The following is a 110,845-nucleotide window of genomic DNA, read 5'->3' on the forward strand; positions in this document are numbered from 1 at the left end:
GGCGCCGTCGGCGCCGCGCGGCATATGACAGCCGCCGCAGTCCATGACCCTGGCAAGGTAGGCGCCGCGGCTGATCTCGGTCTCGTTTTCTTTTGCGATAGCCGTATCCGTCGTGGCCAGGGCGGCAATGCCGATCAGGGCCAAAAGAGTTGGTTTGAACATTTCCTTAAGTCTCCAGCATGCGGCTTCCCCTCCGGGGCGGGGCGCACCGCGATGAACGGCAGTTTGGTTCGATGAGAGAGGTGTCGCGTCCGTTGATCGGTTGCCGATTGAAAAGACGGAGGCGCGTTTCTCGGCCGCCGGAGATACAGCGGGCTCGAGCAAATTGCTTGCTAAGTTTTCCTGATCGAAATGCTAAATATTTACTACAGGGCTGCCCGTGCTGCCGGAACCATCGAATTCCTCAAGGGTTACCGGGCCTTCGACAACGAGCCGGAATCTGCCGCGGGCGATTTTTTCGATCCTCAGGCCAGCCTGTCGTTCCTCAAGCCGCTTGCGCAGCAGGATCAGTCTCGCTTCAAGGTTTTCCGAATGCGCCGGCAACCGCAGGCCAGGATCCAGGCGGAGTTCGCGGTTGGAGAAATCGGTCCGTCCGGTGGAAACATATTCCCGCAAGAGCTTCCACAGAATCGCGCCGGCAACGCCTTTGATAAGATAGTTGTGATCCAGGAAGACGCTTTGGTCCGCCTGATGCAGGCGTGCGGCGATTGACGTGCCCGATTGGTTGCCGGCGGGCTGCGCATCCTCGGACGCATCGTCTTCATCCTCGCGCAGCAACTCGATCATGGCGCCCAGATATCCGGCGAGGACCGCAAGCGCGTCCTCGTCGTCGTAGCCGAAACGCATCGCCTCTTCAGCTTCGGCGAACAGGATGCCGGATAGGGTTTTGCCGATAGCAATCGGCAGGGCGATCTGGCTGCCGGGAGACGAAAGGCCGGGAAAGCCGATTTCGATCGGACGCGTGCTCAACAGTCCGGCCCGTTGGGCGGTATCCGCCAGGGTGGCGTTATACCGGTAGTCCGAGGTCATGTGGCCGATCCGGATCGGCGCTTTCTCCTTGGCAGCAACTCCGATCACACCTTCGCCGAAAGCCACCTCGAAACCAACGCCGGACTTGGCGTATCCGCGCGAGGCGACGGCGTAGAGCCGGTGTTCTTCCGCATCGACCATCAGGATCATCGAATGGCTGATGCCGAAATGCCTTTCCAGGCATGCCAGGGACAGGTCCAGCAACTCGTCCAGATCGGTGCAGGTGTCCAGTTCCGCCACGCACTTGCGCACGGTGGGCAGCAAGGGCGGTTCAGGCGGCGGGGGCTGCAACGCGAGAAAAGGCACCTCCTCGATTGACCGAATTCGGAATATGTCGGCACCGAGCAGCCGGAACACACCTTCCATACCGTGATGGGACGCGATGCCTGCCAGCTTGGCTTTCATGGATTCAAACAGCGGTCCGCTCGTCTGCGTCTCCACGAATTCGAGTTCCAGGCGATGCGAAGCGAGCGTCAGCGGGTCGGAAATCAGGACAGAGGCTGCCCTGGTCTGGAGCAGGTTGCGTCGGGTCTTGTTGAAGAACTGGTAGGAGAGCGCGACGTGATCGGTATCCACATAATGGACCTGCGAAATCATGGAGACGTTCGGCATGCCGTCTCCATCAGCCGTTGCCAGCACCGACGCGACCACTCCTTCCAGCGATCGCCGGAGATTTTCGATGCGGATCTCACTCATGCGGAAAGCGGGCTCCCGGCGCCCGGGCCCGGCGTCTGGACATAGGCCTGGTCGGGCGTGAACTCGATGGCCAGGAGATCGTCCGGATCGTAGGTCGTATAGCCTTCGGCCACGTGCCGGGGCAGGTTGATCCCGATCAGCTCATCGCGAAACACCGCGCATTGCCGGGCAATCTCGGGTGTGTCGTCCGGACAGGCCAGGAGAATTGCGGCGCTGTTCGCCTTTACCTGGAAAGATCGGTGATCTCGAGCCCTGCTGAACGTTACGGCGATCGCACGGCCGGCTTCCACGGCTTTCAGAAGAGGAAGGTTCGCCTGCCGGGTCAGGAAAACCCGGACGGCACCGGCCCCGTCGACCCGCGCGCCGACGCCGATGCCGGCAATCGGTTTTCCGTCCGCGCTGCAGCTCGCCAGGACGACGCTGACCCCGCCTTGTGCAAGTGCGACGAGATCAGCCGTCAGCAGACCCTGCCGGGGTTTTAAAGACGAAATTTTACTGTTTGCGAGGCCCACTTGCCGCGTGCCGGGGCGAGAATCCTTGTTCATTCATGATCCCGAAAAAGTGTCAGGTCGCCGATTATTTGATTTACGTCTTTGAAAATGTCTATCCACATTCTGTCTGCGCAGATGTTATCGCGCGGGATTCGCAAACTTTCAGGCTGACCGCATGGCAGGGGGAATGATGGAAACAGGGCAGCAGACCGAAGAGAACCGGCCAAAACCGGGTTCACTCGTCCCGCTCGCGTTCCTCGCCATATTGACCGGAATTGGAGCCGGCGCGGTCGGCGCGGTCTTTCGTCTGGCGCTTGACTACGGGGTCGTGTTGCGGGACTTCGTCCTGGCGCAGACCAGGGGATACGAAATCGGCGGACTGGTCCTGGCGATGGCCGTCGCAGCGCTGGCCACGGCGCTTGCGGCCACCCTGGTGCGGCGGTTCGCTCCCGCTGCATCGGGCAGCGGCATTCCCCATGTGGAAGCCGTGCTCGACGGGGAGCTTCGGCCGACCCCCGTGTGGTTGATCCCGATCAAGTTTGTCGGAGGGTGGCTGGCGATCACCGCGGGTCTCGCGCTTGGCCGGGAAGGGCCGAGCGTGCAGATGGGCGCAAGCCTTGCCCATCTTGTGGGGCAGGTTTTCCGGCGGGACAAGGCGGACCAGCGATCGCTGATTGCCGGTGGCGCGGGCGCAGGCCTTGCCACTGCGTTCAATGCGCCCGCGGCCGGATCGATTTTCGTGCTGGAAGAACTGGTGGGCCGGTTCGAACCCCGCATGGCGGTGGTTGCGCTCGGTGCTTCGGCCGGTGCGATTGCGGTTTCGCGCCACATCTCCGGAGATGCTCCGGACTTCATCGTCGGCACGTTCGTCGCCGGCGGGCTCGGGGCGTTGCCGTTGTACCTGGTACTGGGCCTGTTCGCGGGGCTTCTGGCGATCCTTTACAATCGCAGCCTGCTGGGGACGCTGGTCGTTGCCGACTGGATCGGCGGGCCGGTGGAAGTGCGGGCCGCTGTGATCGGGGCGGCGGTCGGCGCGCTTGCCTGGATGGCGCCGGACCTTGTCGGCGGCGGCGATAACCTCACCCAGATCACGCTGAACGGCCAATTGCCGCTGATGCTGCTACCCATGATCTTTCTGATCCGCTTCGTCCTCGGAGCGGTCTCTTATGCCGCTGCCACGCCGGGCGGGCTGTTCGCTCCGCTGCTTCTGCTCGGCGCGCTTGCCGGGCTTGCCTTCGGGGCGGGCTGTAACGTCATCTTTCCCGGCATGGAGCTTCAGCCTCAAGCTTTCGCTTTCGTCGGCATGGCCGCCTTTTTCGCCGGCGTGGTGCGCGCGCCGCTGACCGGGATCGTCCTCGTCGTGGAAATGACCGGCAGTTCGGCATTGCTGCTTCCGCTGCTCTGCGCCTGCTTCGGCGCAATGGCGGTGCCATCGGTGCTGCGGGATGAGCCGATCTACGAGGCGCTGCGCTTCCGGGCGGCAAGGCGCGTGCGGTAAGGCTCCTGCCAACCGAAGGACAGCTTTCCGGACCTGAGGTTCTTCATATGGGAGCCGTTGGCTGACTGAGGGTCAGGCCTGTTCCAGTCCCTCGGTCGCGATCAGCAGGCAATTGGCAGTCGGGCCGGGCTGCATGTTTTTCAGGGCGGCGAGCGGGGCCGCACCGCTGGGGGTGGTGGCAATTCCCTGTGCCGCGAAAAGGCGTGCTGCCTCTTCGGCCTCCGCGTCCGAAACGGTCACGAAGGTGTCCGCGTCCCGGCACAAGGCGTCGAAGGCGATCAGCGAGGCATCCTTGCAGTCGAGGCGGCCCATGTTCGATTCCGGACCGTCCGCCCGGGTCAGCCTTCCGGCTTCGACGCTTTTCAGGAGGCAGGGGGCCGCCGCCGGTTCCACGACGATGATTTTCGGCTGGACCGTCCAGTGGTCGCGAACATGCGCGGCAACGGCACCGGCGAGACCGCCGACCCCGGCCTGCAGAAAGACGTGAGTCGGCCAGTCGCCGGTCCTTTCGAAATCCTGCCGGCATTCCTCGGCGAGAACCGTATAGCCTTCCATGATCAGAGCCGGCCGTTCCGTGTAGCCCTCCCAGGAACCGTCTGCCAAAAGCAGCCAGCCGTTTTCCTCCGCCGCGTCGATCGCGTATTGCACGCTGTCCTCATAGGAGCCGTCGACACGAACGACGTAGCTTCCCGTCTGGCGAATTCTTTCGGCAAAGCCTTCGGGAACACTGCTGCTGAGCACGATAAGCCCGCGCGCGCCGAAGATACGGGCGCCGGCTGCGACCGACAGACCGTGGTTGCCGGCGCTGGCCGTGATGAATGTCATCTCGCCTGCGATCTTGCGTGCCTGCCGGCTCGTCAGATCCGTGGTGCCAGAGGCGTCCTGCAGCATCTGGGCCATTGCGAAAACCCCACCCAGGGCCTTGAAGCTGCCCAGACGCATGCGTTGCGTCTCGTCCTTGACGGTGAGCGTGCCGATGCCAAGCTCCTCGCCAAGCTCAGGCAATTGCCGGAGCGGTGTCGCCTGGTAGGCGGGGCACTGGCGCAGCATTGCCATCGGGCGGTCCGGTTCGGATCGGAACAGACGGGGGGCGGATACGGTGTTGGTTCGGGCGTTCTCAAGTTTCATGATCTGCACGATAAGGCAGGAAATCGACGTAGGAGCATCAAACGGCCGGGGAAAGTGAGAAAAAATCGCAGTACCGCGCGCTTTGGCTATCTGTTCCGTTCAAGCGGACGAAGCGCGCCACCTGGGTCGGCATCCGACCGGTCAACCCAGGGGAATATTCATTCCGACCTTGGTGCGGTCCATGACCACGGATGTGCGGAACCGCTTCACGTTGGAATCCTCGAAGAACAGCCGGTGGGTCAGCCGTTCGTAATCCTCCATGTCCTTTGCCAGGACGATGAGGGCGAAGTCCGCTTCGCCGGTGATGTAGTAGCACTGCTGCACCTGCGGCTCGCCCTTCGCCTTTCTTCGGAAGGCGTCGATCTGGTCGATCCGTTCGCGCTCCAGCTCCACCATGACGAGGAAGGTCATTGTGTAGCCGACCGCCTTGGGCGAGATCAGCGCCTCTTCGGCAAGGATCACGCCTTCGGCTTTCAGAGTTCGGATGCGCCGCTGGACGGTGGCGATGGAAAGCCCGGTTTCGGCGGCAATCGTCTCCAGGCGTTCGCGGGCATTGTTCTGCAACAGCCGGAGGATCGTCAGGTCGGAAGCAGACATGTCCATGATGATTTTATCCGATCATTTTTCCGGGCGATTGTGCTTCGTTTTTTCAGATATCGGGATTCAGGCGTGTTTTGAGATCAATTTTCCCTGCTAACATTAGTTGAAGAGTCAAAGGGATGAAAAGCTCAAGCGCCAAGGAAACACACTCCGGCGTCTTTCTGTCCGGGCCGGCGGACCATGAAAAGGATCGGTTGCGGTGGTGCGAATTCCTTATGACGTCGAGCAGCGCGACGAGCCGCGTCTGGGGCTTATCGTGCTGCAGTCCGACGAGACGATCGAAAACGACTTCCGCCGACTTCTACCGTCCGAGGTGACCCTGCATATTTCCCGGGTGCCCTCCGGCGAGGAAGTCACGGCGAGTACCCTGTCTGAAATGGAAAACCACATCGGGCAGAGTGCCGGTCTGCTGCCGCGTCCGGCGCGGTTCGATGTGGTCGGTTACGGCTGTACGTCCGGAACCTCGGTTATCGGCGTGAAGAAAATCGCCGATCTCGTTCATGGCGGAGCCAACACGCGGGCTGTCTCCGAACCCGTGTCGGCGCTCATTGCCGCCTGCAAGTATCTTGGCGTCAGCCGGCTGGCCTTGCTGTCGCCCTATGTGGCGGAGGTGTCGTCCCGGATGCGCAACGTCCTGGCGGAAAACGGTATCGAGACGCCCGTCTTCGGCTCGTTCGAAACCGCCGAAGAGGCGGTCGTCGCGCGGATTACCGGACCCTCGGCGGCAGGGGCGGCACAGGATCTGGCTCAGGATCCGGCCGTCGAGGCGGTTTTCATCTCCTGCACCAACCTGCGCACGCTGGACATCATCCCGGACATCGAGCAACGAACCGGAAAACCGGTGCTGTCGAGCAATCAGGTGCTGGCATGGCACATGTGCCGGCTGTGCGGTCTTGATGCCGCAGCAATCGGAGTCGGCAAACTGTTCTCAGCCTAGGTCAGGAACTTATGCCGGGGCTTTCTGCTTGTCCGGATTGACGAAGGGACGGGCCCAGTCGCTATCCGGCGTGATGTCGGAATTCTCGCGGGCAAGTTCGGCCAGGATCTTGCGGTATTCCACGGTCATCCGGTCGGCGCGGCAGTGCATTTCCGTGCGGGTGTCCAGGGGAAACTCGGGACGGATGTTGTTCAAAAGCTCGCGGTCCTCGCTCTGGATCTGGCGGTCCAGGGCGATGATGTTGGCGCATTTTTCATCGTCCGGATTATCGTTTCGGGCGATGAACTGGCAGAACAGCGTGTGACTGTCGTCGACGGGGGTTGCCGTCTTGAACAGCACGTGGCGCAGGCCGTTTTCATATTCCATCACATCCTTGTAGACGAAGGGCTGCACCAGTTCGTTGTTGGTGAAGCGGACCGTGAAGCCTTCGCCGGTCAGGCCGGTGTTGGCTTTCAGCGCGTCCGTCAGCCGCGCCTTGTAGCTGACGCGCGAGGTAAGCTTGTGGCCGTCGCGATTGATCTCGAAGCTCAGGAACTGGGAGGCGGAGGTGTCGCCGATGGTGTTGCGGTGGGTCCAGGCGACATGGGCGAGGTCGAGCGCGTTGTCGATCACGCGCGGTGCCGATGTCGTCCACACTTCCATGAGTTCGTGCATCACCTTGAACGAAGGGTCCTCGGCTTCCGGCAGGTCCGGAATGTCGGCGCGCGGGATGCCCGGGCAGACCCAGACCAGACCGTAGCGCTCGGCGACGAGCACGTTGATGGTGCGTGCGCGCGGCGGGATCGGCAGGTCGTCGTCCTGCTGGGGAATGCGGGTGCACGCGCCGGACGTGTTGAAGGCCCAGCCGTGATAGGGGCAGACGATCTCGCCGTCTTCCAGCCAGCCCTGGGACAGGCGGGCGGCGCGGTGCGGGCATTCGTCGACGGCGCAGCCGAGCGATCCGTCCTTGCCGCGCCAGACGACATAATTGTCACCAAGCAGGCGGACCGCACGCGGCTTGTCGGCGATCTCGCCCGAATAGGCCACCGGATACCAGTACTCCTTGAAGGCGGGGACTTCGCTTACAAGCATGGGAGGCTCCTGTCGTCGGAAGAAGGTGAAATCGGGATCATCATGATGTTACGCCCGGGTGAAGGGTTTGCCGACCGCGCCCGGTCCGGAGGCCCGGCCGACGAAGGTCGCCATGGCGAACAGCGCCAAAAGGTAAGGCAGGGCGATCAGCAGTTCATGGGGAATGTCGCGCCACAGGATCTGTGCGCGCAAGGCAATCGCGTCGGCAAAGCCGAAGGCAAGGCAGGCGGCCGCACCCGGCCAGACCCGCCACTTGCCGAAGACCATCGCGGCCAGCGCGAGAAAGCCGCGCCCTTGCGTCATGGACGCCTGGAACATGTCGAGGGTGACGATCGACAGATAGGCGCCGCCCAATGCACCGAAAACGCCCGACATCATCACAGCGAAGAAGCGCGTGCGGACGACCGGAATGCCGGCGGCATCGGCGGATTCAGCGGACTCGCCGCAGGCCCTGAGGCGCAATCCGGCATCGGTGCGGAACAACACCCACCAGACCAGGAAGATCAGGGCGAAACAGCCGTAGTCGACCAGGCTGAGCGAGCGGAAAATGCGCCCGACCGTCGGCAGGTCCGACAGGAACGGGACCGTGATCGTCGGGATCTTGGCCACGCTCGGCGTCAGGCCGTCGATATCCCAGATGACCGGGATGAGGGCGGCGGTCAGACCGGCGCCGATCAGGTTGATTGCAGCAGAGGCAACCACCTGGTCCCCGCGCAGGGTGACCGACATCAGGGCCAGCGCACTGCCGGAAAAGACGCCGGAGACGAGTGCGCCGAGGAGGCCGAGCCAGGGGTTGCCGGTGAAGTAGGTGACCAGCACGGCGGCGAAGGCACCGATCAGCATCATGCCTTCCAGGCCGATGTTCAACACGCCGCTGCGCTCGCTGATCATGCCGCCCAGCATGGGCATAACGATCGGCAGGGCGAGGTGCAGGGCGCTGATGACGAGCGATATCGTCAGAAGATGGCTCATGACGGCATCTCCGGGCTGGCGGTCTTGGCGGACACGGTTTGCGGTTCGGACGGGAAATCGGACAGCCCGTCATCGATGGCGGGCCGGCGCAGGCTCGACAGCAGACGCAGGACGGCCGGCTGTGCGGCGACAAAGGCCACGACCAGGCCGGAGACCACTCCGACCATTTCCCGGCTGATGCCGGCAATCGCCTGCAGCGGAACGGAGCCGGCGTGGAGAACGGCGAAGAAGAAGGCGGAAGCCACCACGCCCACCGGCGACAGGGCGCCGAGCAGGGCGACGGCGATCGCGTCATAGCCGTAGCCCGGCGAGAAGGCGGCATAGAACCGGCCGTAGACGCCGAGCACCTGGACGGCGCCGGCAAGCCCGGCAAGCGCGCCGGAGGAGAGCAGCGCGATGATGGTCAGCCGTTCGACGGACACACCGCTTGCACGCGCCGCGCCCTGGTTGGCGCCGAGCAACCGCAGGCGGAACCCGCCGGGTGTCCGGTAAAGCACCCACAGCACGATGGCGACCGCGGCAAGGGCAACGATCAGCCCGGCATGGAGACGCGTTCCGTCCCAGATGATGGGTAGCTGCGTTCCCTCAGGCACACGTTCGGTGGCCGACGGCTGGTCGGTGGCCACGAAGGGGCCGGTCGGGGCAACGGCATATTCGGAGACGGCGATCGCCACAAAATTCATCATGATCGTGGTCACCACCTCATGGGCGCCGCGATAGGCCTTGAGCAGGGCCGGGATCAGGGCGAAGGCCGCGCCGCCGGCCATGCCGGCGAGGAGGCAGACGACCATCAGCAAGGGCGGCGGCAGATCGACGGTGGCGCCGACGACACCGGTGACAAGGCCGCCGAACAGGAGCTGGCCTTCCACGCCGATATTGAACAGGCTGGCGTGAAAGGCGAGCGCGACAGCCAGGCCTGCGATCAGAAGCGGGATCATCTGGACCATGGTTTCGGCGATCGCCGGACCACTGCCGAGGGCGCCGCCGAACAGTGCGCTGGCCGTCAGCCAGAGTTCCGACCCCGCGAGCCAGATCATGGGCACGGAGGCAATGAGCGCGGCCGCGATCGTCAGGACGAAAGTCAGTACGCGCGTGCCGAACTGACCGGACAGGCCCTGGAAATGGGCGATCATGCGCGGCAGGAGATCCGTGCGGTTCCAGCCGTCGTTGCCGGAATCGGCGCGCAAAGTTTGCGCTGCGATTTCCGGGTTCATGCGGGCATGGCGACCGTTGGCGGTCCCACCGGCAAGCGTGGAAGGGGATGTCGTTGCATTCATCGTCATGACTGGGCTTCCTGATCGACGCCGGACATCCAGCGGCCGATCTGGTCTATATCGGCATCAGCGGTGCTCGTTTCGCCGACGACGCGGCCCTGGCGGAACACCACGATACGGTCGGCAATGGTGAAGACTTCGGTCAGGTCGAGGCTGAGCAGGAGGACGGCGCCGCCCTGGTCCCGCAGGCCGATCAGGGCCTCATGGACGGCGGCGGTCGAGCCGATGTCGAGGCCTCTCGTCGGCTGGGCGGCGATCATCAGTCGTGGTGCGCGGGCCAGTTCCCGGCCGACCACCAGTTTCTGCTGATTTCCGCCCGACAGGCTTGTCACCGGCGCCTCGATCGATGCCGCGCGCACCTTGTGGCGATGCACGATACCGGCAGCGAAACGGGCCCGCCGGCGCCGGGACAGCCAGAGCGGCGTCGGCGCGAAGGGTGCGCCGTCGACGAATCCGATGGAGGCGTTGTCGACCAAGCTCATGCCGTCGGCGACCGCCAGCCGGTGACGGTCCTCCGGGATATGGGCAATGCCGCAATTGAAACGCTGCTGGGTCGTCATCACCGTGATGTCGGTATCGTCCAGGGCCACGCCACCGCCTGTGACCTTGCGCAAGCCGATCAGGAGTTCGACGAATTCCGCCTGGCCGTTGCCCTCGACACCGACGACTGCAACGATTTCGCCGCCGTGAACGTCGAGATCGACCGGGCCGAAGCGCTCGCCGTCGGTGAGTTTGCGGACCGACAGAACGGTCGGCCAGATGTGGTTCGAGCGCGACGGCACTTCGGGTCTGTTGCGGCCGATCATCAGCCGGACCAGTTGGGCCTCGAGTGTCTGCCGCTCGGCCGGGTCGGCGAAACTGCGCGGGACCTCGGCTTCGCCGGCAACCGCGCCGTCCCGCAGGACCGTCACCCGGTCGCAAAGGCGCATGATTTCCGGCATCTTGTGGCTGATCAGAACGATTGTCGTTCCCTCACGCTGGAGGTTCTGCAACAGCGCGTAGAGTTCTTCCGCGTCGGGCGGCGACAGGGCGGCGGTCGGCTCATCGAGCACCAGCGTGGTGGCGCCGCCCCACAGGGCCTTGAGAATTTCCACCTTCTGCCGCGCGCCGACGGACAGCGTCTCGCAGCGGGCCGACGGATCGATGCCGAAGCCGAGACGTTCGGACAGCTCGATCGCGCGGCGGCTGGCGGCATCCAGGTCGAGGCTGCGTATCCAGCGCGCCGCGAAACCGGAAGAGCCCCGGCCGAGAATGAGATTTTCGGCAACAGTGAGCTTGCCGATCAGGCTGAAGTGCTGCTGCACCATGCCGATACCGGCGGCCAGCGCGTCCGCAGAGGAACGAAGCGTCGCTGGCTGGCCGCCGATTTCGATCCGGCCGGAGTCCGGCCGGATCATCCCGAAAAGGATTTTCATCAGGGTGGACTTCCCGGCACCGTTTTCGCCGAGAAGTCCGTGGATCGATCCTTGCCGGACCGTGAGATCTATGGAGCGGTTGGCCTTGACCGGGCCGAAGTGTTTGCTCACGCCGGTAAGCCGGATGGCCGCCGGCGCGAGACCGGGCCGCGGGGCGGCTGTTGTTGTCATGTCTGCCTCGCAACCCGCATTCATTGTCAGTTACCTGCCGGCTTGAACGCTTTCGCTTCTTCTTCGGTGGACGGAACGACCATCGAGCCATCCAGGATCGCGGCAGTGGCTGCCTCTACCTTCGCCATGATCTCCGGAGAGAGCGTGTCGATGTTGTCCGGGCAAAGGCCGACTGCCTTTTCCTTGAGGCCGAGGCTGACGGTGCCGCCCTGGAATTTGCCTTCGGCTGCCGCCTTGTTTTCAAAGACGACCGCGCCGGAGACATCCTTGACCGCGGAGGTCAAAAAGTTGTCCGGGGCGAACTGGCCCTTGCAGGTATCCACACCGATCACCCAGTAGCCTTCACCCATGCTCTTGGCGGCGTCGAAGATGCCGCGTCCGCCGCCGCCGGCGACGTCCATGATCAGATCCGCGCCGATATCATAGATGCCAAGCGCAAGTTCCTTGGCCTTGGCCGGCTCGGTGAAGGAGCCGACATAGGCGACGGAGACCTCGATGTCCGGGTTGACGTAGTGCAGGCCGGCTTCATAGCCGGACAGGAAGCGGACGACCGGCGGGGTTTCCATGCCGCCGATGAAGCCGACACGGGTTCCCTTGGTGGTCATGGCGGCGGCGATGCCGGCAAGGAAAGCTGCTTCCTGCTCGCGGAAGGTCACGCTTGCCACGTTGGTAAGCGGTTTCTTGTCCTTGTCCACGGCGACGGCGTCGATCAGCGTGAACTTGGCGTCCGGGTTTGCGATGGCGACCTGGGTAAGGGCGTCGCGAATGCCGAAGCCGACGCCGGTCGTCACGGTGGAGCCGCTGTCGATGGCCTGCTGCAGGTTCGGAACGAACTGGGACTGGTTGGCGGACTGGATGACCAGCGGCTTGCCGCCGAACTTTTCCGCGCTCGTTTCCACGCCGAGCTTGGCCAGGTCGTTGAAGCCCTGGTCGCCGAGACCGGCCTGGTTGGTGACCATCGACCAGACGAAGTCCTCAGCGGAAGCCGGGGCGATCGCGCCGAGGCTGAGCGCAAGAAGGGCTGCGGAGGTCGTCAATACGCCGAAGCGGCGGCTCAATGCTGGCTTTCCTTTATTACGTGCTGACATGGCATTTTGCTCCTGGTTCTGGAAGGAAGGGAAGGAAACCTTTTTTATTGTTTTATTCGTCCACGGAGGCTGCTCATTGGCCGGCAGCTCCTGTGAATGCTTCAAGTCTTGTGCCAAGACGCGGTTCACTCGCGCGCTTGACCGCGGTGGCGACCGCTTCTTCGGGGGTCGAGGCAAAGCTGATGGCGACGACACGGCGTTCATCGAGCCAGCAGCCTTCATCGAGAGAACTCTTCAACCGGTCGGCCCATCCGGTCGTGCCTTCAAGCACCACGACGGGAACGCCGGAATCATAGGCGATGGTGACTTCGTTCAGGGTGCCGACGCCGCCACCGATCATGATGATGCTGTCGCAGCCGCGCGCGGTCAGGATGTTGCGGATCGTGCCCATGCCAGTGGGAAAGACGATGGACACATAAGGATTGGCCTTGGACTTGTCGGCATAGGGCAGGAAGCCGACGGTCAGGCCGCCGTTTTCGGCAGCACCCTTGCAGGAGGCTTCCATGACGCCGCCGGTTCCGCCGCCGACCAGCACCGCGCCGGCCTCGGCGATCCCGCGCCCGACCTGGTAGGCGGTGTCCAGGACCGGCGCGGGAAGGCTTTCTCCCGGACGGGAGCTGCGGCCGATCACTCCGATTGTCATCTTCTGCATAGCGCACCTATGAGTTCACGGTGGTGTTGGAAAGAGCGGCCGCGCCGGCTGGCACGGGGCTGAGCGAATGCGCGGAGCCGTCGAGCCGTTCGGCCGCGGCGCGCAATTGTTTCGCGCGTTCACGGGTCTGCTCGGGGGCAATCGCGACGAGATCCAGCGGATCGGCCGTAGCAACGGCAAAGGACGCCGCCGCCGATCCGAGGGCTGCGGCCTCGACCAGATCCCCGGTCAGGGCCATGCCGGCGAGGAAGCCGCCGCAGAACGTGTCTCCGGCGCCGGTGGGGTCCACCGGAGAACCGGGATAGGCCGGCACGCGCCACAGAGCGTCGCCGTCCTTGACGAAGACGCCGTCGGCGCCGGCTTTCAGCACGACGGTCCTGGCGCCGATATCGGTCAGTCTTTGCAGGATTTCCGGGATCGCCGCGAGTGGGGCGATAACATCGAAATCGGAGGTGCTCGGCAGAAACACGTCGAGCGCGCCGAGCGTTTCCGACAGTTTCGCGAACGGGTTTTCGATGAGGTCGGACCGCGCCGGGCAATCCGATTGCAGGTAGCCGGAGGCTTTGCCGAGATGGGCGACCAGTTCCCGGTGGCGATGCAGGGGAAGGAGCGGCAGGTGCCAGAAATCGGCTTCCGTCAGCCAGTCGGCGGGCACATCCTTTGCCGTGGGAGCGCCGAGCGGCAGGATGTCCGGACGGGAGGTCGTGTCGACGAAGGCGGCCTGAACGTCCTCAGGCAACTGCCGGATCATGTGGTCCGGGACCGGCTGGATGCGGGAACCGTCCGGCAGATGGGCGAAGGTCACGCGCACCGGATGAGGCCGGTCGATCTTCTTGATCGAACGGGTATCGAGCCCGGCGTTGGTGAGAATGTCGAGAACATGTCCCGGATAGTCGTTGCCGACGATAGCCAGCACCCGCGGCGCAAGTCCGCAGATCAACGCTCCGAGCGAGGACCAGAGGGCATTTCCGCCGACCTTGCCGACAACGGGACGTCCGTCCGGCGCCAGTATGCTGTCGATGCTGAAAGATCCTGCAACAGCAAGAACGGGGGCGGGCGAAACGGCGGACATCGGATTCCTTTGCAGCATGTTGGGCAGAGAGATGCGGTGCGAAGATGCGCAACATCTAGCCATGCATAAAATCTAGAGCCAAGTTTTGTTCATTGTCCAACAATAAATTTTGCGGATCAGCATGAACTTTATGCAGGCAGGTGGTCAGATGTCACAAAAATTAGGCAATGGGGGATTTGTGAGGTGTCGAAGGTGCAAAAAAAACCGCCCGGCCTGTTCGGGTCGGGCGGTGAAATCAGGGTGGGATTTTTTTGTTTTTGTAATTCGATGATCTCGTGCGCGATCAGGCGGTTTCGCGTTTCGTGCGCCTTTGATCGGCCTGCAGGCCAGGTGGCACCCAGCCGGCGTTGCGCGGGTCGACATAGTCGCCCGGAGCGACCACCAGGTCGATTGCGTCGAGTATGTCCGGCGTCAGGGTGATGCCATCCGCGGTCAGAAGCTGGTCGAGCTGTTCCGGCGTCCTCGGTCCCAGCAGAACGGATGTGACCGCCGGATGTTCCAGCGTCCAGGCAAGGCTCATCTGCATCATGGTCAGGCCGGCCGCGTCGGCAATCTCCGCCAGGGCTTCGACCATGGCGAGCTTGCGCTCGTCGTCCGCGCGCACGAACGGGTTGCCGCTGGCGGCGCGGGAGCCGCCGGGGACCGGTTTGCCGCGCCGGTATTTGCCGGTCAGCCAACCGCCATTCAGCGGGCTCCAGACCAGGGTGCCGATGCCGTACTGGCGGCAGACCGGCAGGACGGCGCGCTCAATGCCTCGGACGAAGATCGAGTAGGGCGCCTGTTCGCTGACAAAGGGTGCGGCCCCCAGCTTTTCGGCCGCCCACTGGCTTTGAACGATCAGTTCCGCTGGGAATACGGAGGAGCCTGCAAAGCGGATCTTTCCCGCTTGGGTAAGTTCGTCGAAGGCTGCGACCGTTTCCTCGATCGGCGTCTTGGGGTCCGGGCGGTGCAACTGATAGAGGTCGATGTAGTCGGTGCCGAGCCGGCGCAGGCTGTCTTCGACGGCCTGAACTATCCAGCGTCGCGATCCGCCGGAGCGCGTCGGATCGCCGTTCATGGGTAGACCGAGCTTGGTCGCCAGGACGACCTTGTCGCGCTTGCCGCGCAGGGCCTGACCGAGCGCTTCCTCGACGGCGCCGTTGTCGTAGATATCGGCCGTGTCGATCAGGTTGATGCCGGAATCGATGGCCTGATCGACCAGTTTTGCCGCCTCGGTTGGTGTCTGTGAGGTGAGTAGCGACATGGTCCCAAAGCCGAAGCGTGAGACCTTGGGGCCGCGTGTGCCCAATGGGGTGGTTTGCATGAGGTCGTCTCCGGTTGGTTACCTGGATTCGGGTCCAGGGTGCTTCATGCGTGCGATAGGGTTTTGCGTCGCACAAAATTATGGTTCATTATGTTACTCAATGGCTATGTGAACATATCATTGTCTATTATTCAACATTGGATAATTATGAGGAAAGCTGTTTTGGGGAAATTGTGTTTGCGGACGCGGTGGCATAGTTAGGTTGTAGGGTGAGGGGCCTGGAACACCTGCTCGTTGAGTGGGCCGGCCTGCAATCGCACCCCGGGGGGAAGCTTCAGCGCTGAGGGAACGTATTTTTCCGGCGGCACTGCAGGAAAGAGACGATGGCAGAAGAACAACAGCTTCGCGTTCGACCGGTCCGGGACCGGCGCCCCCTGTCGGTGCAGGTCTACGACCAGCTTGTCGAAGCGTTGCGCAAGCAGGGCAAGCCCGGAGACCTGATTCCGCCGGAGCTGGAGCTTTCTGCGGAACTCGGCGTCAGCCGGACGGTGCTGCGCGAGGCACTGCGCCTACTGGAGGAAGACGGTATCATCGAACGCGGCGTCGATCCGCGCCGCCGGCAATTGGCGATGCCGTCATCGCGCCCGCCCGCCTTCAACGCGCCGCTGGAAGACATGCTCCATGCCGCGGGGCGGATCACCATCAAGGTAGTGCGCACCGAACCGATATCGCCAACCGCCTGGAGCAAGGCCCTCCTGGAACTCTCAGACGACTCGGTCGAACTGCTCTGTCAGGAAAGCCTGTTCCTGCTGGGAGACGAGCCGGTCGCTTCCGCACTGGAAGTCGTCCCAGTCTCCGACAACGGCATTGCCTCCCGTGCCGGCGGCGGCGATGCCGCTAACCGGACCCTGCTGTCGGCCCTCGGGCCGCAGTTCCGCTCGAAATGCGTGCCGACCCTGTGGCGTCTTTCTGCGGCATCTTCCGGCGGCGGGTCGCGCAAGGGGTTCTCAAAACTGCGCGGCGACATCGCCGTCACCAGCCTGACCTCCGTCCTCAGTCGGCATGGCAAGCCGGTGTTTCTCGGCAAGCATCTGTTGCGCCTGGATCTCGTGTCCCTGACCGTTGGCGAAACCGCGTCGGATATCGATCCGCTGCTCTGGGACGTCCCCTGATCTGGTTTTCAGGCATTCCGGTCGTCAGGCTGAGGCAGATACCGCCGCAATCTCGGTCATGAGCATGCGGGCCGCCCTTTCCGGGTCCGGTTGACCGCAGATGGCCGAAACCACGGCCACACCCCGCGCACCCGCCGCAAGCGCCCGCGCCACGTGCTCTGCCTTCAATCCGCCGATGGCGACGGCCGGGATCGGGCTGGCCGCGATCTGAGCCTTTAGGCCGTCAAAACCGACCGGTTGCTTGTGATCGGGTTTGGAGGGTGTTGCAAAGACCGGCCCCACGCCGATGTAATCGACCAGCGCCGGGTCCGCCTGCGCGGCCAGGTCCGGTGTCTCGACCGACAGGCCGAGAATGGCCTGCGGACCGATCAGCGCGCGGGCCCGCGATACGGTCATGTCGTCCTGCCCGATGTGGATGCCGTCTGCCCCGATCTCCACGGCGGCCTCGACATCGTCATTGACGATGAGCGCCGCATGGGTGCCCGCCAGCACCTGTTTCAACGCCCGGCCGATCTCGATCAGCCGTGTCGTGTCGCCCTCCTTGTCACGGAGCTGCACCATTGTGGCTCCGCCTTTCACGGCCAGGCGAGCGGTTTCGATCATGCCTCGATCCCGGCATAGGCCGGGATCGAGCACGAGATAAAGCGACAGGTCGAACGCCTTCATGCGGGTGCCCCTTCATGGCCGCGAAGACGATGCTCCTTGTCCAGTTCCTCCGGCGCGATCGCGTGGAGCGCATCGAGAAAGCGCGGGGCGAAACTGCCCGGTCCGACCGCGCCTTCATGCGCCCGCGTACCCGCCACGGCATAGTGAGCCAGGGCGCCGACCGCGGCATCGAACCCATCCTTAGCGACAGCCGCGTAAGCGCCGCAGAGGCCGGTCAGCGCGCAGCCCAGGGCGGTGTTGAGCGGCATCCAGGGAGATCCGCCCCAGATACGCGCGGACCGGGTTCCGTCGGTCACGTAATCTTCCGGACCCGTTACCGCGACCACCGCGCCGCTTTCCCGCGCCAGCCGGCGGGCGGCCTCTTCCGAAACGGCCACATCGTCACGACCGTCGACCCCCTGACCCTGGCTGGATTCGCCCGCCAGAGACAGGATTTCAGAGGCATTGCCCCGGATGATCGTCGGGCGCCGTGCGACCAGTTCGGCAGACACCCGGCGGCGAAGCGTCGTGGCCTGGCAGGCGACAGGATCGAAGACCCAGGGCCGCCCCGCCTGTTTCGCGCCGTCGATGGCCGCGTGCATGCCTTCGACGAAGGGGGCTGAAAGAGTGCCGATATTAACCGTCAGCGCCCCCGCGATCCGTGCGAATTCACCTGCTTCCTCCGCGTCCGAAACCATGGCTGGCGATGCGCCCGCGGCCAGAAGCACATTGGCGGCGATGTTCATGGCCACGTAGTTGGTGATGCATTGCACGAGCGGCGGTTCGGCCCGAAGCGCGGCGAGAAGTGTTCCGGGTGTCTGGCTCATTTCGCATCTTCCAGCGGTACGTAGAGTTCGCCGCCCTCTTGGAACTTCTCGGCCATCCGTGCCATGCCCTCCTTCCGCGCTTCGGCGCGAATGTCGTGGCTGATCCGCATGGAGCAGAATTTCGGTCCGCACATGGAACAGAAATGCGCGACCTTGTGCGCTTCCTTCGGCAGGGTTTCGTCATGCATGGAGCGTGCGGTTTCGGGGTCGAGAGAAAGATTGAACTGATCCTCCCAGCGGAATTCGAACCGCGCGCGGGAGAGCGCGTCGTCCCGGATGCGCGCTGCCGGATGCCCCTTGGCGAGATCCGCCGCATGGGCGGCGATCTTGTAGGTGATGACGCCGGTCTTCACGTCGTCGCGATCGGGCAGGCCGAGATGTTCCTTTGGCGTGACGTAGCAAAGCATCGCCGTGCCGAACCAGCCGATCATGGCCGCGCCGATGCCGGAGGTAATGTGATCGTAGCCCGGTGCGATGTCGGTCGTCAGCGGTCCGAGGGTGTAGAACGGCGCCGCGCCGCATGTGGTGAGCTGTTTGTCCATATTCTCCTTGATCTTGTGCATGGGAACATGGCCCGGCCCTTCGATCATCACCTGGCAGTCCCGCGCCCAGGCGATCCGCGTCAGTTCGCCGAGGGTTTCCAGCTCGGCGAACTGGGCCGCGTCGTTTGCATCGGCGATGGAGCCGGGGCGCAGCCCGTCGCCCAGCGAAAAGCTGACATCATGGGCGCGGGCGATGTCGCAGATTTCGTCGAAATGCTCGTAAAGGAAGCTCTCGCGATGGTGGTGCAGGCACCACTTGGCCATGATCGAACCGCCGCGGCTGACGATGCCCGTTACACGGTCCGCCGTCATCGGCACCATGTGAAGACGCACGCCGGCGTGGATGGTGAAGTAGTCCACGCCCTGTTCGGCCTGTTCGATCAAGGTGTCGCGGAAGATCTCCCATGTCAGGTCCTCAGCCACGCCGTTCACCTTTTCCAGCGCCTGGTAGATCGGCACCGTGCCGATGGGGACGGGGGAATTGCGAACGATCCACTCCCGCGTGTTGTGGATGTTGCGGCCGGTGGAGAGATCCATGACGGTATCCGCCCCCCAGCGGATCGCCCAGACCAGTTTGTCCACTTCCTCTTCCATCGAGGACGTGACCGCGGAGGTTCCCATGTTCGCGTTGATCTTCACCAGGAAATTGCGGCCGATGACCATCGGTTCGCATTCCGGATGGTTGATGTTCGACGGCAGGATTGCCCGGCCGGCCGCGATTTCGTCGCGCACGAATTCAGCCGTGACATGATCGGGGATCGCTGCCCCCCAGTCCTGTCCATCCCGGATCAGCGCCTCTGTCGCCGCCTTGCGGCCGAGATTCTCGCGGATTGCGGCGAATTCCATCTCAGGGGTGACGATGCCTGCGCGGGCATAGGCCAGTTGCGTGACCGCAAGCCCGTCCCGTGCGCGCAGCGGTGCATGGCGCACCGGGAACTCGGGCACCAGGCGCTCGCCCGAGACAAAGCCGTTGTCCTCGGGACGAACGCGACGGCCGGCATGGCTCTCGGTATCGCGGCGCGCCGCGATCCAGTCCGAGCGCAGACGGGTGAGGCCCCGATCGATGGCGATCTCCGCCTCCGGATCGGTATAAGGCCCGGAACTGTCGTAGACCGTGACGGGCGGTTCTCCCGCGGAAGGGTGCAGGTCGATTTCGCGCATCGGCACGCGGATTTCGGGATGCAGCGTTCCGGTGTGCCAGACGCGCCGGGATGCGGGCAACGGCCCGGTGGTGATGCCGGAAGTGATATCTTTCCCGGAAATGTTATGTCTCATGGGGCAGAGCCTCCTCGCTTGAAGCAAAAGAGACCCAGTTCGCCGTATCGAATGGAGATTGGCCGCTTGGAGAGACGCTCGTGAAACATCACGGATAACGCGAGGCAGCCGGTTCACCATCCCTACGCCAGTGTGAACTGGATCAGGTTCATCGGGTCACTGCGCTGCCTGCGGCCAGCAGTATCTCAGCCCCTTGTCGGGACCCCCCGGGTGAGGCGCAAAGACTGCGCGGTCGCAGACGCTTTGTCAATCGCCGTCGACCGGCGCCTGAAATCTCACGTGGGGAAATGCAGCAAGCCGGACCTCCGTCTCGCGTTCTTCGCGATTTATCCGATTTACTGAAGTGGCTCTTAAGAAATATTCGTTTTTCTTAAGCGTTTTCGGTGACTAGGGTCTGGTTTCCAGACCTATGAACACGCCGAAGGAGCCCGCGATGATATTTCCGATCCCTACTGGTTTCATCGGCATCGGAACCATGGGCGAGCCGATGGCATTGAACCTCGTCCGCGCCGGCACGCCGCTTGTTGTCTGGAACCGGACGCGGGAGAAGTCCGAACCCCTGGAACAGGCAGGGGCGCGTGTCGCCGATGATATCGCCGATCTCTTTGCGGCATGCGAGACGATCATCCTGATGCTGGCCGACGGTGCATCGACGGACGCCGTGCTCGACCGCGGCGGAGCCGATTTTTCGAAACGGGTCGCAGGGCGCACAATCGTTGCCATGGGCACCGTGTCGGCCGGTTATTCCAACGGCCTGGGAGCGGACATTCGCGCTGCCGGAGGCCGTTACGTGGAAGCGCCGGTTTCCGGCTCGCGCAAGCCGGCGGAAGCCGGACAGCTTGTCGGTCTGCTGGCGGGTGAGGCGGACGATCGTGCGCGCCTTCGCCCGCTGCTTTCGCCGATGTGCCGCGAGGTCTTCGATTGCGGTCCGGTCCCCGGCGCCTTGCACATGAAGCTCGCGATCAACACGTTTCTGATCACGCTGGTCACCGGTTTCGCGGAGGCGTCGCATTTCGCCGCCCGCCATGACCTCGACATGGCTCGCTTCGTGGACATTCTGAACGCCGGTCCCATGGCCAGTGACGTGTCTCGCGTCAAGGCGGAGAAGATCCTGCATCGCGATTTCGCACGCCAGGCGGGCATTTCCGACGTCCTGAAAAACAGCCGTCTTGTGGTCGAGGCCGCCCGCGAGGCCTCCATTGCCTCGCCGCTGATGGACCTCTGCTTCGCGCTTTACGGGGAGACCGAAGCCCTGGGGCTCGGAGAGGACGACATGATCTCGGTCGTAAGGGCGATCGAGGAACGCACCGGAGCAATGGCGCACGCCTGAATTTCCCTTGGCGCAGGCTGGCGTTGCAGCGTTCGTTCACCGGGAAAGCGGTATCGATTCAGATCCTGGTTCCTGAAGAAAACGTTGCAGGACCGTACGGGCACCCTCCCGCCAGACGGTCTCCAATTGACGGGAAAAGGCGGTCCTGAACCGTTCGTCCCGGCCGAGATCGCCGAACACTTCTCCGATCGCAAGGAAAGCAGTCGGATCGTCATGGGCGGCGAGTGCGGCAGACTGAAGGATGTCCCGACGTTCGTCTTCCAGCGGGATTTCGTTTGCGGCGACCGCAGTTTCGGCGCAGTAGCGACACCAGAAGGCCACCTCCAGAGCCAGTCCCTCGACAGACCGGCCGGCGCGCAGGGCATCGGCGATCGTCGGCAGGATAAACTTCGGCTGCCGGTTGGAGCCGTCCAGGCACAGGCGGGCGATGGTGTCGCCGACGGCCGGATTGGCGAAGCGCTCCGCACAGGTCTCCAGATAGGTGTCGAAGGAAATGCCCGGGATCGCAGGCACCACCGGGATGACCTCGCTGCGGATCAGCCGATGCAGCCAGCCGGCGATATCGGGATCCGCCATGGCCTCGTGGACATACGTATGACCCAGGAGCGCTGACGGATAGGCGATGGCCGCATGGCCGCCGTTCAGGATGCGCAGCTTCATCAGCTCGTAAGGCGCGACATCGGCGACGAACTCCACGCCGACTTCCTCAAGACGCGGGCGCCCCGCCGGAAAGCGATCCTCCATCACCCATTGCCGGAAGGGTTCGCAAGCCACGGGGGCGGCATCCTCGATACCGAACTTGTCCCGCACCAGCGCCCGTTCCCGGTCCGAGGTCGCCGGCGTGATGCAGTCGACCATGCTGTTGGGGAAGGCGACGTCCGCTTCGATCCAGCCGGCCAGATCCGGCGTCATCAGGCGGGCAAGACCGACCACCGCCTGCCGGGCCACGTGGCCGTTTTCGGGGAGGTTGTCGCAGGAAAGGATCGTGAAGGGCGGAATATCCTGGTCCTTGCGCAGGCCGAGGGCGGAAATCAGGATGCCGAACACCGTCTGCGGGTCGCCCGGATTTTCGATATCATGGACAATGTCCGGATGCGCGGCGTCGAAACCACCGGTGTTGGCATCGACGTAATAGCCGCCTTCGGTGATGGTCAGCGACACGATCCGGATTTCCGGCCTGACCAGGGTTGCGATCAGGCTGGTCGGGTCGGTTTCCGCAAAGCCGATCATGGTCCCGGTGATGCGGGCGTTCAGTCCGTGCGGGTCCAGTTCGACGACGGTCGTCAGCCAGTCCTGCTTTTCCAGGCGTTCGCGCATGGCCGCGTCATAGGGTTTGATGCCGGCGCCGATCAGGGCCCAGTCATGATCGAGGCCCTTGTTGAACAGCCGGTCCAGATAGACCGCCTGATGGGCCCGGTGAAAGTTGCCGACACCGATGTGCACAATGCCCGGAGAGAGATCTTCGCGGGCATAAGCCGGCTTTTCGACATTCGCGTCGATGGCCGGCAGGGTGGACAGGGACAAGATACTTGCCACGTTCGCCTCTTATGTCTTGGTCCATGCCCCGGCAGCGGCCTGCCGTCGGGACATGGACAGGGAGTGCGGGGCCGGAGGGAGGGCCGAACCCCGCTTGTCAACTCATCCAGTTGCCGCCGTCGACGTTGTAAGTCTGGGCGACGATGTAATCGCTTTCGGGACCCGCCAGGAAAACCGCCATGCCGGTCAGATCTTCGGCGGTTCCCATGCGTCCGTAGGGCACGGCTTCGCCGACAAGGCGCTTCTTCTCGCCGGGAGCCAGGTGTTCGTATTTTGCAAACAGGGCGTCGACGCCGTCCCAGTGTTCGCCGTCGACGACGCCGGGCGCGAGCGCGTTCACGTTGATGCCGTGTTTGATCAGGTCGAGGCCGGCGGACTGGGTCAGGCTGATGACGGCGGCCTTGGTGGCGCAGTAGACGGCGACCAGGGGCTCGCCGCGGCGTCCCGCCTGACTTGCCATGTTGATAATCTTGCCGCCCTTGCCGCGTGCGATCATGGTCTTTGCGACGGCCTGCAGCGTGAACAGGCAGCCGGCCACGTTGATCGAAAACAGCCGGTCGTAGCTCGCGCGGCTAATCTCGACGATGGGGGCCAGATCGAACAGGGCGGCATTATTGACCAGAATATCGATCCCGCCGAAATCGCGGACGGTGGCGGCAACAGCGTCATCAATGGAGGCCTGGCTGGTGACATCCAGAGCACAGGCATGGGCTTGGGGCCCGATCTCCTTCGCGGTCTGTTTCGCCCGCTCCAGGTCGATATCGGCAATGACGACGGTGGCGCCTTCGCGCACGTAGGCTTCCGCAAACGCCCTGCCGATGCCGCGCGCGGCCCCCGTGATCAGGGCCGTCTTGTCCGCCAGACGCTGCATCAGATCGTCTTTCCGCTCGCATCAAAACGGTGCAGGTTTTCGGCAGTCGGAGAGAGATAAACCGTGTCGCCGTGATGAATGCCGGCTTCGCCTTGGGTTCGGACCGTCAGCGGATCCATGCCTTCGGCGTTCACATAAAGGAATGTGTCGGAGCCCAGATGTTCGGCAACGGCCACCTTGCCCTTCCAGGCCCCTTCCGTCGTCGACAGGGTCAGGTGTTCCGGGCGGATGCCTATGGTGTGAGCGCCATGCTTGCCGGCTTCCGCGCCGGAGATGAAATTCATCTTCGGCGAGCCGATGAAGCCGGCGACGAACTTGTTCGCCGGTGACCGGTAGAGGTCCAGCGGCGAACCCACCTGTTCGATCCGTCCGGCATGCAGCACAACGATCTTGTCGGCCATGGTCATGGCTTCCACCTGGTCGTGGGTCACGTAGATCATGGTGGTCGCGAGCGACTGATGCAGCTCGGAGATTTCCAGGCGCATGTTGACCCGCAGTGCCGCGTCCAGGTTCGACAGGGGTTCGTCGAACAGGAAGGCGGCCGGCTCGCGGACGATCGCGCGGCCGATGGCGACGCGCTGGCGCTGGCCGCCGGACAGTTGCCCCGGACGGCGGTCCAGATAGTCGGTCAGGTTCAGGATCTTTGCCGCGGAGGTGACCCGCCGTTCCTGTTCGGCCGCATCCATCTTCGCCATCTTCAGCGGGAAGGCGATGTTCTTGCGCACCGACATGTGCGGGTAGAGCGCATAGGACTGGAACACCATGGCCAGGCCGCGTTTTGCCGGCGGCACTTCGGTGGCGTCGCGGCCGTCGATCTCGATCACGCCCGAGGTGACGTCCTCAAGCCCTGCGATCAGACGCAGGAGCGTGGACTTGCCGCAGCCGGAGGGGCCGACGAAGACGACGAATTCCCCGTCCTCGATCTCCAGATCCAGCGATGGAATGACCATGGCCTCGCCAAAGGCCTTGGTGACGTTCTTGAGTGAAATCTTTCCCATCGTTCGGCTCCTACTTCACAGCGCCAAAGGTCAGGCCGCGCACCAGCTGTTTCTGGCTGAACCAGCCGAGAACAAGGATCGGAGCGATGGCGAGTGTCGAGGCGGCAGACAGTTTTGCGTAGAACAGACCTTCCGGGCTGGAATAGCTGGCGATGAAGGCCGTGAGCGGTGCCGCCTTGGCCGCTGTCAGGTTGAGGGTCCAGAAGGCCTCGTTCCAGGCGAGGATGATGTTGAGCAGAAGGGTCGAGGCGATGCCCGGAACCGCCATGGGCGTCAGGACATGGACCACTTCCTCCCACAGGCCGGCACCGTCCATGCGGGCCGCTTCCAGGATCTCGCCCGGAATTTCCTTGAAGTAGGTGAACAGCATCCAGACGATGATCGGCAGGTTGATCAGGGTCAGGACGATCACCAGCCCGAGCCGCGTGTCCAGAAGTCCGGTGTCGCGGAACAGGAGGTAGATCGGGATCAGCACGCCGACCGGCGGCAGCATCTTGGTGGACAGCATCCACATCAGCACGTCCTTGGTCCGCTTGCCCGGCACGAAAGCCATGGACCAGGCGGCCGGAATGGCGATCGCCAGACCGAGCAGGGTCGAGCCGACCGAAATGATCACCGAGTTCATGAAATGCAGGAAGTAGTTCGACCTGGAGTTCACTTCCGAATAGTTTTCCAGCGTCCAGTCGAAAAACAGGAACCTGGGCGGTGAGGCGATGGCCTCGGCCTCGGTCTTGAAGCTCGTCAGGATCGTCCAGAGGATCGGAAAGAAGATCGCAATGCCGACGGCCCAGGCGACGATCGTCACCAGGGTCTTGCGCCGGTTGGAAACACGCCGTGCCATGCTCAGGCCTCCAGGTTCTTGCCGATCATCCGCATCAGGAAGACAGCAACGATGTTGGCCAGGATGACGGCAACGATGCCGCCGGCGGAGCCGCCGCCCACGTCGAACTGCAGAAGCGACTGGGCGTAGACGAGATAGGTGATGTTGGTGGACGCGTAGCCCGGACCGCCGTTGGTGGTGACCAGGATTTCGGCGAAGACCGACAGCAGGAAGATGGTCTGGATCAGGATCACGACCGTAATCGCACGCGCCATGTGCGGCAGCACGATATAGATGAAGCGGTTGCCGAAATTGGCGCCGTCCATCTCGGACGCCTCGAGCTGTTCCTGGTCGAGGGACTGCAGGGCGGTCAGCAGGATCAGGGTGGCGAACGGCAGCCATTGCCAGGCGACGATCAGGATGATCGAGGCGAGCGGGGCATGGGCGAGGAAGTCGAACGGCTCAAGCCCGAGACCCTTGGCCAGATGGGCGAACAGGCCGTTGACCGGATTCATGAACATGTTCTTCCACACCAGCGCGGAAACCGTCGGCATGACGAAGAACGGGGCTATCACCAGGATCCGGACGATGCCCTGGCCCCAGAACGGCTGATCGAGCAGCAGCGCCAGTGCCGTTCCGCCGACGATGGTGATGACGAGCACGCCGCCGACCAGCAACAGGGTGTTGGCAAGGGCCGCGAAAAACGCCGGATCGGTCAGAAAGAACCTGTAGTTGGTGAAGCCGATGAACTCTTCCATTCCCGGCATCAGCAGATTGTAGCTGAGGAACGAGAAATAGATGGTCATGGAGAGCGGAACGATCATCCAGCCAAGCAACAGAAGCACGGCAGGTGAGATCATGAACCGCGCCGCGACGCGGGAATGAGCGGTTGCCATTGGTCCAGCCAATCGAAAAAGAGCGAGAAAAGAGCGGGCCGGCCCCGGCTGGAACCGGCCCGAGTTCAGGCATCGCTTATTTGATGTAACCGGCCTTCATCATGGTGCGCTCGGTTATCATCTGGGCGTTCTTCAGTGCCTGGTCCGCGGTCACGGAGCCTGCAAGCGCAGCTGAGAACTGCTGGCCGACGGCCGTCCCGATTCCCTGGAATTCGGGAATGGCGACGAACTGGACACCGACATAGGGAACCGGGTCCACGGTCGGATTCTGCGGGTCGGCGGCGTTGATGCTTTCCAGCGTCATTTTGGCGAAGGGGGCTGCTTCCTGATACTTCGCGTTCTCATAGAGCGAGGTGCGGGTTCCGGGAGGAACGTTCGCCCAGCCTTCCTTGGAAGCGACGAGGTCCAGGTAGTCCTTGGAGGTTGCCCAGGCGATGAACTTCTTGGCGGCGTCCACTTTCTGCGAACCGGCAGGGATACCCAGGCTCCAGGCCCAGAGCCAGTTGCCGCGCTTGCCGAGGCCCTTGTCCGGCGCCAGGGCGAAGCCGACCTTGTCGGCGACCGTGGAATCCTTCGGATTGGTCACGAAGGAGGCGGCCACCGTGGCATCGATCCACATGCCGCACTTGCCGGTCTGGAACAGGGACAGGTTCTCGTTGAAACCGTTGTTGGAGGCGCCCGGAGGACCGTAGTTGTTCATCAGGTCCAGATAGTCGGTCAGCGTTGCCTTCCAGGCCTCACTGTCGAACTGAGGCTTCCAGTCCATGTCGAACCAGCGGGCGCCGTAGGAATTGGACATGGCGGTGAGGAAGGCCATGTTCTCGCCCCAGCCGGCCTTGCCGCGCAGGCAGATGCCGTAGACCTCGTTGTCCTTGTCGGTCATGGCTGCCGCGGCCTTCTTGATGAAGTCCCAGGTCGGCGCATCCGGCATTTCCATGTTGGCCTTTTTCATCAGGTCGGTGCGGTACATCACCATGGAACTTTCGCCGTAGAACGGGGCGGCATAGAGCTTGCCGTCGACGGTCAGACCGCCGCGGATCGCGGGAAGCAGGTCGTCGACGTCATAGGAGGCAGGCAGGTCGTTCAGGTCGACCAGCCAGCCCTGCTTGGCCCAGATCGGAACCTCGTAGGTGCCGATGGTCATGATGTCGTACTGGCCGCCCTTGGTGGCGATGTCGGTGGTGACGCGCTGGCGAAGGACGTTCTCCTCGAGCGTCACCCACTCCACTTCGATGCCCGGATTTTTCGCGGTGAAATCGTCCGTCAGCTTCTGCATGCGGATCATGTCGCCGTTGTTGACGGTCGCGATGGTGAGTTTTTCGGCGAGCGCGGGCGAAACAGCCAGCGTCAATGCGGTCGCCCCCAAAAGGGCGCGTACGAAAACGGTCATGATTTCCTCCCAAAGCTCACTTGTGAGCATTTGCTAATTTGACGGGCAAATTCTCACAAATGTACGCGGTTGCGTCAAGACGGTCCCGCATTCCGAAGGGGCACTTTCGTTGTTGCGGTGCGAAATTCCGTTTATCTTCTGAGGGTTGGTTTGTTGGAAAATTGTCCGTCCGCCGAAACGACCGTCTCGGATGGCTGTTTTTATGCGCAAACCGGACGGTGTCGCGAGCGGTGGAATTACAATCTATCGGATGCGGTGATTTACTTCAGCAACCGAATTAGGGCGTGTTCAACCGGCCAACAGGCTTTCGGCCGTCGCTTCGTTGGTGATCAGAGCACTCAGGAGACGGCCGCGCAGGGCGCCGCCGATGGCCGCGACCTTCCCTTCGCCGGCGGCGATGCCGATCACGGTCCGGGAGGTTGCCGGTTCCAGAGGGGCACTGGCCACCCGGCTGTTGGTCAGGCCTTCGATGAGTCGCCCGTTGCGGTCATAGACCCAGCTTGTGATTTCACCGACCGCGCCGGCGGCGGTGAGATCGTTCAACTCGGCGAGATCGATAAAGCCGTCGACATAAAGCGGCGCGGTTTCGTCCATGTTGCCGACGCCGACGAAGGTCACGTCGGCCCTGGCGGAGAGTTCCAGAATGTTGTGCACCGGTTCCAGCCCGTGGAGCAAGGCGCGTTCTTCCGTCGAGCGGGCAAAGACCGGGAGCGGCATCGGGTAGTGGGTCGCGTTGACCCGGTCCGCCATGCGGATGATGACGTTATAGGCGGACGCCGAGCCGTCGAAGTTCATGTTGCCCAGCAGGGAAACGATTTTGTGCTGCGGGCAGTCCATCAGCGGAAGCTGTTCGACCGAGGCCCGGAGCGTACGCCCGGTGCCGAAGGCGATGATCTTCGGATCGGGGCATTTGAGATGCCGTTCCATTTCCGCCGCCGCCGCCTGGGCCAGGCCGACAATGGAAAAAGGGTCGGCTGGATCGCTCGGGACGATTTCGCACATCTCCAGCCCGAAATGCTGCTTCATCCGGGCGGCAAGTTCCATGCAGCGCGCGATCGGATGGTCGAGGCGGACCTTGATCAGCCGTTCGCTGACGGCAAGCGAAACGAGACGCTGAGCCGACTGGCGGGAGACGCCGAGCTTGCGGGCGATTTCGTCCTGGGTGTTGCCGGCGACGTAATACAGCCAGCCCGCGCGGGCCGCGTCGTCCAGGCGCGTGGCGTCGATGTCTGTCTTGGGCGCCATACTCGGTTCCGTCAGCGATCAGCGTTTTTTCAACTCAGGGGCCATATCAAAAAAAGACGGCCAAGTGTCAAAAAACGGAACCGGTGGTGTCAATGACTGACCCAGAATGTCGGTGTGATCCAGATGGCTGCCGCCGACGAAATGCCAGACGTTCATGCCGGCGGCGCGGGCCGCTTCGATGCCGGGGCCGCTGTCCTCAATGACCAGACAGGCCTCCGGGCGGGCACCGCAGGCGGCGGCGGCATGTAGGAAAAGATCCGGCGCCGGCTTCCCGTGTTCAACCATGGACGCGGTAAAGACCGCGTCGCCGAAATACCTGTCGAGCCCGGTCAAATGGAGCGAGCGGGAGGCCCGTTCAGGACTGCTGCTGGTGGCCACGCAGGCGCGGACGCCAAGATTGTCCAGAATGTCGAAGATGCCGGCGACCGGCTTCAGGTCGGTCTCGAAGGCGGCCAGCAATTTGCGCCTGTAATCGGCCTCGAACGTCTCCGGCAGGTTCACGTTGAAGGTCGTTCGGATGTTCGCCGCGACCTTCGGAAAGCTCCTGCCCAGGAAGTTTGCCTTGAAATAGGGAAAGTCGGCTTCAACCCCGAAGTCCTCTAGTGCTGCCATCAGCGTCCTGGCGCTGATGATCTCGCTGTCGATGAGAACGCCGTCGCAGTCGAAGATCACGAGGTCTATGTCGCCGGTATCCACGGGAGCGGCAGCATCCGTTATCGGTGAGAAATCGGGCATGGGTCTCGACAGTCAGGGTTGCGAAGCGGGGCAGGGCCGTTGCCGGCGGCGGAAATCTACAGACGTTCTGTGTCAGCGCCAAGACCGGTTGATTGCCTTAAGGGCCGATCTCAAAGTTCGGCAGGTGCCTTTGCCGCAACAGCCTGCCGGACTAGCCGGTCCCTGATATGGGCGGCGATACCGTCGATCTGTGCCATGGCCGCCTTCTCCGAACGGTCGACCGCCTCCGGCCCCCGAAGCAGGCTGTCCAGGCGGATCGTGCTCAGATCTGTCAAGCCGATGGTGGCCAGGACGTAACGCACGTAAGGGGTCAGGAAATCGGTCTGTGCCGGCGGCCTGTCGCCGACGGGACCGCCGCTTGCCGCGATGAGCACGACCGGGCGATCTGCCAGCAGGCCGACCTTGCCGGCAGGCGTACCGCGAAAGGTCCGGTTCGGGCGCACCACCAGATCGATCCAGGCTTTGAAGGTGGCAGGCACGGTGAAATTGTGCATGGGGCTGTCGATCACGAGGACGTCGGAAGCCTCCAGCTCCGCGATCAGGGATTCGGAGACTTCCAGGTTGCGCCTGTGCTGGTCCGTGCGCTGCTCTGCTGGACAAAGGCTCGCCTCAGTGAAGCGGGCGTCGGGCCAGGGCGGGGGTGTCAATGCCAGGTCCCGCCTTGTCACCTCCAACGTCGTTTCCGCGCACAGGCGGTTGACCATCAGTTGGCCGATCTTCCGGCTGTGGGAGAGGGTGTCGCGGGGACTGGCGCTGATGTGGAGCAGGGGCATCAGGCTGTCTCCGCTTGGTTGCTCGAGAGAGTTCCATAGAAACGCAAGGCACGTGCGAGCAATCCTTCGCGATAATAGAACCGATGCCCGAGCACGTTGGTGAGAGGCGTGTCGAGGATCAGCTTTTCCAGACCGAGGGCGCGTCCTTCCTCCTTGAGGCGAACCATCAAAACGTGTCCGAAACCGCTGCCGCGCGCGGTTTCGTCGGTGACGAGATCGTCCACGTAGAGATGGACGCCATGGACAAGATTTTCCTGCACGCGGAAGCCGGCGAGCGCGACGGGCACATGGTCCTGCCACAGGACGATCAGCCGATAGCCGGCCTCGCGTTGTCTGTGCCAGCGGTCGACGAACTCCCGCTCGCTGGCAAGATGAGGCCGAAGCTGGCGCATCAGTTCAAAGCAGCGGATCACGTCCGATTCTTCATCCGCATAGCGCAGGTCCAGCGTTTGGGCGGCCGTCATCACGCGCTTTCCTTTGAGGCAACAAGCGGCTTGAACCGGAACGGGCCGGCGATCCGGTTCCAGGTGTTGATCGTGCCGATGGTGATGGTCAGGAGTTCGGTTTCTTCTTCGCTGAAGAGTTTGCGCACAGCTTCCCATGCGGCATCGGAAACGCCGGTCCCGTCCAAACGCGTCAATGCCTCCGCCCAACCGAGCGCGGCAAGTTCCCTTTCCGAGTAGACGCCGGCATCGTGCCAGGTCGCCAGGAGGTCGAGTTTCACTTGATCGACGCCGAGTTTGCGGGCGATGTTCAGGTGCAATTGGAAGCAAAAGGCACAGCCGTTGAGCTGGGAAACCCGCAGCTTGATCAGTTCCGCCAGCGCCTTGTCGAGACCGCCATCGGTGGCAGTGTTCCCAAGAGCGACCAGAGCCGCATAGGCGGCTTGCTGCCGGTTCTTGAAGGTTTCATAGCCGATACGCGCATCACCTGAAGACATCGCTGGTCCTTTCCGTTCAACCGGTTTAATGTCAGAGTACGAACAAGATATAAGAGTTCTGATATTATGCGCAAGGACAAATCGGACCGGCGGATTGGCGTGCCTGAGGCAGGCGAGGGAAAACGCGGCGAAGAAGGCTATCTGGGCTATCTGCTGCGCCAGGCCGCGAACGCCGCGCATAACCGGATGAGCCATGTGCTCGCCGATCTCGACGTCACGCCGCCGCAGTTTTCCGTCCTGACCATGATCGGGGCCTATCCGGGCATTTCGAACGCGGATCTCGCCCGCCTGGCTTTGCTGACGCCGCAGACGGTCAGCGTGATCATCGCCAATCTGGACAAGAGCGGCCTGATATCGCGCCGGCCCCACGCGGTCCACGGCCGGATCAAACAGCTCGACCTGACCGAACGCGGTCAAAACCTTCTGAGCGAGGCGCGCGTGCGGGCGCATGCGGTCGAGGCGGAATTGCTCGGCTGTGTGCCGGAAGAGGACGTTCCGGCTGTCCGGCGCTGGCTGGCCTCCGTCGCGAAAATCACGGCCAATTCGTAATCGGTCTGGCGGGACCGGCTACCGCCTATCGTGTCGTCGGCTGGGCGGGGCAGTCTGACGCGCTTAAACGACCCGTTCTAATATCGGCATCAACACCAGCGAAATTTTCTTCTTTATTCGAACGGGTCATTGCGGAAAGCTCGGTTTGTCGCCGTTCCGCGAGGTCCGAGGGGGGCCTTGAGCACAACAACAAGGAGAACCCGACATGTCAGACGCTTCCGTCAGCAAACGTACCTTCCTGAAATATTCCGCCGCCGCCGCGCTGAGCGCGGGCACGTCCTCCCTGATCGGCGTCAGCCGCTCCATCGCCGCCTCCATGCCCAAGGTTACCATGCAGCTGGGCTGGCTGGCATCGAACGGTATCCTTGGCGAGGTCGCCGCCAATGCGAAAGGCTTCTACAAGGAAGAAGGGGTCGAGCTGGAGATCGTTCCGGGCGGTCCCAATGTGGATGGCGTCGGAAGCGTCGCAGCCGGCCGGGCAACGCTCGGACAGATCTCCTCCAGCCCCTCGGTGATGCTCGCGCGCTCCGCCGGTATTCCGGTCAAGGCGATTGCCGCCGGCTACCAGAAGCATCCGTTCACATACTTTTCCCTGGAAAGCGATCCGATCCGCTCTGCGAAGGACATGATCGGCAAGACCATCGCGACCCAGCCCACGGCCTTCATTCTGCTCAGGGCGCTGATTGCCGCGAACGGCATCGCGGAAGACCAGGTCGAGATCGTCAACATGGGCTCCGACATGAACCAGCTCCTGACCGGACAGGCCCAGGCGGTCACCGGCTGGCTGACCAACACCAATGCGCTGAAGGTTCTCGGCGAAGACCGGGTCGACCTGATGCTGTGGGATACCGGCATCCAGCTCTATGCCAACGTCTATTACTCCACCGACACGGAGATTTCGGACAATCCGGACGTGCTGGCAAGCTACCTGCGCGGGTCCGCACGCGGCTGGGGCTTCGTCAAGGAAAACCCCGAAGCCGCCGTCGACATGCTGGTCGAGGCCTATCCGAACCTGGACCGGGCCAGCGAACTCGAGGCGGTCAAAACCGTCCTTGGTTTCAGCTTCAACGATGTGACCGCCAAGGACGGCTGGGGCGCGATGAACCGGGCGAACTGGGAAAAGCAGGTGAAGACCTACGCCGATCTCGATCAGTTCAAGGGCGAGGTGCCGACCGTCGACGATGTCATGACCACGAAGATCCTGGACATGACCGCCGAAACCCGCGCCAAGGTCGGCTGATATGGCTCTGGCCCTTAAGGAAACCGGCCCGGCGGCAGGCGCGGACGACGCGCCTGCCATGGCCATCAGGGTGTCCGGCATCGATGTCTGTTTCGGCGAGGGGGAGAACCGCTTTCAGGCGCTGTCCGACGTTTCGCTGGAAATCGCCGATGGCTCCTTCGTCACCATCCTGGGACCGTCGGGCTGCGGCAAGTCGACGTTGCTGCGCGCCATCGCCGATCTCGTGCCCACCGCAAGGGGCTCGATCGCGGTGCACGGCAAGACGCCGCATGATGCCCGCCGGGACCGGAATTTTTCCTTCGTCTTCCAGGATGCGACGTTGCTGCCCTGGCGCAGCGCAATCGACAACGTGCGCCTGCCGCTTGAGGTGGGCGGCGGCGATACGCATGGAGATGCGGAAGGCCTCCTGGAACTGGTCGGGCTGAAGGGGCGCGAAAAGGCGTTGCCGGACGAATTGTCCGGCGGCATGCGTCAGCGGGTCGCGATCGCGCGCGCCCTGGTGACCAAGCCGAAGATCCTGCTGATGGACGAACCCTTCGGTGCGCTCGACGAGATCACCCGCGACAAGCTCAACGAAGAGCTTCTCAGGATCTGGCAGGAAACGGGAACCACCATCCTGTTCGTGACCCACTCCATCCCCGAAGCCGCCTTCCTCGGCCAGAACGTTCTGATGCTTGCCGCACATCCGGGACGGGTGAAGGAATTCATGGAAGTGGACCTCCCGCATCCGCGCAGGCTGACCGTGCGCGACACGCTGGAATTCGTCCAGATCACCGCGCATCTGCGCCAGCAACTGGAGGAATGCTGACATGGCCGAGGCTAGCTATGCACAGGTGCAGACATCGTCCGCTCCGCGCGCGTTCAGGATCTTCGACCTCTTGAACCGGAAAGGGCCGGCGATCGCCGCGGTCATCGGGCTTGTCGTCCTGTGGCAGGGAATCGTCTGGGGCTTCGAGGTTCCGACCTATATCGCGCCCGGTCCGATGGATGTGATCAGGGCCTTCCAGGAAAACGCCGGAACGCTTTGGAGCAATTTCTGGCCGACCTTCATGGAGGCGCTTTTAGGGTTCGCCGCCGGCAATCTGGTCGCGATCCTGCTCGCCGTCCTGTTCGTTCACAGCCGGACCGCGGAAAACGCCTTCTACCCGATCGCGGTGTTCATCAACACCATTCCGATCATCGCGGTGGCGCCGATCCTCGTGCTGATCTTCGGCAACGGACTGGCTCCGAAGATCATCATCGCCGGGCTGATCTGCTTCTTCCCGACGCTGGTCAACATGGTGCGCGGCCTGAAGGCCGTTTCGCCCGCAACCCTGGAACTGATGCGCGTCCTGTCCGCCTCCGAATGGGAGACGTTCTGGAAGGTGCGGATCCAGAGCTCGCTGCCGTTCCTGTTCGCCGCGCTGAAGATTGCCAGCACCACCTGCGTGATCGGCGCGATCGTGGCGGAATGGATCGGGTCCAACTTCGGCCTGGGAGCCCTGATCATCGAGGCCACCTACAATTTCCGCTCGCCGCTTCTCTACGCAACGGTCTTTCTCGCGGCTCTTCTGGCCGTGCTGCTCTTCTCGCTCGTCAGCTTCGCCGAGGCCCGGCTGATCCGCTGGAAGACACCGGCCGTCCACTGAGATCAGCGACCCAAATATCTGGAGAAAAACAATGAATGCTCCCACCATCAAGGAAGCAACACGGGAGGTGCCCGTTGCCGACAGGTCAGACGTCGTCGTTGTCGGCGGCGGTCCGGCCGGGATTTCGGCGGCGGTAACGGCGGCGCGCTGCGGCGCCAGCGTCACGCTTCTGGAACGTTATCCCTATCTCGGCGGTCTCGCCTCGGGCGGGATGGTGCTTGTCCTCGACGACATGCACAACGACACCGAAATCACGGTGACCGGCATCTGCCTGGAAATGATCGAGCGGATGAAGATGAAGGGCCTCTGCGTCACGCCGGAAGATCGCGAACGCATGCCGGACATGCGCGACACGCCGGAGATGTGGCGCAAGTACGCACGCTGGGGCCTGTTCGATTTTCATACCCAGAAGATGCCGCATCCGATCTGCTTTTCGGCGTCTTTCGATCCGGACGGCTTCAAGCGCGCCACCTATGATCTGATTGACGAGGCGAAGGTCAAACTGCGCCTGCACAGCTGGTTTTCCTCCGCCATCGTTGAGGACGGCCAGATCAAGGGCGTCATCTGCGATACCAAGGAAGGCCGTCAGGCGATCCTCGGGGACGTGGTGATCGACGCGACCGGAGACCTGGACGTGGCGGCGAGCGCCGGCGCCAGGTTCCAGGAGTCCTCGTTCATCCTGACCACGGTTTCCCGCTGGGGCAACGTGGATACGGACCGCGCGGAAGCCTTTCAGTTCGACGAACCGGAACGGTTCCAGAAGCTCGACCATGAAGCCAAGCGGATCATCGGTGGCTGCTGGGCCTACTGGTGGCTGAAAACGCCGCTGCCGGGTGTCGTCTGGCTGAACTGCCCGCACATGCCGCAATACAGCGGGCTGAAGGTCGCCGACCTGACCGCGGCCGAGTTCGAGGGCAGGGCGCGGATCGACCGGCTGCTTGCCTTTGCGCGCGAGAACATGCCGGGCTTCGAGAAGACCCACATCGTCGACTTCGCGCCCCAGACGGGCGTGCGCACGACCAGGCTGCTGGAAGGCGAATACGTCGTGACCAAGGACGACGTCATGCAGCGGCGCTATTTCGACGACACCGTCTGCCGGGGCCGCGACTATTACACGCCGTACCGGGCGCTGCTGCCGAAGGACATCGATCAGTTGCTGGTCGCCGGCCGGCATTATTCGGCAACGCCGCAGGCGCAGAAGAAGAGCCGTGAAATCCCGCCCTGCATGGCGCAGGGCCAGGCCGTGGGCGTCGCCGCGACCGTGGCGCTTAACGCCGGCACCGTGGTGCGCGACGTCGATATCACCGCAATTCAGAAACAGATGCGCGCCCTCGGCGCCGATCCGGGCGACAAACCGTCCGCCAATGCAAGCTTTTTGGAGGCCGCAGAATGACGCCGCTCCCGCTCGACGGAATCCGCGTGATCGATTTTACCCAGGTGATGCTCGGCCCGAGCTGCACCCAGGTGCTCGCCGACTACGGCGCCGAGGTGATCAAGATCGAGAAGGAAAAGATCGGCGACCTGTCGCGCTGGTCGCTCGGATCGGATCCGGACGGCCTGAACAATCCTGTGTTCGCATCGCTCAACCGCAACAAGAAGAGCGTGGCGCTCAACCTGAAGAGCGACGAAGCGCGCCAACAGGTACTGGAGCTGATCGACGGCGCGGACGTCGTCGTCAGCAATTTCCGGCCCGGCGTCATGGAGCGCATGGGCTTCGGATATGAAGAGCTGAAGAAGCGCAACAAGGGGATTATCTTTGCGCTTGGCACCGGCTTCGGCCTGGAAGGCCCGAACCGGCACAAGGGCGGCCAGGACATTCTCGCCCAGGCCATGACCGGCGTGATGGACCGGCGCGTGGACCGCGGCCAGCCGATCACCATCTATCCGACGTCCCTGTGCGACTACACCGCCGGCATGCACCTGGTTCAGGGCATTCTGCTCGCTCTGTTCCAGCGCCAGAAGACCGGGGAGGGCCAGACGGTTGCCGTCAGCCTTTATAATTCCATGCTGGCGATGCAGATGCAGGAAGCCGCCGCCCACATGATGCGGGACAAGGACCTCAACTGGGCCGCCTTCCCGCTGACCGGCGTGTTCGAGACGACGGACCGTCCCTTCGTGATGGTCGGAGCGTTCAAGGAAAATCCGCTGCGCGATATCTGCCAGGCGCTCGAGATCGACGACCTGTCCAAGGAGGAACGGTTCAAGGACTTCGACAGCCAGGCCGCGCACCGGGCGGAGTTGCAGGCGCTGTTCAGGGAGAAATTCGCCGAGAAGAGCCGCGAGCACTGGCTGAAGCGGCTGGAGGAGGTCGACATTCTGTGCGCGCCGGTTCGCACCATGGGCGAAGCGCTCGACGACGAGCAGACCAGGGTCAACCGGATGGTGATCGATGCGGGCGAAACCGCAGCCGGTCCGGTCCGTCTCGTGGCGAGCCCGATCGACATGTCCGCCGCGCCGCTCGCCATCCGCCAGGCACCGCCGACGCTCGGCGAGCACAACGGGGAAATCCTCGGGGCCCTGGAAGAGCGAAAGGCGGACGTGGCGTGACCATTCACTACGAAGTCGGCGAACGGGTCGCGCGGATTACCATCGACCGTCCGGACCGCATGAACGCCATCGACCAGGAGGCGGAGCGCGAGCTGGAAAAGGTCTGGAGCGATCTGGAGTCGAGAACCGACGTCAGTTGCGCCGTCCTGACCGGGGCGGGCGATCGGGCCTTTTCCGTCGGTGCCGACATGAAGGACACGTCGCTTTCAGGCCTGGAATACTGGGCGGCCGCGCGGCCGAACGGCTTCGGCGGGATCAGTTTCCGCCGCAGCCTCGATATTCCGCTGGTCGCGCGCGTCAACGGTTATGCGCTCGGCGGCGGGTTCGAGATGGTGCTTGGCTGCGACATCGTCATCGCGGCCGAAAGTGCCAAATTCGGCCTGCCTGAGGCCCGTGTCGGGCGCATGCCGCTCGACGGCGGCATGGTGCTCCTGCAGCGGAAGATCGCCCATAATCTCGCCATGGGCGTGATGCTGAGCGGCCGGCGGTTTACGGCCGCCGACATGGCCGCCTACGGTATCGTCAACGAAGTCGCCCCCGATACGGACCTGGACGCGGCGGTGGATCGCTGGGTTGCCGATATCGTGTCGCTGGCGCCGTTGTCGCTCAAGGCCATCAAGCAGGTGGTCAACCGGACGGCCCATCTTTCTCCGGCCGAGGCTCAGGCCCTGCGGCTTCCCGCTGTTGTGCAGGCGCTGAAAAGCGAAGATGCTGAGGAAGGCGTGCGTGCCTTCGTTGAAAAGCGTGCGCCGGTTTGGCAGGGAAGATAAGACTGCCAGGTGTAGTGCCGGAAGGACGCGGAATGCATGCATCGGTTTTACGCTATTTCGTCTGTGTCGCCCGCGCCGGGTCGATTCGGCAGGCGTCCGAAGAGCTGCATGTCGCGTCCTCGGCGATCAGCCGCCAGATCCTGAAGCTGGAAGAAGAGCTCGGCACGTCGCTGTTCGAGCGCCTTCCCAACGGACTGCGGCTGACCCGCGCCGGCGAGATCGTGCTTTCGCACGCACGCAACACGCTGCACGACTTCGACATCATGAAGGGCGAGCTGGGCGACCTTGAAGGCAAGAAGACCGGCCGCGTCCGCATCGCCTGTCTCGACAGCCTGGCGATCCAGTTCCTGCCCGATCGGGTCATGGCCTTCAACCGCCAGCACCCGGCGGTGGATTTCTATATCCGCAGCGACAATTACAGCCAGATCTTCGGCTTCGTCGCCGACGGCGAGGTCGATGTCGGCCTGACCTTCGACCTTGCGCGACCGGAGGACATCCGGCGTGTCGCCGGTGTGCGCATGCCGCTGATGGCCATGGTGGGGAAAAGCCATCCGCTTGCCCGAATGAAAGCCGTCACGCTTCAGGAATGCGCCCAGTTCAACCTGCTTCTGCAGCTCGACAACGAGGTGATGAGTTCGATGATCGCCATCGAACTGTCGGCGCTCGACCGGGCGGGACGGACGCTGGTTGCCACCAACAACCAGATGATGCTGAAACCTCTGATCCTGAATGGAACCGGTGTCGCCTTCTTCACCCCCTTCGGGCTTATCGAGGAACTGAAGTCCGGTGACGTGGTCGCCGTGCCGATTGCCGGATCGCGGCTGCAGGACCTGGAGGTCGGCGTGGTCGTCGCCAAACGCCGGCCCCTGACCGGGGCGACCCAGGCCGTGGCGGAGTTTCTCGCCGGCGAACTGAAGACGTTCGCGGACGAGATCCAGGAGGTGCTGGCGCGATGAGCGTGGTGCTGTCCGCCGAGCGGTACCTGGCGCAGCCGGGCGTCGGTCCGGCGGAACGGAACGTGGAGATCGAGGTTAGCGAAGATGGCCCCGTCTCTATCCGTCCCGGACAGGGCCGTTCCGGTGTCCTTGCCATGCCGGCACCCGTTAATGCGCATGACCACGGCTACGGTATCCGCACGCTCGATTTCGGCCTGCTCGACGATGCGCTGGAAACCTGGATACCGGGCTTGCGGGTCCGGCCCGCGACCGATCCTTACCTCGAAGCGCTGGTCTCTTTTGGGCGTCTGTTGCAGTCCGGCTGCAGCGCGACCATGCACTGCCACAATTCCCTGAACGTCGACAGTCTGGTCGAGGAAGCCGGTGCCGTGGCACGGGCTGCCCGCGATAGCGGCATCCGGCTCGGACTGTCCTGCCCGCTTCTGGATGCCTCGCCCTGGATTTATGGCGATGTGGAAGCGCTGCGCAGCCTGGCGGGAGAGGCGCAATGGGCGCAGCTTTCCGTTCTGCTGCCACGCTATGCGCCGGTCTCGGCCCAGATCGAGGCGGTGGAGCAGGTTGCGACGGAACATGCCGGTCATGGCGTCGACGTTCAATACGGACCGATCGGCCCGCAATGGGCGAGCGATGCCCTGCTGGAAGCGGTCGCAGAGGCGTCATGCGCGTCCGGGCGGCGCATTCACATGCATCTCCTGGAAAGCCCGCGCCAGCGGCAATGGCTCGACCGGCGCTTTCCGGGCGGGATCGTGCGGCATCTGGCGGAGATCGGCTTTCTGTCTCCACGTCTCGCGGTCGCTCATGGCGTGCAGTTGCGCCCGGAGGAATGCGAGCTGCTCGCCGAATACGGTGTGACGGTGGTGACGAACCCTTCCGCCAATCTCCGGCTCCGCTCCGGCATCGCGCCGCTGGAGACGCTCAAGTGCGCCGGCACGAAATTCGCCATCGGGCTCGACGGCACCGGTTTCGACGACGATCAGGATATCTGGCGCGAGTTGCGGCTTGCCTGGCTGCTGCATGGCGGCCGGACGCTGGAGCCGGCGCTGAGCGAAGCCGAGCTGTTCGAGGCGGTAACGGAACGCGGCGCGGCCGTCGTCAACCAGTCGATCGAAGGAGACATCGTCACGATCGATTATGGCGCCCTGACGCGGGATGCGCTGTTTGACGATCTCGATGAGGTACGGGTGCTGCTCGCCCGAATGTCCGCCGCCCATGTAATCGATCTCATCATCGCCGGGCGGCTTGTGGTCCGGGATGGCACCGTCCGGACCTTCGATTTCGATGCGGCACGGACCGAGCTTGCCGCTCAGGCCCGCGCGCAACTGCCGCGGCTCGAAACCGAGCGCGGTATCGCCCGTCAACTGGCGGATCTGATCCGCCGCTATTACCGGGATTGGGACCCTCAGGCATCAATCTAGGCTGTCTTAATCCTAGGAGGCGGCCGGAAGGGCGGTCAGCTGATCGATCTCCGCTTGCGACAACGGTGCCAGCGGCGGCAGCACGCGGGCAAAGGCGGTGTCGCCGTGAAGCCTGGCGACGAGCTGCTTGACCGCCGGGATCAGCGGAGCTGCGGAAATCGCCGCCCGGCTCGACCTGACGGCCTGGCGCAAGGCGGTGTCCGAGGGATCGCGCCAGAGCCTGGCGGCAAGCGGGGCCGACAGGTTGACGGTCGCCGAGATGCAGCCGGCAAAGCCTTTTTCCGATGCCTGCGCCAAAGCGGTCTCGTCGCTGGGGTAGACGGCGAAGCCCTCAATCTTCGCCAGTTCCGCGGCATAGTCGAGGTCGCCGGAGCTGTCCTTGGCGCCGACGATCCGTCCTGAGAAGTTCGTGGACAGGCGTTCCGCCAGAACGGGCGAAAAACGGATGCCGGTCATCTGGGGGAAGTTATAGAGCAGGATCGGGATCGGCCGGTCCGCCGTCGCTTCGACCAGGCTTGCGAAATAGCTGTAGAGCCCGTCGTCGCCGACGCCCTTGTAGTAATAGGGCGGCAGCACGAGGGCGGCGCCGAACCCCAGGTCATGGGCGTGGCGCGTCAGCTCCGTGGTTGTGGCCAGATCCGGACAGCCGGTGCCGACCATCAGCCGGGACGGGTCGAGTTCTTTCGCGATATCTGTCATCAGGGCGCGGCGCTGACCGGCGGAAAAGGACGTGGCCTCGCCGGTGGTGCCGAGCACGTTCAGCCCGTCGGCACCGTTGGCAAGCAGCCAACGGGCATGGCGCAGGAACCGTGCCCTATCGGGTGTGCCGTCTTCTGTCACCGGCGTCACGATGGCGGCGATGACGCCGCCCGGTCCATGGTCGTGCATCGTGTTCCTCCCTGGTTTTGTTATGCCTGTTGTTTCTCGCGCAGCGGATAGGCCGCCACCAGCGGGTGGTCCAACCGGGTGGTGTGGGCCTCGTCCCAGCCGCCGGGGTCTCCCCAGCCGGTGACCTCGGGCCCGAAGAACTCCCGGTTCGCCGCCTCGAAAGGCTTCATTGCGGCCGGCATCTCCTCATCGTAATGGATGGCGTCCACCGGACAGATCGACAGGCACAGGCCGCAATTGATGCATTCGTCCGGGTGGATATAGAACATCCGGCCGCCCTCGTAGATGCAGTCGACCGGGCAGGCGAGGGTGCATGCGCCGTCCTTCACATCGATGCAGGGTTCGGAAATGATATAGGCCATTCGGTCCGTGCCGGGAGTGTCGTTTCTCATACTATCGGCAGGGTCGGCGCTCTAATAAAGAAGAGTTATTCGCTATACCCGATGCCAAAACGGCAACGCGTCACAATGGTTTGCTACGCCGCCAGATCGTGGGCGCCGGTGAAATCCCGGATGAAGGTGCGCAGGGTTTCCGTCTGCCTGTAGCCTTTGCGCAGGACCAGGCTGAAGGTGCAGGTGTAGGAGATATCCTCCGGCAGGACGGCTACGAGTTCACCGGCCTCTACCCACCGCTGCGCAAGATGTTCCGGCAGGAAGCCGAGATAGTGTCCGGAGAGGACCAGCATCAATTGCGGTTCGATCTGGTGCACCGTCGCCTCGACCGGTCCCAGCAACAGCCGTTTTTCGTCCGCGGCGCGCCAATAGCCCCGGCGAATGAAGGGATGGGCGCGCAGTTGCTCGGTCGTGATCGGGGCGTCGCTTTCGAACAGCGGATGATTGCTTGCGGCATAAAGATAGTGCTGTTCGTCGTAAAGCGGGATCGCCTCCAGGCCCGAGACCAAGTGTGGGAAGCTGCCGATGCCGCAGTGGTAGTCGCCGTCATAGACCTTCTGCTGCAAGTCCTGCGGCCGGTCCTGCATCAGGGTCAGGGACACCGAGCCTTCCCGCTTGCCGAAGGCGGCGATCGCCTGGGAGATCCGGGAGTTCGGGTCGGTCACCATGCTGTCGACCAGGCCGATGCGCAACTCGCCGGTCAGGGTCCCGCGCAGCGCGCCGATTTCCGCGTCGAAATCGCCGATCGCCTTGAACAGGCGCCGGGCGGAATCGAGCACGATCTGTCCTTTCTCCGTTAGCCGGAACCCGGTGCGGCCGCGCTGGCACAGCTTGACGCCGAGCCGTTCCTCCAGGGCGGTCATGTGATTGGAGATGGTCGAGGCGCTGATGTTGAGTTCGGCTTCGGCGGCCGAGAAGGCACCGTGCCGTGCGACTGCCTCGAATACCTGGAGAAGACGAAGGTCACTGCCTGAGAATCTCATGGCTATACCAATACTCGCAAAGAATGATCCATTTGACCGCCTTTTCCAGCCCGCTGGTTAGGAGCGCTTCGCAGGGCGATGCGGGACATCGTCCAAGGAGTGCGACACGGCCAGCGGGCTGGAAAAAGCGGCCTTCGGTGGGCCAAATCGGATCTCCGGCAGCGTTCCGCCGCTTGTCCGATGTCCCGCATCGCGCTACGCGGCGCGCCTAGCCGGAGAACCGATTTGACTCCATCAAATGGGTCATTCTTTACGAGCATTGGTATTACTTTGAGAATTGCAAAACTGGAGTTTGATAATTGCTCATTTTTTCCATGTTTGCCACAGGCTAGGCTGCATATTCGATTGGCGTGATTAATTTGCAGTCAGATTGAGGGTGGAATGACATTCAATCAGCCGCTTGGCGGCAACGACATGCCGCGTTTCGCGGGCCCGTCTACCATGATGCGGTTGCCGGCGCGGGAAACGGCGGAAGGCCTGGATGCCTGTTTCATCGGGGTGCCGCTCGATATCGGCACCTCCAACCGCTCCGGAACCCGGCAGGGACCGCGCCATATCCGCATGGAGTCGTGCATGTTGCGGCCCTACAACATGGGCACGGGGGCTGCGCCCTTCGACAGCCTGCAGGTCGCCGACGTTGGCGATGTGGCGCTGAACACGTTTGATCTGAAGAAGTCGGTCGAGATCATCGAGCAGGCCTTCGACGACATTCTGGTGCACGACTGCAAGCCGCTGGCGCTCGGCGGCGATCACACGATGACCTATCCGATCCTGCGCGCCATGGCGAAGAAGCACGGGCCGGTCGCGCTCATTCACGTCGATGCCCACGCGGATATCAACGACGACATGTTCGGCGAGAAGATCGCCCACGGCACGCCGTTCCGGCGCGCGCTCGAGGACGGTTGCCTCCAGGGCGACAAGGTGTTCCAGATCGGCCTGCGCGGCACCGGCTATTCGCCGGAGGATTTCAACTGGTCGCGCAAGCAGGGCTTCACCGTCGTTCCGGCGGAAGACTGCTGGTACAAGTCGCTGGTGCCGCTGATGACCGAGGTCCGGGAGAAGATCGGCGATCATCCGGTCTATCTTTCCTACGATATCGACAGTCTCGATCCGGCCTTCGCGCCCGGAACGGGGACGGTCGAGATCGGCGGTCTCACAATCTGGCAGGCACTGGAAATCATTCGCGGCTGTCGGGGTCTCAACGTGGTCGGTGGCGATCTGGTGGAAGTGTCGCCGCCCTATGATCCCTCCGGGAACACCGCGCTGGTCGGCGCGAACCTTCTCTACGAAATGCTCTGCATTCTGCCCGGCGTCCGCTACTCGGCGGACGACTAGGGACCTGTCCCTATGGGCCAATAACAAACAAAGATCACCTTTCAGACAGAGATGGAACAGTCATGACAAAACAGGTCAGAAAAACGAAACTGAAGAACGCCGTTCTAGGCGCGCTTCTGTCCTCAGTGGTGCTGGCGCCGCTGTCGGCGCAGGCGACGGAAGAACTCAATGCGCTCGTTTGGTGCGATCACACCGACCCGGCGCTGATCGAGCCGTTCGAGAAGAAATTCGACGTCAAGGTCAACCTCAAGGAATACGAAGGCACGGGGGCTGCGCTTGCCATCGTCGAACAGTCGCAGCCAGGCGACTGGGACGTGTTCGTGATCGACGGGGTCGACGTGCCGCGCGCCATCGATGCCGATCTGCTGGCGCCGCTGCCGGCAGACGTCCTGCCCATGGACGATATCTTCCCGGCCCTGCGCATGGAAGCGAACCATGTGCGTGACGGCAAGACCTACGCCGTTTCGGAGAAGTTCGGCTACAACACGATCTCCTTCAACAAGGCGAAGGTCGATCCGGCGGACATGGAGGACATGACCGTCCTGTGGTCATCGGACAAGTACAAGGGCAAGATCGCCGTCTACGACTACTATCTTCCGGTCATGGGTATGGTCGCGGTCGGCCTCGGCAAGAAGACGGCGGACCTTTCCGGCGCCGATCTCCCCGAAATCAAGGACACGCTGTTCAAGATCAAGGACAACGCCAAGCTCGTTGGCGAGGTGGTCGCCAGCCAGACCGCGCTCGCGACCGGCGAAGTCGATATTCTGGTCGGCGGCGGCGAGTGGGTGACCGCGGGCCTCAGCGCCGACAACCCGGATCTGGACTGGATCCTGCCGAAGCAGGGCGGCATGCGCTGGTCCCAGTCGATCGGTGTCTTCAAGGACAGCAAGCGCAAGGAACTGGCGACCGAGTTCGTCAAGTACATCCTGTCGCCGGAAGGCCAGGCAAAGCTGGCGACCTCGTCCTGCTACTGGGCGATGCCGGCCAATTCCAAGGCCGAAAGCGAATTGACCGACCAGCAGAAGACCGCGCTGCGCTGGTCAGATCAGGAAAGCTATATCGCCAACTCCCAGCTTTATCCGGCGCCCGACGCCAAGCTGGATGCGGAAATGCAGGACGCCTGGACGGAATTCCTGCAACACTGATCCCTGACCGGATCGAGATCTGAACGGAGACGCGGACATGGCGGCGGCAACGAAGCGCAAGCGGATCGACCTGGGGCCCTGGGCCTTCGTCGCGCCGGCTCTTCTGTGGACCGCCGCCTTTTTCGTGGCTCCGTTCATCGTCATGGCGGTGGTCAGCCTGTGGGAGCGGGTCGGAACCGACCTCGTCGCCAGCTGGACCTTCGCCAATTATCTGAAGTTCTTCGAGCGCGGGCACTTCCTGCAGGCGATGGTGAATTCACTTGAGGTGACGGCCATCGTGACCGTGACCTCCATTTTCCTCGCCTATCCGTTCGCCTGGATCATCGCCGAGAAGGTGCCGGCCCGGTGGCAGCGGCTGGCGCTGGTGCTCGCCATCCTGCCGTTCTGGACCTCCTATGTGGTGCGCTCCTATTCCTGGCTTCTGGTGCTCGCCAATAACGGCATCATCAACCAGGCGCTGCTCGGCATCGGGATCGTCGACGAGCCGCTCGACCTCGCCAACAGCCGTACGGCGACCGTAATCGGCTTCGTCCATTTCTTCGTTATGCTGTTGACGCTGACGATCTACGCCAACCTGGTGCAGCTTTCGCCGAATTACCGCAAGGCGGCCGCCGATCTCGGCGCGGGGCCGCTCCGGACCTTCTGGCATGTGGTGCTGCCGCTGACCCTGCCGGGCATCATGGTCGGCGCGTTCCTGACCTTCGTCCTGTGCATCGGCGACTACATTACGCCCCAGGTGCTTGGCGGCAACAACGAATTGCTGATGCCGCAGGTGATCATGCTGCAGATCGGCCGGAGGGCCGACTTCCCGACCGCCTCGGCGCTGGCGATCCTGCTGATGATCGTGGTCACCATCGCCTATCTCGGCTTCGCCCGCTGGATCCGTCTGGAAAGGGCCTGAGCATGGTACGTAAAGTCTGGCGTCTTGCGCCCTCCGTTCTCTACGCTCTGGCGATCTACGGCTTCATCTTCCTGCCGGTCGTCGTGCTGGTGCTGTTTTCCTTTCAGGACGGGCGATTTCCGATCCCGCCGCTGAAGGGCTTGAGCCTGCGCTGGTACGAGGCGGTTTGGAACGACCGCCGGCTGATGGAGGCGCTGGTCAACTCCATGGCGGTCGCCATCGGCTCTTCGCTGATGGCCGTCCTGCTCGGGTTCCTGTCGGCCTATGGTCTGGCGCGGTTCAGGCTGCCGGCGAAGGGGCTGCAGCGGGCGCTTCTCACCGCGCCGCTGACGGTCAGCTATCTGATCATCGGCATGGGGTTGCTGATCACCTTCAACGCGGTCGGTATCCCGAAGTCGCTTCTTGCCGCCGGCATCGGCCACGTGGTGATCAACATGCCGCTCTGCTTCGCCATCATCTACAGCCAGATGGGCGATCACCAGGCGAATATCGAGCGCGCCGCTCGGGACCTGGGGGCGAAAGAGTGGCAGGTGATCACGCTGGTGACGGCGCCGATGCTGTGGCCGGCGCTGTTTGCCAGCTTCTTCCTGTCGATGACGTTTTCCTGGGACGAGTTCATCATCTCGTTCCTGCTGACGCGCTTCGACGTCACCCTGCCGGTGGAAATCTGGAGCCTGCTGCGGTCCGGCCTCAATCCGAAGACCAATGCGGTCGGCAGCGTCGTCTTCGGCATTTCCGTCGTCCTTGTCATTGTTCTCGAACTGGTCGTTTTCCGGAAAGGGAGGCGTTCTTGACCGATCTTGCCGTCGACGTGCGCAACGTCACGCATCACTACGACAGCTTCACCGCGCTCGATGGCGTGTCGCTGACGGTTCCGACCGGCGCCTACACCGTGTTCCTCGGCCCTTCCGGTTCGGGCAAGACGACGCTGCTTTCCGTGATCGGCGGTTTTCTGGTGCCGCAGTCCGGCGAGGTGCTGATCAACGGACAGGACATGACCGACGTCGCACCGGCCAAACGCCCGACGACGACCGTGTTTCAGGACTATGCCCTGTTTCCGCATATGACCATCGGGGCGAATGTGGGTTTCGGCCTGCGCATGCGCGGTATCGGCTCAAAAGAGCGTAGCGACCGGGCTCACCGGATGCTGGAACTGGTCGGGCTCGGCGGGGCGCAGGACAAGAAGCCCCATGAACTCTCCGGCGGTCAGCGCCAGCGTGTTGCCCTGGCGCGCGCGCTTGCGGTCGAACCCTCCGTGCTGTTGCTCGACGAACCTCTGGGGGCGCTGGACCTGAAGCTGCGCCGGCAGATGCAGGCCGAACTCAAGGCCATCCAGCGGGAGGTCGGTACTTCCTTCATTCATGTCACCCACGATCAGGAAGAGGCGATGGCGATCGGCGATACCGTCGTCGTCATGAGCCACGGCCGGATCGAGGACATGGGCACGCCGGAGCGGGTCTATCTGCGGCCGGCGACGCTGTTTACAGCGGGCTTCATGGGACAGAGTTCGTTCCTGAAAGGCAGGGTCCTGGAGAAAAGGGGCGGGGTGATCGACATCGAGACCCCGTGCGGGCCGCTCAGACTTGCCGGCCGGGACAAGCGGTTCGAGGCGGGCGAGGCCGTCGTGCTGTCGATCCGCCCGGAACATTTCGTGGTGGATGGCAAGGGCAGTGATATTCTGCCGCTCGGCGCCGCGATCGTGGCTGACCTGACCTTTGCAGGCGCGCATCATCTGGCGTTGCTGAAACATGCCGGCAATGGCGATTTCCGGCCCGTTGCCCAGATGCCGCAAAGCGGACATGCTCAAGTCGGCTCGACGGTCACGCTCGGCGTGCGGCGGGACGATGTCGTGGTCCTGAAAGATCAAAGGTGAGGGTGAGTATGGAACGGGCCACGGCTGACATCTGGTACGAGACGCGCAAGGTCGGAGACGACGTCACCTATATCTGCGAGCCGTTCATCCAGGAGTTCTACCGCTGCAACATCTGGCACGTGCGCGGGCGGGACAAGGACATGCTGGTCGACAGCGGCATGGGCGTGGTCAGCCTGCGCGAACAGGTGCCTCTGGTTACGGAGCGTTCGCTGGAAGCTGTCGCGAGCCACACCCATTTCGACCACATCGGCTGCCATCACGAGTTCGAGCACCGCACCGTGCACCGATGCGAAGCCGAGCTTCTGGCCGAGCCCACCCGGGCGAACACGCTGGCCGATCCTTACGTGACCGACGAGATCTTCACCCGGTTGCCGCCGCCGCCCTACAGCTCGACCGAATATGCGGTGAAAAAGGCCCCGGCGACGCGCATCGTCGAGGACGGTGACGTCGTCGACCTCGGCGACCGGCATTTCACTGTGATCCATACGCCCGGCCATTCACCGGGCGGCATCGCGCTTTACGAGAAAGCGACCGGGATCCTGTTCTCCGGAGACATCGTCTACGACGGGCCGCTGATCGAGGACACCTATCATTCGGACATGGGCGATTATATCGCCAGCATGACCCGGCTCCTCGATCTGCCGGTGCGGCTCGTGCACGGCGGCCATTTCCCGAGCTTTTCCGGCGAGCGCTACCGAAGCCTCATCCGTGACTGGCTGACAGCCCACGACGCCTGAGGCCCTGTTCAGCCCTTGACGGTGGCCGACTGGCGGACGAAGGCCTCGATGTCGCGGGCGGGCCGGGCGCCGGCCAGACGGGCAACTTCGCGGCCCTTGTGCCAGAGGATCAGCAGCGGAATACCGCGAATGCCGAGCTTCTGCGAGACGCGGGGAAAATCCTCGGTATTGATCTTGGCAAAGCGGACGTGCGGATTGAGCGCCTTCGCCGCCTTGGCGAATTCCGGCGCCATCATCCGGCAGGGACCGCACCAGGGCGCCCAGTAGTCGACAACGATCGGCAGTTCGTCCGTCTTCGTGGCCTTGTCATGGGCCTGCTGATCCAGTTCGGCCACCTTGCCGGAGGCAAGGGCTTCACCGCAAATGCCGCATTTCGGGCCGGACGTGAGCTTGGCCACCGGCACCCGGTTGGTCTGGCCGCAGGCGGCACAGGTCAGTTTCACCGCATCTTGCATGGGAGGGATCCTGTAGTTTCATGTTTTGGAAAATATAGGCTGCGTAATTTTCAAAACAAGGAAGGTAGGTTGGCGCCATATCCAAATTGTTGGCTCTTATCATTTGAATTTGAATTTGAATTTGAATTTGAAGATTGATGGGAGATTCTCTCAATTAATTTGGCAATTTCACTATCTGAGGTTTTGTAATTTTATCCCTTGTAAGACGCGGTCACATTCATCCAATTCAAGTATGCGGCGGACATGTTGGTGGTTCTTGTCAGGGCTTTTCAAGCGGTACCTAAACTTCATAATGTGCGAAAACTCGGTAGCCTCAGGGTTAGGAATAGTATGAGTAAAAAAGAGGAAAAGAAAATGCCTGAAGTCCCAAGTTTCTCCGAAGAGACTTGGCTTGGTATGGCTGTTGCTTTTGCCGTCTTTTCTCTGATTGGGCTGGCGTATGCCTTTTGGTGGGTTTTTCTTGATACCGCCGTAGGTATTGACATGGGCGAAAGATCGCGTGCTGTTACACCGTTTTTGGCTGCCGGAGTCGCAGCTGTTACATTTTTTTCTGTGTTATGGCGCGGAGCAATCAGTAGCCGCCAAGCAGATGAAAATCAGCGCCAGAATGATAGCCGCGAAGAGGCAGACCTCGCATTGCTTTTCGAAAAAGCAGCTGCGCTTTTAACAGATGAAAAACTCACAAATCGAAGCTATGCAATCGCAATGTTAGATACAATTGTGTTGGCCCAAAACGGAAAGTATGCCAGCTACGGTTTGGAAATGTTAGCCGACGAATTTAGTAATCTTCATTACGTCTCAGGTCCGGTAGCGGATAGGCTTTTAGCCGGAATTCGAAGAACTTTTACAGAAGCGAACGCCTTAGGGCGTAGAATGGAAGAAAGATTCTGGCACTTTAGATCCTTTGAGGACAGAGGCCCAGCAAAGGATCTGCTACTTGACCATGACGGTTCCATAAAAAGGTCCGGGTCGCAACAACATGCATTGCAGCTTGTAGCAGGAATTTCTGCGTCGGTAATCGCGAATGTTGAAATATCTGCGGATGATGAAACTGTTGATTTTTTGAATAAACTTAGTGGTGCTTATGTATCAAGGGTTATTGTTTCGAAGCCATCTTTTTCACCTTCTGATTTTGGTATTGTTGTGGACGATAAGTACGATGGTTGTGTTTTTGAGGGTGTGAAAATATCGAAAGTAATGCATGATAGGTTCTCTTTTGATGAAATCTTTTTTTTCAAATGCGATTTTACTGCTGCGAAGTTCGAAAGCGAAGAGTCGCTGAAAAGGTGTCATTTTCAAAAATGTACTTTTGACGCGGCTGCGCCTCCAATTTTTGAAAAACCCGGTGAATTTATTACGGAAGAATTTCTTTCTGAGTTGGGGATTCTCTCAAGAAATAAAAGAAATAAATGAAGAAGGGAAATAATTATATTATATATAAACATTGAAAATTTGCTTTTGTTTTAGGAGATGGGAGAAAATCACTTGTCGTTTGGCGCGAAGGTCGTCGATATGTTCTGCGTCGACTACGAGCTAGACCGGGATTGCCTCCAAACACTGCTCGTTGAGCAGACCCGGTAAAGCAGACCCGGTAAAGCAGACCCGGTAAAGCAGTCCCGGCCGCGGGCTGTGACCAACTCGTTTTCTTCGCCAGTGTTAGCTTGAAGGTCCGGCCCGGGCCGTCGCCCCCGGCCAGGTTGTTGCGGTAGACCTTGTCGAACACATTTTCCACGGACGCACGCACCTGCCAGCCGTCCACCTGACTGTCTTAGCGTAGCGCCAAACTCACGAGACCGCGGCAAATCCTGCGTCGAGTGCGGACAGGATTGTGTCGACATGCTCCGCGCCGAGGACGAGCGGGGGCGACAGAATGATGTTGTTGCCGGAGACGCGGATCATGGCGCCGTTTTCATAAGTCGTGCGGTGCACCTTGCCGATGGTCGGTTTGTCGATCGGGGACTTTGCGGCCCGGTCGGAGACAAGTTCAAGGGCGCACATCAGCCCGTGGCCGCCGCGCACGTCGCCGATGATGGCGTATTTTTCTTTCAATGCGACAAGGCCTTCGTAAAGCTGCGCGCCGCGCGCGCCGGCATTGTCCTTGACCGAGAGCCGTTCGGTCTCCTTCAGGCAGGCGATGGCCGCGGCCGCGCCGACCGGATGGCCGGAATAGGTGTAGCCGGAGCCGATGGCGCCTTTTCCGGTCTTGTCGGTCTCGAAGGTTTTGGCGACCTGGTCGGAGATCATGACCGCGCCGAAGGGGAAATAGCCGTTGGTGATCGCCTTGGCGGTGGTCATCATGTCCGGCTTGACGCCCCAGTGACGGGACCCGGTCCAGCTTCCGGTTCGGCCGAAGGCGGTGATGACCTCGTCGGCAATCAGCAGGATGCCATAGCGAGAGCAGATCTCGCGCACGCCGGGCATGAAGCTTTCATGGGGCGGGATGACGCCGCCGGCGCCCAGCACCGGTTCCATGATCATGGCTGCGATGGTCTCCGCCCCCTGGAATTTGATCTCGTCTTCAAGCGCTGCCAGGCAGAGGCCGGCCAGCCTCTCCGGATCGGTTTCGTTGAACGGGTTGCGGTAGGTGTAGGGGGCGGGAATGTGATAGCAGCCCGGCATCAGCGGTTCGTACTGGGTGCGGAAATTGGCATTGCCGTTGACCGAGGCGCCGAGCGTGTGGGTGCCGTGATAGCCCTTCTTCAGGCTGAGGTATTTGACCCGGCCGGCCTCGCCGCGGATCTTGTGATATTGCCGGGCGAGCCGCAGGGCGATTTCCACGGAGTCGGAACCGCCGGAGGTGAAGAAGGCGCGCGACAGGCCGTCGGGAGCAAAGAAGTCCTTGAGCATTTCGCTCAGTTCGATCACTGCGTCATTGGTGGTTCCGCGGAAGATCGAGTAATAGGGCAGCTTGTCGAGCTGGGCGGCGATCGCCGCCTTCACCGGTTCGCAGGAATAGCCGAGATTGACGTTCCAGAGGCCCCCGACCGCATCGACGGTCCTGTGACCGTCGACATCGGTGATCATGACGCCGTCGCCCTCGACGATGATGTCGGGCGGATTGGCAAGGCTGTCTGCCGGATGGGCCATCGGGTGCCACAGGTGACGGGCGTTGTTTTCCTTCAGGAAATTCTTGTTTTTCATGAGGTTTCTCCAGAAAGGCCGAGAAGCGTCATGGCTTCGGCGTAACTTTCGGCGGGGGACTGAACGTTGAAGTGAACGGTGGCGAGGCCGACGGCGCGGGCGCCGGCGATGTTACGGGCCTGGTCGTCGACAAAGACGCAGGCCTCCGGGGCGAGGCCGAGATCCGACAGAACCCCGGTGTAGGCACGCGGATCGGGTTTCAGGATCTTCGTGTAGGTCGCATCGTGGATAACGTCGAAATCCTCCAGGAAAGGCAGCTTCTTTCGGAAGTCCGCGCCATAGAAAAGATCCAGTTCGTTGGAGAGGATCGCGGCGCGGATACCGGCGGCCTTGACCCTCTGGAGGGTGAACAGGAACTCCGGGCGGATGACGTCCGCCGGGCTGGCTCCACGAGCGGCGCGGACGAAATCGGACATCTCCGTCCAGTCGGCGCCGATCAGTTCGGCGATTTCCCGGGTGCGGGCCTTCCAGTAGTCCCGCTCGCTGATCTCATCGGCCTGCATCGACCGCCACAGCGGATCGCTCTCGGGGTCGAACGGACCGCGCCAGGTCAGCGTGCCGGGGGAAAGCCCCAGGGCCTGTTCGGTCTGGGGGTGGGTTTCGAACAGCGTGCGGGTGATGACGCCGCCGAAATCGAGAATCAGCGCCCGTTCAGGCATCGGTGCCCCACTTTCCGGCGTGCCTGGGCGGAATGTTGCCGCCGATCGACCTGGTGATTTTCATGACGCCTCTTTTCAGTGCTTCGCGGATCGCGGCGCTTTTTTCCGGGTTCATGCGCACGTGGGGAACGGCGATGGACAAGGCGCCAAGAAGCTCGCCGTCCGGTCCGAAAATGGGTGCGCCGTGGGAGGAGACCTCGTTGTCGAAGCCCTGTTCCAGTTTGCTGCAGCCGGTTTCGCGAACCTTTTCCATCAGGTCCCGCAGGATATCCGGGTCCGTGATGGTGCTCTCCGTGAAGCGTTCAAGCGGTCCGGCCAGAACGCGGTCGGTCAGCTTCTTCGGCGCAAACGCAAGAAGGGCAAGGCCCGAGGCCGTGGCGTGCAGGGGCAGCAATTCGGCTTCGTCGAAATGTACCTGCGTTCCGTGCATTTTCGGGTCGGCGTGGAAGACCGGTGACAGGGTCTGGCCCTGGAGCAACGAGAAATGGACCAGTTCGCCCACCTCCTGCGCCAGCTCCGTCACGATGGGCCTGACCACGGAGCGTAAGGGGTGGGTGGTTTCGCGCACGCCGGACAGGCGCAGGATGGCCGGCCCGAGCCGGTATGCGCGCGTGACGGGATGCTGTTCCAGAAAGCCGTTTCGTTCCAGTTCCGACAGATGACGATGCACCGTCGCCTTGTCCCGCCCGATCAGACGGACGAATTCGCTCAATCCGATCTCCGGCCGGCGGTGGGAAAAATAGTTCAGCATTTCAATGGCTTTGGTGATCGTACCCATCGGGAGGGCCCGGACTTCCATGACTGCGTTTGGTTTCAGATGAAACAAACCTTGACAGAAAAACTGAGGGTGGGCAAGAATAATTGATACCAATGGTTCAAATAATAAACCGAACCTTCCACAGGAGAGCACGTAATGAAAAAGCTTCTAGCAGTGACGGCCGCGGTCGCGGCGATCGCCCTGCCGATGACCGCAGCGGCCGAATATCCCGAGAAGCCCGTTGAATTCGTGGTGCCGTTCCCGCCGGGCGATCTGGAAGATGTGCTCACCCGCATGATCGCCGACGAATTCCAGAAGACCTACGACGTGCCGGCAGCCGTGGTGAACAAGCCCGGCGGCGGCGGCGGTCCGTTTCCGGGGGCTGCCGAGGTCGCAGCCGCCGCGCCGGATGGCTATACGGTCGGTTCCTTCGTGATCGACGTACCGGTCGTCGGACCGGAAGTCGGTATTCCGGCGCTCAATCCGAACCCGTTCGAGCCGGTCGGGATCTTCCTGACCTATCCCTTCGTGATCGCGACGTCGAAGGATGCGCCCTATGCCTCGATGAAGGAGCTGGCCGCCTATGCCAAGGACAACGACGTCGCCCTCGGTCATTTCGGGTCGTTCCTGATCCCGACCCAGGTGACCTTCGCACTCGCCAAGAAGATGGGCTTCGACTACGGCAGCGAAGCCGCCTTCGATGCGCTCGACTGCAACACCCTCGCCTCCGGCGATGCGGATGTGATCAACACGACGCTGCAGCTCATCCTTCCCTGCCTGGACAAGGTGAATGTCCTGGCCTCCATCGGGTCCGAACGGATTCCGCTGACGCCCGATACGCCGACCGTCGGCGAACTGGAGCCGGACCTGGACGTGGCGCTGTGGAACGGTCTGTTCGTGCGCAAGGAAACACCGGCGGATGTGCGTGCGAAAATCGCCGCCGTGGCGAAAGAGGTCATGGCGTCCGACAAGGCGAAGGAACTGTCCGCCAAAACCGGGGCGCTGATCTACTGGGAAGATGCGGATGCCGCCAAGGCGCAGATCGCCAAGGACACCGCAACGCTTGGAACCGTCGCCAAACTGATCGGCAACTGATCTGATCGCGCCCGCACCCGACGTGCGGGCGCCTCTTAATTTCCGGGACGATCATGAGCCGTATCAAGACCCTGCAGGACCTGTTCAAACGGTATCGTCGGCCGGGAGATCTGGTCTTTGCCCTGGCGTTTTTCCTGCTGTCCCTGCTTCTGCTGGCCGCCCTGCCGGAGCAGACGGTCTGGGTGAAGCGAACCAGGCTGTTCGCCCAGCCGGCCTTCTGGCCGACGGTCGCCATCGGCGCGATGGTGGTCTTCAGCCTGCTCCATCTGATCGGGGCGCTGGTGTCCGAACGGATACCCGGTCGGCTTGCAGAAGTCCTCTACTGGGTGCGGTCGGTGGAGTTCGCCCTGTGGTTCATGGCCTATGTCGCCGCCGCACCTGTCCTCGGCTACCTTTTGTCGACGATCCTGTTCTGCGTCCTGATGTCCTGGCGGATGGGCTACCGCAGCCCGCGCTGGACGGGGATGGCGGTCCTCTTTGCCATGGCCGTGGTGATCCTGTTCAAGGGCTTCCTGCAGGTGAAACTGCCGGCCGGCCTCATCTATGAAGGCCTGCCGGACGGGCTCCGCGGCTTCATGATGACCTATTTCTGAGCGCTCGACCCATGGATACTTTTCTTTCCGGCGTGGAACTCCTGGCCCGGTACGATGTGGCGCTTGCCCTTCTGATCGGTTCGGTCGGCGGCGTGATCATCGGGGCAATCCCGGGCGTCGGCCCGGCGGTGGCCATCGCCATCCTTCTGCCCGCCACCTTCTCCATGGACCCGCTGGTCGGGCTCACCATGCTGCTCGGCATCTACGGCTCGTCCATGTTCGGCGGTGCGCTTCCGGCGATCCTGATCAACACACCGGGCACCGCCGTCAACGCGCTGACGACCTATGACGGCCATCCGATGACAAAGGCCGGCCAGGCGCTGAGGGCGTTGGGTCTGGCCTACGGAGCGTCGTTTATCGGGGGGATCGTTTCCATCGTGGCGCTGATCCTGTTTTCGCCGGTGCTGGCCAAGATCGCGCCGATGTTCGGCAGCCGCGAGATTTTCCTGGCGGCGCTGTTGGGCATCGTCCTGGTGATCATTGCCCACCGGGGCCAGACCTTCGCCGCCGGCATGCTGGCCGCCTTCGGCATTCTATTGCAGACAGTCGGTCTGGAGCCGGTCAAGTACACACAGCGCTTTACCTTCGGCCAGGAATGGCTTGCCTCCGGCTTCGATTTGATCGTCGTGGTGCTCGGCCTGTTCGCGATCAGCCAGGCCTTCATTCTGCTCAACGATCCGGAAGGGGCGCCGAAAACCCAGCGGGTCGAGGGCCGGATGCTGTCCGCCATGACGGAGGTCTTCCGCTACAAGAGGATTGCGTCGGTCGGGGCCGGCTTCGGTGTGCTGATGGGCATGATTCCGGGCGTCGGTGAATTCACCGCCCAGTTTCTGTCCTACACCTACGCGCAGAAGACCTCGAAGGATCCGGATCTGTTCGGCAAGGGATCGCCGGAAGGACTGGTCGCCTCGGAATCGGCCAATAATGCCGTTCCGGCCGCCGCCATGATCCCGCTGCTGGCGCTGGGCATTCCGGGCGAGGCGCTGACGGCGATGATGCTGTCGGTCTTCTACGTCCACAACGTGATCCCGGGCCCGGCCCTGTTCCAGAACAAGCTCGACTTCGTCTATGCGCTCTATATCGCCATGATCGCGTTGAACGTGATCGTCGTCGTGTTCATGCTGTTTTCGTCCAACTTCCTGATCCGGATCATCCGCATTCCGACACGATTCCTTGGGATCATGATCCTCACGCTCAGTTTTGTCGGCGTCTATTCGCTCCGCAATTCGGTGACCGATTGCGCCATCGCGGCTGGCTTCGGCGTGTTCGGCCTGATCCTGAAACGGCAGAACCTGCCGATCGTCCCGATCATCCTGGGCATGGTTCTCGGCAACATCATGGAAGTGAAACTGCGCTCGGCCATGGCGCGGGTAAAGACGCCGCTCGATTTCGTCGACCGGCCGATCTCCGCGCTTATTGCCACGGCCATTGTTCTCCTGATCGTGGCGCACATCTGGGGCATCATCCGCGAACGCCGGTTGCGCGAGCCCGAAATGTCCCATGACCACGATGTGCACGACAGCCAGATGAGGTGATATCCATGTTTGATCACGCGCGTATTGAAGAGCTTCGCCGCGCACCGGTTCCACCGGCTGTTCACGTCATCGACGGCGAACGCCGCAGGTCGGCGAGCGGTGCGGAAATGGACGTCGTCTCGCCCCTGGACGGCAAGGTGCTGACCACCATGGCGGCGGGGGGCAGGGAAGACGCGGAGGCCGCGATTGCCGCGGCCCGCAGGGCGTTCGAGGACGGGCGCTGGTCGGGCATGCCGCCGGCAACGCGCAAGAAGATCCTCTTGAAGTGGGCGGCGCTGATCGAGGAAAACGCGCTGGAGCTTGCCGTGCTCGGCGTGCGCGACAACGGCACCGAAATCGGCATGGCGCTGAAGGCGGAGCCGCTATCGGCAGCCGGCACGATCCGCTACTACGCGGAGGCCATCGACAAGATCTACGGCGAGATCGCCCCGACGGCGGACGACGTTCTGGGGCTCATCCACCGGGAACCTGTCGGCGTGGTCGGCGCCATCGTGCCGTGGAATTTCCCGCTGATGATCGGCGCGTGGAAGCTCGGGCCGGCGCTGGCGGCGGGCAACACGGTCGTGCTGAAGCCTGCGGAGACCGCATCGCTGACACTGGTCCGTCTCGCCGAACTGGCGCTCGACGCCGGTGTGCCGCCGGGCGTGCTCAACGTCGTGACCGGCGAAGGCCGCGTCGTCGGCGAGGCCATCGCCCTGTCGATGGAGGTCGATGTGCTGGTGTTCACCGGGTCGGGCGCGGTCGGGCGCAGGCTTCTGGAAAACGCGGCGAAGTCGAACCTGAAGCGCGTCTATCTGGAACTCGGCGGCAAGTCACCGAACATCGTCTTTGCGGATGCGCCGGACCTCGATGCGGCAGCAAAGGCATCGGCCAACGGTATCTTCCGCAATTCCGGCCAGGTCTGTATCGCCGGTACGCGCCTTCTGGTGGAGCGGTCCGTTCATGACGCTTTTGTCGACCGGCTGGCGGCATGTGTGGAGACAATGAAAGTCGGCGATCCGCTCGATCCGAAAACGGCGGCGGGCGCCGTCAACAGCCTTCGTCAGCTTGAACAAAACCTCGCCTTTGTCGAAGAGGCGCGCTCATCCGGCCGGACCGTACGGATCGGCGGCCGGCGGATCCTGGAGGAAACCGGCGGCTATTTCATGGAGCCGACCATCGTTACCGGTGTCGAACCCGGCGATGATCTGGCGCAGCGGGAAGTGTTCGGTCCGGTACTGGCGGTCATCCCGTTCGATACGGAAGATGAAGCCATCGACATCGCGAACGGAACGCCCTACGGCCTTGCCTCCGGCGTATGGACCACCGATCTGTCACGGGCGCACCGGATGATCCGGCGCATCCGGGCCGGGGTGGTCCATGTGAACACCTATGGCGGGTCCGACCTGACGGTTCCGCTCGGCGGTCACAAGCAATCGGGCAACGGCCATGACAAGTCGCTGCATGCCTTCGACAAGTATCTCGATCTGAAGACGGCCTGGATCAAGCTTTAGGGGACACAAGATGGACGACAGGACGATCCTCATCGTCGGCACCTATGACACGAAGAACGACGAGCTCTCCTACATGGCCGATGTCATCCGGGGGCAGGGCGGCAAGGTGCTGACGATGGATGTCAGCGTGCTCGGCGATCCGGCGCTACCGACCGACTATTCCAAGCACGATGTGGCGGAGGAGGGCGGCAGTTCCATCCAGGCGGCGATCGACAGCGGCGACGAAAACCACGCCATGCAGATCATGGCGAAAGGGGCGGCCCTGCTGACCGCCCGCCTTTACGGCGAGGGCCGGTTCGACGGCATGGTGGTGCTCGGCGGAACCATGGGGACCGATCTTGCCCTCGACGTCTGTTCCGCCCTGCCGCTCGGCGTGCCGAAATATATCGTCTCCACGGTCGCCTTCTCGCCGCTTATTCCGCCGGACCGGCTTGCCGCCGATACCCAGATGATCCTGTGGGCGGGTGGGCTCTACGGGCTGAATTCCGTCTGCAAGGCCTCGCTAAGCCAGGCGGCGGGTGCCGTTCTGGGGGCCGCACGGGCGGTGAAGCCGCCGGACCGGTCGAAGCCGCTGATCGGCATGACCTCGCTCGGCAAATCCGCACTGAAATACATGGTGGCGCTGAAACCGGCGCTGGAGGACCGGGGCTTCGAGGTGGCGGTGTTCCATGCCACCGGCATGGGCGGGCGGGCGTTCGAATCCCTCGCCGCGCAAGGCGCCTTTGCCTGCGTCTTCGATTTCTGCACCCAGGAGCTCGGCAACCATCTCAACGGATCGAACATTTCGGCAGGCGCCGATCGTCTGACCCATGCCGGTGAAAAAGGTATTCCGCAAATCGTTGCGCCCGGCTGTTATGACCTCGTCGATGTGGTCGGCTGGCAGCCGATAGCGGACAAATGGTCGGAGCATCTGCAACACGCCCACAACCGGCTGCTCACATCCATCGTGTTGAACACGGAAGAGCGCGAAGAGGTTGCGCGGGCGCATTGTGTGCAATTGGCCAAGGCCAAAGGCCCGACGGCCCTGATCCTGCCGGTCGGCGGATGCGGCGAATGGGACCGGCCGGGAGCGGACCTTCACGACGCCGAAGGGCTGGCCGCGTTCATCGCCGCAATGCGGGATGGCTGTCCGGGAAATGTCGACCTGCATGAGATCGATGCGCATATCAACGATGCGGCCTTCGCGGAAAAGGCGCTGGAGATCTTCGACCGATGGGATCGGGAAGGCTTGGTCAGGCAACCGTAAAACCGATGCCTGACCAAGCTTTTTTCGCTTTGGGACCGGGAACAGCCCCCGAAGAGCTGTCCCCGCCCTAACCCGCCTTACCAGCTCAGCTTCTTTGCCAGTGTCAGCTTGAACGTCCGTCCGGGACCGTCATCGCCGGCCAGGTTGTTGCGGTAGGATTTATCGAAGATGTTTTCCACCGATGCGCGCACCTGCCAGCCGGCCATCTGGCCGTCTTCCGGCGTCCAGTCGGCGAAGAGATCGTGCACCGCATAGCCGGCAAACGGTCCGTCGGTCGTGGCACCGGTCGCGATCGATTCCGCAAACTGTCCGCGCCAGCCGAAGGACAGATCGTATTGGGGCAGACGTCCGCCCAGGGTCAGGGCCAGCGTCGTGGCGGGGATGGTGTCGAGGTTCTGGCCGGTATCGGTGTTGTAGCCGAAGATCCTGCTGAACGCCATGTTGCCGAAGGCGTATTTCGCTTCATAGGCGCCTTCGATTTCAACCCCGTAGATCTCGGCCTTTTCCACATTCACATAGTAGGGAACCGCGGTTGCCAGACCCGTGTTTGGGTTGGTCGTGATCAGGTCGTTCAGGAAATTGTAGAACCCGGTCGTTTTCAGTTGCAGTCCGTCATTGGCCGACAGGACATCCATGAAGGACAGGGCGAAGCCTGCCTCGAAGTTGTTCGAGGTTTCCTTGTTGAGGTTGAGGCTCGCGGACCGGCCGCCGGGATAGGTGCCGGTCGCTCCAGACGAGGAAAACAGCTCGTCCAGTGTCGGCATGCGTTCGGTGTGGGCGACTGAACCGAACAGCGACACGGTGTCGTTGAACTTGTACATGGCGGCGAGTTTCGGAGACAGCGCCACATCCGACTGCGAGGAGGCACCGGCAATGGCGGAGTCCGGGTCCAAATTGACGAAATCGGCGCGGACGCCGGGGATGAGGGTCAGCCGTTCGTTCCAGATGAATTCATCCTGGACAAAAAAGCCGAGCTTGGTGTCCGTGCCTTCCGGATGGAAGCCGATCGCGCCGGATTCACTGGTCGCCAAGCGTTGCTGATAGCTGAGCTGGGTGCCGATCGTCAGATAGTTCATGAAATTGGCGCCGGACTTCTCGAAAGTGTTTTCCAGCTTTCCAGCCCAGGTCCGGTAGGTGTACTCGCCGTCCTCGAACAATTGCGACGTGCTGAATGCGCCCATGGAGGAGTCGCTTTGCACCACGTGGGTGTCGGACAGGGACAGGTTCGCTTTCAGATTAAGCCACGGATTGTCGCTTGCCGGGTTCTCGTAGGAGAGGATCACGGTCTGGTCGGTAATGTCCCGGTCGATGGTGCCGAAGCCGAGCGTGCCCGTCTGGGAATATTCGGCGTCGTCGGCATTGCTCTGCCAACGCTGATAGGACAGCCGAATGGTCTGTTCATTGGCGTCGCCGAAATGGTGGGTGACCTTGCCAAGGCCCGAGAAGGACAGGAAGTCCGAACCGGCGACGGGAACACCCGCGCCCGTCTCGTATTCGCCCTGCTTGCGCACGTTGCCGTTGAGCAGCACGGACGTCAGGTCGTTGAAGGCGTAGGCCGCGATGACGGATCCCAGAATGCCGTCCTTGTTGGAATTATACTGCGTCTTCAACTGGACCGCGCCGGTTTCGCCCGGCTTCAGATATTCTTCCGCGTCCTTGGTGGTGAAGTTGATCACCCCGCCGAGCGCGCCCGAACCGTAAAGGGTGGACGACGCCGGCCCGCGCAGGACTTCCACGCGCCGGTACAGTTCCGGATCGCTGAAGAAGGAGCCCATGCGGTACTGCTCGTAGAACTTCACCGCGCCGTCGACCGAAACGATGATCTTCGATTCGTCGGCCGCGCCCAGATCGCCGATACCGCGGATGTTGAACGACTGGCCGCCGATACGGTCGGAGCCGACTATGCTGACGCCGGGTATCTGGGTGAAGATGTCTCCGATCGTCGTCGGCTGTTTTTCGTCGATGGCTTCCTGATCGATAACGGTCACGGCCTGCGGCGTATCGATGGCGACCTTCGGGACGCCCGCTCCGACGACGATTTCGGAAAGCGTCGTGCTGCTTCCCTGGTTCGGAATTGCCTGCGCATCCTGCGCATGTGCCTGACCGCACATGACGACGGCGTTTGCCGCCACTCCACACATCAGCCAGCCCCGATTTCGGCTTATCAGCCCCATCTCTTACCTCCAGTGGGTTGAAATGCTGGCTGGCTCCGGCTTGCTCGCGTTTCATTTGTTAAAAAATCATGAGTCTTCAACTCAGGTATTGATGCCGTACTATTTTCTGAATATTAGAGTCAAGTATTAATGCGTGCCGTCGCAGTGCCCGGACCTCGCGAACGTTATTCGAGGGCCGGGCCTAGCCAGAAATCAGCCATGCCTCTGAAATGACGGAGGAATTGCGAGGTGACGTTTTTCCCGATCCAATTGAAGGAATGACCAATGGACACGACTGTCACCGATTTCGAACAGCTCCGCCGGATGCGCGCGGACAATCCCAAAATGCGCGAGCGCGACCTGGCGCAACGGTGCGGCGTTTCCGAAGCCGAACTCGTGGCGGCCTTCTGCGGCCAGTCCGCAAAACGAATCTCCACGGACTTCAGCGTCCTGTTTCCCGGGCTCGAGGCCCTCGGTGAAGTCCTGGCCCTGACCCGCAACGACAGCGCCGTTCACGAAAAGGTCGGCGTGTACGACCGCTATATCAAGGGCCGCAATGCCTCCCTGATGCTCGGCGCGGACATCGACATGCGGATGTTTCCCTCCGCCTGGGTTCACGGGTTTGCTGTGGAAAAAGACACCGGCTCTGGCGTGAAGAAAAGCATGCAATTCTTCGACGGCCACGGCGAGGCGGTGCACAAGATCCATGCCCGCGAGGCGACGAACATGGAGGCCTGGGACGAACTTGTCGCCCGGCTTGCCCTCGAAGACCAGACGCCGGGCCTGCTGGCCGAGGTGGTTCCGTTCGACCAGCCCGCGCGGCCGGCCCTGAACAGGAGCGCCCAGGCGGAACTGCGGGAGCGCTGGCAGGCGATGACCGATCCGCACCAGTTCGTCGGAATTCTGAAGGACCTGGACCTGCATCGGCTGAACGCATTCCACCTGGCAGGCGATTCCTACGCCTGGACCCTGGACGGGAGCGCGGTGACGGCACTTCTGCACCATGCGGCCAATGATGGCCTTCCGATCATGTGTTTCGTCTTCAACAGGGGGTGTATCCAGATCCATTCCGGCCCGGTTGCCAACATCGTTGCGAAAGGCCCGTGGATCAATGTCATGGATGAGGGCTTCCATATGCACCTGAGGACCGACCGGATCGCCGAGGTCTGGGGCGTGCGCAAGCCCGTCGCCGAAGGGCATGTCACTTCCGTGGAGGTGTTCGACCGCGACGGGGACCAGATCATGCAGTTCTTCGGCGTTCGCGGCGAGGGAAAGAGGGAGAGAGACGACTGGCGAGATCTGGTGGAAAAACTGCCGCGTCTGCAGGCGCTCGCAGCCGGGGAGGCGCTGGCATGACCCTGACCGTATCGCGTTTCCTCACGCGCGCCGCCCGGCGGCTTGCCTTCGGATTGTCGTTCGCCATGGGCTTCATGGCCTCCGGACCGGTTTACTCGTCGGATCGCCTCCCGGACAATGCGGAACGTATCGTGGCGATCGGCGGCTCCCTCACCGAGATCGTTTTTGCTCTCGGGGAGCAGGATCGGCTGGTCGCCCGTGACAGTACAGCCAGCTATCCCGAAGAAGCGCTTGCCCTGCCGGACGTCGGTTACATGCGGGCTCTCTCTCCCGAAGGAGTTCTCTCGGTGAAACCGGACGGCATCCTTGCCATCGAAGGCAGCGGGCCGCCTGAAGCCGTGTCCGTTCTGGCCTCCGCCGGAGTGCCGTTCGTGACGGTCCCGGAAGGCTATTCCGGCGAGGCAATCCGGCAGAAGATCAAGTCCGTCGGCGCCGCGCTGGGCGTTTCTGAAAAAGCCGAGGCCCTTTCGATGAAGGTCGGGGCGGATCTTGATAAGGCGGTTGCCGAAGCGCATGAGCGGGACCGGAAGGTCCGGGTCCTGTTCGTGCTGTCTTATGCCGGAGGGCGAGTTCTCGCATCAGGCTCCGGGACCGCGGCCGACGCCATCATTCAGATGGCGGGCGCGCAGAACGCCATTGACGGTGTGCACGGCTACAAGCAGTTGAACGAGGAGGCGATCACCGCCGCCAATCCGGACGTCATTTTGATGATGGAGCGTCACGGGGATGAAAATTCCGCTTCGGATATCCTCGCCAACGACGCAATCGCTCAAACCCCTGCAGGAGAGGAAAAGCGGCTCATCCGGATGAACGGGCTCTATCTTCTGGGCTTCGGTCCGAGGACGGCGAGCGCCGTGCGGGACCTGTCCGGGGAACTCGCGGCCTTTGGGCTTTAGGCCCTCAGGGCCTGTCAGGAAAAGGGGTGGCATCATGACCGCACTCGTTCTCCAGCCGTTGCAGCGCCGCGTTACGGCGGCGCGAGACGGCGACCGCGCACCGCTTGCGCGGTCCGCCATCGCCCTGCTGGCCGTCCTTCTTGGATGTGCCATGCTGGTGTCCCTGAATTCCGGGGCGCTCGAGATTCAGGTTCTGAAGGTGATGTCGACGATCTTCGATCCGGTGTCCTCCCTGTCCGGCGAAGACCTGCGGGACCGAATCGTGTTTTTTCAGGTCCGGCTGCCGCGGGTCTGTCTCGGCGCGCTGGTGGGAGCCGCACTAGCGGTCTCCGGCGCCGTGATGCAGGGCCTGTTCCGCAATCCGCTTGCCGATCCCGGAATTATCGGCGTTTCCTCCGGCGCGGGACTGGGAGCGGCGGGATTCATCATCCTGGGCCAGTCCTGGCTTGCGCCGGTCGCGGCTGTGCTGGGCGTGTTCTCCCTGCCGGTCTCCGCCTTTCTCGGAGCCCTGCTGGTTACCTCCCTGCTTTACAGGATCGGCACCAGCAACGGGCTGTCATCGGTCGCGACCATGCTCCTGGCGGGCATTGCCATCAGCGCGCTGGCCATGTCTATGGTCGGCCTTCTGATCTTCTATGCCGACGACCAGCAATTGCGCGACCTGACCTTCTGGAACCTGGGGTCTCTCGCCGGGGCCAGCTGGGAAAAGGTTGCGACCTGTGCACTGATCGTCTCCGTCGCGCTGACCGTTGCCCTGTCCCTGTCCAGGGGGTTGAACGCCTTGTTCCTGGGTGAGGCCGCGGCGGGCCACCTGGGGATCCGGGTTCAGCGGTTGAAGACCCTGGCCATCGTCGCAGTTGCGGCGGCGACCGGTGCCTCCGTCGCGGTCAGCGGCGGGATCGGCTTTGTCGGCATCGTCGTGCCGCATCTGTTGCGTCTGACGATCGGTCCCGACCACCGTTACCTGTTGCCCGCCTCGGCCTTGTTGGGAGCTGTCATGCTCATTCTTGCAGATACGGTCAGCCGGATTGTCGTGGCACCCGCAGAATTGCCGATCGGCATTCTGACGGCGCTCGCCGGTGCGCCGTTCTTCCTTTGGGTCCTTCTCCGGCGCAGAGGATTGATCGGACTATGACGGCAATGGAAACCAATCTCAGTGTCAGCGGACTGGCGGTCAGGCTGTCGGGCAAGACGATCCTGTCCGATGTGACATTCGCGGCCCGTCCGGGCAAGGTCTGCACCATCGTCGGGCCGAACGGTTCGGGAAAGTCGACGCTGCTGAAGGCGATCACCGGCGAAGCCGGCTATGATGGCGACGTTTCTCTGAACGCGCGGCCGCTCGACCGGTATGCGCCGCGGGAGCTCGCCGAGGTGCGTGCCGTCCTTCCCCAGCATACCCAGCTCTCCTTTCCGCTGACGGTCAAGGAAGTGGTTCGGCTCGGTTTGCAAAATGCGCCTTTGCAGATGGCGGATGTTCGGGACAGGATCGGGGCGGCGCTGGAGCGGGTGGATATGGCCGGATTCGAGGGCCGGGCCTATCAGTCGCTTTCCGGTGGCGAGCAGCAGAGGGTTCAGCTTGCCCGCGTCCTCTGCCAGGTCTGGGAGCCCAGGAACGGGGATCTACCTCGCTGGCTGATCCTCGACGAGCCGATCTCCAGCCTGGATATCCGCCATCAGGTGCTGATCATGGATGTGGCGCGGGATTTCGCCGACAGGGGAGGCGGCGTGCTGTGTGTCCTGCACGACCTGAACCTGACAGCCATGTACTCCGATCAGGTGCTGGTTATGAAGAAAGGCCGCCTTCTTGCCGATGGCAAAGTCGAGGACGTCTATAACGACGACCTGATTTCGGAAGCCTTCGATTTTCCGCTGCGAATCGGTGCTTTGCCGGGCCCGGCAATGCCGTTTCTGTTGCCGCAGGCAGCACGAAAAACGCTTTAATCTTATTTCGCTGTGGGGCAAGCCGATCAGTGATCGGCAGGCGTGAATGTGGGGTCAGAGCACGGGGTCATTTGACTGTAATATTGTAAGTTGTTGACACGAAATGCCGTCGGCTGCTGCCCGGGTATGTTTCATAGGAGTAGTTCACGGTGAATGTGTCCTTGCCCCGGTAGTTTCTGTCCGGGGTATAGTAAATGCCCATTCCCTTGATCAGTTTTCCCGCGCAGCCTCCGGCTTTCTTGCTGAGCTTGAAGCTCGACCTCTGGAAGGTAACCTTGCCGTGTTTCGGTTTTCTGCCGACTTTCATATTCGGGATGGCTCCCGAAATGCAGGTCTGTTTCTGATAGACCGCATGGGAGTAGACTTCGGACTTCCGGTTGGCCGGGACCGTTTTCGAAAGTTGATCCGCGAAGGCGCTCGAAAGGAATGCAAGCGTCAGCACGAATGCGAGGGCGGTTCTGAACATGGACTTCCCTTCGGTTTCGCATGTCATCAGGATCGGGATCGAAATGGGATGAAGGGGCTGCTCGCTCCTTCATCGCGCTTGAAGGTACGACGGCCGCTTACTTCACGGTCGCGCGGAAAGAGTAAGAGGTCGAGCCGATGCCCGCGGCACCCTCATAGAGGTCGTGTGTGTAGTAAAAGGAAAAGCTGTCTTCGCCCTTGAAGCCTCGATCGGGCGTGTAATAAACGGCTGTCGCCCTGACCGGTACGCCCTTGCAGCGGCCCTGACTGAACTTCGTTCTGACCGGCTTGAATGTAAGTTTGCCATGCTTCGGTTTTCTACCGACGTACATGTGTGGAGCGCCCTGGCCGCTGCATATGTCGCCGTTGTAGGCGACATAGCTTCCCAACCCCTCCGTTCTGTTCGCGCGGACCGTGATGTGTTCTGCGGCCGCGGCGGTTGCCGTTGATATGATCAGGAATGCGATTGCCGGAAGAATTCTGAACATGAAGCCCCCATGTTTCATAGTCGGGACGGGCGGAAACCACCCGTATCGGTTAAGATGCATTTGGTCGTTGATGCTGGTCTCGGACCGATGTCCGGTCGGGCCTGATAGAGGGGCGCTGCGGCCGCTGCCGGTCGGCCTGCCCCGAACCTGTTCTGCCGCAAACGATATATCTCCCCTGAAATCAGGTTCTTTGTCTCACTGCACCTCGATACGGTAGGATCTCGACGTGTGGGTCAATTTTGCAGCGCCCTCGAAGTAGTTGTACTGGTATTCGACCGAGAAACTGTCGCTGCCCCGGTAACCGCTGTTGGGCCTGTAAAATACCCCGGTTCCCCGCATATAGCTTCCCTTGCAGGGACCTTCGCTCAACTTGCCGCCGACGGGCTTGAACGTGACCTTGCCGTGCTTCGGTTTTCTGCCGAGACTCAGTTTGGGAATTGTGCCGCCGCTGCAGGTGTCGGAACTGAAGGTGCCGTGGACGCCGACATAAGTCGTTTTGTTTGCCGGTACCTTGACCTGTTTGGCAGTTGCCATCGTCAAAGACGCAAACATGGCCACAATAGCCAGTAAAATAATACGCATAATTCCCTACCCAAATCCGTCTCGAAACGTACGTAGTTGCGCTTCCGTTTAAATTTAAAATAGAAAAAGCTGTCAAGCTGAGCGGGTTTAAAATTTCGAAATTATATTTAAAATTCCGACGATTAGGCCAGTTTTACGCTTTCCGCAACGGAAGGTTGTGGTGTTTTTGTGCAACCTTTGCGCTAAGGCGCGGGTGTGTCGGGGGCGTTCTTTCCTGGGCCGACGGAGCGCGGTATGAAAGGATACCGGTTCACGTCTTCGGAGGGCATCATGGCGCGTTTTTCAGCCAATCTCGGGTTTCTTTGGAAGGATCTTTCGCTGCCGGATGCGATCCGTCAGGCGAAGAAAGCCGCGTTTGACGCAGTGGAGTGTCACTGGCCCTATGATGCGGCCCCGGACGAGGTGTACCAGGCGCTCACCGAGACCGGTCTTTCAATGCTTTCTCTGAACACGCGCCCCGGCGATCCGGCCGGAAAGGACTTTGGTCTTTGTGCCGTCCCGGGCCGTGAGGCGGAGGCACAGGAAGCGATCCGCGAAGCGGTTTCCTATGCGCGTTTCATCCGTGCCTCCTTTATCCATATCATGGCCGGACAGGCAGAAGGCGAGGCGGCGCACCGCTGTTTTCTGGAGAACCTGACCTATGCGTCGGATCTGGCCGAAAAGGACGGTCTTCAGCTTCTGATCGAGCCGATCAACCAGCGCGACATCCCCGGCTATTTTCTTCGCAGCACGGAGCAGGCGGCACAGATCGTTCAGGAACTCGGACGGCCTTGCCTCAGATTGATGTTCGATTGCTATCATGTTCAGATTATCGAGGGCGATCTGAGCCATCGCCTGAAGAAGCACCTGCCGCTGATCGGCCATGTGCAGATCGCAGGGGTTCCGGACCGGGGCGAACCGGATCAAGGTGAGGTCAATTACCGTCACATCGTCAGGCTGCTGGACGATCTCGGCTACGGCGGCGCGATCGGTGCCGAGTATCGTCCCCGAGGCGTGATCGAAGACGGCCTCGGTTGGCTGTCGGATTTGAGAGGAACTTGAAAAAAGCGGTTTTCTTCAGGCTCCGTCTTTCTTTTTCTTCGCGACAGTGCGATATGCCGCTGCGTCTTTAGGGCCTTGCGGCGTGGTCTTGCAATGCCCTTGAAAGCAATGGAATGTGGGGCTTACCAAGGACTCGTGTTGGTAAGTCTTTTGGCCGCCATGCTGTCCAGTCGAGTGTTTGAGTACCCACATGCTGAGTTCGCTTGATCTTCTGACCGCCAACGATACCAAAGGCGTTCACGCTCCCTCCTATTACGCGGCGACGGCCAACCGGCAGACGCATTATCCGGCGCTGGAGGGCGACCTGCGGTGCGACGTATGCATCGTTGGCGGAGGCTACACGGGCCTGTCTTCCGCGCTCTATCTGGCAGAACGCGGCTATGACGTGGTGCTTCTGGAGGCCCACAGGGTCGGCTGGGGCGCGTCGGGCCGCAACGGCGGACAGGTCGGCTCCGGCCAGCGCATGGACCAGACGGTCCTGGAACGTCGGCACGGCCGGTCGCATGCCAAGCTCCTGTGGGACCTGGCTGAGGACTCCAAGAAGGCCGTCACGGACCTGATCGCGGCGCATGAGATTGCCTGTGACTACACGCCCGGCATCCTTCACGCGGATCACCGCAAGTCGTTCGTTGCCGAAAGCATGGAGTACGTCGAGCATCTGCGGCTGACCTATGGCTACGACAAGATCCGCTTCGTCGATGGGGACGAGATGTCGGAAATGGTCGGCAGCCCGGCCTATTACGGCGGATCTCTGGATATGGGGGCGGGCCATCTGCATCCGCTCAACTTCGCGCTCGGTATCGCAGGCGCGGCCGAGGCGAAGGGCGCCCGGATCTTCGAGGAGACCACGGTTCTTTCCTACGAGGGCGGCGACACGGTCACGGTCAAATCGCAGTACGGGACGGTCCAGGCGAAACATCTGGTGATCGGCTGCAACGGCTATCTCGGCCGGCTCGACCGCAGAACTGCCGCCCACGTGATGCCGATCAACAATTTCGTCATCGCCACCGAACCGTTTTCGGAAGACGAGGCGAAGGCCCTGATCCGGGACAATGTGGCAGTCGCCGACAGCAAGTTCGTCATCAACTATTTCCGGCTGTCCGCCGACCGCAGGCTTCTGTTCGGCGGTGGAGAGAATTACGGCTACCGGTTCCCGGACGATATCAAGTCCTTCGTCAGAAAGCCGATGCTGGAGATCTACCCGCAGCTTGCAGACGCGCGTATCGACTACGGCTGGGGCGGCACGTTGGCGATCACGCCGAAGCGGATGCCGTATTTTGCTCATCTCGCGCCGAATGTGGTGACCGCGACCGGGTACTCCGGTCACGGGGTCGCAATGGCGACGCTTGCCGGCAAGGTGATCGCCGAGGCTATCGACGGGACGGCGACCCGGTTCGACGTGTTCGAAAAGCTGAACGTACCGGCGTTTCCGGGCGGCGATCGGCTGCGCTTCCCGCTCCTGGTCCTGGCCATGACCTGGTTCTCGCTTCGCGACAGGCTGGGTTTCTAGGGGCGCGATGATGCCAGGGAAAAACGGCGGTTCGCTCGATATCGGCAGTTATTGGGAAGCTTCGGTCGGGGAGATTTTCGAAGATCCGTCGCTGATGGGCAGCGCCCAGTTCGATGTGGCGGTAATCGGTGCCGGATATACGGGTCTGAGTGCTGCACTCAGACTGGCGGAGGCAGGTGCCTCGGTTTGCGTGCTCGATGCCAAACGGGTCGGCTGGGGGGCGTCCGGGCGCAACGGCGGCTTCTGCTGTTTCGGCGGCACGAAGCTTTCCGAAGGCGATCTGATCAAGCGCTACGGTCTCGCGGAAGCCCGGAAATTCGTTCTCTACCAGATCGAGGCCATGGAAAAGGTGGCAAAGCGCCTGGATGCCTGGAAGCTGGACGTCGACAGGCATTCCAAGGGCGAGATGATGCTGGCCCACCGGCCTTCGGAGCTGCAGGTCTTCGAGGAGGAAGCGGCGTTCTTGAAAAAGTATTTCGGCTATCAGCCGAAACTCTATTCCAGGGCCGAATTGGCCGAACGGGGCATTGCCGGTCCCGAATTTCATGGTGGCCTTCATGTGCCGTTCGGGTTTGCGCTGAACCCGATGAAATATGTGCAGGGGCTTGCGGCCAAGGTGCGGGAGAAAGGCGGGAGGATCTTTTCGCGTTCCCCCGTAGAAGCCATCGAGCGGGACGCGAACCGCTGGTTTCTCGCTCTGCCGGACGGATCGGTTATCGCCCGGAAAGTAATCCTGGCCGGCAACGGCTATGCACGTGAAGACGTGCCGAACTGGCTTTTCGGCAGGACGCTGCCTGCGATGTCGAGCGTCGTGGTGACCCGGCCCCTCACCGAAGACGAACTCGGGGCACAGGGCTGGACTTCGGATCTGATGGCGGCCGACACGCGCACCCTGTTGCATTATTTTCGCCTTCTGCCGGACCGGCGGTTCCTGTTCGGAACCCGTGGCGGGATCTTCGAAACGGAGCAGGCGCTGAATGCCACGCAGCGCCGGGGGCGGGCGGATTTCGACCGTATGTTCCCCGAGTGGCGCCATGTGGAAACGGAGTATTCCTGGTATGGGCACGTCTGCCTGACCAGGAACCTGACGCCCTATGTGGGTCCCGTACCGGACATGGAGGGGGTTTTTGCCGCCATGGCCTGGCACGGCAGCGGCATCGCCATGGCATCGCTGTCGGGAGAAAAGATCGCGGACCTGGCGCTGGGCAAGATCAAACAGGCGGACCTGCCGGCAGCCGTCTCGCAGCCTTTCGACCGGTTCCCGTTCCCGGCACTGCGCCAGGCCTATCTGCAGGGCGCCTATCTCTGGTACGGCTTCAGGGACAGGTGAAGGGGGACCGGTAAGGGCAACCGGTTGTCAGGCCGGCAGTCCGGGGATTTCAACACCGAAGGTCTGGGCAAGCAGGACGCAGTTCAGGGACAGCACGATAATCGAGCCGGCGATCGCCAGGATATCGGTGATACGGCGGTTGGCGAACTCGCCCATGAGTTTGCGGTTCCGCGTGAACAGGACCAGGGCGATCATCGGCACCGGCAGGGCGATGCTGAGGACGACCTGGCTGAGAACCAACGCATCCGTGGCATTGACGCCCATGGCGACCACAGCGAACGCGGGTACCATGGTGACGAGCCGGCGCACCCAGATCGGAATGTAGAAGCGTACGAAGCCCTGCATGATCATCTGTCCCGCCATGGTGCCGACCACGGAACTGGACACGCCGGAGACGATCAGCGAGACCAGAAAGACGGCGGCCGCCGCACCGCCGAGGAGCGGTGTCAGCAGGTGATAGGCGGTTTCGATTTCCGCGACCTCGCTGTGGCCGGCGTGGAAGGCGCTGGCGGCCATCATCACCATGGCCATGTTGACCATGCCGGCGACGGCGAGCGCCAGAACAACCTCGATATTGGAGTATTTCAACAGCTTGCGGCGTTCGTTTTGATCTCGCGCGGGCGCCCGGTTCTGGGTCAGGCCGGAGTGCAGGTAGACCGCATGGGGCATGACCGTGGCGCCGATAATGCCGACGGAAATGGTCAGCGCTGCGGCGTCGGGAATGTTCGGCAGCACCATGTGATAGGCAGCCTCGCCCCAGGCGATCGGGGCGATGAAGATCTCGATCACATAGCAGAGGCCGATGACGGCGACCAACGCGCCGATGATCAGCTCCATGGGCCTGTAACCGCGGCTCTCGAACATCAGGATGCCGTAGGTAACGATCGCCGTGACGACCATACCGGCCATCAGCGGCATGTCGAACAGGAGCGCCAGTCCGATTGCCCCGCCGAGGAATTCGGCGAGATCGGTCGCCATCGCCGCCACTTCGCTGACGGCCCACATGGCCCAGACGACGGGAACGGGAAACTGTTCACGGCACATTTCCGCAAGGTTGCGGCCGGTAACGATGCCAAGCTTGGCGGACAACGCCTGAAACAGCATCGCGATCAGGTTGGCCATCAGAACCACCCAGAGCAGCGTGTAGCCGTAGCCTGCGCCGGCCTGGATGTTGGTGGCGTAGTTGCCCGGATCCACATAGGCGATCGAGGCGATGATTGCAGGTCCGGCGAACAGAAGTGCGGAGCGCATACCGCGCCGTCGGCCGGCGAGGGTTTCCCCGATCGCGGCCGTCGTGCGTTCGCTCATGGATATTTTGTCCGGGATAAACGACATGCAGGGCCCGTCTCACTCTGATTTTCCTTCAAATGAAGCCGAGGCTACACTTCTGTCAATAGACAAATTAAAAATGCATCTGCAAACAATGATAGGAAAGTGAACCTGCTGATTGCAAATTGTAGCCAAGGCTGCAATATGAGTCGCGACGTATGAAATTATGCCGGAACGGGGACTTCGGACCATTGGCCAGGAAACACAGCCAACAGCCGCCTGAGGAAGATAATACTGAGCTCGTGGAAGCCGAAGCCGCGGACCGGTTCAACCAGGCTCGCTCCGCCCGTGCCTCCGCTCTGCTTGAAGACTATACCGAACTGATCGCCGACCTGTTGCAGGAGCACGGCGAAGCGCGCATCACCGATATTGCCCGTTGTCTGGGGGTGACCCACCCGACCGCGACCAAGGCCGTCGCCAGGCTCAAGCGGGAAGGGCTGGCCGTCTCTCGACCTTACCGCGGCGTCTTCCTGACCGAGGAAGGCGCGGAGATGGCCGAGCGGGTCCGCGCCCGCCACCGGCTCGTGGTCGAGTTGCTGATAGCCGTCGGCGTGCCGGAAGACGCAGCCGAAATGGATGCGGAAGGCATCGAGCACTATGTGTCCGAGACCACCCTTGCCGCCTTCGAACGCTATCTCAAGGACAAGCGCTGAACCGTTCTGCCGATTACGCGCCCTTAGCCAGAACGGCGACATTGACCCCGCAGCGCAGTTCGAAACCGAGTTTTTCATAGAGCCGGATCGCGGCTTCGTTGTTGGCGAAGGCATGCAGGAACGGGGTTTCGCCGCGGGCCTCGATGCGGCTTGCAACAAAATCGGACAGTGCTGCGGCAAGGCCCATGCCTCTGAAATCCGGATGACTGCAGACACCGCTGACCTCGGTAAAGCCGGGCACTTTCAGCCGTTCACCGGCCATGGCCGCGAGCCGTCCGTCGATGCGGATGCCCCAGAATTCGCCGAGTTCGAAGGTCCGCGCGCGAAAAGGTCCCGGTTTGGTCAGTTCCACAAGCGTGCGCATCTCGGGGATATCGGCTTCTGTCAGGCGGGTGACCCCCTCCATGGTCGGAAGAACCGCGCCGGTGCGCCGTTTGATCATCTGCACGCCGGGGGCCGTCATCGGTGCGGTCAGCGTGTCCGGCAGGGCGATGTCGGCCCGCTGCAGAAGGTAAACATCGGTTTCGCCGTTATTGAGCAGGTCGCCGAGATCGCTCAGACTTTCCGCACTTGCATCGAATGCGGCGGCAAAGGGGGCGACGTCCGGATCGAAGCGCCGGGCCTGTCCGGCGCCGAGGGCAAATCGGCTGTGGCGTGTTGTGAGCGCGGTCCAGACGGCGGTGTCGAGGGCGTCTTCCATGTGAGGTGCTCCGTTACATTACAAGCTGGCTAGCGCGCCTTGACCCGGACCCGCACCCGGCGGGGCAGGGGACGGGCCGCAAGCCGGTCTTCCAACTGGCCGAGCTGCTCCAGGAGCGAGCCGGACAGGCCTTCGCAGGCGTCGGTGACGGCGGCTTCGACCGTCTGCCAGGCGCCTTCCTCCAGCCGTCTGACCAGATCCTCTCCGGCTGGCGTCAGCGAAACTTTTGAGATGCGGCGGTCGACCGGATCGGACACGATCTCGGCAAGGCCGCGGGCCTTCAGCTTGCCGACCATGCGGGTAATGCCCGGCTGGCTCTGGCCGATGGCCTGCGTCAGATCTCCGATGCTCAGGGGGCCGTTGCGGGACAGCGCGGCGAGGACCGGGGAGTTGACCGATCCGGCCTCCGGGCTCTCCTGCTCCGAAATCAGCGTCTGTGTCTGCGTCTGCAACCGCTCGCCGATCCGCTTCAGGCGGGTTCCCAGCGTCATGTGGCCGAGCTGGCGCACGATGTCTTCGGTCATGTTCGCCTCCAGTTAGATAGGCAGTTATATAACTTGTTATATTAGTGCGCGCAAGCGCGAGGCTGAAGAGATTGCAAAGAAGAGGAGAGGCAGGGATTCGCGCTTTTCGGTCAGGCTGCCCCCACGGTTGGGGCGCGGACGAAGGCCTTCAGAATAGGGAGTGGTTGATGACAAACCCCGATTTGGTCATCCTGGAAGCAGCGTGAGCGGAGATCCGGGACCGGCGAGCCACGGCTTCGGTTGTCTAATCTATTGAAGTCGTGAGGCTTTTGCCTCGCCAGCCCCGGCTTGCGCTTCGCCTGTTCGGGGGGCGACGGAGAGGGGGGGAGTTTTGTCAGCAGTCTGAGAATAAGGAGTTATTTGAGCGGTAGCTGGATTGTTCAGCCGTAGCCGGCGGCGTTTTGCACCGGGGTTTCGGCTGTTGGACTTTCACCGACCGGTAGAGCCCGGTCGGTGGCCGTTGCATCGTCTCATATCTTCCCGTCGGACTTAATTGCCGAACGGATTGCCGCTGAAGCGATAGTTGACGCCAAGGCGCAGGATACTGATGTCCTTTTCGCTGGCGTTGACCGGAATTGCCACCCTGTAGCCGCCGTCAGCGAGATCCGCGTAGAGATATTCCAGCTTGGCCGACAGGTTTTGCGTAAACGCCGCTTCGACGCCGGCGCCGACAGTCCAGCCGGCCTCCCAGCTCGACTTATAGAAGCCCGGCTGGCCGGCATCGATCAGGCCCCAGGCGAGACCGCCGGTGACATAGGGCATGAACCGGTCGAAGGCATAACCGATGCGCGGGCGCAACGTGCCGAACGAGGTCAGGTCTGTCTTGCAGCCGACGGCGCAGGATGTGGTGGTCGAACCGTTTATGCCGGCAAAGTCCCAATCGCCTTCGATACCGAAGACGATATTGTTCACTTGCCAGTTGTAGCCGATCGTGCCGCCGATCAGGCCGCCGCTCTGATCGAAGTCGCCGGTGGTTGTGCCGAGCGAATCCGTGTGCCGGCTGGTCGCCCAGCCGATGCCGCCGTTGATACCGAAATAAAGTCCGGACCAGGTGAAACCGGGAGCCGTATTGTAATTGTAGGTTTCCGGCAGATCCGCAGCCATTGCGCTGCCGGACAGAAGGGCTGTTCCGCACATAAATGCCGCGGCAATGCCGAGGCTGACCTTTCTTCCATGATACCTGTTCATATCGACCTCCATAATCTACGCGTGACTTTGTTTGGCTGACGTTGGGTGAATTATATTATGGAAGCTTGCCTCTGGCTGTAACCTAATTGCCTCAGTGCAAATTTTGTTCGCATAGGTAGTAGTTCTTAAGATAGCGCCCCTTGGGTGGTGGAAAGTGGCTTCCTTACAGTGTGTAGCCCCAGCTTTGTGTCAGCAGGCAAGGTCTGGGTCGCATGTGCTAAAAGTGTAGGCTCACCGGCTCTCCTCCGTCCTGCCCGGACCTGATCCGGCAATCCATACTGTTCTGTCGCTCGATGGCAAAGGGTTCCGTGATGAGAGGTCACGGCAAGAAGGAGGAAAGTGCGCAGGCCATAAATCGTGCGTCCGCTTGCTACAACTTCGCCAAATCCCCAAATACGACCCAAACGCATTGCCCCTTTTCGCCTGATCGCGTAAAAGGGCGCCCAGATTTCATGCGAAGAATCCCGAAAATTCCAAACTGCGGAGATGCGGAGCCCCATGGCGCGCCAGTTCATCTATCACATGCATGGCCTCTCCAAGGCCTATAACAACAAGAAAGTCCTCGACAACATCAACCTCTCCTTCTACCCGGACGCCAAGATCGGCATCCTGGGTCCGAACGGGGCCGGTAAGTCGACGCTTCTGAAAATCATGGCCGGGCTCGACAAGGAGTATACCGGCGAGGCCTGGGCCGCCGAAGGCGCACGCGTGGGCTATCTGCCGCAGGAGCCGCAGCTCGATCCGACCAAGACCGTGCGCGAGAATTGCATGGAGGGCATTGCCCACAAGCAGGCGATCGTCGACCGCTACAACGAACTGATGATGAACTACTCGGACGAAACGGCCGAGGAAGGCGCCAAGCTGCAGGACATCATCGACGCGGAAGACCTGTGGAACCTGGAAAGCAAGGTCGACATGGCGATGGAAGCGCTGCGCTGCCCGCCGGAAGATGCCGAGGTGACCAACCTGTCCGGTGGTGAACGCCGCCGGGTGGCCCTGTGTCAGTTGCTCCTGTCCGAACCGGACCTGCTCCTGCTCGATGAGCCGACAAACCACCTGGACGCGGAAACCGTTCACTGGCTGGAGCGGCATCTGCGCGAGTTCAAGGGCTCCGTCCTGATCATCACCCACGACCGCTACTTCCTCGACAACGTCACCGGCTGGATCCTGGAACTCGACCGCGGCCACGGTATCCCTTACGAGGGCAACTACTCGGTCTATCTGGAAAAGAAGACCAAGCGCATGATCCAGGAAGGCCGCGAGGATATGGCCCGCAACCGGGCAATCGAGCGCGAGCGCGAGTGGATGGGCATGTCGCCGAAGGGCCGCCAGACCAAGTCCAAGGCGCGTATCAGGGCCTATGAGGACCTGCTTTCCGCACAGGAAGAGCGTCTGCCGACCATCGAGCAGATCCTGATCCCGGTGGGCGAGCGCCTCGGCGCCAACGTCATCGAGGTCAAGAATGTCTCCAAGGGCTTCGAGGACCGCCTGCTGATCGACGATCTCTCCTTCAAGTTGCCGCGCGGTGGCATCGTCGGCGTGATCGGTCCGAACGGTGCGGGCAAGTCGACCCTGTTCAAGATGCTCACCGGCCAGGAAAAGCCGGACTCGGGCGAGATCATCGTTGGAGACACGGTGCACATGGGCTACGTCGACCAGTCGCGCGACAAGCTCGACCCGACCAAGACTGTCTGGGAGGAAATCTCCGGCGGCGCCGAGGTGATCTACCTCGACGACAAGGAAATCAACTCCCGCGCCTATTGCTCGTCCTTCAACTTCAAGGGCCCGGCCCAGCAGGCGAAGGTGGGCGATCTGTCCGGCGGCCAGCGCAACCGGGTGCATCTGGCGAAGGTGCTGAAGCAGGGCGCCAACGTGCTGCTGCTCGATGAGCCGACCAACGACCTGGATACCGAAACCCTGGCAGCCCTAGAAGACGCGCTGGAAAGCTACGCCGGCTGCGCCGTGATCATCTCGCACGACCGTATGTTTCTCGACCGTCTGGCCACGCACATGCTCGCCTTCGAAGGCGACAGCCACGTGGAATGGTTCGAAGGCAACTTCGAGGACTATGAAAAGGACAAGGTCCGCCGCCTCGGGGCGCACGCCGCCGATCCGCGCCGGATCAAGTACAAGCCGCTGACGCGCTGATCGTCAAAGCGGACGCGAATATTAAGAACGGCGGGTCAAATGGCCCGCCGTTTTTTGTTGCGACCCGGTGAAAACCTGATCGAATGCAACCTGCGGGCTCGTAGCAATTTATGGTTTTGCGCGTTACTCTCGTCTGCAACGGGTGTCGTGGGGCAGATCGGAAGGGAAGGAAGGTAACCGGAATGATCAAGGCAACCAGTATCGTCACCGCGCTCGGGGTGGCTCTGTCTTCCTTTGCGCTCGCGGCCACGCCTGTCCGGGCCGGCAACGCGGGCGGTGTCATTGCCGGGGGGATCGTCGGATTTGCCGCCGGGGCCATTGTCGGCAATCAGCTGGCCAAGAGAAAAAATCATGCCTATCGCGCGCCGGCACCCGGCAGGTCTGCGGAGGAACGCGCCTACTGGATGGACATTCAGGATGCCCTGAACACCCTCGGCTACAACGCCGGGCCGGTCGATGGCGCGCCGGGACGCAGGACCCGACAGGCGATCCGGGAATTCCAGAGAAGCATCCCGGACGTGCCGGACGGCAAGCTGACGCCGGAGCAGACACAACTTCTGTTCAGTCGCGCCTATCCGCAGCCGGCCCCGGGAGAAGGAGTTGCGCCAGCGGCCGGTGACCCGGCCCAACCGGGCCCGGTTTCCCCCGATGCTTCGGCCGCGAGCGTTCCGGCAGGCGGCTTTGCCCCGCCGCAACCCGGCTCCGGACAAGTGTTGCAGACCGAACCCGCCCAACCGGGCACCCCGCCGGCGCCGACCGCCACGGCGGCAAGCGTTTCGGCTCCGGCGGAGGCCCAGCCTGCCGCTGGCCAGCCGCAAATCCAGGTCGACGAGAACGGCCGCCAGTTCATCGAGGTGAATGGCGAGAAGTTCTTTCTGGAGACCAAGGAATAGGGCTGCATACCCTTCCGGCTCATGTGCGACGGCGGTCCATCGGGCCGCCGTTTTTCATTGTCTGGCCGGAAACGAACGATTTTGTGAAGTTCCAGCCTTGCCGGGCCTGTCTCCCGGCGGCACTCTCGCGGTGAAAACCGGGAGATTTCAGATGGCCAAACAGTTTTCCGAACTATCCGATCAGCACCGCGCGTTTATCGAGCGTCAGTATATCTTCTTCACCGCGACGGCGGCGCCCACGGGCCGGGTGAACGTGTCGCCGCGGCCGACGACGGCGCTGAAGGTGCTGTCGCCGAACACGGTCGTCTACATGGACCGGACCGGCAGCGGCAACGAGACCGCGGCCCATCTGCGCCAAATCAACCGGATGACGATTATGTTCTGCGCCGTCGACGGCCCGCCGCAGATCATGCGGCTTTACGGCAAGGGGCAGATCCTGCGCCACGGGACAGCGGCTTATGCGGAACTGCTGGAAAGTGTCTTCGATGGCGAGGAACCGCTCGGCGCGCGTCAGATCGTCCGGCTGGATTTCGATCTGGTGCAGACCTCGTGCGGCTACGGCGTGCCGCTCTACGATTATCAGGGCGAGCGCCAGTCGATCGAGAACTGGGCCGCCGCCAAAACACCGGAGGAAATGGAGGCCTACCAGCGCGAGAACAACCAGGTCAGCATCGACGGTTTTCCAAGCGGCATGTTCGAGGAGGCGTGAGGCAAACGGGTGTTTTCCGGCACGTCCGAAACCTGACTGACGATTGAACCTAGGACCACGCCCCCACTGTCACAGAAACCGTGCCCGCGCTTACGTTGAACGGCGTTTTTGACGGGACGGTCGGGCCGGAATAGGGACCGAGGGGATCTTCGTCCATGCTGTAGCCATAGGCAGCACCGCCGTAAAAGATCGGCGGCTTGCCGCTAATGCGCGAGTCGTTGCCGTCGATGTCGCTGCAGTGGAGGAACTTGCCGTAGAAATGGCAGGCCCGACCGGCCTTGTACCAGTTTTTCCAGTCGTTCCATTTTGTGGTGCTGAAGCCGGTTGCCGTGCCGGTGTCTTCCAGTGCGATCATGACCCCGTCCTGGGCGACGCCCCGGCAGAGGGCTTCCCAGATGGCATCCTGCAGCAGGCCCGCGTCACCCGCGCTGCCCGCCGGGGTCAGGTTGCCGAAGGCCTGCTGGAAGACATATTGGGCGCCGGTCAGACCCGGAGCGGCATCGCCGGTTTTGGCGAGCGGCAGGAAATAGAGATAGGTGTTTGTACCGTTGCTGAGCTGATACGCCGTCGAGGCCACGCCCGTCACCGGGTTGGTGTGCTTATGGGCCATGCCGCCATAGATATTCGGATCGGTCGGATTGGCGGACAGGTTGATGCTGAGGATGTTTCCCTCGGCAAAGAAGTCGGTCAAAGTTTTGTCCCAGAAGGTGGCGAGCGGGTCCGTCGTGGTCGAGGTATAGTTCGCCGTTTTCGCCGCCAGCATGTCGTTCGGATCGCAGATCGCGAAATACTGCCCGGCCACCAACGGGGGCTGGTAAGCGCCGGAACTGATGGGGGCGTCGTAAAGCAGTTCACCGAAATCGCCGGCTCCCGCAAACGCCTTTGTCTCGTTCGCGATGAACGCCTTATAGGCGCTGGCGATCTGCGCCCGGGTCACCCCCTTGGTGACGCCGTAGTCGACAGTGCCGCTCGAGCCGTCCGGCGCGGAAAAGCGCAAATTAAGAGCGAAGCCGTTGACCGCGCTCAGGTCGAACTGGGCGTCCATGCCGAACTCGAAAACATCGAACGGTCCGGGCGAGGAGACCCCCGGCGGATCCACGTAGGGATACTGGGTGAACTGGATCGGATTATGGCTGGTAACGGTCAGGCCGGAGGGTGTGTCCTTGGAAACGACGAACAGGAGCCGGTCGTTGCCGTTGGTGGCAACATCGAGCGTGATGCTCGGGATATCGGCCACGGCAAAAAAGGGAACCTTCCCGTCGGTGGGCAGGGCGGCGAATTCGCCCGCGCTGTTCAAGACCTGCAGGCTGCTGTCGCCGGCATTGATCCAGCCCGCGACCCAGGCCGTCGCCTTGTCGCTTATCAGTCCGGTATCGTCCGTCAGTGTGATCGTGATCGTCATGACTGCGTTCTCCTCCGTGCACATCGGTCGAATGCAATTATCGATAGTATAATATATAATTGCAAGTAATGGTATAGTAAGCAGAGTCTCCGGCCGCCCGTGCGGTTCTGCACACCGGGCGGATTATCCGGCGTGGATTTAAAGACCGGGGGCATGCGCAAGACATTCACTGTCCGTGGAAATCCATTTTCCCGGGCGATGATCGGATCAACATGTTTCATTGGAGGCAGGTCGCCCGGCGCGCTATGACGGGGTAAAATGGAAGGGCGATTGACCATGAGCGATTCTGAGACGGGCCTGCCGGACAGCTTTAAGCTGACGCGGGCGCGCAAGCTGGCCGGAACGGTGGCCCAAGTGCTGCGGACCGAAGGCATAGAGGATTTCCAGACCACTGCCTGCGACGAACTGGATCTCATCTTCGAGGGGATTCCCGGCGACCGGCACAGCGGCTTCACGCGCCTGTCCGGCGGCCGTGAGCCGTGGTATCCGCGCGGTACGCAGATGGTCAACGAGCGGCAGATTTCCATTCTCTCGGTGGAGGAGTTGGCCGAGATCGCAAAGCGTATGGACCTCCAAGACCTGAAGCCGGAATGGATCGGCGCCAATATCGTCATCGAAGGACTGCCGAGCCTGTCGCTCATTCCGCCGCGCACGCGGCTTGTCTTCGACGGCGGTGCGGTAATCCGGATCGACGGCGACAATGCGCCCTGCCGGGCGGCAGGCAGAGCGATCGCGGAAAACGTGCCGGGCCGCGAAGGCCTGGACCTGCTGTTTCCGCAAAAGGCCCGCCGCCTGCGCGGCCTGGTGGGTTTCGTGGAAAAGCCCGGGGCGATCAAGGCCGGAGAAGCCGTGACCGCGCATATCCCCGAACAGTGGATCTACACTCCCGGCGCTTGAAAGAGACGTGTTGCGGTCTGATAGTCACGATTGCGATTATCGATAATTCGGGGTGGGCACGGCATGGGCTTTAGCATCTGTTATCTCGGGCTCCGTTGTCCGGTGGAAAAAGCGGCGGAATACCTGTCCCTTGATCTCGAAGAGGACGGTTCCGGCGATTGGGTGCCCACCGATTCTTGGCTCGGGATGCTGAAAGGGTCCGACTGGACGCTTGTGTGGCTGGAAGACGCAGCTTTTGTCGAAAAGAATGCTGCTCTGCTTCAAAGCGCATCACAGAATGTGGATGTGATTGCCTGCGAAGTCGTTGAAAGCGTGATGTGGGCGTCGGCGCAATACTGGTCGAATGGCGCGTTGATATGGAAGGTCACTCACGCGGGCGATGGAGATGACATTTTTAATCTGACGGAGACGGGCGATCTGCCTCCGGAATATTCTGCCATTCGGACAGAGCATTTCAAAAACCAGGAAAAAGAAAACGAAGGTGACGAGGAATATAGCTGCGACTATATTTTCGAAATTCCGTTGGACCTCGCCGCTGTCTCTCTGAAGTTCCGTCATGATCAGGCTTTGGAAGCCGCCGACTTCGTCAGCTTCAAAGGTATTGTCCCGCCACCCAGAAAGGGACTGATCGAAAAAGTTCTTTCCCTGTTTAAATAGCTGCGTCTTGAGATTAACAAGAACCGGATTTGCAAGCCGGGAATTTGCGCCCGAGGCCATCTGCCGCAGGGAGCGGTCCATGTGCCGCAGTGAAGGGCGCAAGGCGAGTCGCTAGGTAGAAGCCCTATCCGTAGTTTCCCTGAAACACGGACGCCGGCTCTCCCGCCGGCGCTTTCTTCCACACTCGACCGGAGTTGCTCATGTCGTCTCAAACGGCTGAAAAGCCTGCGCTTGTTCTTCGCCTTCTACTGCTGGTGCCGATCTTCAACCTGTTTCTGCGCGATGCCATGTATGGCGCGGAAGAAGCGAAGTACTGGTTCGCCGGCAACCTGTTCCTGACCTGGATGCTGGCGATCTATTTCATCGGCTATCCGGCCATCATCGTTCCGGCCCTCACCATGGTGCCGCTGGCTTTCCTCTGGATCCTGGAAACCTGCCGCTAATCAGCGACAGGCAAGCTCAGCCCGGCGGGTCCTGCCCGTCCTCTTCAGCGGAGATCCGCCGGGCCGAGCCCCAGTCTTCCAGCACGCTGTTCATGTCGTCGATGACGAAGAACCGGGCGGCGTCCCGGTCATAGCCATCGTCAAGCAGCGCATCGTAGCCGGTGTGGGCATGACGGACATGGCTTGTCGTGGCCTGCCACAGCGCGATCGATGGGGGCAGGTGGCGCAGATGACCGGCAAGGGCAAAGCCGAGGATCGCCTCCGCATCCGCCATCGGTACCCGTGGCAGCAGCGCCCGCAGGGCCTTGCGCATTTCTTTCTGACGTTTCGTTCCGCCGGTCATTTTTGTCCGTACCTTAGAGGCCGTGACCTCACGCCGCATTTGAAAAGCAAAATCTTCTTATAATCGATGGGTCGTGTTACAAACATGTCATGTCCGATCGTACCAGAACCCGTCTTCTGAATGCGCTGAAAGCGTCCGGCCCGCAGACGGCCGGCGACCTGTCGAGCCGCCTCGACGTGACGCCTGTTGCCATCCGTCAGCATCTGGACGGACTGCTGGCCGAGGATCTGGTCGAATTCGAGGACCGGAAGGGCAGCGTCGGCAGGCCGAAACGGGTCTGGTCGCTGTCTCCCAAGGGCCATGGACGTTTTCCCGACAATCATTCCGGACTGGTCACGGGGCTTCTGTCGGGCATGAAGGAGCTCTACGGGCAGGAGGGGATCGACAGGTTGATCGCCCACCGGCAGGAAACCGCCCGCAAGACCTATTCGAAGGAACTGAAGGCGGCTGCCGGCCTCGGCGAGCGGCTGGAGATCCTGGCCGAGCTGCGCAGCCGCGAAGGCTATATGGCCAGCGTCGAGCAGGAAGACGACGGTTATCTCCTGATCGAAAGTCATTGCTCCATCTGCGCGGCGGCCACCATGTGCCAGGGGTTCTGCCGCTCCGAAATGGCGCTGTTCCAGGAGCTGCTGGGTCCGGATATCAACCTGACCCGAGAAGAGCATCTGTTGTCGGGTGGCCGACGCTGCGTTTACAGGATTCGGGAAGCGGCATAATCGATGGACAGGCTTTCGGTGATGAAGGCGTTCTGCCGGATCGTGGAGCGCGGCAGCTTCGCCAAGGCGGCCGAAGACCTCGGCATTTCGGCCGGTCTTTTGAGCCGGGACATCAAGCTGCTGGAAGACAGTCTCGGCTGCACGCTGTTGAACCGGACCACCCGGAGCATGTCCCTCACCGAGCATGGCGAAGTCTATTACGAGGAGGCGCGGGGGCTGCTCGATGCCTTCGACAGGGTCGAGGACCGGGTGCGGTCGGGTGCGGGATCCTTGCGCGGAACGCTCAGGATCAACGCGCCCTATTCCTTCGGTCTGGAGGTTTTGTCCCCGCTGCTTCCATCGTTCATGGATCGCTATCCGGATCTTGAACTGGTGCTTGCCTTCGACGACCGGGTCGTGGACATGGTCGAAGGCGGCTACGACCTGTCGATCCGTGTGCGGGCAGAGCTTCCCGATTCCGCCCTGCGCGCCCGCAGGATCGCGACGGTAAGGCAAAGCCTGTTTGCCTCGCCCACCTATCTTGAAGTCCACGGAGCGCCGGCAACGCCGGAGGAACTTGCCGGTCACGAGACCGTCAGCTTTCTGATGTCGGACGCACCGGCAAGCTGGATGCTGACCGGGCCGGGCGGGTCCCACGAACACGCCCTGACCTCCAGGATACGGCTCGGCAGTAGTCTCGTGCTGCGGGACATGCTGATTGCCGGGCGCGGGATCGGATCGCTGCCGTCGTTCCTGTCCGACAAGGCTGAAAGAAGCGGTGCGCTGGTGCGGGTCCTGCCGGACTGGTCGCTTTCCGAGCGCCATGTCTATGCGGTGATCGCGGCGCGCCACGGGGCCGACAGCCGCACGCTCGCCTTCGTCGATCATTTGTCCGAAGCGTTGAAAGAGACCTGCTGATATTCTTCAACCCACGTAAAGAGTGACTTTCGCCCCGGCCGCTTATTGCCGATCCGCTTCCTTCCTATCCTCCGGGCAATCGCAACAGCACATATCGGAGGGCTCACAATGGCTCGCGTTCTTGTTCTTTATTATTCCAGTTACGGGCACATTCGCGCCCTGGCCGAAGCGGAGGCGGAAGGCGCACGTTCCGTGCCGGGTGTCAGCGTCGATATCCGCCGGGTGCCGGAAACCGTGCCGCAGGACGTGCGCGAAAGCGCAGGCTACGTGGTAGACGATACGCCCGAAGCGCGGGTGGCGGACCTGCCCGACTACGACGCCATCATCTTCGGCACGCCGACCCGGTTCGGATCCATGGCCGCACAGATGAAGCAGTTCCTCGACATGGCCGGCGGCCTGTGGGCGAAAAACGCGCTGGTCGGCAAGGTCGGATCGGTGTTCACCTCATCCGGGTCCCAGCACGGCGGTCACGAGGCCTCGGTCCTGACCACCCATGTACCGCTTCTGCATTTCGGAATGATGGTGGTCGGGCTGCCCTATACCTTCCAGGGGCAGATGCGCATCGACGAGATCGTCGGCGGGTCGCCCTATGGCGCGGGTACGGTGGCCGGCGGCGACGGCTCGCTCCGGCCGTCGGAGACGGATCTCGCCGGCGCCCGGTTCCAGGGACACCATGTGGCGGAAATCGCTGCGCGGCTGGCCGCGAACCCGGATACGCTGCTCGTGCGGGAGGTGGCGTGATGGGGCTGACGGTCGATTTCTTCCATGACGTCGTCTGCGGCTGGTGCTTCAACATCTCGCCACGGCTGCGGGTGGTTGCCGGCGAGTTCGACATTGAGGTGCGCCATCGGACCTTCGTGCTGCAGGACAGTCCGGAGCAAATGATCGCGGTGTTCGGTTCCATGGACCAGGCCAAGGAGACGATCCTCGGTCACTGGGCTGCCTGCCGGGCGGCAAGCGACACGCCGGAGCTGTTCAACATCGACGGTATGCGCGCGGCCGCCTTTGACTATCCTTACGGACTGCCCGCAGCCCTTTTCTGCAAGGCGGCGGAACGTCTGTCCGGGCAGGACGCCCACTGGGATATGTTCGATGCGATCCAGGCTGCGCACATCACGGAGGCGCGCAATGTCGCCGACATGGATGGTCTGCTCGATATTGCGTCGGACCTGGGCTTCGACCGGGACCGTTTCCGGCGCGCAGTTTTCGATCCCGCTACGCGGAGCGCGGTCGACGCCGACCGCCATCTTGCCCGGCGCATGCAGGTGAGGTCGGTTCCCACCGTCGTCGTGCGTGAAACCGGAACCCGCCTCGTCAACGGTCCCATCGGGGACCTGCGCGCCCAACTCGGCGCGGCCCTTCGTCTTTCGGCCTGAAGTGAGTGTCCTGATATGAAACCCATGAATCGCGGCCTCGATGTTCTCGTCACCGCGCTTGCCCCGGCTGTCTGGGGCAGCACCTATCTGGTCACCACCGAGTTCCTGCCGCCGGATCATCCGATCACCATGTCGGCAACGCGTGCGCTGCCGGCCGGCCTGCTCCTGCTTCTGTTCGTGCGCAAGCTGCCCGGGCGGGACTGGATCGGTAAGGTTATGCTGGTCGGCGCGCTCAATTTTTCCATCTTCTTCTGCTGTCTGTTCATCGCCGCCTACCGGCTGCCGGGCGGTGTCGCGGCGACGCTCGGCGCCATGCAGGCCCTGTTCGTGATCGCGCTTGCGCGGGGCCTGATGGGCACGCCGGTGCGCCTGCTTTCGGTCGTTGCTGCGCTTTCCGGCGTCTTCGGGGTGGCGCTTCTGGTGCTCGGTCCCGAGGCGGCGCTGGATCCGATCGGCGTGGCGGCGGGCATTGGCGGCTCAGCGGCGATGGGGGCGGGAACCGTGCTTACCCGCAAGTGGCAGCCGCCGGTGTCGCCGCTCACCTTCACCGCCTGGCAACTGACCGCGGGCGGGCTGCTCCTGGTCCCGGTCGCGCTGGTGTTCGAACCATCCCTGCCGCCGCTGGAACCGCATTATCTCGGCGGGATCGCCTATCTCAGCCTGATCGGCGGGGCGGCAACCTATTTCCTGTGGTTCCGCGGAGTTGCCCGGATCGAACCCGCAGCGGTTTCCATGCTGCCCATGATGAGCCCGATGACCGCGGTCATTCTCGGCTGGGTCGTTCTCGGCCAGACCCTGAGCCTGGTCCAGTGGCTGGGCGCGGCGATCGTGCTCGGCTCGGTCTGGGTGGGACAGCGGGCCGGCCGTGCGCGGCCCAACCTTAAACGTTCTGGCCGGGAAGCTATTGGAAAGTGCAATTCCGATGAAGCAGTGGTACCTGATGGGGTAGGCGCTGGCTTGGGGGGCCTAGAGCGACAGTACGAAACGTCCAAATGACCAATTCCGATTTTCCACCAACCAGCGGGCCGGTTTCGGGCGGACGCTTCGCCGGTGTGCTTTATCTGGTGATCATCGCCTGCGGCATCGGCAGCGAGGTTTTCCTGCGCGGGCCGCTGATGGCGGCGGGCGGCCTTCCAAGTGTCAGTCCCGCGGAAATCGCAAGCAGTCTGCGCTGGAGCCTTGCGGCGGACACGATCATGGTGCTTGCGGATGTGGCGCTGGCGCTGGTCCTGTTCCAGCTCCTGAAACCGGTGAACACGGCGGCCGCTATGGCGGCCATGGTGTTCCGCCTTGTCCAGGCGGCCATTCTGGGAGCCAACCTGCTCAGTCAGCACATGGCCGTGCTCATTCTCGAAGGCGCCGGACTTCAGGGCATCGGGCCGGGCGCACCGGCCCGTATGTGGCTGGAACTGCACGGCGCCGGCTACGACATGGGCCTGTTCTTCTTCGGCATCAACTGCCTGATTACCGGGTACCTGCTGTTCATCTCCGGCTGGCTGCCGAAAATTTTCGGCATCGGGCTGATCGCCGCCGGCCTGGTCTATCTCACCGGCAGCACCCTGCGCGTTCTCGCCCCCGGTCTGTCGGATGATTTCGCAGTCGCTTACGCGATCCCGCTGGCCGCCGAACTCGCCTTCGCTGTGTGGCTTGTCGTCATGGGGTTCGGGCCGAAGCGGAAAAATGCAGAGCGGCGGACCTGATTGGCATTTTGCCAACAAGCGAATTCGGTAGTGTACTGATGCAAGTACAATTGTGACCTGTATGGAGGGGGCAATTTTCGAGCCAATACCCAAGGCCAGGGCTGTCATGAAGCCCGGCACACTTTACGCGGTCTCCGGGGAAGCGGGGTGGATTTATTATGGCCAAGTCGGTGCAAACAAAAGACTTGCGTTTTTTCGCCGTCGAGACCGCTCTGTCGCGGATGTGAAGGAGATATTGGCTTCACCCGTGATGTTTGTCCTTTTTGTCGCTGCTCCGTCCATTACCCGGGCGTTGCGTTCGGGGCAATGGCGGAAAATCGGACATTTTCCTGCCGGCGATGACGTCATGACGCCACGCAATATTGTCCAATGGCCCTCCGGCGAGACGACGGTCACAGTGTGGGATCATGACCAAACTCTGTATGATACCAAGGTTCACGACCCCTATATCCAAGAGCTTGAGATCATGGCGGTTTGGGACGCGGAGTATCATGTCCCCCAGCGTCTGACGGCTGATTTCGGCCAGGAGCCCGGGGAGTGGCACGTTGGCGGGCCGATATGGCGGGAACGGAAGATAAAGGAGGAAATCGCCCGGCGTTTTCCAGATGCCCCCGGCCACAGATTACCCAGGGACTGGGTGCCGGTGGGCTGAAGTTCACCTAGTGTGGTTGTTTGGAATACTTGTCGGCAGGAGGCCTGTCTACCTTGCCAGTGAGGTCCGCTCTGGATATTCCTTTTTCAGAGGACGACCTCTGCCGTCCGGGCAAACAGTTTCATCGGGACGCCCCGATCATCCGATTGGGGCTTTTTTCATGCGCACGACACCGGACCGGATCCGCCACGCCGTCAGTTTCGAGATCATCGGCCTTTCGCTGGTGATGCCGCTTGTCTCCTGGCTCTTCGATCTGCCGGCGCAGGAAACCGGGGTGATCGGCATCGGCGGCTCGATGGTGGCCATGCTGTGGACCTACCTGTTCAATCTGGGGTTCGATCTGGTGCTCAGGCACTTTACCGGCCGCACGGACAAGGGCCTGTTGCTGCGCGTCTTTCACGCGGTGCTTTACGAGGTGGGGCTGGTGCTCACGCTGATGCCGGCCATTGCCTGGTATCTCGGCATCACATTGCTCGAGGCGCTTTCTATCGACATCGTCTTTGCCCTGTTCTTCATGGTCTACGCGTTTGTGTTCAACCTCGCCTATGACCGGCTGTTCCCGGTGCCGGAATGAGACCTGTCCCGGCACCGCGGATCGGATGAGGCGGTTCTGTCAGGTCTTGGTGATGGAATTGCCGCCGTCGGCAAGCAGGGCCGTTCCGGTCACGAAGGACGATTGATCCGACAAAAGGAAGAGGGCCGCCTGTGCGATTTCCTCCGGTTCCGCCATGCGCTTGAGGGCGTGAAGCCCGCGGACGAACTCGTGAAACTCCGGGTCGTCTCCGGCCATGTCCGTCTTCGTGCCGCCGGGCAGGAGCGCGTTGACGCGGATGCCTTCGGGCCCGTTTTCGGCCGCCAGAACCTGGGTCAGTCCGACCAGGCCCGCCTTGGCGGCCGCATAGGCGCCCATGCCCGGAAAGCCGATGGTGTGGCCGACGAAAGAGGAGGTGAAGACGATTGAGCCTCCTTTCTGCTTCTTCAACTCGGGGATCTGGTACTTGGCAGCGTGGAAGGCGCTGGTCAGGTTGGTTGCAAGCACCTGGTGCCAGTTGTCTGCCGACATTTCCGGGACAGGTCCAAGCTCCCCGGTTGTCCCTGCATTGTTGAAAGCGCCGTCGAGCCGGCCGAAGCGGGAGACGGCGAGATCGACAAGATCCTTCGCGAAGGCCTCCTCGCAGACGTCGCCGGCCAACCAGGCCGCCTTGCCGCCGGCCGCGGTGATCCGGTCCGCCTGCCCTTTCAGTAGAGGAGCCCGCCGGGCGCCGAGCACGACATTCGCGCCTTCGCCTGCAAAGAGGGCGGCGGCCGCAGCGCCGATGCCGCTGCTCGCGCCGGTGATGATGATCGTCTTTGCGTCCAGGGTCATTTCCGTTCCTCCGATGTGTTGGGGACCATCGGTTTAGGAACTTGAAAGCGAGGCGGCGACCCGATTTGCGATGCCGGAGGGGAGGGAACGTCGTCAGATGCCCGGATTGGAGCCGCCGCGTCGTTTTAGCAACTTGCCGGTTGGCCGGGTTCCGGATACCAGACTGTCAGGGAGGCATTCCAGAACGGTCGATGCAAGCGTTTCGGGACAAACAGGTTCGTCTGATCTTCACCGCGCTTTATGCGCTGGCGTTGAGTCTGGTTGCCTATGCGCACAAGCCGCTGGTCTTTGATGCGGCCGCAAAAACGGTCTCGCCGGCCGAACTTGCCGCCTACGCCCTGCCGGACGGATCGCTTCCCGTTCTCTGCCTGAGCGGTTCGCCGGGCGGAAGCTCCGACGGGGCGGTCGGCGCGACCTGCGATGCCTGCCTGATTACGTCTTCGCCGGGTCTGCTGGTTGCCCCGGTCGACAGCGTCGTGTGTCCATCCGCCGACGATGCCGGTCCTGAATTCCCGCTTTCATCGCAAACGCTTTCCAACGCGCCCGAGCGCATTCAGGCGCCGCGCGCGCCACCGTTTTCCCTCAAGGCCATCGCCTGAGCCGCAACGAACGGCGCTGATCCGTTCGTTCCGTCTACTCCGCACCAGCTTCCGAGCCGGGCGCAGACCGATTGCGGTCTGCCGCAACGCTCGATGTGCGGACCTTCACACCTCCATTTTGCGAATCCGCACCTGAAGTGCGGGCCGGAAACCGCTCGCATGCCCCACTGGCTTTTACAGCCTGCGAGCGGGTTTCCGGCGAACATCGAAGTGTCGATATGAAAAGACAAATCCTTGCTGCTGCCCTGGCAGCTTTCGCCTGTCTCGGCTCTGCAGAAGCCAAGACCGTTACCGATGTTCTCGGCCGCCAGGTCGAGGTGCCGGATGACCCGCAGCGCGTGCTGCTCGGTTTCTATTTCGAGGACTTCTACGCCATCGTCGGCGACAATGCCTACGACCGCGTCGTCGGCATTTCCAGGGGACGCTGGCACGACTGGCGCAATTCGCAGTGGCAGGCCTATGCCAAGGTTGCGCCGAGAATCGAGGAGCTTGCCGACATCGGCATGACGGCAAACGGCGAACTCAATCTTGAGGTCGCCCTTGCCGCCCGCCCGGACGTCGCCATTCTGGCAGCCGCCCAGTACAAGGGTCTCGGAGAAGTCGCGGCGAAGCTCGAGGCCGCCGGTGTGCCGATCGTGACCGTCGATTTCAACGCCCAGACGGTCCCGACCCATGTCGCCAGCGCGCTTGCGATCGGCGCCGTCATGGGCACCGAGGACCGGGCAAGGAAACTCGCCGACGACTATGCCGCCGCCGTTGCCGATGTGGAGGCACGGGTGAAGGCCGCCGGCGGGGACATGAAACGGGTTTATGTCGAACTCGGCAACAACGGCGCCGGCGAATATGGCGTCAGTTATGCCAAGCAGATGTGGGGCGGCGTGATCGACCTTGCCGGCGGGGCGAACATCGCGGACGGCGCCATCGATGGCCGGGCTGCGCTCAATCCCGAATATGTGCTCGCGAGCAATCCGCAGGTCGTACTGATCCCCGGATCCTACTGGGTCCGCTCCGACAAATCGGTGGTGATGGGTTTCGGCGTCGATCCCGAGGAAACCAGGGCACGGCTGCGGCCCTATACCGCCCGTCCGGGTTGGGCCGGTCTCGATGCCGTCAAGAACGGCGAGATCCACGCGCTTTACCACGGCGGTGCCCGGACGCTCTACGACTACGCCTTTCTGCAGTATGTCGCCAAGGTTCTCTATCCGGAAGCCTTTGCGGATGTGGATCCGGAGCAATCGCTGAAGCGGTTTTACGAGACCTACCTGCCGATCAAGGCGGAGGGGTCGTTCATGGTCAAGCTCGATTGACACGGGCCCGGGCGGGAGCGTTTCGCAATGGAATGCTCCCGCCACGTCATACAGCCAGGAGATATGTCCGTGACCGAGACCGCATCCGAAGCGATCGTGGCCGGCTACCATCGGCAGACCCGGAACAGGCTTGTCCGTGTCGCCGGGTTCGCCGCTGCCACCATGGCCGCCATCTTGTTCGATATCCTGACAGGCCCGGCCTTCCTGTCGCCGCTGGAGGTCCTGGTGACGATGTTCGGTGTCGCGGACGATCCGATGCTTTCGGCGATCGTCTTCAGCGTGCGTTTGCCGATGACGCTGATGGCGGTGATCGTCGGCGCTTCGCTCGGCATTGCCGGCGTCGAGATGCAGACCATCCTCGGCAACCCGCTCGCCAGTCCCTATACGCTCGGCTTTTCCGCGGCCGCCGGTTTTGGGGCCGCCCTTGCGATCCTGTTCGCGTTCCAGCTGCCGCTGCTTGCGACGCTGACGGTGCCTGTCGTCTCCTTTGTCTTCGCCACATTTGCCTGCCTTATCGTCTACGGACTGGCGCGGGCACGCGGCGTCACGTCGGAGATCATGATCCTGGCCGGGATCGCCACCCTGTTCCTGTTCCAGTCGGCGCAGTCGCTGGTGCAGTATCTGGCCGCCCCGGAAGTGCTGCAGCAGATCGTGTTCTGGCTGTTCGGGTCGATGCTCAAGGCAAGCTGGACCAGCGTTGCCGTTTCCGGCGCCATCCTTGTCTTTGCCGTTGCCCTGCTGGTGCCGGATTTCTGGCGGCTGACCGCGCTCCGGCTCGGCGACGAACGTGTGCGCGCACTCGGCATCAACGTCGACCGGCTGCGCCTGCGGATCTTCCTGGCCGTCTCCCTGCTGACGGCCGGGGCCGTCGCCTTCGTCGGCACCATCGGTTTCGTCGGTCTGGTCGCGCCCCATCTGGCGCGCATGGCGGTCGGCGAGGACCAGCGGTTTCTCGTGCCTGCCTCAGCGCTGTCCGGCGCCTTCGTCATGGCGGCGGCCTCGGTTGTCTCCAAATCCATTTCGCCGGGTGCGGTCATTCCGATCGGGATCGTTACGGCCATTATCGGGGTGCCGTTTTTGTTCGCCCTCATCCTCAAAAGCAGAAGGTCGTTCTGGTAATGCTGCAAATTGAAGATATGCGCGTGTCCTACGGTTCCGCGGAAATCCTGCGCGGAATATCGGCCGCGCTTCCTGCCGGCGGGCTGACCGCCCTGATCGGCCCCAACGGCACCGGCAAGTCGACCTTGCTCAAGGCGGTTGCCGGTCTGATCCCGGCGTCGGGGCGGATGATGCTCAATGGTGCGAAGGTCAATCCGGGCTCGGTCGCCTACATGCCCCAGGACACCAGCCAGAAATCGGCTCTGACCGTGCTGGAGGTGATCCTGCTCGGCCGGGTGAACGCGCTGGCCCTGCGTCTCGACCCGGCCCTTGTGGATCAGGCGGCGACCCTCCTTGCAGCCTTCAATCTGGAGGACTTGCGAGAGCGTACCCTGGACCGCCTCAGCGGCGGCCAGCGTCAGATGGTGTTTCTGCTGCAGAGCCTGTTCCGCCGGCCTGAGGTGCTGCTGCTCGATGAGCCGACCGCCGCACTTGACCTCAAGCACCAGCTCTTCGTGCTCGACACAATCCGAGATTATTGCCGGAAATACGGCATTGTCGCCGTGGCTGCGGTTCATGACCTCACCCTTGCCGCCCGCTTCGCAGACCGTATCCTCTGTCTCAACGGCGGCCGCCTGCATGCCGATGGTTCCCCCGACGAGGTCCTGACCAGCGACATGATCCGGTCGGTTTACCGGGTCGAGGCGGAGGTCTTGCGCAGCGGCGCAGGCCATCTTTCCGTGATCCCGCTGAGCGCGAGGGCCGCGTGATGGCAGAGACCAAGGCGGATTGCGTCATCCAGGTCTGCGGCGCTTGCCAGCTGCCGGCCCATGAGGGGACCGACCGGTCGCCGACAGATGGCGAAAGGGTGCTGGCGCTCTGCCGGGACCTTGTCGAAAAGGCGGATCTTGGCGACCGGGTCGCGGTCAGGAGCTACACCTGCATGGGCGGCTGCAAACGACGCTGCCGGGTGAACTTTGCCGCCGGGGACAAGTGGACCTGGCTGGTCGGGGACATCGACCCGCAGAAGGACGGCCCCTTCCTGCTCGATACGCTCCTGACCTGGATTGAGGCAGAGCAAGGCTTCATCCCGAAGCCGGACCGGTCGAAGGCGTTGCTTGCCAAGGGGCTCGGCCGGGTGCCGCCGCTCGATCTTTAGGCTCCTTGCCCTAACGCGGGATCAGACCGGCCATTTCCCGTGCCGACGGATCAGCCTCTTCGGCGAGGCCTTTCGCTACGCCGGCCCGGTCCGCTTCCGGCTTGTCCTGACTGAATTTCTGTTTTCCCTCAAGTCGCGAGATTGCAAGCCTGAGGCCGACGATCCCGCGCAGGCGGGCCCGGATATAATCATCCGGCGCATCGGAGATCGCCCAGGGCGCGGATCTGCTTGCCTCGTTCCGGTCGGTGAGCGCGGAGACGATGCCCAGCAGCCGGTCCGGGTCCTCGAAAAACTCCGGCGTCCCATAGGCGTGAACGGCACTGTAGTTCCAGGTCGGGACGACCTTGCCGTGCTCCGCCTTGGCGGCATACCAGCTCGGGCTGATATAGGCATCGGGTCCGGGAAAGATCACCAGCGCTTCCGCCCGCGGTTCCAGTTTCCATTGTGAATTGGGGCGGGCCAGATGGCCGTAAAGCGTGCCGCAGGGGCCTTCGTCCTCCTTCAGGATCAGGGGCAGCGGCGTTCCGATCAGGCCCTCGTCCGTCATGGTGACCAGCGTGGCCAGTCCGGTGGCGCGGATCATCCCGTGAATGGTGGCAAGATCGTCCTGGGCAAAGGCTGGGGGCGTGTACATGGCGGCCGTCTGGTTCTGTTTCGTCAAATCGGCAGGCAGGCTAGCCGAAAAAGCCGAGCTGGATAAGAGGGGTTAGGTCCGCTCAGTCCCGGTGAGCCAATCCATTATCACGTCGGTTTTCTCAGGTTCGCCGAGGCCCTGGCTTTCGAGATCAGCCCAGGTCGAAAACTGCAAAGCATGCCGGATGGTCGCTGCGAGGGCCGGATTGATGCCTTTCGGATCGAACGCCGCGATCAGGTCGTCGCCGACCGATTTCAGGAAGGCGGCGATCTCGGCCATGGGCTGCTGAAGGGCCGGAACATCATCTATATCCCGATAGGCGGCGGTCCACATTCGTTCCGTTTGTGAATAGTAACCGTAAAACGCGCCGATCGCGGCTTTGAGCCGGCTGTGCGCATCCGGGATTTCGGCCCAGTTCCTGGGATCGGGCGGCGGATTCAGGCTCAGCCAGTGGGACGTGCAGGCCTGAAACACGGCTGTCTCGTCCGGGAAGTGCCGGTAGACCGTCAGGCGCTGGACGCCGGCCCGTTCGGCGATCGCGCTGATGGTCGTGGCGCGCGGCCCGACTTCCTCGTGCAGGTGCATCGCCGCTTCGACGATCTTTTTCCGTGTTTCTTCCTGGGATTTCGCGCGGTCGCGCATCCGATAGGTGCGTTTGGTCTCACTCATTCAGTGAACATGACTGATCATTTAAATATTGACAAGGAAATTCTCCGTCGCTAAATGCGAAATTGAATGAACAATAATGTTCATTGAAAATGGAGAATTGAAATGGAACCAGTCAATCAGCCGTTCCAGTCGCCGGCGCAGCGCGTCACGGGGAATTGGACAGCCCTGCAATCGACCTTTCCGGTGCCCGATCTCGGCGTCTTGCCGGTGAATGCGTTTTTGCTGAAAGGCAGTGAACCGCTGCTGGTGGATACCGGGCTTTCCGCCCTGTCGGATGCGTTTGTCGACACACTGGACGGCGAGGTTTCGCTGACCGATCTGCGCTGGATCTGGCTCAGCCATACGGATCCCGATCATATCGGCAATCTCGACCGGATCCTCGATCTGGCGCCCAATGCCCAAGTGGTGACCAATTTTCTCGGGGCAGGGAAAATGGGCCTTCTTGGAGCCGGCTCGCCGGAACGGTTCCGGCTGCTCGAACCGGGCGAGGTCTTCGAAACCGGCGGACGACGCCTTCATCAGGTCAGGCCGCCCTATTACGACGCGCCGGAGACCATGGGGTTCTTCGATGAGAACGATCGGGTGCTGTTCGCCGCGGATGCCTTCGGCGCGCTTCTGCCGGAACCGGTCACAAGCATCGAACAGATCGCCGCAACGGACCTGAGGGAAGGGTTGGTCGGCTGGTCCACAGTCGATGCGCCGTGGCTGGCCCAGATGGAGCAGAGTTCGCTGGCAGGCATCCTCAGGGAACTCGAAAGGCTCGATCCACGCCATGTCCTGTCGGGGCACCTGCCTGTCGCACATGGCATCCAGCCGCTGACCGACATTCTTCGGACGGCCTATGGCCGCGGACCGTCTTCCGCCGTCAATCCCGGTCATGCGGCCGAAGTCGAAGCCGTGCTGAACGCTCGATAAACCGGAGGGAGACCGATGCGTTTATTGCCGGAAATCGGGAGGCCCCGACGGCGAGCGCGCTCAGCACTGTTTTCGGGCCTGATCTGTCTTGTGACACGCGAAGTCCGAATCCGCCGCGACTACTCGCAGCTTGAAGCCATGAGCGATCGTGATCTGGCCGATATCGGCCTCAATCGTGGTCAATTGCGGGACACTCGAATTCTTTGAAGGAAAAACAATGTCGACGAAAAAGATTGAACGTAACAAAACCACTGTGCAGCGCTTTCTGGCCGGCACTCATTCCCCGAATATCGAGGATGTGGTTGTCATCGATGAGACCGTGGCGCCGCATATTGTCTGCCACGGGTTTCCGGGATTTCCGGGTGGCGAATTCGAGGGGCGGGAGAACTACAAAGCTTTCTTCCGCTTCTTCCGCCAGGCGTTCACCGACATGGCGTTCACCACCCACAAGATGCTGGCGACCGAAGATTTCGTCTCGGCTCACTGGCAGATCTGGGTGACCCACAGCGAAGAGTTCCAGGGCATTGCACCCGACAACGCGCGGGTGACCGTCGACGGCATTGCGCTTTATCGGATGGAAGACGGGCAGATCGCCGAAACCTGGCTGACGATCAACGAACCGCTCCTGATGTCGCAGCTTGGCAAAGGAAATTCCCGTGCTGCATGAACCGAGCCGGAGGCGCCCGCATGAGCGTGCGTCTCCGGCCGGGGACCGCGGCAGCCATACCCGCATAAGTCGTGTTTTCTTCCCCTGTATCGGAAGCGTGCTATTGTGCCGGAGCTGATCCGGCGGGCTTCGTCGATTGCGGTGTTCCTCCGGCGCGGCTTGTGTTGCCGCTTGCCAGAACTGGACGAATGCTCATGCGTGGTTTGTTACCTGTTGCGCTCTTTAGGTTCGCGCTTGCCGTTTTCCCCGCGTCGTCCGCCCTTGCCCAGGTCCCGCCCGCCAATATCCCCCCGCTTCCGAAAGCTTCCGGTGCAAAGACACCGCTGCTGGCAGCCTGGACCCAGTTCGTCAACACAACAGGCTTCGGGAAGCAGGCGGTGAGGGCCATCCAGGCCCGGTTCGTCGTCATGGGTGACCTTACCGATTGCGACGGCTATGCCGCCAGGAGCCCGGCCGCACAGGAGGTTGAGGCCAGCCTGAGAGGACATCTGCAGGGCTTCAATCCGGCAAACGGCAAGGGCTTTACGGTGACGGTCTGCACCGCAAACCTGCCGGAAACATGGGATGAGGTGCGGCTTGAAAACGCGAGTGCCGGGCTGCTGACCGTTTACCCGTCCTACAAGGAGGCGATCCTGCCCGGTCCCGCGATAATGAGCCGGAAACCGCCATCGGGCGTTGTCATGGCCGATACCGGTTGCCGGGGAAAATACGGCAATCCGGGAAGCCGGTTCTATCAGGACTGCAGAACCGATTGGCCCTTTCCGCAGATCATCGCGGAGGCGGTCAGCGACGACCCGGCCTTTGTGCTTCATGTCGGCGACTACCATTATTTTTTCGAGGACGACGATAGTTACTGGCACCAGGACGATGGCCGGGACCGGTTCGAATACTGGCTGCAGGAGTTCCTCATTCCCGCTCAGCCGCTCTTGATGAAGGCGTCCTGGGTTCTGGGCCGCGGAAACCATGAGCGCTGCGAGCCGCATCGCTGGTTCGGCGAAGGCTGGCACGTGCTGTTTTCCGGCATCTCGCTGGACGGCGCCAACGGGTCGCTGCTCCGGCCCTGCTATGACCCGGATCCGTCGGGCAACGACTGGGTGGTGCCGAGCTGGGCCGTGGACTTCGGTTCCAAGGGCGATCCCTGGCGGGTCGTGGTAATCGATTCCAACCAGCCGGCCGATGACCGAAACGGCTTTCTCCAGGCCGCGGCCCTGACCGAGGCGCATGAGGGAAACTCGTTGTGGCTATCGCATTATCCGCCGGTGAAGATGATTTACTACAAACCCGAACCCGATTACGGCAATGCGGGCATCAAGGCCGATGCGGCGGATGCGATGGATTGCGAAGCGCCCTATGCCTGCCGCCCGAGGATTGTTTTTACCGGCCACCAGCATCTCTACCAGCGGATCACCTGGAAAGATCAGGCTGCGGCGGAAAGTCTGCCGCAAATCGTGATTGCGGGGCATGGCGGCACCAGGGTCGATCCGAACGGCCTGCCCGGATATGCCCACGGTGCGAATGCCAATCCGTCTATCAGTTGTACCCAGACATTCCCCGGCACCCTGCCGGGGTCAGGCGCGTCCTTCGGCTTCGGCGCCGGCGAGGAGGCCGTGCTGCGCACATCCAGCCAGAACGGATATGTTGCCATTCAACGCAACCGGCAGGCTCCAGGCGATATCGGCTGGGTGGTGACGCCGAAATGGATCGGCACGCCTCCGGCTTTTCCGAATGCGAGTGTTGCTTGCGATGGAAAGCCTATCCCTTGAACCTGGCCTCCACGCTTCTGCCGCTTTCGCTGATCAATATCCTGATGGCCATGTCGTCGGGCAGCGGTGGGAGCCTTGCAACTGAACCGGATCGACAGCGTTGTCCGGCCGGTGTCACCCAGCCATCCGGCAGCCGGCTTCGCTGACGGTTGTCTTTAAAGTCTCAAGCAGGCTCTCGAAGTCCCGGAAACGGGGCGAGGATTTGCGCCAGACGAGGCCGACGGTGCGGGCTGGTTGGGGCTCCTGAAAGCGCAGGAGGTCGACCCGGTCGTCGCGGACTTCCACATCGGCGCAGATCTCCGGCAGCAGGGTGACGCCATAGCCGGCGGCGACCATTTGCATCACGGTCGCAAGGCTGGTCGCGCCCAATGACGGCGCATTGTTCGGCACCGGCAGGTTCCGGCAATAATTGAGCGCCTGGTCGCGCAGGCAATGGCCTTCTTCCAGGAGCAGCAGGCTGTCGGGACTGATCTCCTCCGGGGCGACCCGTCTGCGCAGATCGCAACCGGGCTCCTTGGCCCTGGCGAGCAGGAACCGGTCGATAAACAGCGGCTCGGCCCGGAGCAGGGCGTTTTCGACCGGCAATGCGATGACAATCGCGTCGAGCTGGCCCGCGAGCAGTTCCTCCGTCAGCGTTTCGGTTAGAGTTTCGCGAATGGTCAGTCTCAGTTCCGGATGGGACCGGGAAAGTGCCGGCAGGATCTTCGGCAGCAGATAGGGCGCGATCGAGGGAATGATGCCGAGGCGCAGTGCGCCGGCAAGCGGCTGGGCGCGCTGGCGGGCATAGTCCGTGAGGTCGGCCACCTCGGTAAGGATCTTGCGCGCGCGCGTGACCACTTCCTCGCCCTCATGGGTCAGGCGCACCGAGGTCGGCAGCCTTTCGACCAGCTTCACGCCGAGGTTTTCCTCAAGGTCCTTGATCTGCATGGAAAGCGCTGGCTGGGAGACGGCAACGGCATCCGCCGCCCGGCGAAAATGCAGGTGCGTGGCCAGTGCGTCGAGATAACGTAATTGCCTCAAAGATATCATGGTCGATAAGAATAACTGATCGCAGTTTGGAATCAATCCAATTGGATATGCGTGTCATGGTGGTCCAATATTTTTTCACAGTCCAACGGAAGGGAGGACGACGTTCGCGGATCTTTTGGCGGAAGCCGGCACCAGGAGGTGCGATCGCGAACGAAACGAGGAGCCAGGTAGCGCCGCTCGGAGCTATCTCGAAATTTCCGCAAGAAAATGATTGGAGAACAAGATGGACGCTAAAGTCGAAAAGTCAGGTGGATGTCCGGTGATGCACGGCGGCCTTACCGAGACAGGAACATCGGTGATGGACTGGTGGCCGAAATCCCTGAACCTGGACATTCTGCATCAGCACGACACCAAGACCAATCCGCTGGGCAAGGACTTCAACTACCGTGAGGAGCTGAAGAAGCTCGATGTGGCCGCACTGAAGAAAGACATGCACGCGCTTCTGACGGAAAGTCAGGACTGGTGGCCGGCCGACTGGGGTCATTACGGCGGCCTGATGATCCGGCTCGCCTGGCACTCCGCAGGCTCTTACCGTCTGGCCGACGGTCGTGGCGGTGGCGGCTGCGGCAACATCCGTTTCGCGCCCCTGAATTCCTGGCCGGACAATGCAAGCCTCGACAAGGCCCGGCGCCTGCTGTGGCCGCTGAAGAAGAAATACGGCAACAAGGTCTCCTGGGCCGACCTGATCATCCTTGCCGGGACCATCGCTTACGAAAACATGGGTCTGAAGACCTTCGGCTTCGGCTTCGGCCGTGAAGACATCTGGCATCCGGAAATCGACACCTACTGGGGTGCGGAAAAGGAATGGCTGGCGCCCAGTGACAACCGTTACGGCGATGTCGCCAAGCCGGACACCATGGAGAACCCGCTTGCCGCCGTGCAGATGGGCCTCATCTACGTCAACCCGGAAGGCGTGAACGGCACTCCTGACCCGTTGAAAACGGCGGCCCAGGTGCGCGAAACTTTCGCACGCATGGCGATGAACGACGAGGAAACCGCGGCCCTGACCGCCGGTGGCCATACCGTCGGCAAGGCGCACGGTGCCGGTGACGCAGGTACGCTCGGTCCGGAGCCGGAAGCCGCCGGCGTCGAGAACCAGGGCATGGGCTGGATGAACCCCAACCAGCACGGCAAGGCCAGCGAAGCCATCACCTCCGGTATCGAAGGTGCGTGGACGACCAATCCGACCAAGTTCGATATGGGCTTTTTCGACCTGCTGTTCGGCTATGAATGGGAGCTGACCAAGAGCCCGGCCGGTGCCAACCAGTGGCAGCCCGTCGGCATCAAGGAAGAGGACATGCCGGTCGATGCCAGCGATCCCTCCGTTCGCCGCATGCCGATGATGACCGACGCCGACATGGCCATGAAGATGGACCCGACCTATCGCGCCATCTGCGAGAAGTTCATGGCCGATCCGGACTACTTCAAGGACACCTTTGCCCGCGCCTGGTTCAAGCTGACCCACCGCGACATGGGTCCGAAGGTCCGTTACGTCGGTCCGGACGTGCCCGCAGAAGAGCTGATCTGGCAGGATCCGATCCCGGCCGGCCCGACCAACTACGACGTCGGTGCGATCAAGTCGAAGATTGCGGCAAGCGGCCTTTCCATTGCTGAAATGGTTTCCACCGCATGGGACAGCGCCCGCACCTACCGCGGTTCCGATATGCGCGGCGGCGCCAATGGCGCCCGTATCCGACTGGCCCCGCAGAAGGACTGGGAAGGCAATGAACCGGCCCGTCTCACCAAGGTCCTGGGCGTGCTGGAGCCGATCGCTGCGGAATACGGCGCAAGCGTCGCCGACGTGATCGTGCTGGCCGGCAGCGTCGGTATCGAGCAGGCCGCCAAGGCTGCCGGATACGATGTTTCGGTTCCCTTCGCGCCCGGCCGGGGCGATGCGACCGACGAGATGACCGACGCGGAGTCCTTCGACGTTCTGGAGCCGCTTGCAGACGGTTTCCGCAACTGGCTGAAGAAGGACTATGTGGTCAGCGCGGAAGAGCTGATGCTCGACCGAGCCCAGCTGATGGGCCTGACGGCGGCCGAAATGACCGTCCTGGTCGGCGGCATGCGCGTTCTGGGCACGAACCATGGCGGCACCAGTCATGGTGTCTTCACGGATCGGGTCGGTGCGCTGACGAACGACTTCTTCGTCAACCTGACCGACATGGCCTACAAATGGGTTCCGGCGGACAAGGGCACTTATGAAATCCAGGACCGCAAGTCCGGTTCCACCAAGTGGACCGCGACCCGGATGGATCTCGTCTTCGGATCGAACTCGATCCTGCGGGCCTATGCGGAAGTCTATGCCCAGGACGACAGCGCGGAGAAGTTCGTCAAGGACTTCGTCGCGGCCTGGACCAAGGTGATGAACGCAGACCGCTTCGACATTGCCTGATTGAAGGCAGTCGACCGGATAAGCTGCCAACAAGTTTGGTGCAACTTGAGGGGCGGAGACATCCGCCCCTTCTTTTGTCCGGAGTTTCCCGTTCAGAGTTCCGGAGAGCGCCGGTCCGGGTGGGTGCGGTGCTCATGCCAGCCGACGCGGGCCTCGGGCACGGCATCGTTTTTGGCAAAATACGGCTTGATATCGATCAGCGGCGTGCCGTTCAGGCAATCGAGGCCGCGGACCTTCAGGACCGGTCCCTCGCGGCCGATCAGTTCCACCACCGAGAGGGAGACCGGATTGGGACGGATCGGCGTGCGCAGCGCGAAACAGCCGTGGGTGGTGCTGTCGAAGGCGGGCGCCTGGACGATCAGGTCGCGCCGGGCTTCATGCATCCAGTAGAGCACGATCAGGTGACTGCAGCTTTCTATCGACTGCAGCCCCGGTTCGTATTCTTCCGCCAATGTGATTTCGCAGGTCTCGGTGGAGCCGCTGCCGCTGCGCGGGCAGGCATGACGGTCGGTCCAGGGCGTCTTTATCCGGCCGATGAACACAAGGCCGGCGTCGGGCGTCAGGCTGCCGGGGTTGCGGGAAAGGGCGATTTCTCCGGGGCGGGGGGCGTCGGTCATCCGCGGTCTCCAAACTCGTTACTTTTTCCGATCTTTCCGGTTTCCCGGGCACGGGGCAAGCGGTGCGCTGCAGAAAAAATACGTCTGTTTGCAAGATTCTTTTTGCCGGTTTGCGGCGTTCCCGCATCCCCTTCTGGCTACAGAAACTGATGAAAATCAATTGGTTGATTGGGATTTTGGCAATATGTGTCGAATTACGCGCAAGTTTTAACAAAAGACAATTCGATTCCCCGGCTTTGCGTTTTTTTCTTCTTTAAAGCTCCCCTTCATCTTCGGGTCAGATTTAGTCCTCAATCGGGTAACGAACCATGTCTGATGCGTTGAAAACCGAGCTGGTGAACTTTTCGGAGCTTTCCGGTGAAGCTGGCAGCGCCCGCCGAGCGGAACTGGCACGTCATGTGGCAACCTTGTTCGCGCTGACCTCCGACCGCTGTTCGGATGAACAGGTCGATATATATGACTCAGTCCTGATCCGCCTTGTCGATATGGTCGAGACGGAAGTGCGCAGGTTCGTCGCCGAGCAGATGGCCGGCCTGCGCCGCGGTCCCGAGGAAACGATCCGCCGGCTCGCAGACGATCAGATCGAGGTTGCGGAGCCGCTCCTGAAGAAGTCGACCGTGCTGCGTGACGCCGATCTGGTACGGATCGCCGATGCCAGCGGGAACAGCCACCGCCTGGCGATCGCCCATCGGGATGTCCTTTCGGAAGAAGTCACCGAGGTTCTGGTCCGCCGTGGCGATCTTCGGGTGAAGCGCAAGGTCGCCAGCAACGAGGGCGCCGTCCTTTCCGATGCCGCCATGATGACCCTGATCGGCGACTCCGCCTCCGATGCCACCCTGCAGGCATCCTTGAGCGAGCGTGGCGATCTCGCCGAAGCACATATCCGCTCGCTGGTCGCCGTTGCCGGCGAGGAAGTTCGTCGTCGCCTCAATTCCCGCGGCCAGACCTCGACTGTCGAGCGCCTCGACGAGGCAACCGAGATTGCCGCGCAGCGTATGTCCAACCAGTACTGGCTCGGCCGCTACGATTTCGAAACCGCCCGCAGCCGGGTTCTGCTTCTGGCAAAGCGCGGCATGGTTTCCGAAGCGACCCTCCGGCGGTTCGCGTCCGAAGACAGGTTCCCGGAAGCGGTTGCCGCCTTCGCCTGGCTCGTCCGCTGCGGCGTGGAAGAAGTCAGCCACTGGATGGTCCGGTCGGATCCGGAACCGTTCCTGATCACGGCCAAGGCAAGCGGCCTGTCGGCAATCACGGTCGGCGCCCTGCTGTCGATCGGCCCCTGGCGCCATCGCCTGTCGCTGGAAGACCGCAACCGTGCCATGAAAACCTTCGAACGCATGACTGTCGGTGACGCGAAGCGCAAGATGGCCCACTGGAACCATACCGTCCTGCACTGATCGACAAGTTGCATATCCCCGCACAATGGCAGCCTGGCCTTCTGGTCAGGCTGTTTTTTTGTCTTTTCTGGCGCGTTTTGTCAGGACAGATGAATGGGTGCGCGTCATTGTTGTTAAACCATTCGTTGGTATTGGACCGCATATGGTGACTTTGGATAATTTGCGTTTCGGCCCAGGGGTGGGAGGCTGTTCAATGAATATACTTGGTAATCTGCGGGCCATTGCAAAAAGACAGTCCGGAATAAAACTTGTTGCGGCTGCACTCGTGGTTGCGTTGGCTCTGTTTGCGTCTCCGGGGTCTGTCAGCCTGACCACGCCTGCCAACGCGCAAGCCGCGGTCTTGAAACAGGTTCTGTCCAAGGAAACCGAAAAGGCACCGGAAGCTGCGGCACCCGCTGCGCCGGACAGTGCGAAGACAGCGGTGGCATCGCGGAACGCGCAGTCCGCGGTTGAGGGATACCTGGACCGGATCTCGAAAGCCCAGCAGGTCTTCAGCGACGTTCTTCTGGCCGCGCCGAATTTTCCTGCCGCTTTCCAGTCGGCAATTTCCGCCCATGACACCACCGCCGGGGCGGGATGGGTCTGGAGCGCTGTCCTGAACGCGATTATTGCGGCGCTGCTCGGACTGGGCGCGCTTCATCTCGTGGACCGCATGGGCCGGAAACAGTTTGCCCATTTCTATGAAGAAGAGTTGCCGCATCGGGCGGACAAGATCTCCTATCTCTTCCTGCGTGCGATCCTGATGGTCTTCGGGCTCATCGCGTTCGTTCTGGTCTCGGGCGCCGTAGTTCTGCTTCTCAGCGGCGGCGTGGAGATTTCCGGCCGCACATCGCTCGTTTTCCTCGGTATAATGGCGCTGGTCCTGTTCGTGCGCATCATCGTTCGTACGATCCTGGCCCCGGATTCTCCAAGGCTCCGGTTGCTGGAGATGTCCAACGGACAGGCCTGGGGGCTTTATCTGAGCCTCTTGATCGGGGTCGCAGCTGTCGGGGCCTTTCTCGGGTTCAGCCTGTGGATGGGGCTGCTCGGTCTGCCGGTCAGGGCGCAGAACCTTTCCCTGATCGCCGGTTCGCTCGTATCCACCCTGATCCTGAGCGGAATCGCCATCGCCTATCGGCGGGGGATCGGCAATATCATCCGGGGCGAGCAGGGCGAAGACGCGCCCATGTGGCGGGATCTGCTCGGCCGGTACTGGCATGTGATCGCCATCGTTTACTTCATCGTTGCCTGGGCGACGACGGCGGTTCGGATGCTGCTGGACCTTCCGTCGGCCACAGGTCTTGTCGGCGCGCCGATCCTCGGATTGATCGTGGCCGCCGCCGCTTATGGCCTGCTCATTCTTCTCATCGACAAGGTGCTGTTGCCGCGTCTGGATACGGCCGAAGTTCAGGCCGGCATTGCAGAGGACATCCGGCGCCTGGAAGAAAACGAAGGCGAGGGTGAGGTCGACGACCCGCACAGCATCGAGGCGCAGGCCTTTGCGGAAGCCACGGACAGGGAGGCGGGCCGGCAGCCGTTCCGGCATCTGCTCGACCACGGTGCTCTTCTTTTGGCGGCCTTTTGCGGTCTGAATCTGGCGGCAAGCAGCTGGGGCGTGTCGCTGACAGATCAGGACAGCTTCTTCGGCGGGTTCCTGGACGTTCTTCTGGTGGCTTTCCTCGGCTACATGGCCTATCGCGCGGTCGCTCTCGCAATCGATCTGCAGATCGCCAAGGAAAAGCCCGGTTCGGGCCATGACAGCGAAGCCGAGGTCGGCGGCACAGGGGAAAGCCGGATCGCGACGCTGCTGCCTATTTTCCGCAACTTCCTTCTGATCACGATTGTCGTCATCTCGGCAATGATCGTGCTGTCGGACCTGGGCGTGAACATCGCGCCGATCTTCGCGGGTGCCGGCGTTGTCGGTCTCGCGGTCGGCTTCGGAGCACAAACGCTCATTCGGGATATTTTCTCAGGGGCCTTCTACCTGATCGACGATGCGTTCCGGATGGGGGAATACATCGATATCGGAAGCGCCAAGGGGGTCGTCGAGAAAATTTCCATCCGCTCCATGCAGTTGCGCCATCACCGTGGGCCATTGGCAACCGTTCCTTTCGGCGGAATCCAGCATGTCCAGAACTTCTCCCGCGACTGGGCGATGATGAAGCTGGCGTTCCGGGTGACCTATGACACCGATGTCGAAAAGATGCGCAAGATCATCAAGAAGTTCGGCCAGCAGCTGATGGACGATCCGGAATACGGTCCGATGTTCCTGCAGCCGCTGAAGTCGCAGGGCATCATGTCGATGGAAGATTCGGCAATGGTGGCCCGGGTGAAATTCATGACCAAGCCGGGCAAGCAGTTCATTCTGCGCAAGGTCGTCTACGCCGGCCTGCAGGACCTGTTCCGGGAAAACGGCATCAAGTTCGCCCACCGCCAGGTCACGGTTCATGTGGCCTCGAACAATGAAAATTCGGCAGACGATCAGCCTGCGGATAGCGCGGCTGCCAGGGCAGCGGCCGCCGGAGCCGCCGCCCAGGCCATGATGGCGGAGGAGGAAGGCAACCCGGAAAGCCAGACTTGAGACTTTCGGACCGGGAACGATTGAGGCTTGTCAATTCCCGGGGATGCCGCTTCCGCTACTCTCCTGCATGACATAATTACCGCGATCGCATTCAGGCGATTGCGGGCGGTTCGATGGGGGATGGGCATGTTGAGAAGGTTTGTTCTGGCGGCATGTGTCGGATTTTCTCTGCTTCAGGCAGCTTTTGCCGGAGATCTGGTGACCAAGGCGAGCGAGGCGGAGGCCGCGCTCGATGCCGGAAAGAGCGCGCAAGCGGTACAGCTCATGCGCGAGGGACTTGTCGAGGCCTGGAAATCAGCGCCGATCAGTATCGACAAGGCGCTTTTCGTCAAGGAACGGGCGGCCGGTTTTGGAATCTACGAGCCGCGGCCCGATGCTGTCTTCGCCCAGGGCGAGACGATTCTTCTCTATCTGGAACCGATCGGATTTACCTGGAAGCTGGAAAACGGCATCTATCGCTCGGACATTGCGGTTGACTTCGAACTTCTCTCGCCGGACGGCAACATTCTTGCCGGAAAACGGGATTTCGGAGAGTTCAAATTCGCCAGCCATGCTTTCAATACGGAATATATGGTGAATATGACGGTGAACCTTACCGGTGCGCCCAAGGCCAAATATGTGCTGCTGATGACCTTGCGCGACCAGCTCAACAACGACCAGAGCGCTTCGGTGCAGCTGCCCATCGAAATAAGGTAATCTTTCCGCTTTGCATTTCATGTTCGGGGCGCCGGTCGTCAGCCGGTGCCCTTTTCTCTTTCTATTGGAATGCCTTACACGCTTTGGTCCCGAGGGACGGTCTTCAGATTGCATTCACTTTCCTGATACGCTCCGGCCATTCAACTCTTGCCTCTGCTTAGTTGTTCGTATAAAGATATCTTTATATCAACGTACGAGGCTTGACAGCTGAGATGGCGGACGAACAGACACTTTCGGTAGATGCGACCTTGAACACGCTGCGGGCGATCGGCGAGGCGACCCGCCTGCGCCTGATCGCGCTGCTCGCCGAGAGCGAACTGACCGTCAAGGACGCCACCGAAATCCTGCGCCAGAGCCAGCCGCGCATTTCCCGGCATCTGAAGCTGCTGGCGGAAGCCGGCCTGATCCTGCGTTTTCCCGAAGGCGGATGGGTTTACTATCGGCTGGCGGACGGTCCGGCGGGCGATATCGCCCGTGATCTCGTGGCCCGGATCTCCACCGAGGACCCGATCCTGATCGGCGACCAGGAGCGGTTCAAGGCCATCCGCAAGGCCAAGGCGGAGGAGGCGGCCGCCTATTTTGCCTCCAAGGCGCTGACCTGGGACCAGGAGCGCTCGCTGCATGCGGCGGATGCGGAGGTTGAAAAGGCGATGTTGGCCGTGCTCGGCGACAAGCCGTTCCATACGTTCCTCGATCTTGGCACCGGCACCGGCCGGCTGCTGGAATTGCTCGCCGACCATTACGTCTCAGCGCTCGGGATCGACGCCTCCCATGACATGCTTGCGGTGGCGCGCGCCAATCTTTCGCGTGCCGGCCTGGGCAAGGCTCAGGTGCGGTATGGCGATATTTACGCCCTGAACGTTCCGCCCAGGTCTTTCGATGTGGTCGCGATCCATCAGGTGCTGCACTTCCTTGACGATCCGGCCCGCGCGCTGGCGGAAGCAGCCCGTGCGTTGCGGCCCGGCGGCCGTCTGCTGATCATCGACTTCGCGCCGCACGAACTGGAGTTCCTGCGCGAATCCCATGCCCACCGTCGCCTCGGCTTCGGCCATGACCAGATGGAGCGCTGGCTGGAAACGCTGGATCTCGACCTTGAACAGGTCACGGACCTGAAATCACAAGAAAACGACGACACAAAACTGACTGTGACACTCTGGCTTGCACAGGACCGGCGCGTTGTGACCGACCTGCCTGTAGCCGATCCCACTCGAGAGGTTGCCTGACCATGACACATGACTTTCTGACACGACGCTCACGCCTGGCTTCCTCATCGCCGATCACGGCGTCTTTCGAATTCTTTCCGCCCAAGTCGGAAAAGATGGCCGAAAACCTCTGGTCGGCCGCCGAGCGGCTGGAGCCGCTGCAGCCTTCCTTCGTCTCCGTGACCTATGGGGCGGGCGGCACGACAAGGGAAACCACCCACAAGACCGTTGCGCGGTTCCTCAGGGAAACCGATCTGCGGCCGGCGGCCCACCTGACCTGTGTCGGTGCGTCGAAAGGGGAAGTCGACGAGATCGTCCGGGAATACTGGGACCTGGGCGTGCGCAGCCTTGTCGCCCTGCGGGGCGATCCGCTCAACGGAATCGGATCGATCTACGAGCCCCATGCGGATGGCTACGCCTTTGCGTCCGATCTGGTGGCCGGCATCAAGAACATCGCCGATTTCGATATTTCGGTTTCCGGCTATCCGGAAAGGCATCCGGAAAGCGCGGACTGGCAGAGCGAAATCGACAACCTGAAGCGCAAGGTCGATGCCGGGGCCAACCGGGTCATCACCCAGTACTTCTTCGATAACGACATGTTCGAGGACTATCTGGAGCGGGTAACCAAGGCCGGGATCTCCGTTCCGGTTATTCCGGGCATCCTGCCGATCCACAATTTCGAGCAGACGATGACGTTCTCGGCCAAATGCGGCACGTCGATCCCGGACTGGCTGGCACGCCGTTTCGCCGGTCTCCACAACGATCCGGAAACCCGCAAGCTGGTTGGTGCCGGCATTGCCTACGAACAGGTGATGGATCTGGTCGACCGGGGCATTTCCGACTTCCACTTCTACACCATGAACCGGGCCGATCTGACCTATGCGATCTGCCATATGCTCGGCATGGGACCGCAGGCGCGGGAAAAAAAGGCCGCCTGAAGGGCGCCGAAAGGGCAATAGAGTGACAAAAACCGATACCTTTGACCGCGTGACAAGCGCGGCGGCAAACCGCATTCTGGTTCTGGACGGTGCCATGGGCACCGAAATCCAGAACCTGAAACTCGACGAGGCGGCTTTCCGTGGCGAACGTTTCAAGGATTGGGAATCGGATCTGAAGGGCAACAACGACCTTCTGAACCTGACCCATCCGCATGCGATCCGGCAGATCCATCTGGATTACCTGAAGGCCGGTGCGGATATCGTCGCCACCAACACGTTTTCTTCCACCACGATCGCCCAGGCGGATTACGGGTTGGAGGAAGTCGCCTATGAACTCAATCTGGCGGGTGCCCAGCTTGCGCGGCAGGCCTGTAACGAAATGGAGGCGGAGGATTCGTCCCGTCCGCGGTTCGTGGCCGGCGCACTCGGCCCGACCAACCGGACCGCATCGATCTCTCCGGATGTGAACAATCCGGGCTTCCGGGCGGTGACCTTCGATGGTTTGCGCGAAGCCTATGCAGAGGCTGCCCGCGGGCTGATCAAGGGCGGCGCCGACATTCTGCTGCTTGAGACCATCTTCGATACGCTCAACGCCAAGGCGGCGCTTTTCGCCATCGAGGAAGTGTTCGAGGAGTTGGGCAAGACCCTTCCCGTTATGGTGTCGGGCACGATCACCGATCTCTCAGGCCGGACGCTGTCCGGACAGACACCGGAAGCCTTCTGGAATTCCATCCGTCATGCATCTCCGATCACAGTCGGCCTGAACTGCGCGCTGGGCGCCAAGGAAATGCGCGCCCATCTGGCGGAACTTGCCCGGGTGGCCGACACGCTTGTCTGCGCTTATCCGAACGCCGGTCTGCCCAACGAATTCGGCGAATATGACGAGAGCCCGGAACACATGGCCGGGCTTCTTGAGGAATTCGCCGCTTCCGGACTGGTCAACGTCGTCGGCGGCTGCTGCGGCACGACGCCGGCGCATATCAAGGCGATCGCCGAAGTCGTTGCCGGCAAGGCGCCGCGCGTCATTCCGGATATTCCGCGCCACATGCGCCTGTCGGGCCTGGAGCCCTTCGTGCTGACGCCGGAAACCAATTTCGTCAACGTGGGCGAGCGCACCAACGTGACCGGCTCCGCCCGATTCCGGAAACTGATCGAGGAAGGCGACTACGCCACCGCCCTCGAG

General features: G+C 62.2%; 112 protein-coding genes and 1 riboswitch (2 of these 113 running past the window's edge). Of the genes, 63 read left to right on the plus strand and 49 right to left on the minus strand.

Annotated features, from left to right (window positions below; translation table 11 throughout):
* The 3 genes from ACN0SO_RS09245 to ACN0SO_RS09255 all read right to left on the minus strand — a co-directional run.
* A protein-coding gene (locus ACN0SO_RS09245) for a c-type cytochrome (protein WP_417676830.1) crosses the window boundary here: on the minus strand, nt 1–162 show its 5' portion. 339 nt of this gene lie to the left of the window's left edge; the window shows 162 of its 501 coding nt (coding positions 1–162); it begins with the start codon at nt 160–162; its stop codon lies beyond the left edge, outside the window.
* 192 nt (nt 163–354) lie between these two features.
* Complete coding sequence (locus tag ACN0SO_RS09250; RefSeq protein WP_417676832.1) at nt 355–1,725, minus strand: GAF domain-containing protein; 1,371 nt, start codon at nt 1,723–1,725, stop codon at nt 355–357.
* Entirely contained in the window at nt 1,722–2,270 is a 549-nt protein-coding gene (locus ACN0SO_RS09255; protein WP_417676834.1) for a hypothetical protein, read from the minus strand. Before ACN0SO_RS09255 ends, ACN0SO_RS09250 begins: the two co-directional genes overlap by 4 nt.
* Before the next feature lie 121 nt (nt 2,271–2,391).
* On the opposite strand from ACN0SO_RS09255, the gene clcA reads away from it, so the two are divergent.
* Nucleotides 2,392–3,714 carry a H(+)/Cl(-) exchange transporter ClcA gene (gene clcA / locus ACN0SO_RS09260; RefSeq protein ID WP_417676836.1) on the plus strand — a complete coding sequence of 441 codons (1,323 nt, stop codon included), beginning with the start codon at nt 2,392–2,394 and terminating at the stop codon, nt 3,712–3,714.
* Between the two features lie 72 nt (nt 3,715–3,786).
* Here the strand turns inward: clcA and ACN0SO_RS09265 are convergent, their stop codons facing one another.
* Both ACN0SO_RS09265 and ACN0SO_RS09270 read right to left on the minus strand, forming a co-directional pair.
* The gene (locus ACN0SO_RS09265; protein WP_417676838.1) at nt 3,787–4,842 is read right to left on the minus strand and encodes a diaminopropionate ammonia-lyase; all 1,056 of its coding nucleotides are present in this window, start codon (nt 4,840–4,842) and stop codon (nt 3,787–3,789) included.
* A 141-nt stretch (nt 4,843–4,983) separates the two neighbouring features.
* Complete coding sequence (locus ACN0SO_RS09270; protein WP_417676840.1) at nt 4,984–5,445, minus strand: Lrp/AsnC family transcriptional regulator; 462 nt, start codon at nt 5,443–5,445, stop codon at nt 4,984–4,986.
* Nucleotides 5,446–5,641: 196 nt separating this feature from the next.
* On the opposite strand from ACN0SO_RS09270, the gene ACN0SO_RS09275 reads away from it, so the two are divergent.
* Nucleotides 5,642–6,379 carry an Asp/Glu racemase gene (locus ACN0SO_RS09275; protein WP_417676842.1) on the plus strand — a complete coding sequence of 246 codons (738 nt, stop codon included), beginning with the start codon at nt 5,642–5,644 and terminating at the stop codon, nt 6,377–6,379.
* A 9-nt stretch (nt 6,380–6,388) separates the two neighbouring features.
* On the opposite strand, the gene ACN0SO_RS09280 is transcribed toward ACN0SO_RS09275, so the two are convergent.
* The 8 genes from ACN0SO_RS09280 to ACN0SO_RS09315 form a co-directional block, all read right to left on the minus strand.
* The gene (locus tag ACN0SO_RS09280) at nt 6,389–7,450 is read right to left on the minus strand and encodes a Rieske 2Fe-2S domain-containing protein (RefSeq protein WP_417676844.1); all 1,062 of its coding nucleotides are present in this window, start codon (nt 7,448–7,450) and stop codon (nt 6,389–6,391) included.
* Between the two features lie 48 nt (nt 7,451–7,498).
* Nucleotides 7,499–8,422: an ABC transporter permease gene (locus ACN0SO_RS09285; protein WP_417676846.1), complete on the minus strand. Its 924-nt coding sequence runs from the start codon at nt 8,420–8,422 to the stop codon at nt 7,499–7,501.
* Nucleotides 8,419–9,705: an ABC transporter permease gene (locus tag ACN0SO_RS09290; protein WP_417676848.1), complete on the minus strand. Its 1,287-nt coding sequence runs from the start codon at nt 9,703–9,705 to the stop codon at nt 8,419–8,421. The genes ACN0SO_RS09285 and ACN0SO_RS09290 overlap by 4 nt, the downstream gene beginning before the upstream one ends.
* Nucleotides 9,702–11,282 (minus strand): ABC transporter ATP-binding protein, encoded by a 1,581-nt coding sequence (locus ACN0SO_RS09295; protein ID WP_417676850.1) that lies wholly within the window; start codon nt 11,280–11,282, stop codon nt 9,702–9,704. Before ACN0SO_RS09295 ends, ACN0SO_RS09290 begins: the two co-directional genes overlap by 4 nt.
* A gap of 26 nt (nt 11,283–11,308) precedes the next feature.
* A complete protein-coding gene (locus tag ACN0SO_RS09300; RefSeq protein WP_417676852.1) occupies nt 11,309–12,370 on the minus strand; it encodes a BMP family lipoprotein in 1,062 nt (353 codons plus the stop codon).
* A 73-nt stretch (nt 12,371–12,443) separates the two neighbouring features.
* Complete coding sequence (locus ACN0SO_RS09305; RefSeq protein ID WP_417676854.1) at nt 12,444–13,013, minus strand: TIGR00725 family protein; 570 nt, start codon at nt 13,011–13,013, stop codon at nt 12,444–12,446.
* A 16-nt stretch (nt 13,014–13,029) separates the two neighbouring features.
* Nucleotides 13,030–14,094 (minus strand): carbohydrate kinase family protein, encoded by a 1,065-nt coding sequence (locus ACN0SO_RS09310; protein WP_417676856.1) that lies wholly within the window; start codon nt 14,092–14,094, stop codon nt 13,030–13,032.
* Between the two features lie 283 nt (nt 14,095–14,377).
* Entirely contained in the window at nt 14,378–15,397 is a 1,020-nt protein-coding gene (locus ACN0SO_RS09315; RefSeq protein WP_417676858.1) for an aldo/keto reductase, read from the minus strand.
* 323 nt (nt 15,398–15,720) lie between these two features.
* Between ACN0SO_RS09315 and ACN0SO_RS09320 the strand changes: the two genes are divergently transcribed.
* On the plus strand, nt 15,721–16,509 hold the full coding sequence (locus ACN0SO_RS09320) for a GntR family transcriptional regulator (protein WP_417676860.1): 789 nt from the start codon (nt 15,721–15,723) through the stop codon (nt 16,507–16,509).
* Nucleotides 16,510–16,533: 24 nt separating this feature from the next.
* On the opposite strand, the gene thiE is transcribed toward ACN0SO_RS09320, so the two are convergent.
* Genes thiE through thiC form a run of 3 tightly spaced genes read right to left on the minus strand, consistent with a single transcriptional unit; the run spans nt 16,534 to nt 19,798 of the window.
* On the minus strand, nt 16,534–17,175 hold the full coding sequence (gene thiE, locus ACN0SO_RS09325) for a thiamine phosphate synthase (protein WP_417676862.1): 642 nt from the start codon (nt 17,173–17,175) through the stop codon (nt 16,534–16,536).
* Nucleotides 17,172–17,981: a hydroxyethylthiazole kinase gene (thiM, locus tag ACN0SO_RS09330; RefSeq protein WP_417676864.1), complete on the minus strand. Its 810-nt coding sequence runs from the start codon at nt 17,979–17,981 to the stop codon at nt 17,172–17,174. The genes thiE and thiM overlap by 4 nt, the downstream gene beginning before the upstream one ends.
* On the minus strand, nt 17,978–19,798 hold the full coding sequence (gene thiC, locus ACN0SO_RS09335; RefSeq protein ID WP_417676866.1) for a phosphomethylpyrimidine synthase ThiC: 1,821 nt from the start codon (nt 19,796–19,798) through the stop codon (nt 17,978–17,980). Before thiC ends, thiM begins: the two co-directional genes overlap by 4 nt.
* 101 nt (nt 19,799–19,899) lie before the next feature.
* A riboswitch (TPP riboswitch) is annotated at nt 19,900–20,017 on the minus strand.
* 214 nt (nt 20,018–20,231) lie between these two features.
* Here thiC and ACN0SO_RS09340 point away from each other — a divergent pair.
* Nucleotides 20,232–21,128 (plus strand): NAD(P)-dependent oxidoreductase, encoded by an 897-nt coding sequence (locus ACN0SO_RS09340; RefSeq protein ID WP_417676868.1) that lies wholly within the window; start codon nt 20,232–20,234, stop codon nt 21,126–21,128.
* A 36-nt stretch (nt 21,129–21,164) separates the two neighbouring features.
* Here ACN0SO_RS09340 and ACN0SO_RS09345 read toward each other — a convergent pair whose 3' ends face one another.
* The 11 genes from ACN0SO_RS09345 to ACN0SO_RS09395 form a co-directional block, all read right to left on the minus strand.
* Nucleotides 21,165–22,664, minus strand: coding sequence for a mannitol dehydrogenase family protein (locus ACN0SO_RS09345; protein ID WP_417676870.1), 1,500 nt, complete (start codon nt 22,662–22,664; stop codon nt 21,165–21,167).
* 97 nt (nt 22,665–22,761) lie between these two features.
* On the minus strand, nt 22,762–23,535 hold the full coding sequence (locus tag ACN0SO_RS09350; protein WP_417676872.1) for an L-iditol 2-dehydrogenase: 774 nt from the start codon (nt 23,533–23,535) through the stop codon (nt 22,762–22,764).
* Nucleotides 23,535–24,533: an ABC transporter ATP-binding protein gene (locus ACN0SO_RS09355; protein ID WP_417676874.1), complete on the minus strand. Its 999-nt coding sequence runs from the start codon at nt 24,531–24,533 to the stop codon at nt 23,535–23,537. The genes ACN0SO_RS09350 and ACN0SO_RS09355 overlap by 1 nt, the downstream gene beginning before the upstream one ends.
* Before the next feature lie 10 nt (nt 24,534–24,543).
* The gene (locus ACN0SO_RS09360) at nt 24,544–25,374 is read right to left on the minus strand and encodes a carbohydrate ABC transporter permease (RefSeq protein ID WP_417676876.1); all 831 of its coding nucleotides are present in this window, start codon (nt 25,372–25,374) and stop codon (nt 24,544–24,546) included.
* A gap of 2 nt (nt 25,375–25,376) precedes the next feature.
* Nucleotides 25,377–26,249: a carbohydrate ABC transporter permease gene (locus tag ACN0SO_RS09365; protein WP_417676878.1), complete on the minus strand. Its 873-nt coding sequence runs from the start codon at nt 26,247–26,249 to the stop codon at nt 25,377–25,379.
* Between the two features lie 76 nt (nt 26,250–26,325).
* Nucleotides 26,326–27,639 carry an ABC transporter substrate-binding protein gene (locus ACN0SO_RS09370; protein ID WP_417676880.1) on the minus strand — a complete coding sequence of 438 codons (1,314 nt, stop codon included), beginning with the start codon at nt 27,637–27,639 and terminating at the stop codon, nt 26,326–26,328.
* 288 nt (nt 27,640–27,927) lie between these two features.
* Complete coding sequence (locus ACN0SO_RS09375; RefSeq protein ID WP_417676882.1) at nt 27,928–28,884, minus strand: sugar-binding transcriptional regulator; 957 nt, start codon at nt 28,882–28,884, stop codon at nt 27,928–27,930.
* 18 nt (nt 28,885–28,902) lie between these two features.
* The gene (locus tag ACN0SO_RS09380; protein WP_417676884.1) at nt 28,903–29,619 is read right to left on the minus strand and encodes an HAD family hydrolase; all 717 of its coding nucleotides are present in this window, start codon (nt 29,617–29,619) and stop codon (nt 28,903–28,905) included.
* Between the two features lie 110 nt (nt 29,620–29,729).
* On the minus strand, nt 29,730–30,392 hold the full coding sequence (locus tag ACN0SO_RS09385; RefSeq protein ID WP_417676886.1) for an FMN-dependent NADH-azoreductase: 663 nt from the start codon (nt 30,390–30,392) through the stop codon (nt 29,730–29,732).
* Complete coding sequence (locus ACN0SO_RS09390) at nt 30,392–30,856, minus strand: GNAT family N-acetyltransferase (RefSeq protein ID WP_417676888.1); 465 nt, start codon at nt 30,854–30,856, stop codon at nt 30,392–30,394. The genes ACN0SO_RS09385 and ACN0SO_RS09390 overlap by 1 nt, the downstream gene beginning before the upstream one ends.
* Nucleotides 30,856–31,332 carry a carboxymuconolactone decarboxylase family protein gene (locus ACN0SO_RS09395; protein ID WP_417676890.1) on the minus strand — a complete coding sequence of 159 codons (477 nt, stop codon included), beginning with the start codon at nt 31,330–31,332 and terminating at the stop codon, nt 30,856–30,858. Before ACN0SO_RS09395 ends, ACN0SO_RS09390 begins: the two co-directional genes overlap by 1 nt.
* A gap of 66 nt (nt 31,333–31,398) precedes the next feature.
* Between ACN0SO_RS09395 and ACN0SO_RS09400 the strand changes: the two genes are divergently transcribed.
* The 9 genes from ACN0SO_RS09400 (at nt 31,399) to ACN0SO_RS09440 (ending at nt 40,437) form a co-directional block, all read left to right on the plus strand.
* Nucleotides 31,399–31,881, plus strand: coding sequence for a MarR family winged helix-turn-helix transcriptional regulator (locus tag ACN0SO_RS09400; RefSeq protein ID WP_417676892.1), 483 nt, complete (start codon nt 31,399–31,401; stop codon nt 31,879–31,881).
* 205 nt (nt 31,882–32,086) lie between these two features.
* Nucleotides 32,087–33,121, plus strand: coding sequence for an ABC transporter substrate-binding protein (locus ACN0SO_RS09405; RefSeq protein WP_417676894.1), 1,035 nt, complete (start codon nt 32,087–32,089; stop codon nt 33,119–33,121).
* Nucleotide 33,122: 1 nt separating this feature from the next.
* A complete protein-coding gene (locus tag ACN0SO_RS09410) occupies nt 33,123–33,929 on the plus strand; it encodes an ABC transporter ATP-binding protein (RefSeq protein ID WP_417676896.1) in 807 nt (268 codons plus the stop codon).
* A gap of 1 nt (nt 33,930) precedes the next feature.
* Entirely contained in the window at nt 33,931–34,749 is an 819-nt protein-coding gene (locus tag ACN0SO_RS09415; RefSeq protein ID WP_417676898.1) for an ABC transporter permease, read from the plus strand.
* A gap of 31 nt (nt 34,750–34,780) precedes the next feature.
* Nucleotides 34,781–36,142 carry an FAD-dependent oxidoreductase gene (locus ACN0SO_RS09420; protein ID WP_417676900.1) on the plus strand — a complete coding sequence of 454 codons (1,362 nt, stop codon included), beginning with the start codon at nt 34,781–34,783 and terminating at the stop codon, nt 36,140–36,142.
* A complete protein-coding gene (locus tag ACN0SO_RS09425; protein ID WP_417676902.1) occupies nt 36,139–37,296 on the plus strand; it encodes a CaiB/BaiF CoA transferase family protein in 1,158 nt (385 codons plus the stop codon). Before ACN0SO_RS09420 ends, ACN0SO_RS09425 begins: the two co-directional genes overlap by 4 nt.
* Nucleotides 37,293–38,066 carry an enoyl-CoA hydratase-related protein gene (locus ACN0SO_RS09430; RefSeq protein WP_417676904.1) on the plus strand — a complete coding sequence of 258 codons (774 nt, stop codon included), beginning with the start codon at nt 37,293–37,295 and terminating at the stop codon, nt 38,064–38,066. Before ACN0SO_RS09425 ends, ACN0SO_RS09430 begins: the two co-directional genes overlap by 4 nt.
* A 32-nt stretch (nt 38,067–38,098) precedes the next feature.
* Nucleotides 38,099–39,022 carry a LysR family transcriptional regulator gene (locus tag ACN0SO_RS09435; protein WP_417676906.1) on the plus strand — a complete coding sequence of 308 codons (924 nt, stop codon included), beginning with the start codon at nt 38,099–38,101 and terminating at the stop codon, nt 39,020–39,022.
* Nucleotides 39,019–40,437, plus strand: coding sequence for an amidohydrolase family protein (locus ACN0SO_RS09440; RefSeq protein WP_417676908.1), 1,419 nt, complete (start codon nt 39,019–39,021; stop codon nt 40,435–40,437). Before ACN0SO_RS09435 ends, ACN0SO_RS09440 begins: the two co-directional genes overlap by 4 nt.
* A gap of 12 nt (nt 40,438–40,449) precedes the next feature.
* Here ACN0SO_RS09440 and ACN0SO_RS09445 read toward each other — a convergent pair whose 3' ends face one another.
* The 3 genes from ACN0SO_RS09445 to ACN0SO_RS09455 form a co-directional block, all read right to left on the minus strand.
* Nucleotides 40,450–41,325 (minus strand): dihydrodipicolinate synthase family protein, encoded by an 876-nt coding sequence (locus ACN0SO_RS09445; protein ID WP_417676910.1) that lies wholly within the window; start codon nt 41,323–41,325, stop codon nt 40,450–40,452.
* Between the two features lie 20 nt (nt 41,326–41,345).
* Nucleotides 41,346–41,687, minus strand: a complete 342-nt coding sequence (gene fdxA / locus ACN0SO_RS09450) for a ferredoxin (RefSeq protein WP_417676912.1) — start codon at nt 41,685–41,687, stop codon at nt 41,346–41,348.
* 113 nt (nt 41,688–41,800) lie between these two features.
* On the minus strand, nt 41,801–42,700 hold the full coding sequence (locus ACN0SO_RS09455) for a LysR family transcriptional regulator (RefSeq protein WP_417676914.1): 900 nt from the start codon (nt 42,698–42,700) through the stop codon (nt 41,801–41,803).
* A gap of 381 nt (nt 42,701–43,081) precedes the next feature.
* On the opposite strand from ACN0SO_RS09455, the gene speB reads away from it, so the two are divergent.
* From speB to ACN0SO_RS09485, 6 genes are all read left to right on the plus strand, one after another.
* Entirely contained in the window at nt 43,082–44,035 is a 954-nt protein-coding gene (gene speB, locus ACN0SO_RS09460; RefSeq protein ID WP_417676916.1) for an agmatinase, read from the plus strand.
* 62 nt (nt 44,036–44,097) lie between these two features.
* Complete coding sequence (locus ACN0SO_RS09465) at nt 44,098–45,180, plus strand: ABC transporter substrate-binding protein (RefSeq protein ID WP_417676918.1); 1,083 nt, start codon at nt 44,098–44,100, stop codon at nt 45,178–45,180.
* A gap of 37 nt (nt 45,181–45,217) precedes the next feature.
* Nucleotides 45,218–46,081 (plus strand): ABC transporter permease, encoded by an 864-nt coding sequence (locus ACN0SO_RS09470; RefSeq protein ID WP_417676921.1) that lies wholly within the window; start codon nt 45,218–45,220, stop codon nt 46,079–46,081.
* Nucleotides 46,082–46,083: 2 nt separating this feature from the next.
* A complete protein-coding gene (locus tag ACN0SO_RS09475; protein WP_417676923.1) occupies nt 46,084–46,875 on the plus strand; it encodes an ABC transporter permease in 792 nt (263 codons plus the stop codon).
* A complete protein-coding gene (locus ACN0SO_RS09480; RefSeq protein ID WP_417676925.1) occupies nt 46,872–47,954 on the plus strand; it encodes an ABC transporter ATP-binding protein in 1,083 nt (360 codons plus the stop codon). Before ACN0SO_RS09475 ends, ACN0SO_RS09480 begins: the two co-directional genes overlap by 4 nt.
* An 8-nt stretch (nt 47,955–47,962) precedes the next feature.
* Entirely contained in the window at nt 47,963–48,691 is a 729-nt protein-coding gene (locus ACN0SO_RS09485) for an MBL fold metallo-hydrolase (protein WP_417676927.1), read from the plus strand.
* A gap of 8 nt (nt 48,692–48,699) precedes the next feature.
* On the opposite strand, the gene trxC is transcribed toward ACN0SO_RS09485, so the two are convergent.
* Nucleotides 48,700–49,146, minus strand: coding sequence for a thioredoxin TrxC (gene trxC, locus ACN0SO_RS09490; RefSeq protein ID WP_417676929.1), 447 nt, complete (start codon nt 49,144–49,146; stop codon nt 48,700–48,702).
* 330 nt (nt 49,147–49,476) lie between these two features.
* On the opposite strand from trxC, the gene ACN0SO_RS09495 reads away from it, so the two are divergent.
* The gene (locus tag ACN0SO_RS09495; RefSeq protein ID WP_417676931.1) at nt 49,477–50,559 is read left to right on the plus strand and encodes a hypothetical protein; all 1,083 of its coding nucleotides are present in this window, start codon (nt 49,477–49,479) and stop codon (nt 50,557–50,559) included.
* Nucleotides 50,560–50,931: 372 nt separating this feature from the next.
* On the opposite strand, the gene ACN0SO_RS09500 is transcribed toward ACN0SO_RS09495, so the two are convergent.
* Genes ACN0SO_RS09500 through ACN0SO_RS09510 form a run of 3 tightly spaced genes read right to left on the minus strand, consistent with a single transcriptional unit; the run spans nt 50,932 to nt 53,724 of the window.
* Nucleotides 50,932–52,287 carry an aspartate aminotransferase family protein gene (locus ACN0SO_RS09500; RefSeq protein ID WP_417676933.1) on the minus strand — a complete coding sequence of 452 codons (1,356 nt, stop codon included), beginning with the start codon at nt 52,285–52,287 and terminating at the stop codon, nt 50,932–50,934.
* Nucleotides 52,284–52,946 carry an HAD-IA family hydrolase gene (locus tag ACN0SO_RS09505; protein WP_417676935.1) on the minus strand — a complete coding sequence of 221 codons (663 nt, stop codon included), beginning with the start codon at nt 52,944–52,946 and terminating at the stop codon, nt 52,284–52,286. The genes ACN0SO_RS09500 and ACN0SO_RS09505 overlap by 4 nt, the downstream gene beginning before the upstream one ends.
* Nucleotides 52,939–53,724 (minus strand): IclR family transcriptional regulator, encoded by a 786-nt coding sequence (locus ACN0SO_RS09510; RefSeq protein WP_417676937.1) that lies wholly within the window; start codon nt 53,722–53,724, stop codon nt 52,939–52,941. Before ACN0SO_RS09510 ends, ACN0SO_RS09505 begins: the two co-directional genes overlap by 8 nt.
* A 135-nt stretch (nt 53,725–53,859) precedes the next feature.
* Here ACN0SO_RS09510 and ACN0SO_RS09515 point away from each other — a divergent pair, with 135 nt between their 5' ends.
* From ACN0SO_RS09515 to ACN0SO_RS09535, 5 genes are read left to right on the plus strand one after another with little or no spacing between them, the layout of a single operon-like run.
* The gene (locus tag ACN0SO_RS09515; RefSeq protein ID WP_417676939.1) at nt 53,860–54,798 is read left to right on the plus strand and encodes a tripartite tricarboxylate transporter substrate-binding protein; all 939 of its coding nucleotides are present in this window, start codon (nt 53,860–53,862) and stop codon (nt 54,796–54,798) included.
* 53 nt (nt 54,799–54,851) lie between these two features.
* Entirely contained in the window at nt 54,852–55,391 is a 540-nt protein-coding gene (locus tag ACN0SO_RS09520; RefSeq protein WP_417676941.1) for a tripartite tricarboxylate transporter TctB family protein, read from the plus strand.
* An 11-nt stretch (nt 55,392–55,402) separates the two neighbouring features.
* Nucleotides 55,403–56,926: a tripartite tricarboxylate transporter permease gene (locus ACN0SO_RS09525; protein WP_417676943.1), complete on the plus strand. Its 1,524-nt coding sequence runs from the start codon at nt 55,403–55,405 to the stop codon at nt 56,924–56,926.
* Between the two features lie 5 nt (nt 56,927–56,931).
* Nucleotides 56,932–58,419 (plus strand): aldehyde dehydrogenase family protein, encoded by a 1,488-nt coding sequence (locus tag ACN0SO_RS09530; RefSeq protein WP_417676945.1) that lies wholly within the window; start codon nt 56,932–56,934, stop codon nt 58,417–58,419.
* 10 nt (nt 58,420–58,429) lie between these two features.
* The gene (locus ACN0SO_RS09535) at nt 58,430–59,665 is read left to right on the plus strand and encodes a Tm-1-like ATP-binding domain-containing protein (protein WP_417676947.1); all 1,236 of its coding nucleotides are present in this window, start codon (nt 58,430–58,432) and stop codon (nt 59,663–59,665) included.
* 77 nt (nt 59,666–59,742) lie between these two features.
* Here the strand turns inward: ACN0SO_RS09535 and ACN0SO_RS09540 are convergent, their stop codons facing one another.
* Entirely contained in the window at nt 59,743–61,839 is a 2,097-nt protein-coding gene (locus tag ACN0SO_RS09540; protein WP_417676949.1) for a TonB-dependent receptor domain-containing protein, read from the minus strand.
* Nucleotides 61,840–62,103: 264 nt separating this feature from the next.
* Here ACN0SO_RS09540 and ACN0SO_RS09545 point away from each other — a divergent pair, with 264 nt between their 5' ends.
* The 4 genes from ACN0SO_RS09545 to ACN0SO_RS09560 are packed head-to-tail and all read left to right on the plus strand — an operon-like array spanning nt 62,104 to nt 66,011.
* Entirely contained in the window at nt 62,104–63,174 is a 1,071-nt protein-coding gene (locus tag ACN0SO_RS09545; RefSeq protein WP_417676951.1) for a hemin-degrading factor, read from the plus strand.
* On the plus strand, nt 63,171–64,070 hold the full coding sequence (locus ACN0SO_RS09550) for a heme/hemin ABC transporter substrate-binding protein (RefSeq protein ID WP_417676953.1): 900 nt from the start codon (nt 63,171–63,173) through the stop codon (nt 64,068–64,070). The genes ACN0SO_RS09545 and ACN0SO_RS09550 overlap by 4 nt, the downstream gene beginning before the upstream one ends.
* Before the next feature lie 34 nt (nt 64,071–64,104).
* Nucleotides 64,105–65,205, plus strand: a complete 1,101-nt coding sequence (locus ACN0SO_RS09555; RefSeq protein WP_417676955.1) for a FecCD family ABC transporter permease — start codon at nt 64,105–64,107, stop codon at nt 65,203–65,205.
* A gap of 5 nt (nt 65,206–65,210) precedes the next feature.
* Nucleotides 65,211–66,011 carry a heme ABC transporter ATP-binding protein gene (locus ACN0SO_RS09560; RefSeq protein ID WP_417677474.1) on the plus strand — a complete coding sequence of 267 codons (801 nt, stop codon included), beginning with the start codon at nt 65,211–65,213 and terminating at the stop codon, nt 66,009–66,011.
* Nucleotides 66,012–66,078: 67 nt separating this feature from the next.
* Here ACN0SO_RS09560 and ACN0SO_RS09565 read toward each other — a convergent pair whose 3' ends face one another.
* The 3 genes from ACN0SO_RS09565 to ACN0SO_RS09575 all read right to left on the minus strand — a co-directional run bounded on the left by ACN0SO_RS09565 (nt 66,079) and on the right by ACN0SO_RS09575 (nt 67,498).
* On the minus strand, nt 66,079–66,477 hold the full coding sequence (locus tag ACN0SO_RS09565; RefSeq protein WP_417676957.1) for a hypothetical protein: 399 nt from the start codon (nt 66,475–66,477) through the stop codon (nt 66,079–66,081).
* A 97-nt stretch (nt 66,478–66,574) separates the two neighbouring features.
* Nucleotides 66,575–66,964, minus strand: coding sequence for a hypothetical protein (locus tag ACN0SO_RS09570; protein ID WP_417676959.1), 390 nt, complete (start codon nt 66,962–66,964; stop codon nt 66,575–66,577).
* 195 nt (nt 66,965–67,159) lie between these two features.
* On the minus strand, nt 67,160–67,498 hold the full coding sequence (locus ACN0SO_RS09575) for a hypothetical protein (protein ID WP_417676961.1): 339 nt from the start codon (nt 67,496–67,498) through the stop codon (nt 67,160–67,162).
* Nucleotides 67,499–67,816: 318 nt separating this feature from the next.
* On the opposite strand from ACN0SO_RS09575, the gene ACN0SO_RS09580 reads away from it, so the two are divergent.
* The 3 genes from ACN0SO_RS09580 (at nt 67,817) to ACN0SO_RS09590 (ending at nt 71,427) form a co-directional block, all read left to right on the plus strand.
* Nucleotides 67,817–68,587, plus strand: coding sequence for a hydroxypyruvate isomerase family protein (locus tag ACN0SO_RS09580; RefSeq protein WP_417676963.1), 771 nt, complete (start codon nt 67,817–67,819; stop codon nt 68,585–68,587).
* Between the two features lie 190 nt (nt 68,588–68,777).
* Nucleotides 68,778–70,097 carry an NAD(P)/FAD-dependent oxidoreductase gene (locus tag ACN0SO_RS09585; protein WP_417676965.1) on the plus strand — a complete coding sequence of 440 codons (1,320 nt, stop codon included), beginning with the start codon at nt 68,778–68,780 and terminating at the stop codon, nt 70,095–70,097.
* Between the two features lie 10 nt (nt 70,098–70,107).
* Nucleotides 70,108–71,427 carry an NAD(P)/FAD-dependent oxidoreductase gene (locus ACN0SO_RS09590; RefSeq protein WP_417676967.1) on the plus strand — a complete coding sequence of 440 codons (1,320 nt, stop codon included), beginning with the start codon at nt 70,108–70,110 and terminating at the stop codon, nt 71,425–71,427.
* Between the two features lie 27 nt (nt 71,428–71,454).
* Here the strand turns inward: ACN0SO_RS09590 and ACN0SO_RS09595 are convergent, their stop codons facing one another.
* On the minus strand, nt 71,455–72,735 hold the full coding sequence (locus tag ACN0SO_RS09595) for an Nramp family divalent metal transporter (protein ID WP_417676969.1): 1,281 nt from the start codon (nt 72,733–72,735) through the stop codon (nt 71,455–71,457).
* Nucleotides 72,736–72,914: 179 nt separating this feature from the next.
* Between ACN0SO_RS09595 and mntR the strand changes: the two genes are divergently transcribed.
* A complete protein-coding gene (gene mntR, locus ACN0SO_RS09600; RefSeq protein WP_417676971.1) occupies nt 72,915–73,409 on the plus strand; it encodes a manganese-binding transcriptional regulator MntR in 495 nt (164 codons plus the stop codon).
* A gap of 13 nt (nt 73,410–73,422) precedes the next feature.
* On the opposite strand, the gene ACN0SO_RS09605 is transcribed toward mntR, so the two are convergent.
* The 3 genes from ACN0SO_RS09605 to ACN0SO_RS09615 form a co-directional block, all read right to left on the minus strand.
* Nucleotides 73,423–74,109, minus strand: coding sequence for a GNAT family N-acetyltransferase (locus ACN0SO_RS09605; RefSeq protein WP_417676973.1), 687 nt, complete (start codon nt 74,107–74,109; stop codon nt 73,423–73,425).
* 29 nt (nt 74,110–74,138) lie between these two features.
* Nucleotides 74,139–74,633: a MarR family winged helix-turn-helix transcriptional regulator gene (locus tag ACN0SO_RS09610; RefSeq protein WP_417676975.1), complete on the minus strand. Its 495-nt coding sequence runs from the start codon at nt 74,631–74,633 to the stop codon at nt 74,139–74,141.
* 489 nt (nt 74,634–75,122) lie between these two features.
* Nucleotides 75,123–75,821, minus strand: coding sequence for an outer membrane protein (locus tag ACN0SO_RS09615; RefSeq protein WP_417676977.1), 699 nt, complete (start codon nt 75,819–75,821; stop codon nt 75,123–75,125).
* Nucleotides 75,822–76,319: 498 nt separating this feature from the next.
* On the opposite strand from ACN0SO_RS09615, the gene ettA reads away from it, so the two are divergent.
* The 3 genes from ettA (at nt 76,320) to ACN0SO_RS09630 (ending at nt 79,571) form a co-directional block, all read left to right on the plus strand.
* Complete coding sequence (gene ettA / locus ACN0SO_RS09620) at nt 76,320–77,969, plus strand: energy-dependent translational throttle protein EttA (RefSeq protein WP_417676979.1); 1,650 nt, start codon at nt 76,320–76,322, stop codon at nt 77,967–77,969.
* Between the two features lie 182 nt (nt 77,970–78,151).
* On the plus strand, nt 78,152–78,862 hold the full coding sequence (locus tag ACN0SO_RS09625) for a peptidoglycan-binding domain-containing protein (protein WP_417676981.1): 711 nt from the start codon (nt 78,152–78,154) through the stop codon (nt 78,860–78,862).
* 151 nt (nt 78,863–79,013) lie between these two features.
* Nucleotides 79,014–79,571 carry a pyridoxamine 5'-phosphate oxidase family protein gene (locus ACN0SO_RS09630; RefSeq protein ID WP_417676983.1) on the plus strand — a complete coding sequence of 186 codons (558 nt, stop codon included), beginning with the start codon at nt 79,014–79,016 and terminating at the stop codon, nt 79,569–79,571.
* Between the two features lie 49 nt (nt 79,572–79,620).
* Here ACN0SO_RS09630 and ACN0SO_RS09635 read toward each other — a convergent pair whose 3' ends face one another.
* Nucleotides 79,621–80,973, minus strand: a complete 1,353-nt coding sequence (locus tag ACN0SO_RS09635) for a hypothetical protein (RefSeq protein ID WP_417676985.1) — start codon at nt 80,971–80,973, stop codon at nt 79,621–79,623.
* Between the two features lie 276 nt (nt 80,974–81,249).
* Between ACN0SO_RS09635 and ACN0SO_RS09640 the strand changes: the two genes are divergently transcribed.
* The 3 genes from ACN0SO_RS09640 to ACN0SO_RS09650 all read left to right on the plus strand — a co-directional run bounded on the left by ACN0SO_RS09640 (nt 81,250) and on the right by ACN0SO_RS09650 (nt 82,970).
* The gene (locus ACN0SO_RS09640) at nt 81,250–81,870 is read left to right on the plus strand and encodes an MOSC domain-containing protein (protein ID WP_417676987.1); all 621 of its coding nucleotides are present in this window, start codon (nt 81,250–81,252) and stop codon (nt 81,868–81,870) included.
* A gap of 63 nt (nt 81,871–81,933) precedes the next feature.
* Nucleotides 81,934–82,527, plus strand: coding sequence for a hypothetical protein (locus tag ACN0SO_RS09645; RefSeq protein ID WP_417676989.1), 594 nt, complete (start codon nt 81,934–81,936; stop codon nt 82,525–82,527).
* A 200-nt stretch (nt 82,528–82,727) separates the two neighbouring features.
* Nucleotides 82,728–82,970 (plus strand): hypothetical protein, encoded by a 243-nt coding sequence (locus ACN0SO_RS09650; protein ID WP_346911760.1) that lies wholly within the window; start codon nt 82,728–82,730, stop codon nt 82,968–82,970.
* 16 nt (nt 82,971–82,986) lie between these two features.
* Here the strand turns inward: ACN0SO_RS09650 and ACN0SO_RS09655 are convergent, their stop codons facing one another.
* Nucleotides 82,987–83,313 (minus strand): DUF2293 domain-containing protein, encoded by a 327-nt coding sequence (locus ACN0SO_RS09655; protein ID WP_417676992.1) that lies wholly within the window; start codon nt 83,311–83,313, stop codon nt 82,987–82,989.
* An 89-nt stretch (nt 83,314–83,402) separates the two neighbouring features.
* Between ACN0SO_RS09655 and ACN0SO_RS09660 the strand changes: the two genes are divergently transcribed.
* The 8 genes from ACN0SO_RS09660 to ACN0SO_RS09695 all read left to right on the plus strand — a co-directional run bounded on the left by ACN0SO_RS09660 (nt 83,403) and on the right by ACN0SO_RS09695 (nt 89,228).
* Complete coding sequence (locus ACN0SO_RS09660) at nt 83,403–84,029, plus strand: helix-turn-helix transcriptional regulator (protein ID WP_417676994.1); 627 nt, start codon at nt 83,403–83,405, stop codon at nt 84,027–84,029.
* Between the two features lie 3 nt (nt 84,030–84,032).
* The gene (locus ACN0SO_RS09665; protein WP_417676996.1) at nt 84,033–84,926 is read left to right on the plus strand and encodes a LysR substrate-binding domain-containing protein; all 894 of its coding nucleotides are present in this window, start codon (nt 84,033–84,035) and stop codon (nt 84,924–84,926) included.
* A 108-nt stretch (nt 84,927–85,034) separates the two neighbouring features.
* Complete coding sequence (gene wrbA / locus ACN0SO_RS09670) at nt 85,035–85,667, plus strand: NAD(P)H:quinone oxidoreductase (RefSeq protein ID WP_417676998.1); 633 nt, start codon at nt 85,035–85,037, stop codon at nt 85,665–85,667.
* A complete protein-coding gene (locus ACN0SO_RS09675) occupies nt 85,667–86,302 on the plus strand; it encodes a DsbA family oxidoreductase (protein WP_417677000.1) in 636 nt (211 codons plus the stop codon). The genes wrbA and ACN0SO_RS09675 overlap by 1 nt, the downstream gene beginning before the upstream one ends.
* 15 nt (nt 86,303–86,317) lie before the next feature.
* Nucleotides 86,318–87,298, plus strand: coding sequence for an EamA family transporter (locus ACN0SO_RS09680; RefSeq protein ID WP_417677001.1), 981 nt, complete (start codon nt 86,318–86,320; stop codon nt 87,296–87,298).
* A complete protein-coding gene (locus tag ACN0SO_RS09685) occupies nt 87,295–88,002 on the plus strand; it encodes a DUF4386 domain-containing protein (protein WP_417677003.1) in 708 nt (235 codons plus the stop codon). The genes ACN0SO_RS09680 and ACN0SO_RS09685 overlap by 4 nt, the downstream gene beginning before the upstream one ends.
* A gap of 106 nt (nt 88,003–88,108) precedes the next feature.
* Nucleotides 88,109–88,654, plus strand: coding sequence for a hypothetical protein (locus ACN0SO_RS09690; protein WP_417677005.1), 546 nt, complete (start codon nt 88,109–88,111; stop codon nt 88,652–88,654).
* A gap of 160 nt (nt 88,655–88,814) precedes the next feature.
* The gene (locus ACN0SO_RS09695) at nt 88,815–89,228 is read left to right on the plus strand and encodes a PACE efflux transporter (protein ID WP_417677007.1); all 414 of its coding nucleotides are present in this window, start codon (nt 88,815–88,817) and stop codon (nt 89,226–89,228) included.
* A 39-nt stretch (nt 89,229–89,267) separates the two neighbouring features.
* Here the strand turns inward: ACN0SO_RS09695 and ACN0SO_RS09700 are convergent, their stop codons facing one another.
* A complete protein-coding gene (locus ACN0SO_RS09700) occupies nt 89,268–90,020 on the minus strand; it encodes an SDR family oxidoreductase (protein ID WP_417677009.1) in 753 nt (250 codons plus the stop codon).
* 191 nt (nt 90,021–90,211) lie between these two features.
* Here ACN0SO_RS09700 and ACN0SO_RS09705 point away from each other — a divergent pair, with 191 nt between their 5' ends.
* The 5 genes from ACN0SO_RS09705 to ACN0SO_RS09725 all read left to right on the plus strand — a co-directional run bounded on the left by ACN0SO_RS09705 (nt 90,212) and on the right by ACN0SO_RS09725 (nt 94,183).
* A complete protein-coding gene (locus ACN0SO_RS09705; protein ID WP_417677011.1) occupies nt 90,212–90,619 on the plus strand; it encodes a hypothetical protein in 408 nt (135 codons plus the stop codon).
* Nucleotides 90,620–90,837: 218 nt separating this feature from the next.
* Complete coding sequence (locus tag ACN0SO_RS09710; RefSeq protein ID WP_417677013.1) at nt 90,838–91,926, plus strand: ABC transporter substrate-binding protein; 1,089 nt, start codon at nt 90,838–90,840, stop codon at nt 91,924–91,926.
* 63 nt (nt 91,927–91,989) lie between these two features.
* Entirely contained in the window at nt 91,990–93,045 is a 1,056-nt protein-coding gene (locus ACN0SO_RS09715; protein WP_417677015.1) for a FecCD family ABC transporter permease, read from the plus strand.
* On the plus strand, nt 93,045–93,794 hold the full coding sequence (locus ACN0SO_RS09720; protein ID WP_417677017.1) for an ABC transporter ATP-binding protein: 750 nt from the start codon (nt 93,045–93,047) through the stop codon (nt 93,792–93,794). Before ACN0SO_RS09715 ends, ACN0SO_RS09720 begins: the two co-directional genes overlap by 1 nt.
* The gene (locus tag ACN0SO_RS09725; protein WP_417677019.1) at nt 93,794–94,183 is read left to right on the plus strand and encodes a DUF1636 family protein; all 390 of its coding nucleotides are present in this window, start codon (nt 93,794–93,796) and stop codon (nt 94,181–94,183) included. Before ACN0SO_RS09720 ends, ACN0SO_RS09725 begins: the two co-directional genes overlap by 1 nt.
* A 10-nt stretch (nt 94,184–94,193) precedes the next feature.
* On the opposite strand, the gene ACN0SO_RS09730 is transcribed toward ACN0SO_RS09725, so the two are convergent.
* On the minus strand, nt 94,194–94,817 hold the full coding sequence (locus ACN0SO_RS09730) for an FMN-binding negative transcriptional regulator (protein ID WP_417677021.1): 624 nt from the start codon (nt 94,815–94,817) through the stop codon (nt 94,194–94,196).
* A gap of 72 nt (nt 94,818–94,889) precedes the next feature.
* Nucleotides 94,890–95,486, minus strand: a complete 597-nt coding sequence (locus tag ACN0SO_RS09735; RefSeq protein WP_417677023.1) for a TetR/AcrR family transcriptional regulator — start codon at nt 95,484–95,486, stop codon at nt 94,890–94,892.
* A gap of 102 nt (nt 95,487–95,588) precedes the next feature.
* Here ACN0SO_RS09735 and ACN0SO_RS09740 point away from each other — a divergent pair, with 102 nt between their 5' ends.
* The 4 genes from ACN0SO_RS09740 to ACN0SO_RS09755 all read left to right on the plus strand — a co-directional run bounded on the left by ACN0SO_RS09740 (nt 95,589) and on the right by ACN0SO_RS09755 (nt 98,831).
* The gene (locus ACN0SO_RS09740) at nt 95,589–96,401 is read left to right on the plus strand and encodes an MBL fold metallo-hydrolase (protein WP_417677025.1); all 813 of its coding nucleotides are present in this window, start codon (nt 95,589–95,591) and stop codon (nt 96,399–96,401) included.
* A 15-nt stretch (nt 96,402–96,416) separates the two neighbouring features.
* Entirely contained in the window at nt 96,417–96,608 is a 192-nt protein-coding gene (locus ACN0SO_RS09745) for a DUF1127 domain-containing protein (RefSeq protein ID WP_417677027.1), read from the plus strand.
* Nucleotides 96,609–96,618: 10 nt separating this feature from the next.
* Nucleotides 96,619–97,068 (plus strand): ester cyclase, encoded by a 450-nt coding sequence (locus tag ACN0SO_RS09750; protein ID WP_417677029.1) that lies wholly within the window; start codon nt 96,619–96,621, stop codon nt 97,066–97,068.
* Between the two features lie 194 nt (nt 97,069–97,262).
* Nucleotides 97,263–98,831: a metallophosphoesterase family protein gene (locus tag ACN0SO_RS09755; protein ID WP_417677031.1), complete on the plus strand. Its 1,569-nt coding sequence runs from the start codon at nt 97,263–97,265 to the stop codon at nt 98,829–98,831.
* A gap of 114 nt (nt 98,832–98,945) precedes the next feature.
* Here ACN0SO_RS09755 and ACN0SO_RS09760 read toward each other — a convergent pair whose 3' ends face one another.
* Nucleotides 98,946–99,860, minus strand: a complete 915-nt coding sequence (locus ACN0SO_RS09760; RefSeq protein WP_417677033.1) for a LysR substrate-binding domain-containing protein — start codon at nt 99,858–99,860, stop codon at nt 98,946–98,948.
* A 223-nt stretch (nt 99,861–100,083) separates the two neighbouring features.
* Here ACN0SO_RS09760 and katG point away from each other — a divergent pair, with 223 nt between their 5' ends.
* The gene (gene katG / locus ACN0SO_RS09765) at nt 100,084–102,255 is read left to right on the plus strand and encodes a catalase/peroxidase HPI (RefSeq protein WP_417677035.1); all 2,172 of its coding nucleotides are present in this window, start codon (nt 100,084–100,086) and stop codon (nt 102,253–102,255) included.
* A 92-nt stretch (nt 102,256–102,347) separates the two neighbouring features.
* Here the strand turns inward: katG and tsaA are convergent, their stop codons facing one another.
* Nucleotides 102,348–102,872 (minus strand): tRNA (N6-threonylcarbamoyladenosine(37)-N6)-methyltransferase TrmO, encoded by a 525-nt coding sequence (tsaA, locus tag ACN0SO_RS09770; protein WP_417677037.1) that lies wholly within the window; start codon nt 102,870–102,872, stop codon nt 102,348–102,350.
* 308 nt (nt 102,873–103,180) lie between these two features.
* Between tsaA and ACN0SO_RS09775 the strand changes: the two genes are divergently transcribed.
* The 6 genes from ACN0SO_RS09775 to metH form a co-directional block, all read left to right on the plus strand.
* A complete protein-coding gene (locus ACN0SO_RS09775; protein WP_417677039.1) occupies nt 103,181–104,266 on the plus strand; it encodes a DUF2336 domain-containing protein in 1,086 nt (361 codons plus the stop codon).
* Nucleotides 104,267–104,459: 193 nt separating this feature from the next.
* Nucleotides 104,460–106,826, plus strand: a complete 2,367-nt coding sequence (locus ACN0SO_RS09780; protein WP_417677041.1) for a mechanosensitive ion channel domain-containing protein — start codon at nt 104,460–104,462, stop codon at nt 106,824–106,826.
* Nucleotides 106,827–106,952: 126 nt separating this feature from the next.
* On the plus strand, nt 106,953–107,522 hold the full coding sequence (locus ACN0SO_RS09785; RefSeq protein WP_417677043.1) for a hypothetical protein: 570 nt from the start codon (nt 106,953–106,955) through the stop codon (nt 107,520–107,522).
* A gap of 212 nt (nt 107,523–107,734) precedes the next feature.
* Nucleotides 107,735–108,745, plus strand: a complete 1,011-nt coding sequence (locus ACN0SO_RS09790) for an ArsR/SmtB family transcription factor (RefSeq protein ID WP_417677045.1) — start codon at nt 107,735–107,737, stop codon at nt 108,743–108,745.
* A 2-nt stretch (nt 108,746–108,747) separates the two neighbouring features.
* Nucleotides 108,748–109,662 (plus strand): methylenetetrahydrofolate reductase [NAD(P)H], encoded by a 915-nt coding sequence (metF, locus tag ACN0SO_RS09795; RefSeq protein WP_417677047.1) that lies wholly within the window; start codon nt 108,748–108,750, stop codon nt 109,660–109,662.
* A gap of 22 nt (nt 109,663–109,684) precedes the next feature.
* Nucleotides 109,685–110,845, plus strand: partial view of a methionine synthase gene (metH, locus tag ACN0SO_RS09800; protein ID WP_417677049.1) — the 5' portion only. The gene runs 2,565 nt beyond the window's last position; only the first 1,161 of its 3,726 coding nucleotides appear in the window; the start codon lies at nt 109,685–109,687; its stop codon lies beyond the right edge, outside the window.

It is taken from the genome of Roseibium sp., from assembly GCF_048260565.1.
In the GTDB taxonomy this organism is placed as follows: domain Bacteria; phylum Pseudomonadota; class Alphaproteobacteria; order Rhizobiales; family Stappiaceae; genus Roseibium.

Coding starts and splice junctions, on each gene's coding strand:
- ACN0SO_RS09570 (WP_417676959.1), bottom strand. CDS start 66,964: ATGTTCAGAATTCTTCCGGCAATCGCATTCCTGATCATATCAACGGCA.
- ACN0SO_RS09675 (WP_417677000.1), top strand. CDS start 85,667: ATGGGGCTGACGGTCGATTTCTTCCATGACGTCGTCTGCGGCTGGTGC.
- ACN0SO_RS09455 (WP_417676914.1), bottom strand. CDS start 42,700: ATGAGATTCTCAGGCAGTGACCTTCGTCTTCTCCAGGTATTCGAGGCA.
- ACN0SO_RS09610 (WP_417676975.1), bottom strand. CDS start 74,633: ATGACCGAAGACATCGTGCGCCAGCTCGGCCACATGACGCTGGGAACC.
- ACN0SO_RS09540 (WP_417676949.1), bottom strand. CDS start 61,839: ATGGGGCTGATAAGCCGAAATCGGGGCTGGCTGATGTGTGGAGTGGCG.
- ACN0SO_RS09560 (WP_417677474.1), top strand. CDS start 65,211: ATGGAAACCAATCTCAGTGTCAGCGGACTGGCGGTCAGGCTGTCGGGC.
- ettA (WP_417676979.1), top strand. CDS start 76,320: ATGGCGCGCCAGTTCATCTATCACATGCATGGCCTCTCCAAGGCCTAT.
- ACN0SO_RS09760 (WP_417677033.1), bottom strand. CDS start 99,860: ATGATATCTTTGAGGCAATTACGTTATCTCGACGCACTGGCCACGCAC.
- mntR (WP_417676971.1), top strand. CDS start 72,915: ATGAAATTATGCCGGAACGGGGACTTCGGACCATTGGCCAGGAAACAC.
- ACN0SO_RS09250 (WP_417676832.1), bottom strand. CDS start 1,725: ATGAGTGAGATCCGCATCGAAAATCTCCGGCGATCGCTGGAAGGAGTG.
- ACN0SO_RS09725 (WP_417677019.1), top strand. CDS start 93,794: ATGGCAGAGACCAAGGCGGATTGCGTCATCCAGGTCTGCGGCGCTTGC.
- katG (WP_417677035.1), top strand. CDS start 100,084: ATGGACGCTAAAGTCGAAAAGTCAGGTGGATGTCCGGTGATGCACGGC.
- ACN0SO_RS09705 (WP_417677011.1), top strand. CDS start 90,212: ATGCAAGCGTTTCGGGACAAACAGGTTCGTCTGATCTTCACCGCGCTT.
- ACN0SO_RS09735 (WP_417677023.1), bottom strand. CDS start 95,486: ATGAGTGAGACCAAACGCACCTATCGGATGCGCGACCGCGCGAAATCC.
- ACN0SO_RS09400 (WP_417676892.1), top strand. CDS start 31,399: ATGCGCAAGGACAAATCGGACCGGCGGATTGGCGTGCCTGAGGCAGGC.
- ACN0SO_RS09685 (WP_417677003.1), top strand. CDS start 87,295: ATGACCAATTCCGATTTTCCACCAACCAGCGGGCCGGTTTCGGGCGGA.
- ACN0SO_RS09585 (WP_417676965.1), top strand. CDS start 68,778: ATGCTGAGTTCGCTTGATCTTCTGACCGCCAACGATACCAAAGGCGTT.
- speB (WP_417676916.1), top strand. CDS start 43,082: ATGACATTCAATCAGCCGCTTGGCGGCAACGACATGCCGCGTTTCGCG.
- ACN0SO_RS09635 (WP_417676985.1), bottom strand. CDS start 80,973: ATGACGATCACGATCACACTGACGGACGATACCGGACTGATAAGCGAC.
- ACN0SO_RS09255 (WP_417676834.1), bottom strand. CDS start 2,270: ATGAACAAGGATTCTCGCCCCGGCACGCGGCAAGTGGGCCTCGCAAAC.
- ACN0SO_RS09370 (WP_417676880.1), bottom strand. CDS start 27,639: ATGACCGTTTTCGTACGCGCCCTTTTGGGGGCGACCGCATTGACGCTG.
- ACN0SO_RS09700 (WP_417677009.1), bottom strand. CDS start 90,020: ATGACCCTGGACGCAAAGACGATCATCATCACCGGCGCGAGCAGCGGC.
- ACN0SO_RS09500 (WP_417676933.1), bottom strand. CDS start 52,287: ATGAAAAACAAGAATTTCCTGAAGGAAAACAACGCCCGTCACCTGTGG.
- ACN0SO_RS09495 (WP_417676931.1), top strand. CDS start 49,477: ATGAGTAAAAAAGAGGAAAAGAAAATGCCTGAAGTCCCAAGTTTCTCC.
- ACN0SO_RS09615 (WP_417676977.1), bottom strand. CDS start 75,821: ATGAACAGGTATCATGGAAGAAAGGTCAGCCTCGGCATTGCCGCGGCA.
- ACN0SO_RS09790 (WP_417677045.1), top strand. CDS start 107,735: ATGGCGGACGAACAGACACTTTCGGTAGATGCGACCTTGAACACGCTG.
- ACN0SO_RS09545 (WP_417676951.1), top strand. CDS start 62,104: ATGGACACGACTGTCACCGATTTCGAACAGCTCCGCCGGATGCGCGCG.
- ACN0SO_RS09525 (WP_417676943.1), top strand. CDS start 55,403: ATGGATACTTTTCTTTCCGGCGTGGAACTCCTGGCCCGGTACGATGTG.
- ACN0SO_RS09690 (WP_417677005.1), top strand. CDS start 88,109: ATGAAGCCCGGCACACTTTACGCGGTCTCCGGGGAAGCGGGGTGGATT.
- ACN0SO_RS09365 (WP_417676878.1), bottom strand. CDS start 26,249: ATGGCAACCGCTCATTCCCGCGTCGCGGCGCGGTTCATGATCTCACCT.
- thiC (WP_417676866.1), bottom strand. CDS start 19,798: ATGAGACATAACATTTCCGGGAAAGATATCACTTCCGGCATCACCACC.
- ACN0SO_RS09535 (WP_417676947.1), top strand. CDS start 58,430: ATGGACGACAGGACGATCCTCATCGTCGGCACCTATGACACGAAGAAC.
- ACN0SO_RS09415 (WP_417676898.1), top strand. CDS start 33,931: ATGGCCGAGGCTAGCTATGCACAGGTGCAGACATCGTCCGCTCCGCGC.
- ACN0SO_RS09290 (WP_417676848.1), bottom strand. CDS start 9,705: ATGACGATGAATGCAACGACATCCCCTTCCACGCTTGCCGGTGGGACC.
- ACN0SO_RS09565 (WP_417676957.1), bottom strand. CDS start 66,477: ATGTTCAGAACCGCCCTCGCATTCGTGCTGACGCTTGCATTCCTTTCG.
- ACN0SO_RS09380 (WP_417676884.1), bottom strand. CDS start 29,619: ATGCCCGATTTCTCACCGATAACGGATGCTGCCGCTCCCGTGGATACC.
- ACN0SO_RS09785 (WP_417677043.1), top strand. CDS start 106,953: ATGTTGAGAAGGTTTGTTCTGGCGGCATGTGTCGGATTTTCTCTGCTT.
- ACN0SO_RS09715 (WP_417677015.1), top strand. CDS start 91,990: ATGTCCGTGACCGAGACCGCATCCGAAGCGATCGTGGCCGGCTACCAT.
- ACN0SO_RS09410 (WP_417676896.1), top strand. CDS start 33,123: ATGGCTCTGGCCCTTAAGGAAACCGGCCCGGCGGCAGGCGCGGACGAC.
- ACN0SO_RS09270 (WP_417676840.1), bottom strand. CDS start 5,445: ATGGACATGTCTGCTTCCGACCTGACGATCCTCCGGCTGTTGCAGAAC.
- ACN0SO_RS09750 (WP_417677029.1), top strand. CDS start 96,619: ATGTCGACGAAAAAGATTGAACGTAACAAAACCACTGTGCAGCGCTTT.
- ACN0SO_RS09650 (WP_346911760.1), top strand. CDS start 82,728: ATGTCGTCTCAAACGGCTGAAAAGCCTGCGCTTGTTCTTCGCCTTCTA.
- ACN0SO_RS09265 (WP_417676838.1), bottom strand. CDS start 4,842: ATGAAACTTGAGAACGCCCGAACCAACACCGTATCCGCCCCCCGTCTG.
- ACN0SO_RS09440 (WP_417676908.1), top strand. CDS start 39,019: ATGAGCGTGGTGCTGTCCGCCGAGCGGTACCTGGCGCAGCCGGGCGTC.
- ACN0SO_RS09595 (WP_417676969.1), bottom strand. CDS start 72,735: ATGAGCGAACGCACGACGGCCGCGATCGGGGAAACCCTCGCCGGCCGA.
- ACN0SO_RS09375 (WP_417676882.1), bottom strand. CDS start 28,884: ATGGCGCCCAAGACAGACATCGACGCCACGCGCCTGGACGACGCGGCC.
- ACN0SO_RS09510 (WP_417676937.1), bottom strand. CDS start 53,724: ATGGGTACGATCACCAAAGCCATTGAAATGCTGAACTATTTTTCCCAC.
- clcA (WP_417676836.1), top strand. CDS start 2,392: ATGGCAGGGGGAATGATGGAAACAGGGCAGCAGACCGAAGAGAACCGG.
- ACN0SO_RS09360 (WP_417676876.1), bottom strand. CDS start 25,374: ATGGCACGGCGTGTTTCCAACCGGCGCAAGACCCTGGTGACGATCGTC.
- ACN0SO_RS09280 (WP_417676844.1), bottom strand. CDS start 7,450: ATGCTTGTAAGCGAAGTCCCCGCCTTCAAGGAGTACTGGTATCCGGTG.
- ACN0SO_RS09320 (WP_417676860.1), top strand. CDS start 15,721: ATGGCAGAAGAACAACAGCTTCGCGTTCGACCGGTCCGGGACCGGCGC.
- ACN0SO_RS09590 (WP_417676967.1), top strand. CDS start 70,108: ATGCCAGGGAAAAACGGCGGTTCGCTCGATATCGGCAGTTATTGGGAA.
- ACN0SO_RS09665 (WP_417676996.1), top strand. CDS start 84,033: ATGGACAGGCTTTCGGTGATGAAGGCGTTCTGCCGGATCGTGGAGCGC.
- ACN0SO_RS09660 (WP_417676994.1), top strand. CDS start 83,403: ATGTCCGATCGTACCAGAACCCGTCTTCTGAATGCGCTGAAAGCGTCC.
- metF (WP_417677047.1), top strand. CDS start 108,748: ATGACACATGACTTTCTGACACGACGCTCACGCCTGGCTTCCTCATCG.
- ACN0SO_RS09485 (WP_417676927.1), top strand. CDS start 47,963: ATGGAACGGGCCACGGCTGACATCTGGTACGAGACGCGCAAGGTCGGA.
- ACN0SO_RS09405 (WP_417676894.1), top strand. CDS start 32,087: ATGTCAGACGCTTCCGTCAGCAAACGTACCTTCCTGAAATATTCCGCC.
- ACN0SO_RS09555 (WP_417676955.1), top strand. CDS start 64,105: ATGACCGCACTCGTTCTCCAGCCGTTGCAGCGCCGCGTTACGGCGGCG.
- ACN0SO_RS09640 (WP_417676987.1), top strand. CDS start 81,250: ATGAGCGATTCTGAGACGGGCCTGCCGGACAGCTTTAAGCTGACGCGG.
- ACN0SO_RS09395 (WP_417676890.1), bottom strand. CDS start 31,332: ATGTCTTCAGGTGATGCGCGTATCGGCTATGAAACCTTCAAGAACCGG.
- ACN0SO_RS09780 (WP_417677041.1), top strand. CDS start 104,460: ATGAATATACTTGGTAATCTGCGGGCCATTGCAAAAAGACAGTCCGGA.
- ACN0SO_RS09520 (WP_417676941.1), top strand. CDS start 54,852: ATGAGCCGTATCAAGACCCTGCAGGACCTGTTCAAACGGTATCGTCGG.
- thiE (WP_417676862.1), bottom strand. CDS start 17,175: ATGAAGGCGTTCGACCTGTCGCTTTATCTCGTGCTCGATCCCGGCCTA.
- ACN0SO_RS09655 (WP_417676992.1), bottom strand. CDS start 83,313: ATGACCGGCGGAACGAAACGTCAGAAAGAAATGCGCAAGGCCCTGCGG.
- ACN0SO_RS09720 (WP_417677017.1), top strand. CDS start 93,045: ATGCTGCAAATTGAAGATATGCGCGTGTCCTACGGTTCCGCGGAAATC.
- ACN0SO_RS09340 (WP_417676868.1), top strand. CDS start 20,232: ATGATATTTCCGATCCCTACTGGTTTCATCGGCATCGGAACCATGGGC.
- thiM (WP_417676864.1), bottom strand. CDS start 17,981: ATGAGCCAGACACCCGGAACACTTCTCGCCGCGCTTCGGGCCGAACCG.
- ACN0SO_RS09605 (WP_417676973.1), bottom strand. CDS start 74,109: ATGGAAGACGCCCTCGACACCGCCGTCTGGACCGCGCTCACAACACGC.
- ACN0SO_RS09465 (WP_417676918.1), top strand. CDS start 44,098: ATGACAAAACAGGTCAGAAAAACGAAACTGAAGAACGCCGTTCTAGGC.
- fdxA (WP_417676912.1), bottom strand. CDS start 41,687: ATGGCCTATATCATTTCCGAACCCTGCATCGATGTGAAGGACGGCGCA.
- ACN0SO_RS09390 (WP_417676888.1), bottom strand. CDS start 30,856: ATGACGGCCGCCCAAACGCTGGACCTGCGCTATGCGGATGAAGAATCG.
- ACN0SO_RS09295 (WP_417676850.1), bottom strand. CDS start 11,282: ATGACAACAACAGCCGCCCCGCGGCCCGGTCTCGCGCCGGCGGCCATC.
- ACN0SO_RS09475 (WP_417676923.1), top strand. CDS start 46,084: ATGGTACGTAAAGTCTGGCGTCTTGCGCCCTCCGTTCTCTACGCTCTG.
- ACN0SO_RS09445 (WP_417676910.1), bottom strand. CDS start 41,325: ATGCACGACCATGGACCGGGCGGCGTCATCGCCGCCATCGTGACGCCG.
- ACN0SO_RS09580 (WP_417676963.1), top strand. CDS start 67,817: ATGGCGCGTTTTTCAGCCAATCTCGGGTTTCTTTGGAAGGATCTTTCG.
- ACN0SO_RS09630 (WP_417676983.1), top strand. CDS start 79,014: ATGGCCAAACAGTTTTCCGAACTATCCGATCAGCACCGCGCGTTTATC.
- ACN0SO_RS09680 (WP_417677001.1), top strand. CDS start 86,318: ATGAAACCCATGAATCGCGGCCTCGATGTTCTCGTCACCGCGCTTGCC.
- ACN0SO_RS09315 (WP_417676858.1), bottom strand. CDS start 15,397: ATGCAAACCACCCCATTGGGCACACGCGGCCCCAAGGTCTCACGCTTC.
- ACN0SO_RS09470 (WP_417676921.1), top strand. CDS start 45,218: ATGGCGGCGGCAACGAAGCGCAAGCGGATCGACCTGGGGCCCTGGGCC.
- ACN0SO_RS09515 (WP_417676939.1), top strand. CDS start 53,860: ATGAAAAAGCTTCTAGCAGTGACGGCCGCGGTCGCGGCGATCGCCCTG.
- ACN0SO_RS09420 (WP_417676900.1), top strand. CDS start 34,781: ATGAATGCTCCCACCATCAAGGAAGCAACACGGGAGGTGCCCGTTGCC.
- ACN0SO_RS09505 (WP_417676935.1), bottom strand. CDS start 52,946: ATGCCTGAACGGGCGCTGATTCTCGATTTCGGCGGCGTCATCACCCGC.
- ACN0SO_RS09285 (WP_417676846.1), bottom strand. CDS start 8,422: ATGAGCCATCTTCTGACGATATCGCTCGTCATCAGCGCCCTGCACCTC.
- ACN0SO_RS09695 (WP_417677007.1), top strand. CDS start 88,815: ATGCGCACGACACCGGACCGGATCCGCCACGCCGTCAGTTTCGAGATC.
- ACN0SO_RS09305 (WP_417676854.1), bottom strand. CDS start 13,013: ATGACAATCGGAGTGATCGGCCGCAGCTCCCGTCCGGGAGAAAGCCTT.
- ACN0SO_RS09310 (WP_417676856.1), bottom strand. CDS start 14,094: ATGTCCGCCGTTTCGCCCGCCCCCGTTCTTGCTGTTGCAGGATCTTTC.
- ACN0SO_RS09355 (WP_417676874.1), bottom strand. CDS start 24,533: ATGGGAAAGATTTCACTCAAGAACGTCACCAAGGCCTTTGGCGAGGCC.
- tsaA (WP_417677037.1), bottom strand. CDS start 102,872: ATGACCGACGCCCCCCGCCCCGGAGAAATCGCCCTTTCCCGCAACCCC.
- ACN0SO_RS09425 (WP_417676902.1), top strand. CDS start 36,139: ATGACGCCGCTCCCGCTCGACGGAATCCGCGTGATCGATTTTACCCAG.
- ACN0SO_RS09710 (WP_417677013.1), top strand. CDS start 90,838: ATGAAAAGACAAATCCTTGCTGCTGCCCTGGCAGCTTTCGCCTGTCTC.
- ACN0SO_RS09300 (WP_417676852.1), bottom strand. CDS start 12,370: ATGTCAGCACGTAATAAAGGAAAGCCAGCATTGAGCCGCCGCTTCGGC.
- ACN0SO_RS09385 (WP_417676886.1), bottom strand. CDS start 30,392: ATGCCCCTGCTCCACATCAGCGCCAGTCCCCGCGACACCCTCTCCCAC.
- trxC (WP_417676929.1), bottom strand. CDS start 49,146: ATGCAAGATGCGGTGAAACTGACCTGTGCCGCCTGCGGCCAGACCAAC.
- ACN0SO_RS09550 (WP_417676953.1), top strand. CDS start 63,171: ATGACCCTGACCGTATCGCGTTTCCTCACGCGCGCCGCCCGGCGGCTT.
- ACN0SO_RS09730 (WP_417677021.1), bottom strand. CDS start 94,817: ATGTACACGCCCCCAGCCTTTGCCCAGGACGATCTTGCCACCATTCAC.
- ACN0SO_RS09435 (WP_417676906.1), top strand. CDS start 38,099: ATGCATGCATCGGTTTTACGCTATTTCGTCTGTGTCGCCCGCGCCGGG.
- ACN0SO_RS09755 (WP_417677031.1), top strand. CDS start 97,263: ATGCGTGGTTTGTTACCTGTTGCGCTCTTTAGGTTCGCGCTTGCCGTT.
- ACN0SO_RS09350 (WP_417676872.1), bottom strand. CDS start 23,535: ATGCAGCGTCTGGCGGACAAGACGGCCCTGATCACGGGGGCCGCGCGC.
- ACN0SO_RS09530 (WP_417676945.1), top strand. CDS start 56,932: ATGTTTGATCACGCGCGTATTGAAGAGCTTCGCCGCGCACCGGTTCCA.
- ACN0SO_RS09745 (WP_417677027.1), top strand. CDS start 96,417: ATGCGTTTATTGCCGGAAATCGGGAGGCCCCGACGGCGAGCGCGCTCA.
- ACN0SO_RS09575 (WP_417676961.1), bottom strand. CDS start 67,498: ATGGCAACTGCCAAACAGGTCAAGGTACCGGCAAACAAAACGACTTAT.
- ACN0SO_RS09645 (WP_417676989.1), top strand. CDS start 81,934: ATGGGCTTTAGCATCTGTTATCTCGGGCTCCGTTGTCCGGTGGAAAAA.
- wrbA (WP_417676998.1), top strand. CDS start 85,035: ATGGCTCGCGTTCTTGTTCTTTATTATTCCAGTTACGGGCACATTCGC.
- ACN0SO_RS09740 (WP_417677025.1), top strand. CDS start 95,589: ATGGAACCAGTCAATCAGCCGTTCCAGTCGCCGGCGCAGCGCGTCACG.
- ACN0SO_RS09775 (WP_417677039.1), top strand. CDS start 103,181: ATGTCTGATGCGTTGAAAACCGAGCTGGTGAACTTTTCGGAGCTTTCC.
- ACN0SO_RS09625 (WP_417676981.1), top strand. CDS start 78,152: ATGATCAAGGCAACCAGTATCGTCACCGCGCTCGGGGTGGCTCTGTCT.